Below are 115343 nucleotides of genomic sequence, written 5' to 3'. Positions count from 1 at the left end.
GCCGACCGATCGCGTCGGCGACATCGTCGAGGACGCGCTCGCCGAGGTGCGGGCGATCGAGCGCGAGCTCGACGCCGCGGCGGAGGGGCTCGCCGCCTCGACCGACGCGGCGGCCGCGGCGGAACGGTATGCGCGGGCGCTCGACGCGGCCGAGCGAGCCGACGTCTGGTCGGTCGATGCGCGCCGCGACGAGGTCCTCGACGGGCTCGGACTCGCGTCGATCGGTCTCGGCCGCCTGATCGGCGAGGTGTCGGGCGGCCAGCGGAGCCGGTTCGCGCTTGCGGCGCTGCTCCTCAGGGCTCCCGACGCGCTCCTCCTCGACGAGCCGACGAACCACCTCGACGACGGTGCCGCGGCGTTCCTCGAGGCGCGTCTGCGCGCGTGGCGGGGGCCCGTGGTGTTCGCGAGCCACGACCGCGCGTTCCTGGACCGGGCCGCGACGGGCCTGCTCGACCTCGACCCCGCGCGGGTCGTCGCGACGCGCGACGCGGTGGCCGGTGCCACCGTGTTCGGCGGCACGTTCACGGAGTACCTCGCGGCGAAGGCCGACGAGCGGGCGAGATGGGAGCGGCAGTACGACGACGAGCAGGGCGAGTTGCGGCGGCTGCGGCTCGCCGTCGCCGAGACCGCTCGCGACGTGTCGCATCGGCGCGGCCCGACCGACAACGACAAGTACGTGACGAAGTTCAAGCACTCCCGCACCGATCAGGCGATCTCGCGGCGGGTCCGCAACGCCGAGGGGCGGCTCGAGACCCTCGAGCGCGAGCAGGTGCGGAAGCCCCCGGCGCCCCTCGCGTTCGCGGGCATCCCGCCGGGATCGCACGCGTTGGACGAGTCATCCGGACTGCTCGCGCAACTGACGGATGTCTCGGTCGACGACCGCCTCGCGATCGGGTCGCTGCAGCTGGCGCCGACGGCGCGACTGCTCGTGACGGGCGCCAACGGCGCCGGCAAGTCGACCCTCCTCGGCGTGCTCGCGGGGCGCGTCGCGCCGACGCGCGGCAGCGTGCAACGGCGGAAGGGACTCAGGGTCGGCCTCCTCGAGCAGGATGTGCGATTCGAGCATCCGGATGTCTCGCCGCGCGCCCTCTACGAACGGGCGCTCGGCGAGCGGCGCGCCGAGCAGGTGCCGTTGGCATCGCTCGGGCTCGTGGCGCCGCGCGACGCCGACCGGCCCGTCGGCGTCCTTTCGGTCGGGCAGCAGCGTCGACTCGCGCTCGCGCTCGTGATCGCCCGTCCGCCGCACGTGTTCCTCCTCGACGAGCCCACGAACCACCTCTCGCTCGGGCTCGCGACCGACCTCGAGGACGCGCTCGGCACCTATCCCGGCGCGGTCGTCATCGCGAGCCACGACCGGTGGCTCAGGGCGCGCTGGGCGGGTGGTGAACTGCGGCTCGAGGCGGGGCGCGTCGCCGAGGAAGTTCCGGCGCTCGCAGGCTAAGAGGCCTCCCGACGAGACGAATCGGCGCAGCGAGCGTTGAGTCTCTGGGACGAGTCTCCCGAACGAACTTCTCGAACGAGCATCTGGAAGGGCTGTTCTGCTCGTGCAGTCGGTGCCGAAGTGCCGCCGCCGCGAAGCATCCGCACCCGAATCCCCGTGCAGTCGAAGGATCATCGCCCGCCGGTGCCGAAGTGCCGCTGCGCCGCGAACGGAAACAGTCGCACCGACGCGGGTTCCCACTCACCTACGTGGTGGTGGGGTGCGCGTCTGGGCGGGGTGCGGGTCTGGGCGGGGTGCGGGTGTGGGCGGGGTGCGGGTCTGGGCGGGAGCGAGACGCCTCGCGGCCGCGCGCCGCGCTTGCCCGGGCTTGCAGACGGCATCGAACATATGTTCGAATGTGTGGGTGCGTTGGAGCGGGCAGGAACTCGGGGTCGAGCAGGGCGATACCCTGCCCGGCCTCGCGCGGCTCAACAATCTGGTGCGCTCGGTGCAGACGCCCGACTTCACGGGCGTGACGTTCCACGAGGTGCTTGCGAAGTCCGCCCTCAACCGGGTGCCGGGGGCCTCGTCGATGCCGTTCACGTGGACGATCAACCCCTACCGGGGCTGCACGCACGCGTGCGCATACTGTCTGGATCCCGACACGATGATCACGATGAGCGACGGGCGGCAGAAACCGCTCTGGGCGGTCGAAGTCGGCGATGAGGTGCTCGGCACAGAGCCGCATGGCAGGTACCGGCGATACGCGGCTTCGAAAGTGCTCGCGAAGTGGTCGACGACGAAGCCCGCTCACCGCATCGCCCTCGCCGACGGCACGACGATCGTGGCGAGCGGCGACCACCGCTTCCTCACCGATCGCGGGTGGAAGTACGTCACTCGTTCGACGTCGGGTGTCGGGCAGCGGCCGTACCTCACGACGTCGAACTCTCTCGTCGGTTTCGGGTCGAGAGCAGCCCGGGCGCATCAGGTGCTCGACGAACAGTACATGCGGGGCTATCTCGCGGGCATGATCCGCGGCGACGGGATGCTGCTGACCAGGGAATACACGAGGCGTTCTGGCGAGCAGTACCGGGTCAACCACTTCCGGCTTGCGCTCGCCGACGTCGAAGGCCTGAATCGGACTCGCACGTACCTCGAGTACTTCGGTGTCGATGTGTCGACCTTCAGATTCGCGCCTGCGACCACGACGCGGCGCGAGATGACGGCCATTCGCACAAGCCGCAAGGCGCACTTCGACCGGATCGCGTCGATCATCGAGTGGCCGACCGCTCCGCCGTCGGGTTGGAGAGCCGGATACCTCGCGGGCGTCTTCGATGCAGAGGGGTCCTGCTCGCGCGGGGTACTGAGGATCTCCAATTCCGACGAGCAGATCCTCAGCGAGATCGAACGTTCCCTCGAGGCCTTCGACATCGATTTCGTACGCGAACCGGCGCGTGACAACGGTGTCGCCAACGTCAGGATCCGCGGCGGGCTCGGTATGAGGAACGCGTTCTTCTCGATCACCCAACCGGCGATCACCCGCAAGCTCGCTCTCATCGGCACGACCGTGAAGACGACCGCCGATCTTCGGATCGTCGCTATCGAAGCGATCGACGGCGCACAGGAGCTGATCGACATCACGACGACGACGGGTGACTTCGTGGCAGCCGGCGTGGTGAGCCACAATTGCTTCGCGAGACCCACGCACGAGTACCTCGACCTCGACGCGGGCGACGACTTCGATCGGCAGATCATCGTCAAGGTCAACGTCGCAGACGTGCTCGGCAAAGAGCTCGCGAAGCCGTCGTGGCGGCATGAGCCCGTCGCCCTCGGCACCAACACCGACCCCTACCAACGCGCCGAGGGGCGCTACGCGCTCATGCCCGGCATCATCGAGTCGCTCGCCGCGAGCGGCACGCCGTTCAGCATCCTCACGAAGGGCACGCTCCTGCGACGCGACCTGCCGCTCCTCGCCGAGGCGAACCGTCGCGTGCCCGTCGACCTCGCGATGTCGATCGCGATCTACGACCCCGAACTGCAGCAGTCCGTCGAACCGGGCACCCCGAGCACGAAGGCGAGGCTCGCGACGGTGACCGCCGTGCGCGAAGCGGGGTTCGACTGCAGCGTCTTCCTCATGCCCGTGCTGCCGTACCTCACCGACACGCGTGCCCATCTCGACGAAGCCGTCCGGCAGGCCAAGGCGGCCGGGGCGACGCGCATCGCGTGGACGGCCCTGCACCTGCGCGGGTCGGTCAAGCCGTGGTTCATGCAGTGGCTCGAGCGGGAGCATCCCGAGCTCGTCGATCGCTACCGCTCCATGTACTACGGCCGCAACGCCTACGCGCCGAAGGAGTACCGGGCCTGGCTCGGCGAGCGCATGAGGCCGATCCTGCGGGCGCACGGGCTCGGCCGTGAAGAGGTCGATCCGACGACGGGCGGGGTCCGGTCGAGCGCGATGGGGTTCGATGCACGAAGCCGCAGCGTGCGTGCGGCGGCGCCCGGGCGCGTGCCCGTGCCCGAGTTCGCGGAGCCGCCGAACCCCGACGCGCTGTTCTGAGCTGCGCGTTCCGCGCCGAAACCGAACGCTCTGCGATAATTCGCAGTGGGAACACTGTGGAGGTGTCGATGGCGCTGGGGCTGCCCGAGCATCTCGCGCGCGACGCGCTCAGCCACGCCCTCGGTCGCGCCGGCCAGGCGGCGGCGTTCGTGTGCCTCGCCGTCGCGACGACCACGGGGATCGCGAACTCGATCCAGAACGGCGCGCCCGACGGGGCGATCGTCGCGGCGTGCATGGCCGCGATGGCCGCGCTGCTCGCGCTCGTCGCCTGGCGGCCGTCGATTTCGGCGACGATCGCCTATCTCGTCGTCGGGACCGGCGCAGTCGTGTACGCGACGGCGGTGGTCATGGCGAGCGGAGTCTTCCCGTCCGCGAACAACGCCGTCCTGTCCTTGCCGCTCGCAGCCCTGCTGCTGGTCGGCGGCGCGGGCACCGGGACGGTGCTCGCGATCCTGTGGGCGGTGCTCGGGTACGTGCTCGGGCAACTCGCGACCCTGACCGGATGCCTCATCACGGGCACGCCGTGGGCGCTCAACGCCGTCGCGACGTTCGCCCTCGCGATCCTCCTCGTCGTGCGGACCTTCGACGGGCTCGCCCGCCGCGCCAACGCGCGAGGCGAGACCCGGCTCAATCATGCGAGCCGGACGACGCGCGAACTCGCCCTCCGGCACGAGTCCGAACTCCGTGCGACCGCACGCCTGCACGACACGGCCCTCGTCCACCTCGTCGCGATCGCCGCGGCGGGCTCGGGCGAGGTCGACGAGCGGATCCGTGCCGGCATCCGCCAGGACTTCGCCCTCATCATCGGCCGCAACTGGGCGAGCGACCATGTCATCGAGGAGCCCGCGTCGCGGCGGCGACTCGCGAACGCGCTCCAGACCGGGGCGAACGCGGGCGTCGAGGTCCGTGTCTCGGGCGACCTCGATGCGCTCGCGCTCGTGTCCGACGAAGCCGCCGACGCACTCGACCAGGCCATCGCGCAGTGCCTCGTCAACATCGGCCGGCACGCGGGCACGAACGTCGCCGAACTCGCGATCGGCGCGGGCGGCGGCGAGGTGACGGTCGCCGTGCTCGACGAGGGCATCGGGTTCGACGTCGAAGCGGTCCCCTCCGATCGCATCGGGCTCCGCACGTCGATCCGGTGGCGCATCGAACAGGTGGGCGGCACGGTACGCCTGTGGTCGACGCGCGGCGTCGGCACGACCATCGTCCTGACCGTCCCGGTGGTGACCGAGTGAGCATGCGGCTGCGCCTGACGCAGCAGGCCCTCGACCCGATCGGCGGCATCGCTGCGACCCGGATCACGGCCATCGGCGCCATGCTCGCCGTGCTGCTGACGGGTGTGCAGACGTGGTTGCACTGGGGCGAGGTGCGGTTCCCGCTCGCGGCGGTCCTCGGCATCCTGCTCGTCGTCGCGGCGGGTGTCGCCGCCGTCGCGGGCGCGGCCCCGGCGCGAGCGCCGTACACGCCCGAGCGGCTCGCGCTCGTCGTCACGCTCGCGGTGGGTGCGGCGATCGCCGAGTACCTCTCGACGGTCGGGCGCAACCTGTACTTGTACGACGACTACGGACCGGCCGTCGTCGGCATGCTCATCCTCGCGCTCGCGCCGTTCAATACGTGGCGGTGGATCCTGTCGGCCGGTCTCATCGCATCGGGGGTCATCTCGATCCTCGTGATGGGCGCTTCTGCGACGACCGCGACGGGAGCCCCGCTCGTCTCCCTCATCGTCGTCAACGCGTCGGTCGTGCTCGCCCTCACGGCGGCCGGCGCCGCGTACTCGTACACGATCGTGCAGCGGATCCTCGGCTGGCAGCGCGCCGCGAACCGCGAGATGCTCCGTCGCGACGCGCTCGATCGGTCGGCGCTCGCCGGGGTGGAGCCGTCGCGCATCACGGTCCTCGGCGCCGAGGTGCTGCCGTTCCTCGCCCGCGTGATGACGAGCGAGCGCGTCGGCGTCCATGACGTGGACCGGGCGAGGGAGCTCGCCGAGGCCCTGCGGCGCGCGTTGCGCGAGGGGATCGAGGCGACGTGGCTCGACGATCTCGCGGTGAGCCTGGCGTCGGCGCGAGGCATCCGGGTCGACGTCGTCGACCGCGACGGCGACGCGACGCGCTTCAACGACGACCAGCGCGCCGCGGTCTCGGCGCTCGTGACGTGGCTGTGCGGCGACGGGCGGGCCAAGGCCGTCTCGATCGGGCTCGAGCGGGCGGCGGACGAACCGCGCGGCACGGTCGAGATCGTCGCCGAGGCGGGCGACTGGCAGCCGGTGCGGCGCGAGATCGAGCGTTTCGTGTCGGTCGCGCGCATCGTCGGCCTGCGCGCGCGGCACACGAGGACGGGGAGAATGTCCGGGTGGAGTTGGACTATGGCATTGAGTAGCGCGGCATTGAGTAGCGCGGCATTGAGTGAGCCGGGATCGAGTGACGTGCGCTGATGGCGAAGCTGTATTTCCGGTACGGGGCGATGAACTCGGGCAAATCGACGGCGCTCCTGCAGGCGGCCTTCAACTACGAGGAGCGCGGGCACGAGGTGCTGCTCGCGAAGCCGTCGGTCGACACGAAGGGCGACCGCGAGATCGTGTCGCGCCTCGGCGTCGCGCGCGAGGTCGACTTCACGATCGCCCCCGACGAGGACGTGCTCGAGACGTTCTCGCGCGAACGCGGCGTCGTCGTGTCGCGCACCGGGCGCGATGTGAGCTGCCTGCTCGTCGACGAGGCGCAGTTCCTCACCGAGCGGCAGGTCGACGATCTGCTCCGCATCGCGGTCATCGACGGCATCCCGGTGCTCGCCTACGGCATCCGCACCGACTTCCAGACGGTCGCGTTCCCGGGCAGCAGGCGCCTGCTCGAGGTGTCGCACAGCCTCGAGGAGTTGAAGACGATCTGCCGGTGCGGGCGCAAGGCGATCTTCAACGGCCGCAAGATCGACGGCCGGTACGTGTTCGACGGCGACCAGGTCGCGATCGACGGCGTCGAGGTCGAGTACGAGTCGCTGTGCGGCGTCTGCTATCTGCAGGAGTCGGGCGGGCGGCTGAACGGGCTCTGAACGGCGGGCGTCAGCCCAGCACGAGCGCGACGAGCAGCCCGTTGAACACGACGTGGGCGATGATCGCGCCCCCGAGCCGTCCTGTGAAGACGGTGAGCAGCGAAGCCCCGAGACCGAACACGAACGACGAGGCGCCCGCGACGAACGCGAGGGTCGGCGAGGTCGCGTCGAGGGTGTGCAGCAGGGCGAACAGCAGCGCGCTGACCGCGACGGCAACGGCGGCGGATGTCGTGGGCCGCGCGCCATTCGCAAGCGCCGCGCCGCGCACGGCGGGCAGGAGCGTTCCGCGGAAGAACGTCTCTTCGATGACGGGGCCGACGATGAGCGGCGCGACGATGAACACGAGCCAGACGGTGCTCGGCTCGGGCTCGATGAGGGCGCCGGTTCCCGACATCCGCCCCGTGATCGCGATCTCGATGCCCGCGGCGGCACCGCGCGCGAGGAAGCCGACCCCGGCGCCCCACAGCACGTCGATGGGGCGGAAGAACGGGCGTGCGATGAACGGTGTTCCGCCGCGGCGGGCGGCTCGCGCGGCGAGGGCGATCGCGGCGAGAAGGGGCACCCACACGACGAGGAACGCGCCGAGGGCCTGCACGATCGGCGCGAGCACGACGGTGCGGATGACGGCGTTCCATCCGATGACGGCCAGCACCACAATGACGAGCGCGCCGGCACATGACGTCATGATTTGTTTGAAAAGTACCGTTTTGTACGGTTCGGGCACCCCAATCCGGGGGTAGGCTCTTGCGCAGGCACCTCACGAGCGTAGCGGGGGCCGACGCGGAATTCCGCGTGCACCGGGGAAAACGGGGGTACTCCGGTGCCAACACGAGCACTCCCGGCACGCCACTCGATGCAGGAGCATGGGACCTCAACGTGTGGCACCATCGTTGTCAAAGTCAGCGACGGCGTGACCCCGGGGGCCGCCGTCTCTTCATTCCTGGGACCATGCCCGGCAGAAAAGCGAGGCTCAGTGGAACTGCGTGACTACCTTCGGGTACTGCGTCAGAACTGGGTGCTCATCGTGCTCTTGACGCTCGTGGGCGTCGCCGCGGCATCCGCGTACTCGCTCGTGCAGACGCCGAAGTACAGTTCGTCGGCGAAGGTGTTCGTGTCGACGTCGGGCGGGGCATCCGTCTCCGAGTTGCAACAGGGCAACACGTTCACGCAACAGCGCGTGAAGACGTACGCCGATCTCGCGACGACCGCGATCGTCCTGCTGCCGGTCATCAACAGCCTCGGGCTCGACACGACGAGCGAGGAGCTCGCACCTCACGTGACCGCGACGGCGCCGCTCGACACGAGCCTCATCGAGATCTCGGTCACCGACGAAGACCCCGCGCAGGCCGCGAAGATCGCGACGGCGGTCTCCGAGAGCCTCACGAACGTCGTCGAGTCGATCGAGACGACGAATCGTCCGGCGGGCGACGACGGCGCGGCGAGCACGCCGACGAGCCCCGTGCGACTGACCCTCGTGCAGCACGCCGCCGTTCCGCAGGCTCCCGTGAGCCCGAACGTGCCGCTCAACATCGCGCTCGGCGCGCTCGTGGGCCTCGCGCTCGGCGTGGGTCTCGCGGTCCTTCGGGCCACGCTCGACACGCGCATCCGCAACGAGCGCGACGTCGAGCTCATCAGCGAGGCGCCCATCATCGGCGGCATCGTGTTCGATCCGAAGGCCAAAGAGCGTCCGCTCATCGTGCACGCCGACCCGCATTCGCCGCGGGCCGAGTCGTTCCGCACGCTGCGCACGAACCTGCAGTTCCTCGAGCCGGGTCGCACCGATCGTGCGTTCGTCGTGACGAGCTCGGTCGAGTCCGAGGGCAAGTCGACGACCGCCGCGAACCTCGCGATCGCGCTCGCCGACGCGGGCGCCCGTGTGCTGCTCGTCGACGCCGACCTCAGGCGCCCGAAGGTCGCGAACTACCTCGGCGTCGAGGGCGCCGTGGGGCTCACCGACCTGCTCATCGGTCGCGCCGAGCTGCAAGACGTCGTGCAGGGGTGGGGTCGCAACGAGCTCTATGTGCTGCCCGCGGGGAGCGTCCCGCCGAACCCGAGCGAGTTGCTCGGCTCGACGACGATGGTCGAGACCATCGCCGAGCTCAAGCGCGCGTTCGACGTCGTGCTCTTCGACTCGCCTCCGCTGCTTCCGGTGACGGATGCCGCGGTGCTCGCGCGCAACGTCGGCGGCGCGATCGTCGTCGTCGCCGCGGGTCGCGCGCACCGCCCCCAACTTCGCGGGGCGATCGCGGCGCTCCAGAACGTGGATGCCCCGGTGTCGGGCATCGTGCTGACGATGCTGCCGACGAAGGGGCCCGACGCCTACGGGTACGGCCGCTACGGGTACGGCTACGGGTACGGCTACGTTGCGCGGGAGTCGACATGACGTTCAGGGTTCTCGTGGTGTGCACGGGCAACGTCTGCCGTTCGCCCATGGCCGAGCAGTTGCTGCGAGTGCGGTTCGCAGCAGCCGGTGTCGAGGTCGAGGTGTCGAGCGCTGGTACGGCTGCGCTCGTCGGCGAGCCGATGACGTCCGAGGCGGCTGAGCTCTCGCGACGGTTCGGCGGAGTGCCCGATGCGCATCGTGCGCGCCAGCTCACGGCCGACCTCGTCGCCGAGGCCGATCTCGTGCTGACGGCGTCGCGGACGCACCGAGCCGCCGTCGCCCAACTTCTTCCCCGTGCCGCACGGCGCGCGTTCACGTTGCGCGAGTTCGCGCGCGTGGCCGAGTTCGTCGCGAACGACCCGTCGAGTGAGCTCGACTCCGACGCGGCGCCCGCAGCGTCTCCTGATGCCGTGCTTGACATCCTGTCGATGTCGCGCGGCTACGCCCCACCCCGACCCGATCCCGAGGCCGACGACGTCGTCGATCCCTACCGGCTGAGCTCCGACGTGTACGAGGAGGCGGGCCGGCTCATCGATGAGTCGACGGCCGCCATCGTCGCCGCGTTCGGCGGATCGAAACGGGTGGGACGTGAAATCGCATAGACCTCCGAAGATCAGATCCGGCCGCACGAACCCGTGGATCATCGCGGGCATCGTGGTGTTCGTCGTGTTCGACCTGCTGCTCGTGTGGTGGGCGTTCACGTCGACGCGCGGGGCGCAGGGCGCGGCGGGCGACGTCGACGGCCTCGGCGAGGTGCCGACGGTGACGTGGCCGACCGAGTCGTCTTCGCCTGTGCCGACCCCTCTGACCGATTTCGAGGTCGCCGCGCCGACGGCGGTGCTCGCGGCGGTGAGCGAGTCGGTCGCGTTCCGGGCTCCGGCCGGGTCGTGTCCGGCCGTCCCGGCGAGTCTCGAGGTGACGACCGACGGCGGTGCGACGTGGTCGCCCGCGGTGGTTCCGGGTGCGTCGGCGATCCAGTCGGTCGAGTCCGACGACGGCGAGCTCGTGACGGTGGTCGCGCGTCGTGCCGATTCGTGCGCGCCGCTCGTGTACCGCTGCTTCGTGCAGGGCGTCGCCTGGCAGGAGACCGGCGAGCTCCCCTCGTTCTGGTACCTCGACGGCGGTTCGGTCGTGGCTCCCGGCGGCGGGACATCCGCCCCGTGCGAAGCGCCCGTGCAGCTGGCCGCACGATCCGACGCCCAGACCGCGGTGCTGTGCGCCGACGCCGTCGTGTACGCGACCGGCGACGCGGGGGCGACGTGGGCGGGTTCGTCGCCGATCGACGGTGTCGCGGCGATCGCCGCGACCGGGTCTGCGTATCTGGTCGCGCTCGAGGGGCACGACGGGTGCGCGGGCGTGCAGGTCGCGGCGCTCGGCGACGATCTCGCGCCGGGCGCGGCGGGCGGATGTCTCGAATCGGATGCCCCCGAGGGCGCGACGGTGCTCGCGGCGAGCGCCGACGGGGCTTCCACGTGGGTGTGGAGCGGCGAGGTCGTCGCGCGTTCGGCGGATGGGGGAGCGACGTGGTGACGGCGAGGGCGGCAGGCATGCGCTTCGATCTCGGGCGCACGAACGTGTGGTCGGCGCGGTTGGCGTCGCGCGTGCTGCTGACCGACCTGCTCGTGCTCGTGTGGGTCGTGTTCGGCGCGCAGCTCGCGTGGCTCGGACTCGACGAGTCGGTCATGGGGTTCAGTGGGTCGCGGCGCGACATCGAGCTCAGCTACACGGTCGTGTCGGTCGTCGTGATCGCGCTGTGGATGATCGCGCTGCAGTTGTTCGACACGCGTTCGTTCCGGGTGCTGGGTGCGGGGGCGCAGGAGTACCGCTTGATCGCGGACGCGACGATCCGGGTGTTCGGCGTCGTCGCGATCGTGGCGTTCTTGCTGAAGCTCGACATCGCGCGCGGGTACATTCTGCTCGCGTTCCCCTGGGGCTGCTCGTGCTGCTCGCGTCTCGGTGGATGTGGCGGCAGTGGCTCAACGTCATGCGTCGCGGCGGCGGGTATTCGTCGCGTGTGCTGCTCGTGGGGTCGGTCGATTCGGCGACGTCGGTCGCGCGGCAGCTCGCGCGGGTGCCCGAGGCGGGGTACCGCGTCGTGGGTGCGTGCGTGCACGGAGCGGGTGTGATCGATCGTCTGCCGGGTTCGAACGTGCCCGTGTACGACGGTGTCGAGCACGCCCTGCAGACAATGCGCGACCTCGGCGCCGACACGGTCGTGGTCACGTCGAGCGACGAGCTCGGCCCCGAGCGGGTGAAGTCGCTCAGCTGGGGGCTCATCCCGGGTGCCGAGCACCTCGTCGTCGCACCGAGCCTCATAGACATCGGCGGTCCGCGCATTCACACGCGCCCGGTCGCGGGGTTGCCGCTCATCCACGTCGAGACGCCGCGTTTCGAGGGCCGCAAGCTCGTCGCGAAGCGCATCTTCGACCTCGTCGGGTCGGCTGCGCTTATCGTGGTGCTCTCGCCCGTGCTCGCGGGGCTCGCGGTCATGGTGCGCATGTCGGGCGATGGACCCGTGCTCTTCAGGCAAGAGCGAGTGGGCATCAACGGAGAGCCGTTCGCGATGCTCAAGTTCCGGTCGATGGTCGTCGACGCCGAGGCGCGCCTAGCGGCGCTCGCGGCCGAGCGGCGCGACGCCGGCAACACGGTCATGTTCAAGATGAAGGATGACCCGCGCGTGACGCCGATCGGCCGGCTGATGCGCCGCTTCAGCCTCGACGAGCTGCCGCAGCTCTTCAACGTGCTGCGCGGCGACATGTCGCTCGTGGGCCCGCGCCCACCGCTCGTGCGCGAACTCTCGGCGTACGACACACATGTGCACCGCCGCTTCCTCGTGAAGCCCGGCATCACCGGCCTCTGGCAAGTCAGCGGCCGATCGGACCTGTCGTGGGAGGACACCGTGCGACTCGATTTGTACTACGTGGAGAACTGGTCGATCACGGGGGATCTCGTGATTCTGTGGCGGACGGCGCGGGCCGTGTTCGGAAGCCAGGGAGCGTACTAGATGGCGCGCATACTCTACGTCACTACTTACAGTCCGCAGCGAAGTGATCTTGGGGGTGCGGCCTGGGTCGACCGTCAGATCATTGAGCGCCTGAGGGAACGATTTGAAGTGGACGTCTTCGTTGTCGTTGACGACAACGCGGTGAACCCCGTGCCTCTTGAGGTGCGACGGAGCCGTTGGTCTGCCTTCCGTACACTCTTGCGGATGATCCTTCGTCGCGAGCCATATCAGGCAGCGAAATTCCGTTGGTCGCCAAACTGGAATAGCCGTGCCGCGGAACTCGTGCCGCTCCTCAAGAGTGATTCCGTCGTGGTTACGAGCCAATGGCCCGCGTTGCTGATGCTTAGCGACTTGGGTGTCGCATCGGTTCTCCACATTGCACATAACGTCGACTACGTCATCGCGGACGCTCATGACCCCCGGGTGTTCAGTCTCGTCAAGAATGCACGCCGTATGCGACGAGTGGAATTCGACCTACTTCGGCGGCCCGCACGAGTGCTTGCGTTGTCTGCGGCGGATTCTGACCGCCTGCGCTCGGGTGGCGTTGAAGCTTCACAGCTTCGATTGAGTTCCGGCGCGGAATCGAGAACGGTTGCTAGCCAGCGTCGCATTGGCTTTGTTGGCAAAGCAACTTGGCCCCCGAACGCCGAGGCGATCGAAGCGCTCACTAAAGAGGTCATGCCAGCAGTTCGCGCACGCATCGGAATCAGTTCCCCGTCGCTCGTGTTGGCGGGGAGAGGTTCAGAGCGGTGGGCTTCACGCGATGTTCGCGCGCTCGGCGCTCTCGACAAACTCGACGAGTTCTACGCCGCGATTGATTTGGTCGTCGTTCCACGCATGGGCCCGACGACCGGTATCTCGGTGAAGCTGCTTGAGGCGCTTGAGCACGGAGTTCATGTGATCGCGCCGTCAGCCCTGATTCAGGATGCTGGGATCGAGGCCGGGTGTACTCGGGCCGACACACCCGCGGAGGTTGCAGAGGCGGTGATCCGTTACTACGGCAATCACTTACCCTCATCCTTCTCTCCTTCTCCGCGAAAGCCAGAGGTTGTTCGCAGCGAACCCATCGAGCTACAGGATCTGCCGGAATATGTTGCGGAGGTTGTTCAATGAGGTCAAGACATGAGCTCGCCGAGGGCCTCTTGCCTAAAGTTCTCGCATCGAACGCGCAGCTCGACAGCCTTCCACTTGGCGGCCCACATCGTGTGCAGACCGTCAACCTGCATCACCTTGCGCTCGCGGAGCGGTCGGATGATTTCTGGTCGGCCATGCTGAGCGCGGACTATGTGACCGCAGATGGGTGGCCGGTTGTCCAGTTGTTCAGATCGCGCGGCCTTGATCTCGAACGCGTAACCGGATCCGAGTGGCTCAGCCGGGCGGTCGGCTCGAACGCGCTTGCCGGTCATCGAGTTGGACTATTGGGCGGGTCGCACGATGTTGGTGCTCGGTTCAAACGAATCCTTGGCGAGAGTTTGGTGTTTCGCGAGCACGGGAATCGAGACGAATGGTCCGCGACTCAAATTGCTGAAGATGCAACGCGCATGGACGTGGATGTCTTGCTCGTAGCAGTGACTCCGCCGTACGGCGACCTAATTGCCATGAAGTTGGTCGATGCGGGATATGTAGGTACTGTCATGTCGGTCGGGGGCGGAGTCGACATGCTCGTTGGCGCCCAACGAGCCGCTCCTGAGTGGTTGAAACGCTTCGGCCTTGAGTGGTTCGCGAGGCTCTCCGCCAACCCGCGCAGACTGTGGCGTCGGTACTTCGTAGAGTGCATGCCGACGTTCGTGCGTGTGATCGTGCCCGCGCTTGTGGTGCGAACTCCTAGCGCTCCAGCTTCGTCATACGAGGGTGTGCGATGACCAAAATCTCGGTCGTCGTTGTCAACTTCCGCACGAGCAGCCTGCTGGACAGGCTTATTCGGTCCCTCGACGTTGACCACGAGTTGATTGTTGTTGACAACTTCTCGTCTGAGCGCGAACTCGAACTTGTGCGTGGGGCACTTCCCGCAGGTGCGCTGCTCGTTCAGCAAGACAATGTTGGATTCGCGGCTGGGGTGAACGCAGGCGTTGCGCGAGCCCGCGCTGAGAACGATGTTCTCGTCGTCAACCCGGATGCGTGGTTCGCGAGTGAATCCATCGGCGAACTGCAGAGTCTCGCTCATGCAGAGAACGCGGATGTCGCCTCGCCGTTGATACTTTCGTCAGGCGACGGAACGATTTGGTTCGATGGGGGACGAGTTCTTCTGCGTTCTCTCACGGTTGAGCATCTGGGATTCGGTGCGGTTCCTGCGGACTTCCCGACAATTCGTGAGACATCCTTCATGAGCGGTTGTATCATGTTGATTTCGCCCGCGGCGCGCCGCGCGTTGTTTCCCCTTCGTGAAGACCTCTTTCTCTACTACGAAGACGTGGACCTATCGCTGCGGGCACAGAGTCTCGGAATGTGCCTCCTTGTGGTGAGATCGGCTGTAGCTTTCCATGACGAGGGTGGTGCGTCGAGTTCCGATGTTGGGCGCCGTTCTGCTGGCTACTACTTCTATCAGTCTCGGAATCGCCTGATTCTCGCGCGCGAGCTCCGGAGCGCTCGAGCGCTGATCGCGACACCTCTTGTTTCTGCCCGTTTGATCGCGCGAATCTTCCGTCGAGAGGACAAACGTTCGCTGAAATCGCGAGCCGTCGTGCAGGGTGTCGTCGCGGGTCTTCGTGGAAGAAAGGTGAGGTTCGAGTGACACGCGCCCGCGTACTGTTCCTGAACAATTATCCGCCGAGAGAAGCTTTGCGACGCGTTCGGGCCGAGGAATACCCCGCTCAGCATCTTTGGGGAACCTGGGAACTCCAAGGCGACTTCGAGTGGGAGATGGCTCCTCGGACCACCGCTGAACTAGCTGCGAGGCGACCCTGGATCAGGCGAATCGCAAACTACATGCTTCCTATTTTCGGGGACCCGCTCCAGGAGCTATACGCGATTCGCGCACGTTGCGATGTCATCTACGCTGCGGATCAGCAATCCGTCGTCGGGTTGGCGGCACTCAAACGCCTGGGGCTCTTTCGTCGCCCGATCGTGATGGTTGCTCATAACGGCCCCCGGATCGCCTGGACCCGCTGGTGGATGAAGGCGGTAGATGTCGTTATCGTGCTTTCGGAGCCAGTCAAGGCGCGGCTTGCGAGCCAGTTGGGCGATTCGGTCCAAATCGAGATTTTGACTTTCGGCCCTAGCCTGGACTCGCCGGTCTACGGGTTTCGGCATGCGGAGGCAATGAGGGAACTCGACTTCGTGGCTGCGGGGAAGAGTAATCGAGAGTATTCCCTCCTTCGGAAAGTTGCTCGCGAGCAGCGGCTGGACGGCGTGATCTTTACGGGCCGTGAGACGGAGGAATACTCTCGCGGCAACCTAACTCGAACGCAAGGTGGCGCAACATACACCGAAGTCCTCGGCGCTATGGTGCGGGCGCGTTGGTGTGTGATCCCCCTGAAGGATCCCGACCGACTGTCCGGTCTTACAGAAGTCGCTGATGCCCTTGCTCTAGGGACCCCTGTGATCGTTCAGGGAGCAAGAGGCTTTGCGTATGCTCTCCCAACCGTGTACGTAGATGGCAACTCCGACGAAGCGCTGCTGGCGGAGCATATTCGGTCGGATCCACCGGCAATGGAGCAGGTTCTTCTAGATGCCCGATCGATCGAGATGAGCGGATATGCGAAAGCTCTGAAGTTGCTTCTTGAATCTCAGTTCACAATCGCGGCGCCCCAATGATGTCTAGGGCAGGGCGCGGCGTCCTCAGGGTTTGGGATGAAGCTCGAACCTCCCACTTTGAGCTCCTTGAGTCGATGTCGGGCTCGAGATTCATCTACCGTACTCAGAACTACAGCTTTGATCAGAACCGCGCGGATTCGATCGGTGCTGAACGACGCGGGGTACTTAGGACGGCCTTCTTGATTCTGCGAGGCAGATACTCAGTGCTCGAACTGAACGAGCCGACAATGATACGCATCTGGCCGGCCTTGGGTTTGTACTCGACCGCATTTCGCATAGCGCGTCGCTTCTCACGCGAAAGGAAGCGTGCAGTCCTGTACGCCATCGACAATCTGGATCTCCTCGCATCCATTAGGAAGAAGGTTCCTCGCCCATGGACGGGTTTCGCGGTGGCGACGGCGAGATTGATGATGCGATACCTCATCTCTACGTTCGATCGGATTGCATTTGGGAGCGAGGGTGCGAAAGTTGCCTACCTCCAGGTCGCAGGCGGAATCCTCGCGCAAAAGGAGACACGCTTGGTGCCGCAAGTACCTGCGCGGTGTGCGTGCGCCTATACGGCTGAGATGGCAAAGAACCCCGGGTCAGTGCTCTTTGTGGGCTCCCTCGAACAACGCAAGGGGATACGGCAGCTCCTCGAAGCGTGGCCGATTGTCGTGGGGGATCTTCCCAACGCGACGTTGACGATCGTCGGTACGGGGCCACTCGAACAGGAGGTTCGAGAATGGGCGCGTGACCACGATGTCGAGTTCGTGCATGACCCGGCGCGAGAACGTGTGCACTTCGAGTTCGCCCGTGCAGAATGCGTGGTTCTGCTTTCGCAGCCCGCGGACTACTGGCGCGAGCAAATTGGACTGCCGATTGTCGAGGGGTTGGCACACGGATGCCGGGTCGTCGCGAGTGAGCAAACTGGAATTGCATCTTGGCTCAAAGAGAGTGGTCACACGATCGTCTCGTCGGCCGCGCGCGGAAACGAGGTTGCGCGTGCGATTGAGGCGGCCGTGGCAAGGGATGACCTCGCTGAGGAGATACTGGCGCAATTGCCGAAACGGCACACTCGGCTCGATGCCGACGAATGGTTAACCTCTTGAAACGATTTCTCAAGGGGGGCACTCCAACAATTCTGGCCGCGGCGACCCAGGGATTTGGACTAATCCAACTCTTATTGCTGGTCGGCGGTTCAGGCGCGACGAAGGAGTCAGACGCGTACTTCTATCTGATCAGCTGGGCGCAACTCCCGACGCAAGTTGTGCTTTCTGGGTATGCCTACCCCGTGTGGCTCAGTGCGTCTACGCCGGCCCGCCGCTTTCGCTTCGTCCTCTTAGCGACACCGATTTTCACCTCGATCGGAGTCGTAGTTGGAAGCGTGCTCTTCGGGCGGCTCTCCGGTGGATACTCGGGATTAGTCGGGCACACCGTTCTATTTGTGTTGTTGGGTGTGATGTTGTCGCTAGGCTGGGCCCTTGCGCTCCGTCGCTCGGCCGAGGGTGACACTGTCTGGATATCGAGTGTGACATTGGTATCGAACGTGCTTTCCTGTTTGGTGTTGTTGGGGGCCCTCGGGGCGCCGTCAGTCGTCAAAGTGAGCGCCATGGTTTCGGCTCAACTCATTGGGTTGCTCGCATACTTGATCCTGATACTCGCGAGGAATCGAGGGTTATGGCGACGAGTGATTTCAGCCGGAGACGGGAGCGACCTCTCTGCGTCAAGTCCCGCTGCCCGACACGAATGGTTTCTCCTTCAGGCGGCGGGCGGCTATGGGGCGATGTTGTCGATTCAGACCGTTGCGGCTGCTCTGCCAGCTTCAGCGCTTTCGGTTCTCGGTCTCGTCGGGCGTTTCTCGTCCGGACTCACGAATGTAGTAACCAACGCGATTGTCCCAAGACTCATTCACCGCGAGTCCCAAACCGGAGCTGTCGCGTTCAACTACCTGCGTCTGCTCGCGGTCGTAGTTGGTTGCTCACTCCCGATTCTCACCGTCGTGGCTGCGCTCCCAACATTTGAGGGCATAGCTCAACTTGTCGCGACGTCGATCCTCGTTCTTGCTTGGTTCCTTGCGGCAGCGCTCAATGCCACGACGAAGCGGGTGGCTGTGCGTTTCCTCAGCCCTCGAATCTCGCTGCTCTCGCTGGCACTGAACATTTCTAGCGCAGTTGCGCTCCTCGCCCTCCTGGCGCTCGGCCGACCAACACTCGTTGCCGTTTTGCTCGCTTCCATCTCTCTCGACCTGCTGCCCGGGGTTTGCCTAGCTGTACTTCTTAGGCGACCGTGGGTGGCGGTCGCGATTACTGCGGTCGTGATCGCCAGCTTGATCGCAGCGGCGCCGCATCTCTAGCAAGACCACTAGCCCGTGACTTCTTGAAAGGAAAGCAAGAATGAGTCTGAAGAGTGATGTCAGATCGACATCCGTTCACTTCTTGCGAAAGCTGAAGAATGGCCCTGTGATCCGTCTGCTTGTCGCGGCCACCACCGGAGGATTCTTGCGTGGCAAGCTCGCTCGGCGAGTCTGGGCGATCCAAGGAGTTGAAGTGGCGTTGGGAGCGCACGTCTCGAGAGGGGTGCGCTTTGCCAACACCAACGTGAAGGTCCACGACGGGGCCGTCGTCGGCGCCGGTGTCCAGTTTCATGGCACAGCGAGAATCGAGGTTGAGGGCGGAGTCGTCATACCCTCGCGGTCGAGGATATCCACATACACAATCGGACTTATTGAGTACCCGCTCTTGCTGGCCGATGGGCAGAACCACGGACGTGCGGCACATGATTTCAACGGACGGAGTTTGCTTTGAAGGTCGACCTGATCGGAGGTTGGGGCTACAACAACCTAGGTGATGAGGCGATCCTCGCCGGGTATATCGAGTTACTCTCTGACGTCTCGGAAGTGAGTGTAGCGAGCGTAGACGTGGCTCGGACCGCACACGCTCAGCGCCCTGGTATTCGTGTGCGGCCGGAAGGTAGGCCATCACGAGGTGACGCGGCGATACTTTGCGGTGGCGGATATCTCAACGGCTCTTGGGTACCCGAGATCTTCGGTAAGCTGCGACGGCAGCGGCGCGACATGGGATCGGCTCCGGTTCGCGTGGTCAGCAGCGTTGAGGTGCGCGGAATGGCGTCTGGGCGCCGGGCTCGCTTGCTCAGGAACACACTTTCCGGATCGGCTGTCAGCGTCAGGGACGTTCAGTCTCAGCAGGAACTTCGCCGTCTCGGCATCGAGTCAGAGGTAATGCCAGACGCCATTGCATTGCTCTGGCCCTACCTTGATCGGTATCAAACGCCGGTACCGGAAGCCCGCGGAAAAGTGCTCATCAACCTGCTGGACATCGGGCGTCGACCTGACGCTGGTGAGAGCGAGGTCGATCCGACAGAGTTCATTCGCTTGGCGGACGAGCTTATTGATTCGCTCGGAGACCGCGCTGTTGGACTTGTGATCGGCGACGGTGACCTAGCGTTCATGCGTAGATATCGGCATCTCCAACTCGCAACACCAAGAAGCGTTACTGACTTGGTTTCTTTGATTGGTGAGGCGGACGCGGTCCTTAGCGTAAGGATGCACCCGGGCCTCATCGCGTCAGCGATGGGGACGCCGGTAGTTGCCATCCCGTACTGCGGTAAAGTTCGGCCGACCCTTCAGCGGATAGGTGTGGCAGATTCGATACTCGTTGAGCTTGATAGGAGTCGAGTGGATCGGCAGTTGCGCACCGTCGTTGACCGATCAGCAAGATGGCGGGAAGCGCACAATCTGAAGAAGGATTGGCTCCTTGCCAGACTCGGAATGGCGCCAAGTGCTTCGTAACTCGAAGAGGTGATTCTCTGATGGTCGCTTTGGCGACGAAGCTTTAGCTCGCGTGGATCGGCAAGGGGCGAACGCTCTTCGACCTGAGCGACTGACTCGCGTGCTCACGCGGCCATCTCGTTACCGTTCCGAGCAGGATTCCTATGAGCATGGATGCGCCGGACTCAACACCAAGAGGAAACGGGGCGACATAGCTGGCGACGAGCAGACCGGCCAGCGCAGCCGACGCGCCGACTACCGGGGTAGGGGCATCTGTCATGCGGCGCATCAACGGGACCAGAAACACCAGCAAGATCACAGCAAGGCCGACGATGCCCGCTTTCACTCCGAGCCAGAGATAGAAGTTGTGTCCGTAGTAGATGCCGGATGTGGCGGTGAAACTGTCTGGTGAGCCGACCGGAACTCGGTACGCCTCCCCCATACCGTGGCCTTGAATCGGACTCTGCATCCAAGATGAGAGCAGCAGTTCACTCTCACGGTTCCGGTACTGCGCTGACGTATCAACGGAGATGACTGCAGGACTTATGCCATCGACCACGCGGGCGACGTAGGCGTTGATTTGGACTGCGAGCCACCCAAGCGGCCCCTCGGAGCTACTCGCGATTGCGAACCCGTACATCACCCCCGCGGCTACGCCACCGAAGACGAGCGCCACCAGAGCGGTCATTGCAGAACGGAATAGCCGACTGGCGACGATTGCGTAAATGACCGCAACGCCAACCGCGAGAATACTGTTCCGGGAGAAACTAAAGAACACAACGATGAGCCCTGGGATCAGCCATGGCGCGACAGTACGGAGACGCGCGCGGTGCGTAATCACCAATGCGAGCGAGATACAAACCGTCGCGAGGGACGCGTGTGTGGCAGACGTCAAGAAACGTTCAGCGCCACTCAGTGCTCGCTCGCCAGCGCCAGCGAACGAGAGACCGGCGTCCTCGGATGCGCCATGCAACTCGACACCGAACTGACCGAGCACGACCATTGTCGCGGAGAACCAAAGCGACCACTTCAGAACTCTCACCGTCTTCATCGCCTCTGGGTAGCCGAACACGCGGCCGGAAACAATCGTCGCAATGCCTACGATGATGAGCCCGCGGGCGTCATTGATCGCGGGGTTGGTCGGGTTGCCGGTGGCGACGCCGAAAACGAGAAACACCGTGGTCAGCCCGAGAACAATCGATCCCGCGACGTCAGTCGACCGGCGGGGTGGACGGCGAGCTAGCACGAAGACGAGAGCGAGGAGCAGCGTGATTTCGTAGAGGTAGCCGCTCATAGCGCCAAGTTGGATGCTGCGCGGGATCACCTTGGGAAATGCAGTATATGCGAGCACAACAGTGACCGGGACTGTGAGCCAAGGCGCGCGGAGGAACCCGATCACAGAGATCGCAGCGAGCAGGAGCCCTAGGCTGACTGCTGGTTGCGCGATGGTGAGGAGCGTGAGTGGCACTACGAGAACGAACGTCACCGCTGGAAGCGACCATGTCGTCGTCGTTCGCCTCATAAGCGATGATCCTACGCGGTGCCGTGCGGTACGGTGCGGGCGCGCGCTGATCGAGCCCGTGGGGGCGACATCCTCGAAGGTATTGACAGTGCCCACAGGAGTTCGCGACTTCTGGTCATCGAGGTTCCCCAGCGAGGGTCGCTTGAGCGGCAACGACACCGTGTTCGAGGGTCGACCGCCGGCCGTCGACATCCTCTATCGGCGGGCGGCGAGTGGGCCCAGTCGGCTGTACATCGCGGCCTGTCGAGACGCCGAAGACGCGATCGCAACGGATATCGAGGGCGTTCCCCAGAGCGTGCTCACCTACGCGCTCGCTGCCGCGTGGGAGTCCGGCGAGGAGCATCCGCCCACGTACTACGACTGGTTCGCCTGGACGGCTGCGATCGCGAGCGAGTTCAAAGCACCCGCCCCGGTCTTCCGGCTCATCGCGCCCGACGACGCCATCCGGAGGCGTCGCGCGTTCGCCCCGTCATAGGCCGACATCAGGGCTCGCAAGAACGCAACGGGTCGCCGCAATCGGAATCACCGCCTAAGGTGTTGCAAAGTGTCGCCTCCGGAGGGGCGAGACGACACGTCGCCGGAACCTCGGTGATTCGAGCAACACAGAGGGGCACCCTACACATGTTCCGCAGGATTCTCGCAGCAGCGGCCATCGCGGTCGCCGCGGTCATTGCCGTGCCGGTTGCGGCGAACGCCGTGGGGTACACGGCGCAAGGCCCGACGGTAACCGAAGCGGTCGGCGGCAGCGCCGACCTCACGTTCTCGGGCTTCCCCGCGAACACGCCGTCGACGGCGACCGCGCCCGACGCGGTCACGTTGAGCGTGCTCAAGGCGTCGACCTTCTCGCGCCCGACCGACGCGAACGGTTCGGTGACCTACACGGCGACGGCGAGCCAGCCCGGCACGTACACCATCACGGTCACGGCGGGCGGCGTCGTCGCGACGGGCACGCTCACGGTGCTGCCGGCCGACTCCGAAGCGGGCGGCGACGACGGTCTCTCGGCGACGGGCTACGACGCGCCCGTGCTCGCGATCTGGATCGCGGGCGGCGCGCTGCTGCTCGGTGCCGCGATCGTCGTGGTCGTCACGAGCGTGCGCCGCTCGCGCAACCGCGGCTGAACCCGCCCGTCCAGGGCTGGACGCTCCCGCAGGTACCCTTGACCGCGTGACCGCCCCTGCCTCCGACGTCTCCCGACGAGACGCCCGTCGTCGTGCGCGCCGCGGGCCGGAGCGCCGTCGCTGGGTGCGGTGGGTGCTCGGCGGCGTCGGCGCGCTGCTCCTGATCGTCATCGGCGCGGCGCTCTGGGTCGGCATCCGCGGGCTCCTCGCGAAAGACCACCTCGAGCAGGCGGTTCCGCTCGCGAATGCCACGAAAGACGCCATCGTCGCGGGCGACACGACCAAGGCGATGGATGTCTCGCGCGAACTCTCCGACCACGCCCGCGAAGCGGCCGCGCTCACGAGTGACCCGCTGTGGCGCGCCGCCGAAGGGCTGCCCTGGGCGGGCCCGAACCTCACGAGCATGCGCGTGGTCGCGGCATCCGTCGATCGCATCGCGACGGGCGCAGTGAGCCCGCTCGCCGAAGCCGCCGCGCAGCTCGACCTCGCGGCATTCAAACCCGAGGGCGGCCGCGTCGACCTCGCACCCGTCATCGCGCTGCAGGCGCCCGTGCACGAGGCATCCGTCGCGCTCGCCGACGCCCAGCAGACGCTCGCCACTGTCGCCGACGCCGACGTCATCGAGCCCCTCGCCGACGCGCGCGACGACCTCGCGACCACGCTCGACGAGACCGCCGCCACCGTCGACGCCCTCGACCGTGCCGTGCGGCTCGTGCCCGCCATGCTCGGAGCCGACGGCCCACGAGACATCCTGCTGCTCTTCCAGAACAACGCCGAGCTCCGCACCCTCGGCGGCATCCCCGGCGCCCTCGCGCTCGTGCACACCGATCAGGGTTCGTTCGACCTCGTACAGCAGGCCGACTCGGGCGACTTCCCGCGGTACGACCCGCCCGTCGTCGACCTGCCCGTCGAGACGCGCGCGCTCTGGGGCGACAACACCGCCCGGTTCATCCAAGACGTCACGTTCGCCCCGCAGTTCCCCCTCGGCGCGTCGATCGCAGCCGACATGTGGCTTCGTCAGTTCGGCGTCGCGCCCGCGTCGGTCGTCGCCGTCGACCCCGTCGTCCTGAGCTACCTGCTGCGCGCGACCGGGCCCGTGACGCTGCCGACGGGCGAGCAGCTCACGAGCGACAACGCCGTGCCGGTGCTGCTGCAAGACGTCTACGCGCGCTTCGACGACCCGCGCGACCAAGACGCGTACTTCGCGATGGCCGCCGCGTCGGTGATCGGTGCCGTCCGCGGCGGGGGCGTCGACCCCCGCGCGCTCGTCGAAGCGCTCGTGGAAGCGGGCGCCGAGCGGCGCATTTTGATCTGGAACGCGGATGCCGCGGAGCAGGCGATCCTCGACGGCACGACCCTCGCGGGCGACCTGCCCGTCTCAGGGCCGGGGCGCCAGGCGTTCGGGGTCTACCTCAACGACCTCACGGGCTCGAAGATGGACCCGTACCTCGACGTGCAGTTCGCAGCCGGCAGCATGGTGTGCCGCAACGACGGACTGCCGACGTACGTCGTCGAGGTCACGCTCACGAACACGGCACCCGCGGATGCCGCGACGAGCCTGCCCGAATATGTGACTGGGGGCGGCTCCTTCGGCACGCCGCCCGGCGAGATCTCGACGTCGGTCCACGTCTACTCGGCGCCCGGCACCTTCAATCTCGGAGTCACCCAAAACGGGGGGCAGGTGAATGTGCATGAAACCTCGGATTCGGGCTACGCGCTGTCGAAGGTGACCGCTCGACTCGCCCCAGGACAGGCGGTTTCCTGGCGGTTCTCGTTCCTCGGCGACGTGCCCGAGCAGCGGCCGGTCGTGATCGAATCGACACCGCTTGTTTACGCCCGTGAAGCAAGCGCTCTCACACCAACCTGTGATTCGGCCCTAAACTGATCGACGTGTCACCGTTCTCGGGTCTCCCGGCGGTGCCCTACACACGCCAATGCCGGAAGCAAGCCAACTGAGGGGATGCGTCTATGCTCCGCAAGATTCTCGCAACGTTCGCCGTTGCCGCAGCCGTGCTCGTCGCGGCGCCCATCGCCGCCAACGCCGACGAATACCCCGAGCAGGGCACGCCGGCGACGGTCGCGCCCGGCGAGGTCGCCCAGCTCGGGTTCAGCGGCCTTCCCGCCAACACGCCCGCGACCGCGTCGGCACCAGACGCCGTGACGCTCTCGATCATCAAGGCCTCGACGCTCACGCGCTCGACCGACGCCAACGGCGCGGTCACGTTCGGCGCCTCGGCCACGCAGCCCGGCACCTACACGATCACCGTGACGGCCGGCGGCGAGACGGCGACCGCGACGCTCACGGTCCTGCCCGCCGACTCGTCTGGCGACGCGGGCTCCGACTCGGGCCTGCCGCACACGGGCGTCGACCCCGTGCTGTGGGTCTGGATCGGCGGTGGCGCGCTCCTGCTCGGCGCAGCGCTCGTCATCGTACTCACGACCGTGCGCCGCAACCGCTCCGAGTGAGCCCAGCGCTTCTGCGCACTCTGTCGCGCTCTCTGTAGCGCGCTCGCGAATGACCCGGGTTGGGGGACCCGGGTCATTCGTCGTTCCGGCGGCAGTCGCACACTCGAGGCATCCAATGCTGGCCTCCGCCGCCCGTCCGCGTGAAGATGGGGGTGACCCGACAGGAGGCATCGCATGACGGAGATCGTGGTCGGTGTGAACACCGCCGAGGAAGGCTGCGCGCGCACGGTCACGTGGGCCGCCGAGCGCGCCGCCGCGCGCGGAGCGAGCCTTCGGCTCGTGCACGTCGTCGATTCCCAGATCGAGGCGACGGGCGACGCCGAACTCCTGTTGGCGGCGCATGAGAAGGCGCGCGGATGTCTCGACGCCGCCGTCGAACGCGCCGAACGCGTCGGCGCGGCCGCGGGCGTCGAACTCGACATCGCGACCGATCTCGAGCAGGGGCAGACCGTCGAGGTCTTCGAACGACTCTCCCGCGGAGCCGACCTCCTCGTCGTCGGCAGCGACTGGCACGGAGGCAAACGTCCGAGTCGGCGCGGCGTGCACAGCCTGCGCATCGCGGCCGCGAGTCACGCGCCCGTCGCCGTCATCCCCGACGTCGACGTGAGCGCCCGCCGAGGCGTCGTCGTCGGCGTCGACGGCTCGGTCGAGGGCGAACACGCCCTCGCGTTCGCCGTCGCGGAAGCGACCCGGCTCGACCAGCCGCTCGTCGCCGTGCACGCGTGGGACATCGCCGTCATGGTCGGCGGCGAGTACGGGTACGGCGTCGCGATGGTGGGCACCGACGAACTGAGCCGGGCCGCGGCCGAAGTGCTCGACGAATCCATCGACCCCGTCGCGGCGGCGAATCCCGACCTCGAGATCGTCCGGCGGGTCGTCGCGGGCGACCCCGTCACAGCCCTCGTCGACGAGGCATCCGAAGCATCGCTCCTCGTCGTCGGCAGCCGCGGGCGCAGCGCCCTCGCGCGATTCCTCCTCGGCTCCATCAGCCACGGGGTGCTCGCGCACCTCGAAGGACCGACCGTCGTGGTGCGGTGACCGGCGGCGACGCGCCGGCGACGGTCGACCCGCCGGCGCGCGCCGCCGGCCGCGGCCGCGTCGACGGCGTCGACACCGCCCGAGGTCTCGCCCTCATCGGCATGTTCATCGCCCACGCGGCGCCGGCGGCGACGACCCTCGTGGGGGCGGAACTCCTCGCGATCCCCGACGAGCGATCCCGTCTCCTCTTCGCCCTCACGGCGGGGCTCGCCCTCGGATTCGTGAGCGGCGGCACCGCGCCGATCCCCGCGACCGGGCCGTTCGGCGGCCCCGAGCGCACCCGGCTCCGCCTCCAGATCACGGTGCGGGCCGTCATCCTGATCGCCCTCGGGCTCCTCATCGCAGCCACCCTCGCGCCCCTCGTCTACATCATCCTCGACGAGTACGGCGTCGCGTTCCTCGTGCTGCTGCCCCTCCTGTTCGTGCCGCGCGCCGTGCAGCTCGTCGTCGGCGCGGTCGGGGTGCTCATCGCACCGGGGCTCGCGGTGCTCATCGCGGCGACGCCGTGGGTCGCCGACGTGCAGGCGGCCGGCTACGGACTCCTCACCGAATGGTTCTTCTCGGGGCCTATCCCGTCATCGAGTGGGTGGCGGTCATGCTCGTCGGACTCGGGCTCGCGCGGTACGGCATCGCCCGCCCGCGCGTCGTCGCGTGGACGGCGCTCGCGGGCACGTTCGCAGCCCTCGTCGCGCTCGCGCCCGGCGTCGAGCTCCTGCGCGTCTCGGTCGTGCAGCGCGCGGAGGCGGGCACGGATGCCTCGCTGCAGGCCGCCGCAGTGCAGACCGCTGCTGTGGGGGAGTCGCTCCAGGCCTTCGGCAACGTCGGCGTCTGCGCCGTGATCGTCGCGGTCGCCGTGCTCCTCACCGGACTCGCCCGCCCCGGCGTGCGCCGCGTCGCGGCCGCCGTGCTCTCCCCGATCACGGCGATGGGCGCCATGCCGCTCACGATCTACACGGCCCACCTCGTCGTGCTCGCAGCGGCCAAGCGCGAGGAGAACGGGTTCATCACGGATGACTCGTGGCCGCTCGTCATCGGACTCATCGTCGGGTCGATGGCGTTCGCGTGGTGCTGGCGGAGATTCATCGGGCGGGGTCCGCTCGAAGAACTCATGCGGATCGCGAGCGGCCGGTCACGCACCGCCGTCTGACGGGGCGGTGCCGGGGGCGTCGGCGTCGGCGTCGGGAGTGCGTAGCCGCCGTTGCCGCAGCGCCATCACGAGGAGCACGCCGATCGCCGCGCCCGTCGTATTCGCCACGACGTCGGAGATCGTCGCGACGCGCGACGGCAGGCCGAGCTGCACGAGCTCGATGACCGTCGACACGACGAGCGCGGCGACGATCGGCGGCCACACGCCGAGCTTCGGCCACGCGAGCACGATGAGCGCGCCGAACGGCACGAACAGCGCGATGTTCGCAAGGAACTCGAACACGATCGCCGCGGGCTCGCGGGGAGCCCCGTACGAGGCGACGACGTCGGCCGCCCACCCCACGATGCCCGTCACCCGCCGCGCCGAACGCGCCGGGAGGAAGACGATGAAGCCGAGCACGACGAGGTACGGCGCGAGCAGCACGCGCGCCGCCGTGCGGAGCGCGGCCGGTCGAGACATCCGAGACATCCGTCTCATGCTCCCACGCCGACGCGCACGACCGGCGACCTTCCGTGTATGCCGCGCCGTCACGAGGCGTTCACCGCGCGTTGCGCCGTCCTGCAAGAATGACAGCGACGGACGGACTCCCCATGAGAGGACACCTATGCGCATCTCGGTGATCGGTTGCGGCTATCTCGGCGCCGTGCACGCCTCGGCCATGGCCGAGCTCGGCCATGAGGTCGTCGGCGTCGATGTCGACGAACGCAAGATCGCGGCCCTTTCGGCGGCGCACCCGCCGTTCTTCGAGCCCGGCCTCCCCGAGATCCTCGCGAGTGCGACCGCGAGCGGTCGCCTGCGGTTCACCACCGACATCTCCGAAGCCGACGACGCCGAGGTGCACTTCATCGCCGTCGGCACCCCGCAGCAGGCGGGCGGCGGCGCCGCCGACCTCACCTACGTCGACCTCGCGTTCGAGTCGCTCCTGCCCCACGTCGCCGACGGCGCCCTCGTCGTCGGCAAGAGCACCGTGCCCGTCGGCACCGCCGAGCGGCTCGCCGCGCGGCTCGCTGAAACCGCACCGCACGCCGCGCTCGCCTGGAACCCCGAGTTCCTCCGCGAAGGGTTCGCCGTGAAAGACACCCTCGAACCCGACCGCCTCGTCTACGGCGTCGACCGCCCCGAGTCCGCCGCCGTGCTCGACCGCGTCTACCGGGCCGCGATCGAAGCCGGCACCCCTCGCATCGTCACCGACTTCGCGACCGCAGAGCTCGTCAAGACCGCCGCGAACGCCTTCCTCGCGACCAAGATCAGCTTCATCAACGCGATGGCCGACATCGCCGACGCGACCGGGGCGGATGTCACGGCCCTCGCCGACGCGATCGGACACGATGCCCGCATCGGCCGGCGATTCCTCAACGCGGGCGTCGGCTTCGGCGGCGGGTGTCTCCCCAAAGACATCCGGGCCTTCACCGCGCGCGCCGAGGAGCTCGGCCGCGGCAAGTCGGTCGCGTTCCTCAAGGAGATCGACGCGATCAACCTGCGCCAGCGGCAGAAGGTCGTCGACCTCGCCGTCGAAGCGCTCGGCGGCTCGGTCTTCCAGAAGCGCATCGCCGTGCTCGGCGTGACCTTCAAACCCGAGTCCGACGACGTGCGCGACTCGCCCGCGCTCGACGTCGCGGTCCACCTCAAAGGCCTCGGCGCGGACGTCATCGCCACCGACCCCGAAGGCATCGAGAACGCCCGCGAGCGGCACCCGCAGCTCGAGTACACGACCTCGACCGAAGCGGCCCTCGCCGATGCCGACCTCGTCGTCCTCGTCACCGAATGGCGCGAGTACCGCGGGCTCGACCCCGTCGACACCGCCAGGCGCGTCGCGAACCCCGTCGTCATCGACGGGCGCAACGTGCTCGACCGCGACTCCTGGCGCGCCGCGGGATGGACGGTTCGGGGGATCGGGCGGCCCTGAGACATCCGGATGCCTCGTCCGCGCCCGCGGGTGGTGCAGCGTGGTCGCTGCTCGCTGCTCGCTGCTCGCTGCTCGTTGCTCGCTGCTCGCTGCTCGCTGGTCGCTGATCGCTGCCCACTCACGGGTTTGTCGGACAATCGCGGGTTTGTCGGACGTATCGGCGCGATTTCGTCCGACAAACCGCCGATTGTCCGACAAACCGAGGGCCCCGACCCCAGAGGGGCGGTGCCGGAAACGCGAAACGGCCCCGGAATCCGATGGATTCCGGGGCCGTGCTGGTCGGGGTGACAGGATTTGAACCTGCGACCTCTTCGTCCCGAACGAAGCGCGCTACCAAGCTGCGCCACACCCCGAAGGCGGTGAAGCCTCGGTGGCCCGAGGGCCTCAACAAGAATAGCCCATAATCCGGGGTGCACTTGACCATGGGCGGGCCCCGATGGGTCGCCCGACCGGTCGGGCTGAGTCGGGGTCGAGAGCGCTACTGGGCCGGCGTCAGCGTCAGGAGCGTCGCCTCGGGCGGGCACGCGAACCGCACGGGCGCAGTGAGCGCCGTACCGAGCCCCGCAGACACGTTGAGGAAGGCCGTGCGGAAGCCGTGGCGCCACAGGCTCAGCCCCTTCGCCTGCGAGCGCGGAAGATCGCAGTTCGTGACGAGTGCGCCGTAGCCGGGCACGCACACCTGGCCGCCGTGCGTATGCCCCGCGAGGATGAGCTGCGCGCCGTGGTTCACGAACGAATCGAGCACACGCCGGTAGGGGGCGTGCGCGACGCCGATCGTCACCGTCGGGCGCTTCTCGGGTGTCGACGACTCGTCGGGCCACGATTCGTCGCCGAGAGGGTCGTCGGCCCGGAGGTCGTCGATCGCGCCTGCGACGATGTCGAGACGGTCGTAGCCGATGTGGGGGTCGTCGACGCCGAACAGCTCGAGACGCGTGCCCTTCACCTCGATCGCGGTCGCGGCGTTGTCGAGATCGAACCAGCCGAGGCGCGCGAAGTGCGCGTGCAGGGCGCCGATGTCGAGGTGCTTCGCCTTGCTCTTTCGCTTCGAGGGGCCGCGGAAGTAGCCGAGCCAGTTCTTCGCGACCGGGCCGAAGTAGTCGTTCGAGCCGTTGACGAAGACACCCGGGATGCCGACGAAACCGCCGAACGCGCGATCGATGCCCTCGATCCCGCGCTCGTGGCCGAGATTGTCGCCGGTGTCGACGATGAGGTCGGGACGGAGATCGGCGAGGGCGCGGACCCACTCCTGCTTGCTCCGCTGCCACGGGGCCATGTGCAGGTCGGAGAGGTGCAGCACCCGGATCGGCTCTGCGCCCTTCGGAAGCACGGGCACCTCGACGCTGCGGAGCGTCCATCGCGTGCGCTCGATGAGCGAGCCGTACGCGAAGGCGGCAGCCCCCGCCGCGCCGATCGCCAGGGCGATCCGCGCGACGGAGGACAGGCCGCTTCGACTACTCAATCGTCGTCGCCCGGTCCGTCGTTCCCGCCGCCGCCGCCGTTGCCGGGGCCGCCTGTGCTCGGGATGCCGAACGTGACGGTCACGGTGTCGCCGCGCTTCGCGCCGGAGCCCGCGGCAGGCGTCTGGCTCGACGCCACCTGGCCGTTCGGGTTGCCGCCGCCGCCGTTGCCGCCGGCCGCCTGGAACCGGAGACCCGCGGCCTCGATCGCGGCCTTCGCCTGCTGCTGGGTGAGCCCCGTCACGTCGGGCACGGTCGTGCCCTGGCCGTTGCTCGTGAAGATGCGGATCGTCGTGCCGCGCCCGGCCTGACCCGCCGGGTCGGTGCCGGAGACCTGACCGGCCGGCAACGCCGAGTCCTGCGCTCCGCCGTCTTCGGCGACGAATCCTGCGGCCTCGATCGCCTGCTTCGCCTGGTCGAACGTGAGGCCCGCCACCTGCGGGATGTCGACGAGCACCTGCTTGAACGCTGACTGGTCGGGAGCCGTGAAGTCGCCGCCGCCGTACTTGTTGTCGGCGATCGTCATGATGGCCGGCCAGATCTCGTGACGGGCATTGGACGCGCCGACCTCCGGGAAACTCACCTTGCGGAGGCTCGTGCGGTTCTCGCCGCCCGTCAGGTTGCCGACCCAGACCGCAGTGGCGACGGTCTTGCTCGCGCCGTTCATCCACGTGTCGAACGCGTTGTCGGTCGTGCCCGTCTTGCCGATGTGCTCGATGCCGGTTCCCGTGTTCGAGGGGCTCGCAGTGCCGCCCGCGAAGGTCTGCTTCATGGCGTACTGCATGGCATGCGCGATCTCGGGGGTCACTGCCTGCGAGCAGGTCGACTTCGGCGGGTCGACGGGAGTGCCGTCGAGCTTCGTGATCGAGTCGATCGGGGTCGGCGAGCAGTAGAGCCCGTCGTTCGCGATGCCCGCGAACGCCGTCGCCATCGTGAGCGGAGAGACTTCCTCGGTGCCGAGCACAGCAGACGGCTGGAACGTCGACTTGGGGTCGACAGCCTGCGAACCGTCGGGGTTCAGGATGGGCGTGCCGTCGTCGTTCCAGGCGAAGCGCTTGCCGAGCTCGAGGCCATCGGCGCGCTTCACGCCGAACGCTTCAGCGGTCTCTTTCACGCCGCACAGCTTGAGCTGCTGCGCCATGGCGATGAACGAGGAGTTCACCGAGTACTTCGTGGCATCGACGGCGTTGTTCGCCCTCGTGGCGTCGTCGTTGAGCGGGTTGTAGCTCCCCGTCCAGGTGCTGCCGTCGCAGAGGCCTGGGAACGAGGTGAAGGTTCGTCGGTTGCCGTTGAACGACTCGAGCAGCGAGTGCCCCTCCTTCAGCCACTCACCGAGTGTGAAGACCTTGAACGTCGAGCCCGGCTGGAACCCGCTCGACCCGCCGTAGTCGAAGTCGGTCGAGAAGTTGATCGCCGAGTACGAGCGGTCGGCGTTGAGCACGTCTTGCTCCTGCGAGTAGTGCTTGTTCTGCGCCATCGCCAGGATTCGGCCGGTGCCGGGCTGGACCGAGACGGCCGACGAGCCGACGTCGAAGCGCTCATCGACGTAGGGGACATACGTGTCGATCGCGTTCTGAGCCGCAGCCTGCAGGTCGGGATCGAGGGTTGTGTGGACCTGGAGGCCGCCCTCTTCGAGCATCTTGCGGCCCTCGTCGACGTCGGGCGTCGAGGGGTCGTCGTAGTAGTGGAGGATGACGTTCTTGACGTAGTCGCAGAAGTACGCGCTCGAACCCGCCGTCTGGCAGCCTGTGCTGGGCTCCTGGATGCTGGGGGTGACCGGCGTCGCGACGGCGGCGTCATGGTCTTCTTGCGTGATCTTGCCGTACTCGAGCATCTTGCCGAGGATGTAGTCGCGGCGTTCCTTGTTGGCCGCGTACGGGGTCGGGTTGCCGGCCTTGTCGACCGACGCGGCGCCGTTCTCGGCGTCGTCGGGCAGGTCGATGCGGAACTTCGACGGGTTGTTGACCATCGCGATGAGGCTCGCTGCCTCGGGGAGCGCGAGATCAGCAGCGGACTTGTTGAAGTAGTACTGCGCCGCAGCCTGGATGCCGTACACGCGGCCGCCGAAGCCGGCGATGTTGAGGTAGCCCTTGAGGATGTCGTCTTTCGTGTACTTCTTCTCGAGGGCGATCGCGAGCTTCATCTCTTTGAGCTTGCGCGAGATGCCCTCCTGGCCTTCGGAGGCCGTGGCTGCGTCGTAGGCGGCGTCTCGCTCTTCGTCGGTCTTCGCGTCGCGCACGCCGTTGTTGATGAGCACGTTCTTGACGTACTGCTGCGTGATCGACGAACCGCCCTGCGTGTCGCCGCCGATCACGAACTCGTTGAGGACGGCGCGCGTCGTGCCCTGCACGTCGATGCCGCCGTGCTCGTAGAACCGGGGGTCTTCGCCGGCGACCGCGGCGTCCTTCACGAACTGGCTGATGCGGTCGAACGAGACCTCTTCGCGGTTCTCGGCGAAGAACGACGCGAGCTTGATCTGCGAGCCGTCGGCGGCCGTCGCGTAGATGTCGGTCTTCTCGGCGGTGTCCTTGATGTCGAGATAGCTCGGAAGGTTCTCGAACATCGTGATGCCGTTGGAGGCGGCCATGCCGGTCACGGCGATCGCCGGAGTCACGGCGGCGGTGACGAGCACGCCGACCAGCGCGCTCATCCCGATGAAGCCGAGCGCGCCGGACGCAGCACCGCTCAGCGATCGATTTTGGGCAGACATATAGTGGAGCGTAACCGAAGAAGCCTGAGCGAATCCGGCGAGCACGCCGCCCGGTGGAAACCGGGGGAAACCTCCGGATTCGCCGGTCGATCCGGGTCATCCTGCACCGTAATCGATTCGTGAGGAACGCCATGCCGGCTTGGGAGTACATCACCACCCCGCTGCTCATCCACAACACCGCCGCGATCCTCAACAACTGGGGCTCCGAGGGGTGGGAGCTCGTGCAGATCGTGCAGGGCCCCGAGGGCGGCCTGGTCGCCTACCTCAAGCGCCCCGTCGGCGACGAGTCCTCGTCGGCCGCGGCCGCCGGCGCGGCCGCGGCGGCCCAGGCCGCGAAGCAGTTCGAGGGGCAGGCCTGATGTCCCACGAGGCCCGTCTCGCCGAGCTCGGCATCGAGCTTCCGGCGGTCGCCGCGCCCGTCGCGGCCTACGTGCCAGCCGTCGTCTCGGGCTCGTACGTCTACACGAGCGGCCAACTGCCGTTCGTCGCGGGAGCGCTGCCCGCGACCGGCAAGGTCGGCGAGGGCGACGGGCTCGTCTCCGCGACCGACGCCAAGGGGTATGCCCGCACGGCGGTGCTCAACGCGCTCGCGGCCGTCCGCGGCGAGATCGGTTCGCTCGACCGCATCGTGCGGATCGTGAAGGTCGTGGGCTTCGTGGCATCCGACCCTTCGTTCACCGGTCAGCCGGGCGTCGTCAACGGCGCGTCCGAGCTCCTCGGCGAGGTCTTCGGCGATGCGGGCATCCACTCGCGCTCAGCGGTCGGTGTCGCCGTGCTGCCGCTCGACTCGCCCGTCGAGGTCGAGATCATCGTCGAGTTCGCGTAGTCACTCTCCGCGCTCACCGGAACGCGCTCCCGCCGAGTCGCGTTCCAGGGTTTGTCGGACACCGGCGCGTTTGTCGGACGAGTTCGCGCGGATTCGTCCGACAAACCGCCACATGTCCGACGAACTCCCCATTTGAAGAGGGTCCCCGCACCTGGTGTGAAGTGGGTGGCGCACTTGCCCTCCACAGGGGGAGCGCGCCCCGGGATCTCCCCACTTCACGCGAATCACCGTTCTCGAGGGGATGACGCTGCGACGCTCGCCTGATGGACACCGCATCCGGCCCCGCGATCCGGCGCGCGATGGCGCCGCACGGCATCGCACATCGTGAACAGCTGCGCGCCGCAGGCGCGCGCATGCGAGACATCCGCACGCTCGTCGATCGCGGCGTGCTGCAGCGGATCCGACGCGATTGGTTCGCAACGACCGGATGCCACGGGCTCGTCGTTCGCGCGGCGTACGCCGGGGCGACGCTGTCCTGCACATCAGCCGCGACCGTGCTCGGCCTCTGGGAGGTCGGTGGCCGCGAAGTGCACGTTGCCGCGGGGCGCGGCACGACCCGCATTCACCGTGAGCCTTTGGCGACTCACGCCGAAGGGCTGCTGCCGCTCCGTGTGCACTGGACTCGCGACCCCATGCCGCCCGCCGCGCCGCGTGCGCGAGCGCTCATCGATGACATCTCACGAGTGTTGGTTGCCGTCGCGGCGTGTTGCACGCTCGAAGAGTCGGTCGCGGTGATCGACTCGGCGCTTCGTCGTGGGGCGATCACGATGTTCGAGCTTCGTCAGCTCGCCGAGCGGTCGAGTGCGGTCCGGCGGGTGATCGACTTCGTACATCCGGCGTCCGATTCGGGCTACGAGTCCGACGTTCGGGTCCGGCTCGCCCGCCGCGGTGTGACGATGGTGCCGCAGGTCGTCATCGACGGGCATCCGGTCGACGGGCTCATCGGGTCGCGGCTCGTGCTGCAGATCGACGGCTACGGGCCGCACTCGGATCGGCGGACGAGGAACCGCGACCTCGCGCAAGACGAGCGGCTCCGCCGGATAGGACACATCGTGCTCCGCTTCTCGGCGGACCAGGTCCGGCGCGAGTGGCCGATGGTCGAGTCGGCCGTGCTGAGCGTGATCGCCGCCGGTCGGCACAACTTCTGAGTCTTCGCCCGCCGACCGGCGCGTTCGACACGCCCGCGCACGCATTCGGTATGTCGGACATCGGGCGGTATGTCGGACGACTTGTCGCGAAACCGTCCGACAAATAGCTCGATGTCCGACAAACCCCGGTGGGGGCAGAGAACGACGGATGCCTCGTCGGGATCGCTCCCGACGAGGCATCCGTCGTTTCAACCGGACGCGAAAGCCCGCGCTACTGCACCTGGGCCGTGATCGCGGTCATGACCGACGTGTCGGCGAGCGTCGTCGTGTCGCCGACCTGACGGCCCTCGGCGAGGTCGCGCAGCAGGCGCCGCATGATCTTGCCCGAGCGGGTCTTCGGCAGCTCGTTGACGATGAACACCTGACGCGGACGCGCGATCGCGCCGATCTGGGTCGCGACGTGCTTGCGCAGCTCGTCGGCGGCGGCGGACACATCGGTCACCTGGTCGGCCTGGCTGGCCTTCAGGATGACGAACGCGACGACGGCCTGGCCGGTGGTCTCGTCGGCCGCGCCGACGACGGCGGCCTCGGCCGTCCACGGGTGCGCGACGAGGGAGGACTCGATCTCGGCGGTCGACAGGCGGTGACCAGACACGTTCATGACGTCGTCGACGCGGCCGAGCAGCCAGATGTCGCCGTCTTCGTCGCGGCGCGCGCCGTCGCCCGCGAAGTACTTGTCGCCGAACTTCTCCCAGTAGGTCTCTTTGAAGCGCTCGGGGTCGCCCCAGATGCCGCGCAGCATCGACGGCCACGGCTCGGTGATCGTGAGGAGCCCGCCGCCCTCGCCTTCGACGTGGTTGCCGTCGTCGTCGAGGATGTCGACCGAGATGCCGGGCACCGCGACCTGCGCCGAGCCGGGCTTCAGGTCGGTGACGCCGGGCAGGGCCGAGATCATGATCGCGCCGGTCTCGGTCTGCCACCACGTGTCGACCACGGGGATCGAGCCTCCGCCGATGACGTGGCGGTACCAGATCCACGCCTCGGGGTTGATCGGCTCGCCGACCGAGCCCAGCAGGCGCAGGGTTCGCAGGTTGAACGCGTGCGGGATCTGCCGGCCGAGCTTCATGAACGAGCGGATGGCGGTGGGCGCCGTGTAGAGGATCGTGACGCCGTACTTCTCGACGATCTCCCACCAGCGGCCGGGGTGCGGGGTGTCGGGCGTGCCCTCGTAGAGCACTTGCGTGGCGCCGTTGGCGAGCGGGCCGTAGACGACGTACGAGTGGCCGGTGATCCAGCCGACGTCGGCGGTGCACCAGTACACGTCGCGCTCGGCGTGGAGGTCGAACACGTTCTTGTGGGTGAAGGCCGCCTGCGTGAGGTAGCCGCCCGACGTGTGCAGGATGCCCTTGGGCTTTCCGGTGGTGCCCGACGTGTAGAGGATGAACAGCGGGTTCTCGGCGTCGAACGCCTGGGCGTCGTGCTCGGCCGAGGCCGTCGCAACGGACTCGTGCCACCACAGGTCGCGGTCGGCGTTCCACGCGACCTCGTTCTCGCCGCGCTTCACGACGAGGACGTTGCGCACGGTGCCGCCTTCGGCCTTCTCGAGCGCCTCGTCGACGACGGGCTTGAGCGGGAAGACGCGGCCCTTGCGGTAGCCGCCGTCGGCGGTGATGACGACGGATGCCTCGGCGTCGTCGATGCGGCTCGCGAGGCTGTCGGCGCTGAACCCGCCGAAGACGACCGAGTGGATCGCGCCGATGCGCGCGACGGCGAGCATCGAGACGACGGCCTCGGGGATCATGGGCAGGTAGATCGCGACGCGGTCGCCCTGCTTGACGCCGAGACCCTCGAGGGTGTTGGCGGCGCGCTTGACCTCGTCGGTCAGTTCGGCGTAGGTGATCGAGCGGCTGTCGCCGGGCTCGCCCTCCCAGTGGATCGCGACGCGCTCGCCGAGGCCGGCCGCGACGTGGCGGTCGAGGCAGTTGACGGCGACGTTGAGCTCGCCGTCGGCGAACCACTTGGCGAACGGAGGGTTCGTCCAGTCGAGGGTCTGCGTGAAGGGCTTCTCCCACGTGAGGAGGGAGCGGGCCTGGTCGGCCCAGAAGCCGAGCCGGTCGGCTGCGGCTTCTTCGTAGAGTCGCTCTTCGGCGACCGCCTGGGCGGCGAACTCGGGGCTCGGGCGGAAGCGCCTGATCTCCTCGAGGGCGTGATCGATTTGCACGGTCATGGTTCTCCGGTCGCTCCTTCGCGGGTGGATCTGTTGGGTTCGCCTGCCCCGACCTGCACTCTAGCGCCCGATCGGGGGTGCGCCGATTCCCCTGTGACAAACGACGCCGTACGATGCTCCGAGAGGGGGTTGAACGGCGTCTCGCTGTGCCTTCCCGCAGAGAAATCTGTATGTCCGCACAAATGAGGACAAAAAGTACTTGCGTATGGAATATCACCCCGTACACTGAGTACCGCCCGAACGATCGTTTCGAGGCCTGCAGCACGAACCGATTCCCCCCAATCGTCGTGCTGCCGAGGCGGCGCCTGTTCCCCCCAATGGGCGCCGCCCCCTTCTTTTTCAGCACGACTCTTCTCTGCACGACGACGCGGTCGGGCAGCGATTCGAACAGCGCGAGCGACCATCGGTCCTCGCGCTGTTTCGCGTCCCGGGGGCGTTCGCGCGGGCCACCAGCCCCCAATTGAGGGGGGTGGCAGCGGCCGCGGCCTTGGCTAGCCTGAAACGTGAGGGGGGCTCATCGGTGATTCGTGGTCGTCCGTCGATCCACGTTCGGCGATGACCGCCCTCGCATCCGCGGTGATGACGCTGCACACCTGTCCTCGGTCGAGCACGGCGATGCAGTTCCGACGCCGTGGGAGCGCAGAGGACTGTATCCGAAGCGATCCGAGTTGCGAGGCGAGATGAGCGCACCGACCCAGAGCAAGCGGTTGACCGTCGCCGGGTTCGCGCGCCTCGCCGCCGCGAAGCCGGTGCCCGAGTCGGGAACCGATGAGCTCGAGGCCGATCAGTTCGAGGCCGGTGCGCTCAAGGCCGGTACGGTCGAGGCAGGTGCGGTCGAGGACGGACGCGCAGGCCGCCGCGTCGACGTCGTCACAAACGCGCAACCCGCGACCGGAACGAGTTGGGCGTCGCGCCTCGCGGCACGCGTCGCCGTCACCGACATCCTCTCGCTCGTCGTCGTGGTCTTCGGAACCCAGGCCGTCTGGCTCGGCCTCGACACGACCGTCGTCGGGTTCAGCGGGTCGCGCAGCGACCTCACCGTGAGCTACGCCGTCGTCTCGCTCGTCATCGTCGTCGCCTGGTCGACGGCGCTCCTCCTCTTCGACACGCGCTCCTTCCGGGTCCTCGGCGCCGGCCCGCAGGAGTACCGGGCCATCGCGACCGCGAGCTTCCGGGTCTTCGGCCTCGTCGCGATCCTCGCGTTCCTCCTGAAACTCGACATCGCGCGCGGCTACATCCTCGTCGCGTTCCCGCTCGGCGTCCTCGCCCTCTTCGGCGGGCACGCGCTCTGGCGGCTCCGCATCCGCTCTGCCCGCCGCGAGGGCCGGTACAGCTCGCGCGTCCTCCTCGTCGGCTCGGCGCCGTCGACGCTCGCCATCGCGTGCGAGCTCGCGCGGGCGCCCGAGGCCGGCTATCGGGTGGTCGGCGCGTGCGCACCCCTCTCGGCGGTCCCCGTCGAGATCGACGGGGCGGAGATCGAGGAATACGAAACCGTCGACGACACGCTCGCCTTCATGCGTCGGATCGGCGCCGACACGATCGTCGTCACGAGCGGCGACCTCCCGGCGCCCGAAGAAGTGCGCGCGCTCAGCTGGGGGCTCAACCCCGGCACCGAGCACCTCGTCGTCGCGCCGAGCCTCGTCGGCGTCGGCGGGCCGCGCATCCACACCCGACCGGTCGCCGGCCTGCCGCTCATCCACGTCGAGACGCCGAGGTTCGAGGGGCGCAAGCTCGTCGTGAAGCGCGTGTTCGACCTCGTCGGCTCGAGCCTGCTGATCCTCGCGCTCGCCCCCCTGCTCATCGCCGCGGCGATCCTCGTCAAGATGTCCGGCCCGGGGCCGATCCTCTTCAAGCAGGAGCGCATCGGCATCAACGGCAAGCCCTTCATGATGCTGAAGTTCCGGACCATGGCGGTCGACGCCGAGGCGAGGCTCGCCGAGCTCGCGGTCAAGCGCGACGCCGGCAACGTCGTCATGTTCAAGATGAAGGACGACCCGCGCGTCACGCCCATCGGGCGGTTCCTGCGCCGGTACTCGATCGACGAGCTCCCGCAACTGTTCAACGCGCTCCGCGGCAGCATGTCGCTCGTCGGGCCGCGTCCGCCGCTCCCGCGCGAGGTCGCCCGGTACGAGAGCCACGTCGGCCGCCGCTTCCTCGTGAAGCCCGGCATCACAGGGCCCTGGCAGGTGAGCGGGCGCTCGTCGCTCGACTGGGCCGACACCGTGCGGCTCGACCTCTACTACGTCGAGAACTGGTCGCTGACCGGCGACCTCCTCGTGCTGTGGCGCACGATCAGCGCCGTGTTCCGCACCGACGGCGCGTACTAGCGACGGGTCCCGATACGCGTCTCTCCTCGACCAGCGGGCGCGTCGCGGACGGCGCCGGCACCGGGGCATCCGCCCCGCCCGTCGCGCCGTCCCGGGCAGCCCGCGTGCGCTGCCGGTAGCCGCGCATCGCGAGGCCGCGGCGGAGGAACCGCACGACTCCGTCCTGCAGCCTCCAGACATGCAGGACCCCGGCGACCCGGTAGACGGCGACGGCCGTGCGCTCGACGAGTTCAGGGCGGTCGGATGCCGCGATCCGACGCTGTCCGCGCGCGAGCGCGCCGTGGTACGAGGCGGGGATCGTCACGACGGGCACGAGCTGCGGCGGGCGGGTGCCCCAGCGCCGTTCGAGGTCGGCGACCGCGGCCCCCCGCTGCACCGCCTCGCGGCGGAACCCCGCGAGATCGCGTACCTGGTGGTGCGCGGCGCGCGCGAGCGGGTCGAACCGGGCGGTCGCGCCGAGTCGCTCGAGGCGGATGCCGAGGTCGAGGTCCTCGTTGTAGTCGAGGCGGATCGACGGGGCGAGCGCCTCGGCGCGCAGGTAGAGGTCGCGCGGCAGGCTGAAGTTCCCGCCCCACAGCGACCCGAGCACGAGGGAAGAGGACTCCGGCGACACCGGCGACTCCGGCGACGAGGCATCCGCCGACCGCCACACGGCCGCCTGACGCTCGTAGTCGCGCGCGTAGACGAACGCGGGCGCGTCGTCGCGCCCGCGACGCACGGGCAGCGAGACGGGCATGTAGCCGAGCAGGACCCGGTCGCCGCCGCCCGCGTGGAAGGCCCGGTGGCGCTCGACGAGCCCGTCGCCGGGCTCGACGTCGTCGTCGACCGCGAGGACGACGTCGCCGCTCGCGGCCTCGAGGCCAGCGATGCGGGCGAGCGCGAGCCCCCGGTTCTCGGGCAGTTCGATGACGACGGATGCCTCGGACGCGACGTCTGCGAGCGCTGTGCGCCACCCGGGGTGCGGCCCGTCGAGGACGACGACGACCTCGTCGGCGCCTTGCGCGAGATACGCCGCCACGAGGGGCGGCACGCGTTCGAGCCGGCGGTAGGAGGGGATCACGACCGAGACGGTCGGACGCCCCGCCTCGGCGGCGCTCATCGACCGTCGGTGCCCGGAGGCGGGCTCATGAGCTCGGCGATCCGGTCGATCGTGCGCTCGACGTCGGCCGTCACGGGCATGTTCGCGCCGACGAAGAGCGACCCGTTGTACATGATCGCGGCTGCCGCGAGCTGGTCGGTCGGCAGGCTCGCGGGGAACGGCGTCATCTCGAGGAGCTCGCCGCCGCAGAAGTACCCCGGACGGCTCAGATACGGCAAGAGGGTGCCGTATCCGATGGGGTAGCCGGGCACTTCGTGGCCGTCCCATGCGCGATCGCGATCGGCGACCTGCGCGTGCACCGACGGCATCGTCACCTCGAGCGCGGCGTCGGCATCGCCCGTGATGAGCATGTCGCGCACGTTGTTGCGCGTCTTCGGCTCGCCGACCGCATGGAACGACACCGGGAACCGGAGCCGCACGATCCGCTCGGGGCCCTCCCACGCGCCGATGATCGACGAGATGAGGAGGTCGCTCATCGTCCCGCCGAGCCGGCGGGCGTTGCGGCCGACGGCAGCGGCGTCGAGCCGCCGGTACGCCGAATGGCGCGGGGGCAGCGCAGCGCGCACGGCCTGTGCCCTCCGGTCGCCGCGATCGAAGCGGTAGGGCAGCAGGTTCCTCGCGACCACCCGGCGCGCGCGACGGTGCACGGGCTTCGCCCAGTACGCGCGCCAGCCGTTCCGCAGCTTCGGCTCGGGGAGCGCCGCCCACCACTGGCGGAGCGCGAGACCCGGCAACTCCCAGGCGCCCGGTGCGCGGAGACCCGCGAACGGATCGATCGGCGCCGGCACCGGGGCATCCGGCGACTTCTGGTTCAACGCGCTCATCGTGCGCATCCCCGTCAGGCCGTCGGACGTCGAATGGTGGCCGATCGAGCCGATCGCCACCCGCCCGTCGGTCAGCTCGGTCACGCGGATGCGCCACAGCGGATGCTCGATGGGCATCGCGCCGTCGCCCTCGCCCGCGAGCTTGCGCAGGTCGGCGGTCGCGTAGTCGACGGCCGAGTCGGCGAAGAGCACGTGCCGGGAGAGATCGAAGTCCTCGTCGGGCACCCACGCGGGCGACGTGAGCCCGAGCGCCGAACGCTGCAGCCGAAGCCGATAGGCGGGGTTGTTCCCGTAGACCGCCTCGAGGTACGCGAGGATCTTGATGCGGTCGAGCTTGCCGTCCTCCTGCCGCATGGGGCCGCCCTCGTACACCGAGACGTTCGGCAGGTGCATGTCTTCGTAGTTCGAGCGACGGTTGAGGTACCCCTCCTCCCAGATCTGCATGAACTCGGCGTGCGGGGCGCGCCCGCGCACGGGCGGCTCGAGGTCGCCGTCGATCGCAGCCGTCTCGTCGGTCGTGGACATGCGGGATCTCCTCTTGCGGGTCTCAGTCGGAGGCGGACAGGGTCGGGCGGAAGCAGCGGAGGGGCGCGTCGCCCGCCGCGACGACGACGCACGCTTCGACGGATGCCTCGGGGCGCTCCTCGGTCTCGGGTGCGACGAATCCGCGGAAGTCGCGGGCGAGTCCCTCGCCCGTCGCCTTCACGAAGGCCTCCTTCGCCGTCCAGATGCGCACGAGCGCCGCGCGGCGATCATCGGGCGTCAGGAGGCGGACGCGCCGCTCCTCCTCGCGCGTCAGCATGCGGCGCACGAGCGAGGGCGACTCGAAGGCGTCGTACGGCGCGACTTCGAGATCGGCGCCCACACGCACGCGCACCGCGTCTGCACCCGTCTCGTCGCCGTCGACGCCCGTCGCGACCGCGACCGCGACGAGCACGAACCCCCGCCGGTGCGAGAGGCTCGCGTCGACGGGCGCGTCCGTGTCGAGCCGCGGCTTCACGCCGCGGGCAGTCTCGGCGAATCCGCGCCACTCGAACAGGTCGTGCTCGCGCACGAGGTCTCGGATCCACGCGCGTGCCGCCGCTCCGGGCGAACGCGCGTCGCCGACCCGGCCGAAGCGCCACCGCACCGAGCAGTCGACGCCCTCCCACGCGCCCTCGACGGGGCGCGCCCTGCGGAGCCGAAGCGGCGTCGGCCGCGCGGCCGTCGGTCGCGTGAGCGGCGGCGCGGGGTTCGCGCGCGGTGCGGTGAGGGTCATCCGTTGAGGCGCGCGGCCAATCCGGCGGCGAGCTCGCCGAGCGTGCCGTACTCGGCGAGGACGGGCGGGTCGAGCGGCTCGCCGTAGGTGTCCTCGAAGTCGCCGCACAGGGTCAGCGCGTAGATCGAGTCGAGCCCGAGGTCTTCGAGCGACGCCTCGGCCGTGATCGTGTCGGCGTCGACCTGGTCGTACACGCGGATGCGCTCGATGAGCCACGCCTCCAGGTCTGCGGCGGTGGCTTCCGACGGGTCGACGTGCGTCTGCGAGTCGCTCATGATGTGCTCCTTTCCGGCCGTGGCCGGGTCAGTCGTTCCGGACGGGCGCGGCTTCGGCGAAGCCCCGCGAGAATCGGGCGGCGAGTGCACCGCGTTCGAGCGCCTCCAGGGTCGGGCGGCGCCGGACCTTGCCCGTCGGGGTGCGGGGGATCGAGCCGGCGTCGACGACGGCGACGGCGAGCGAGGGGAGGGACGCGCGCTTCACGACGACGGTCCTGACCGCCGCGGCGACGCTCTCGGGGTCGGCGTCGGACTCGGCGTCGAGTTCGACGACGACGCCCACGGCGGACGGCGCGTCCTTCAGTTCGAACGCCGCGCCGATCGTGACGGCGGGGTGCGCCGCGCGGGCGTACGCCTCGAGGTCGTGCGGGTAGAGCTTCCGGCCGCGGATGATGATGACCTCTTTGATGCGGCCGGTGAGGTACAGCTCGCCGTCCTCGATGACGCCGAGGTCGCCCGACCGGTAGTACTCGAGGTCGTCGCCTGCGAGGCGGGCGCCGAACGCGGCGGCGTTCGCGTCGGGCCGTGCGAAGTAGCCCGGCGACATGTACTCGGACGACACCCAGAGCTCGCCGACCTCGCCGTCGGGCAGCCGCTCGCCGGTCTCGGGATCGGCGATGCGCAAGGTCGTCGTGGCCGACGGCACGCCGAGCGAGATGAAGCGCACCGCCCCTTCGCCCTCGTCGACGTGCGCGAACTCGCCGCGTTCGAGCGCGTCGGCGTCGACGTGGATGGACCGGAACGTGTCGCCCGGGAGCTTCGACGACACGATCATCATCTCGGACATGCCGAGCACGGGCGTGAACGCCGTCTCGGTGATGCCCGTCGAACGGAATCGCTCGAGGAAGGCCGCGGCCGTCGCGGGATCGATCGGCTCGCTGCCGCACGCGAGGATCTCGACCGACGAGAGGTCGAGCTCGGCGATCTGCTCGTCGGTCGCGAGCTTCGTGCACACCGCGAACGCGAAGTTGCCGGCCGCCGTGAACGTGCCGCGGTGCTCGCTCAGCAGTTGGAGCCAGGTGATCGGTCGGCGCTGGAACTGCTCGGGCGAGGTGAGCACCGCCTGGCAGCCGAGGATCGACGGCAGGACGATCTCGATCGCGAGCCCCATGGCGTGGTGCATCGGCACCCACGCGACCGCGACCGACTCGCTCGAAAGGTCGAAGAGCTCGACCGACGAGTCGACCATGCCGAGGAGCACCCCGTGCGTCACGATGACGCCCTTCGGGTCGCCCGTCGAGCCCGACGTGAAAAGAAGCGCCGCGACCGACTCGTGGGTCAGACCGGGGTCCTGCCAGTCGGCGGCGGGCGTCCCCGCGAGGGTCTCGACGAGGAGCACTCCCGGCAGATCGTCGCTCCGGGCGTCGAGGATCGCCGCGGTCGCGTCCTCGCCGACGACGGCGACGGCGCGGCTCGCCGCGGCGATGCCCGCGATCCGGTCGATCGTCGAGTCATCCGTGCCGAAGCCCGTGAGCGCGACGGGCACGACGACGAGCCCCGCGTAGAGGGCGCCGTAGGCGACCTCCACCCACGACAGCCCCGGCAGGACGGCGATGACGACGGCGTCTCCCGGGTGACGGCCCGCGGCCTGGAACCCCGCAGCGATCGAGCGCGCACGGCGGTCGAGTTCGGCGTATCCGACGTAGACCGACTCGGTCGGCGAGGTGTAGTAGCGGATGCCTCGGGCATCGGCCGTGCGCGCGGCGGTCGCCTGCAACCCCGCGACGAGGCTCGGAAGCTCGACCGCCGCGGGCGGCGGTGCGTCGGATGCGGTCGGTTCGAGTGCCGTGTCGATCGTCATGTGTCCTTCGGTCTCCTTCTCTGTGCGACCCGAGGCTTCCGTGCCGCCGGGGGTGGAACTCTCATCCCGCGGTCGCTAGACCCGCGCGAGGCCGAGCGTGTGGGCGGTGGGCAGTTCGCCCGCCTCGAGCTGACGCCGGGTCGGCGTGCGCTTGACCTTGCCGGTCGGGGTGCGGGGGAGCCCGCCCGCCTCGACGAGCGCGACCGCGAGGTACGGCAGCGAGAACTTGTCCATGAGGTGCCGCCGCACCTGGTCGGCGATGCCGTCGAGCGTCTCGCCGCTCGCGTCGAGCGCCTCGCGGTCGATCTCGGTGACGATGCCGACGGCGGCATCCCGGTCGGTGAGCTCGAACGCCGCGCCGATCCCGACCGCGGGCGACACCGTGCGGGCGGCCGCCTCGATGTCCATCGGGTAGAGGTTGCGGCCGCGGATGATGAGCATCTCCTTCAGCCGGCCGGTGACGTAGAGCTGGCCGTCGAGCACCGCGGCGAGGTCGCCCGTGCGGAGGTACCCCTTGTCGTCGCCGGGAAGCTTCACATCGAACGCTTCGGCGGTGGCGTCGGGTCGGCGGAAGTACCCGGGGGAGACCATGTTCGAGCTCACCCAGATCTCGCCGACGACGCCGTCGGACACCTCGGTGAGGGTGTCGGGGTCGACGATCTTCACGGTCGTGTGCGGGTTCGGGCGGCCGCACGAGACCCACTCGATGCTGTCGGGGCCGTCGTCGGGCACGAGGCGGCCCGCTTCGAGCGAGACCGGGTCGAAGCGGCGGATCACGAGTTCGTCGTCGGGGTATTTCGCGGTGATGAGTCCCGCCTCGGTCATGCCCATCGCGGGGGCGATCATCTTCGCCGTGACTCCGGTCGGTGCGAACTTCGCGAGGAACGCGCGCACGGTCTCGGGCCGCACGGGCTCGCTGCCCGAGAACAGGGTGCGGATCGACGAGAGGTCGAGCTCGGCGAGTTGCTCGTCGGTCACGAGCCGCGTGACGAGGTCGAACGCGAAGTTGCCCGCCGCCGACTGGGTCGCCTTGTACTTGCTCATGAGCTGGAGCCACATGAGCGGGCGCTTCTGGAACACGGCCGTCGGCATGATGATCGAGTCGATGCCGCTGATCGCGGGCAGGAGCACATAGGTCGCGAGTCCCATGATGTGGTGCATGGGCGCCCAGCCGACCGTGAGGGCGCCGTCGTCGACCTGGAAGAGGTCGGTGTTCGTGAGCGCGCCCGTGAGGACCGTGCGGTGGGTCGCGATGACGCCCTTGGGGTCGCCCGTCGAACCCGACGTGAAGAGCAGGTAGGCGATCGTGTCGGGCGTGAGCCCCGGATCGACCCACGCGTCGGGGTCGCCCTCGCGGAGATCTTCGATGAAGAGCACAGGGAGGCCGAGGTCGGCGAGACCCTCGAGCCGCTGGACTGTCTCGCGGTCGACGATGAGGAGGTTCGCCTCGCCCGAACGTGCGACGGCGGCGACGCCGTCGATGAGGTTCGCGGGCGAGCCGTATCCGGCGACGGGCGCGGGCAGGAACGTGACGCCTGCGGCGATCGCCCCCCATACGGCGCCCGGCCAGTCGAGGCCGGCCTTGAGCGCGATGACGGCGTTCGTGCCGATGCCGTAGCCTGCGTCGGCGAGCGACGCGGCGACGGCTTTCGCTTCGCGTTCGAGGTCGGCGTAGGTGATCGAGATCGAGTCGTCGAGGCTTTCGAAGTACTTGATCCCGCGAGTATCGCCGTGCTCGGCCGCGGTGTTCCGCAGCGCTTCGAACAGCGTGGTCGGTGCTTCGCTCATGGCCTGGTCCGTTCGTTCGTTCGCATCGGTCAGGATGTACCGCGGGGCCCCATCGGCGCAGTAACGAGATTGTCTCAGTTACGCGACGGGGGTCGATAGTGCCCCGTTCTAGGGAGATGAGCGTGTGTCCGGTTGCGCCGGGGCGCGTCAGGCCATCGCGAATCCGAGCGTGTGGACGGTCGCGAGCGTCCCGTCTCCGAGCTGGCGACGGGTCGGCGTGCGGCGCACCTTCCCCGTCCCGGTGCGGGGGAGGCGGCCGGGCTCGACGAACGCAACCGCGAGGTACGGGAGCGAGAACTTCGCCGCCAGCTCCTTGCGCAGCCGCTCGGCGAGCTCGTCGACCGTCTCGCCGCTCGCGGCGAGCGCCTCGGCGTCGAGCTCGGCCACGATGCCGACCCCCATGTCGTGGTCCGTGAGTTCGAAGACTGCGCCGATGCCGACGGCGGGGGAGACCTCACGGGCGGCGGCCTCGATGTCCATCGGATAGATGTTCCGGCCGCGGATGATGAGCATCTCCTTGAGCCGGCCCGTGACGAAGAGCTGGCCGTCGAGCCGCGCCGCGAGGTCGCCCGTGCGCATGTAGGGGAGGTCGTCGCCCGGCAGCTTCAGGCCGAAGGTCTCGGCCGTGGCATCCGGACGCCGGAAGTACCCCGGCGAGATCACCGGCGAGTTCGCCCAGACCTCGCCCACGACCCCGTCTTCGACGGGGAGGAGCGTGTCGGGGTCGACGAGCTGCACGGTCGTGTAGGCGTCGGGGCGTCCGCAGGAGACCCATTCGACGCTGCCCTCGCCGTCGGACGGCACGAGCCTGCCCGACTCGAGCGCCTCGCGGTCGAACCTGCGGATGACGAGGTCGTCCTCGGGGAACTTGCCCGTGATCATGCCGGTCTCGGTCATGCCGTACGAGGTCGAGACGACCTTGTCGGTGATGCCCGCGGGCGCGAACTTGTCGATGAACGCACGCATCGTCTCGGGGCGGATCGGCTCGCTGCCGCAGAAGAGCCCTTTGAGCGAGCGGAGGTCGAGGTCGGCGATCTGCTCGTCGGTCACGAGGCGCGTGACGAGGTCGAACGCGAAGTTCCCCGCCGCCGAGTACGTGCCCCGGTACGTGCTGATGAGCTGGAGCCATCCGAGCGGCCGCTTCTGGAACTGCTCGGTCGGCATCGTCACCGAATGCGTGCCGTTGACGGCCGGGACGATGACCTGCGAGAGCAACCCCATGATGTGGTGCATGGGCGCCCAGCCCACCATGACCGAGTCGTCGGTGAAGTTGAAGGCCTCCTTGTTGGCGGTCGAGGTGCGCACGATCATGCCGTGGGTCGCGATGACGCCCTTGGGGTCGCCCGTCGAGCCGGAGGTGAAGAGCAGGTAGGCGATGTCGTCGGGTGTGAGGCCGGGGTCGACCCACGCGTCGGGGTCGCCCGCGCGCAGGTCTTCGATGAGGAGGACGGGCACGCCGAGGGCGGACAGCCCGTCGAGGCGTTCGAGGGTGCCGCGGTCGACGATGAGCAGGCCCGCGTCGCCCGAGCGGGCGATCGCCGCGACGCCCTCCGTGAGATACTCGGCCGAGCCGTATCCCGACACGGGGGCCGGCATGAACGTCACGCCCGCCGCCATCGCGCCGAACACGGCGCCCGGCCAGTCGAGCCCGGAACCGACGGCGATGACGGCCGTCGTGCCGATCCCGAAGCCCGCGGCCTGGATCGACGCCCCGATCGTGCGCGCCTCCCGTTCGAGGTCGGCGAAGCCGATGTAGTCGGAATGGTCGGGACTGTCGAACCAGCGGATGCCGCGGTCGTTGCCCCATTTCGCGGCGGTGCGCTGGAGTGCTTCGAACAGGTCGGGGGCTTCGTCGCTCATCGTTCCGTCCAATCGCATGAGGTGGGTACAGCCGGACTCAGTGGGGATTCTTGCCGAAATCCTCAGTTTTCGCGAGGGTCGAGGCGGAGCGCTCCGAGGCGGGGAAGAGCGCCGCCTTCGCCGACGGATAGCCGTCGCGCCATTCGCGGCGCCGACTCCAGACGACCCGCCACGTGCCGGGCCTCCGGCCGCGGACCGTCTCGAGCAGGGCTCGCGTGTACGCACCCGCCTCGAGCAGGAAGACGCCCGCGCGGGCCCGCGCGGGCGGCCACGTCGTCCGCAGGACGGTCGCCTTCCCGGCCATGACCATGCTCATCTTGCGCCCGTTCGACGTGCCTTCGGCCGCCGTCGACCCGCCTACGGCGTGCACGATCACGGCATCCGGCACGATGACGGGGCGAAGCCCAGCGGCTCGCGCTCGCGCCGAGAACTCGGCGTCCTCGCCGTAGAGGAAGAACCGCTCGTCCATGCCGCCGAGCGCGTCCCAGTCTGCCCGCGAGACGAGGAGGAGACATCCCGTGATGATCGGCACCTCGCGCACCGAATCGCGCTCCCACCGCCCGAGCGACTCGGGGTCGAAGACGCGCGAGCGCTTGAACGCCGTCGTGAGCCCGAGCGCGAACGACGTGAGCGACCAGAGCGTCATCTCGCCCCAGCACGAGCTCGGGTCGGTCGATCCGTCGGGTCGGAGCGTGCGGCCGCCGTAGAGCCGGTGCTCGGGATGCGCCCGCGCGAACGCGAGGAGCGCGTCGATCGCCCCGTCGAGGATGACGGTGTCGGGGTTCAGGAGCAGCACGCGCGGGGCGACGGATGCTTCGACGCCGACGTTGACCCCGGCGGCGAAGCCGAGGTTCTCGCCCGCCTCGATCACGCGGATGCCCGGGTGGGTGCGCCGGAGCATCCCGACACTGTCGTCGCGCGAGCCGTTGTCGACGACGACGACGTCGAGCGCGGCCGCCGTCGTCGCGAGAAGCGTCGTCACGCACTCGGTGGTCTCCTCGGCGGTGTTGTAGTTCACGATGACGACGGACAGGTCGGGTCGGGTCGCGGGTCGGGCTTCGCTCATGAGGCGGGCTCACCGCCCTTCGTTCCGCGCTGCCCGATGACCCGCGCGGGCACGCCGCCGACGATGGCGCCCGCCGGGACATCCTTCGTCACGACGGCTCCCGCCGCGACGACCGCGCCGTCGCCGATCGTGACGCCCGCGAGGACGACCGTGTTGGCGCCGAGCCACACGTCGTCGCCGATGACGATGTCTTCCTCGATCTTGGGCTGATCCATGACGGGCGTCCCGGGCTCGGTGCCGTAGTTCGACGCCGTGATCGTCACGTTCGGCGCGAGCAGGCACTTCTCGCCGAAGACGATCCGCCCCGTCGAGTTGCCGGCCCAGATGACGCTGTGTTCGCCGATGTGCGAGCCCGCGCCGATCGTGATGCGCTCGGCGTTCCGGAACGACACGTTCGGGGCGAACGACACGTTCGCGCCGCGGTTCAGCCTGCGCACCTGCTGCACGTGCGAGTACGACGCGAAGTGCAGCAGGCGGAACGCATGCGCGTATGTGCGCGGGTCGAGGAGCGACCGGGCGAGGCCGCCGAGCTTGCCGTCGGTGCCGCTCATCCCGTCTCCGTTCCGTCGATCGCGATGGGCGTCGGCACGGGGTCGGGCGGGTGCTCGTCGCGGAAGACCGGACCGTCGAGCGGCAGCCCGCGCGCTTCGCGGTAGCCCGTGAGGATGCCTCTGAGGTACGCCGCCTGCCCGCGGCGGTACCGCGCATCGGTCACCCGCCGCGCGAGGCGGCGGAGCGCCCGGCGCACGACGCGGCGGCGGAGCGCGCGGCCTGCGGCCGGGTTCTCGCGCAGCCACTTCGCGATCATCGCGCCGATCCCGCGGCCGTAGTTCTCGTTCAGGACGACGTAGTCGGCGTCGTCGCGCGTGTACACGTGCGTGACGATCGACGCGCCGACCTTCGCGACGAGGCCGCCCGACGCGAGGACGCGGCACAGGGCGTCGAGGTCCTCCGCGCCGCCGAAGCGGCGTCCGGCGCCGAGCACGGGGTCGAACCCGCCGAGCGAGGCGAACGCGTCGGTGCGGAACGCCATGAGCGCGCCGTGCCCCGCGTCGAGCCCGTCGAGCACGTCGGTGAGCAGAATCGGCGGCGCGGGCGCCGGGAGCGGGTCGTGCGTGTCGTGGAGCCTGCCCGTGGCCGCGTGGACCGTGTCGTCGTCGAACGCGGCGACGAGGGGCGCGAGATAGCCGGGTTCGGTGCGGCAGTCGTCGTCGGTGAAGACGATGAGGCCGCCGGATGCCTCGCGCAGCGCGATGTTCCTCGCGATCGAGAGGCCGGGCCGTTCGGCGCGGACATACCGCGCGTCGGCCTCCCGTGCGACGGCGCGGGTCTCGTCGGTCGTGGAGGCGGAGTCCACGACGAGGAGTTCGACGGAGCCGGAGTGCTCGCGGATGGCGGCGAGCGCGGAGCGGAGCAGTTCGGGTCGGTTGCGCGTGCAGACGGCGATCGTGACCGTTCCGCCGTCGCGCGGTGCCGGTCGGCTCGTCCTCGGCATGCACACCTCCACGGCTCACACGGTCTCGGTCGGCAGGCGCGCCCGCCTTGCGTCCAGGGTGGCCTGTGAGGAAGTTTCACACAACTGCAACACTCCGGTGGCAGAGTGTGCAGACTCCGGTGGCAGAGTGTGACAGGGGGATGATCGGCGCAACAGCACCCTGAATGGGGGGCCACGTTGCGCGAGGACCGCAGGTATCGTTGATTATTCCTCAGGTAGTTGGTGCGGCACAGCATGTTCAATCGGTGGTGAGAAGGGGCATTCATGGCTTCCACGGAACAACCGACATATGTACGACGACTGCTCAGGCAGAAGATCCTCCTGATCTGCGGAGCGGTCATCGCGCTCGTCGCCGGTCTCTCGGCGGGCTTCGGCATCGTGAACGGCAAGATCGAGCCGCGCGCGGTCAAGACCTATCAGGCCACCACGAACGTCCTGCTGACGTCGCCGGAGCCCTCGTACTACCAGGTCGAGATCCCCGGCGAGCCGCAGGCGATCCCGCAGCCCGACCCGGTGACCGGGCAGGTTCCGGCCGACCAGTTCATCATCCCCGAGCCCGTGCCCGTCGATCTCGACAACAGCGCGCTCGTGCTCTCCTACCTCGCGTCCTCCGACGAGATCGTCGACGCCGTGGCGTCCCGGGTCGGCGGACTCGCCGACGGCGAGACCATCACGGCGACCCGCCGCTCGACCCCGCCGGCCGGCGACGAGCGCTTCGCGGGCCGACTCATCCTGCCGGTCATCGAGATCGCAGCGACGGCGCAGTCCGCAGACCGAGCCGAACGGCTCGCCGACGAGGCCACAGGCGTCTTCATGAACACGGTCGTCGCCAGGCAGGACGAGGCGGCGATCCCGCCGGACATCCGGCTCGTGCTCCAGGAACTCAACAAGGCGAAGGCCGATGAGGGCGTCGGGTCGAACCCCGCGATCCCCGTCGTGGTCGTCGCGTTCGGCGTCTTCCTCCTCTTCGTCGCCCTCGCCCTCCTCGTCGAGTCGATCCGCGAGCGCCGTCAGGCCCGCGACGGCGGCGACGGCGACCGGCCGCGCGGCGGCCGGGGCGGCGGAGGTCGCGGCCGCCGGGCATGGGACGGCGAGAGCACGGAAGACCGGCTCCGACCGTACGACGACTTCGACACCGACGAGGAGATCAGTCGCGGCGACCTCGAAGACCCCTTCGAGGTGTCCGAGCCCGACGCGACCCCCGTCCGCTGAGCCGAGATGTCCGACGCGACGAACCCGCCCTATTCGTCGTACTCGTCCGACGACGAGGACGAGTCGCCGTGGGGCGCGCCGGCGGGCGATGAGCGCGACGAGTCGCCCTGGGCGCACCGGGCGAGCGACGAGGAGCGCGATCCGAACGAGTCTCCGTGGGGACTCGCGACGATCGGCGCGCTCGTTGCGACCGGCATCAGCGTCCTCGGGGTCGTCTTCCTCGATCCGCTCGTGTTCGGCGGTGTCCTCATCGCCGTCGCGGGCCTCTACGTCTTCCACCGCGTGGTGCTCAGCTGGACGGCCATGCTGTTCGTCCTCGTGGGCGTCGTCCTGTTCATCCCGATCCGCCGCTACGCATTGCCGATCCCGGTCGGGTTCGCGCTCGAGCCCTACCGGGTGGTGATCGCGGGGCTCCTGGTCGCGCTCATCCTCGCGTTCTTCCTGCGCGACACGCGAGAGCGCAAGCCCGTCGTCTGGGGATGGCCGATCGCGATCTTCCTGTGGACGATGCTCGCGTCGCTCCTCTTCAACGTCACTCCGCTCGTCGAGAGCGGACTGTTCGGCCCCGGGTTCGGCAACCTCTTCCAGCTCTCGTTCCTCTTGTCGGTCGTGTTCGTCACACGGCAGCTGCTGTCGACCGAGCGCATCACGATGATCGTGCTCAACGTCATCGTGCTGGGCGGCGCGTTCATCGGATTCTTCGCCTTCCTCGAGCGGTTCACGCGCGAGAACATCTTCCTGCTGCTCGGCAACTTCCTGCCGCTGCAGCTCTTGCGCGACGACGCCGAGTCGTTGCGGGCGGGCGGCAACCGGGCGTTCGGCTCGGCGCAGCATCCGATCGCGCTCGCCGTGCTGTTCTGCATGATCATCCCGCTCGCGGTGTACCTCATGAAGTACAGCCCGTGGCCGCGATTCGAGCAGACCCGGCGCATCCTCTACATCGGCGCCATCGGCATCATGCTCGTCGGCATGCTCGCGGCCGTGTCGCGCACGGGCGTCGTCACACTCGGCGCGATGTTCCTCTTCGTCCTCGTCATGAGACCGAAGCTCGGCGGCATCCTCGCGGCGATCGGCGCGCCCATCGCGCTCGTCGTCGGACTCGTGCTGCCCCAGTTGTTCGAGTCGATGGTGCTCTCCCTCCTCGACATCGACAGCCTCGTGGCGTCGCAGTACGCGAGCGTCGGCATGGCGGGGCAGGGGCGTCTGGCCGATCTGCCCGGAGCGTTCGACGAGTTCAGCCAGGCTCCGCTCGCGGGTACCGGACTCGGCAGCCGGATCGTCGTCGGCGAGAACGCGAACGCGCAGATCCTCGACAATCAGTGGCTCGGCACGCTCCTCGAGACGGGCGTGGTCGGCATCATCGGGCTCATCGCACTCCTCGTGTGGCCGATCATCACGATGGTGCGGTTCATGTTCCGCTCCGATGTCGACCCCAAGTGGACCAACCTCGTGTTCGCGATCGCGACGGCGAGCGTCGGGTACACGGCGGCGATGTTCTTCTACGACGCATTCGCGTTCATGCAGACCCTCCTGCTGCTCGCCATCCTCTACGCGATCGCGGCGTGGGCGATGACCGGCGCCGGCGCTCCGCCCGAGATCGTCCCGACGAGGCGCGGCCGACGGCGTCGTCGGCGGCGGGCCGCGGAGCGGCGGGCGGCGTTCCTCGCGTCGCGGAGGGGCCCGAAGGCGGGCGCGGAGGACTCCGCGAAGGCGGGCGTCGCGAGCGCGAGCGGCTCGGGCGACGCCGGCGGTGCGAACGGCCCGGATGCCTCGTCGCCGTCGCCGACCGACGCGGTCTCCCCGAAGGCGATGGGCGCCGAAGGGAGCCCGGCGTGAGCGACGCGTTCACGGTCGTCGTCCCCGCCCACGACGAGGAGGCGCTCATCGACGCAGCGCTCCGGAACCTCCTCGACGGCGACGGCGACGGGGCGCGGGTCGTCGTCGTCGCGAACGGGTGCAGCGATGCGACGGCCGCGAAGGCGCGCGGCCACGGGGAGCGGGTCGAGGTGATCGAGCTGGATGTCCCGTCGAAGATCGCCGCCCTCAACGCGGGCCTCGCGAGGGCGGAGTGCTTCCCGGTCGTGTTCGTCGACGCCGACGTCACGGTGTCGGGTCGCACGCTCGACGAGCTCGTCGCGCGCGTCGAGGCCGATCCAGGCGTGCTCGCCGCAGCGCCGGCACTGTCGGTGCGGCCGTCGCCGTCGTGGTGGGTGCGCCAGTACTACCGGGTGTGGGCGCTCACCGACTACCGCGCCGACGCCCACGTCGGATCGGGCGTGTACCTGCTGACGCGCGGCGGCGCAGACCGCCTCGGCTCCTTCCCCGACCTCATCGCCGACGACCTCTATGTCCGCCAGCTCTTCGCCCCCGCCGAGCGGCTCGCCGCGGCCGACCTGCGGTTCGAGGTCGACGCGCCACGGAGCATCCGCTCGCTCGTCGCGCGCAACGCGCGCATCGCGGCCGGGAACCGGCAGCTGGCCATGCGGTATCCCGACCTCGCGGCGGCACCGGCCGCGCGGGGCGCGCGGTCGCTCGCGGGGCGCGTGTGGAGGCATCCGTCGCTCTGGCCCGGGTTCGCCGTCTACACGGCCGTCTACCTCGCCGCGCATCGGCGAGCCGAGCGGATGCTCGCGAGCGCGAGCGCGAACGCGAGCGCGAGCGCCCACGCCGAGACCGCCGCGATCGCGTGGAACCGCGACGAGACGACGAGACGGGCGGGCGCATGAGCCAGGCGCAGAACCTCGCGCAGCGGGCGACGCGCGGCGTCGTCTACACGATGGGCGGACTGTGGGGTCGGGCGCTCCTGCAGACGATCTCGACCGTCGTGCTCGCCCGGCTCCTCACGCCCGCGGACTTCGGCCTCATCGCGATGGTGGGCGCCGTGATGGGCGTCGCCGAGCTCGTGCGCGACTTCGGCATGACGGGCGCGATCATCCAGGCGCAGAACCTCTCGGATCAGGTGTGGAAGAGCCTCCTGTGGCTCTCGGCGGGCATCGGCGCCGTCCTCGGCGTCATCATCGCCCTGTGCGCGCCGCTCATCTCGCTCCTCTACAACGAGCCGCGACTCGCGGGCGTCACGATCCTGATGGCGCCGGGCGTGTTCCTCTCGAGCCTCGTCATGCCGTTGCAGGCGAAGGCGACGAAAGAGCTGCGCTTCGGCATGCTCGCGACCCTCGACATCTCGACCATGGCGGTCGGCGTCGTCGCGGGCATCGTGACGGCGCTCGCCGGGTGGGGGTTCTGGGCGCTCGTCGCGATGGCGGGTGCGCAGTTCTTCCTGCGGCTCATCGCGCTGTGGGCGATCGTGCGGCCGAAGTGGGGGCCGCCGAAGATCGTGCGCGAGGCGTGGAGCCTGCTCGGCACAGGCGGCAGCATCTTCGGCGCCGAGCTCCTCGGCTATGCCGAGAAGAACCTCGACAACGTCATCATCGGCGCCCAGCTCGGCCCCGCCGCCCTCGGCCAGTACTCGCGCGCGTACGCGCTGTTCCTCCTGCCGCTGCAGCAGATGAACGGGCCGCTCGGCCGCGTCGCCCTGCCCGTGCTGTCGACGCTTCGCGCCGAACCCGACCGGTATCGCCGGTACATCCGGACCGCCGCGCTCGCGATCGGCTACCTGACCCTGCCCACCTACGCGGTCGCCGCGGGTGTCGCGGGCCCGCTCGTGCTGCTGCTGCTCGGTCCGAACTGGTCGACGGCCGCGACGCTCTTCGCCCTGCTCTGCATCGCGGGCTTCGGGCAGGCGATCGGCCGGCTCCGCACGTGGGTGTACATCTCGCTCGGCCACTCGCACCGGCAGTTCGTGTACGACCTGTTCGCGCGCCCCCTCGTCATCGCGGGCTACTTCTTCGGCATCTGGTGGGGCGGGCTCGAGGGACTCGTCATCACGTACGGCACGCTGACGCTCCTCCTGCTCGTGCCGGGGTTCGCTTGGGCGATCAAGGGCACCTTCGTGCGCGGCTCGGACATCGCCGCCCCGCTCGTGCGCCCCGCGATCATGGCGCTCATCGCGTTCGGGGCGTCCTACGGCATGTCGCACCTCCTCGTGCCGACGCTCGCGATCTTCGACATCCTCATCGGCGCGGGCTTCGCGCTGCTCTTCATCGCGCCGCTCTTCCTGATCCCCGGCTACCGGGCCGACCTCCGCGCGCTGTGGTCGTTCGTCGAGCGGCTCCGCGGGAGCAAGCGCGGTGCGCGGGGGAGGGCGGCCAGGCGGCGGATGTCTCGGCCGCGGCCTCGTCGACGGGTGCTTCGACGGATGCCTCGGGGCGGGCGACCGTCGACGGCGTCGGCCTCCCCGCCGGCGACCTCGTCGACGTCGAGAACCCCGAGCCCATCCGCGACCCGTCCCGCGGCGGCCTCCCGCTCACGACCCCGTTCGAGCCCGAGACGTTCTCCGAAGCCGCGGCCGACGAACCCGTCGTCCGCGAAGAGGAAGGCTACCTCGACCGCGAGCAGCGCTGACGCCGCGCCCCCGCGGTAGGCCCCGGTACACTCAACGGTGGGTTCTGCACGGAACGGTGGAGCAGACCTCGCCGCAGCCTGCAGAACCCACCGCAGAGCTCACGACTCCTTCTCCGCGCTCACCACTTCCACAGCGCGGCGAGCGTCGCAGGCTCGTAGTCGGGCACGGCCTGCATGCCCATGATCTGGCCGGCGCCCCACCCGGCGACGCTCCCGTCGACGCTCCACCTGCCCGACGCCGGCTGCTGCGAGCCCTGAGGCGAGTAGCTCAAGCGCGTGTTCTGCACGTCGGTGAACCCCATGCGGCCCACCGCGCCCGCGACGACCGAGTCGTACAGGCGCACATCGAGGCATCCGCCCGCGAACGCGTTGGGGTCGCCCGCGTAGTCGCCCGGCTGGAGCGGGAAGACCTGCCACGGCAGCTGGCCCGCGAGGATGAGGCAGTGCCGGTACTCGGCGTACACGAGCCGCGTGTGGAGGAGCTCGGCGGCGTTCGACGAGCCGTAGTCGACGCAGTCGACGCTCGTGAACGGCCCGAACATGAGCTCGCTCGTGCCCTCGATCTGCACGGTGTCGCAGTGCGACCCGCTCGCCTCGGACTTCACCGACGGGCCGTAGACGCACCCGTACCGCGCGATGCCCGACATCTCGTACGTCTCGGTCGGCCGCACGCCCGCGGTGTCGTCGTCGTTGCGGCGGAAGCCGAGGATGACCTCGTAGAACGCGATGTTGCGGCCGCCGCGCGTGACGTTCGCCGACGCGAACCGGCCCCAGCCGATCTGGAGCTCGAGGCAGCGGGTGATCGCGAGTCCGCCCTCGGAGACGAAGCCGAAGAGCGAGATGCGCGCGCACTGGTCGAGCCGGATCCCGGCGCGGTCGATCACGACCGTGCCGTAGCCCTTCTCGGGGCAGATGAGCACATTGCGGGTCCACGCGGGGTTGCCGACGCTGCCGAGCGCGACGGTCGACGACGACTTGTCGCCGCCGCCCGGCAGGGTGCCGGGGCGCACGCGGATCACGACGCCCGCGGCGACCTCCTCGGGCTCGAGGCTCTGCAGGGCGCGGGCGATGACGATCCAGTCCGCGTCGACGACGTAATCGTGCTCGAACTTCTCGCCGGGCCAGGCAACCTCGACGGGGAAGTGCGTGCCGTTCGGCCCGTACGACGTCGCGAGCACGGGGCGCACGCTCGTGCCGGGGCGCCCCACGGGAGAGCCCGTCGCGGGCGCCGCGACGGTCGGCTCGGCGGTCGGCTCGGCCGGCGGCGCGCTGTGCGTCGGCAGCGGATTGCCGGTCGGACCCGCATACGGCTCGTCGGGGTTGCGCGGCGGCCACGGCGACCAGAGCGGAACCGTCGTCACGACCGCCGTCGCCGCTGCCCCGACCGCGACCGTCGCCGCGATCCCGAGGATCTCCCGACGAGTCAGCTCTGTCAATGCACTCCCGCGGGGTCGTGTAGCTCGAATGGCGGCGGCGTCGTCGTCCCGACCGAACGGCCGGCTGCCGTCTCGAGGTCGATGTATGCAAGTCTATCGACCGCTCTGAGGGTGGCAAGGCCCCGACGCTCGAGCTCGCGGGCGATCTGCACCTGGTGGTCGTCGACGTGCTCGCCGTGCGCGGCCTCGCGAGGGACGAGGATCGGATGCTTGCCCGCGCGCAGCGCGGTGAGCGCCGATCCGACGCCCGCGTGCGAGATCACGACGTCGGCATGCTCGATCGCGTGCGCCAGGTCGTCGTGGGGCAGGCTCGCGACGCCGTCGATGCCGAGCCGCGAGACATCCGCATCGCCCGTCTGCCACAGCACCTCGTCGAAGTCCGCGACGAGCGGCTTCACCGCCAGCAGCATCCGCTCGAACGGATACCCCTCCTGCGTGCCGACCGTGACGACGGCCGTGCGCGGCGTGCGCGCGGCCTGCGGCCGTCCGAACGGCTCGAACTCGTCGAAGATCGACCCGCGGAACCGCCACCGCCCGTCGGCCCACGACGGGTACTGCGTGAACGTCCGGATCGGGCGGATCCGGGCAAGGAGCTTGCCCGTCAGCGATGGCCCGTCCGCCCGGGCGGCGCTCTCGATGTAGTACGACGGGATGCCTCGCACCGCCGCCTGCGGGAGGAAGGCGACAGCCGGGCTCGACCCCGTGCTGATCGCCTCGGCGAATCGCCGCTCGCGGAACACGCCGGGAGAGTGCCAGAGCGCTTCGGAGAAGTGGCGGAGGTCGCGTGGCCCGATGAACGGCATGTGCAGCACGCGGCGGCCCGAGAGGATGGACCGGCTGAGCTGGTTGTCGAACGTCACCCAGAATTGCCGCTCGATCGGGATGCTCATGCGGTCGACGAACCCCGCGAGCTGTCGGAGGTGCCCGCCGCCCGAGCACACGAGCAGGATGTCGTCGGTCGCGGTTCCGCGTGCGGGCATCTGCGGGACTCCTCTGGGATCGGTCGCGGCGCGGGGCCGCGTGCGGGTTCGGGTTCAGGTGCGGAGGAGGGCGAGGATGCGCTCGTGCCGGGCGGACCACGCGTTCTCGTCGACGAAGGCGCGGCGTCGGGGTTCGGACTCGATCCCGAGCGCGAGCGCCGGGTCGACGAGATCGGCGAAGTCGGAGACCGAGTCGGCGACGAGCACGCGGTCGCCGAGGCCCCGCACCGGACGCAGGTCGGTCGCGAGGACGGCCCGGCCTGCGGCGAGGTACTCGTAGAGCTTCAGCGGGCTCATCGCCTCGGTGAGGGGCGTGCGGCGGTGCGCCAGGAGGGTGAGCTCGGCGTTGCGCAGGATCGCGGAGATCGCGCGGCGCTTGACGTCGCGGTGCACGTGGACGTTCGGGTGGGTTCGGAGCTCCGCGAGGTACGAGCGGTCGGGGCGCGGGCCGACGAGCACGATGTGGAGGTCGGGGCGGCTCGTCGCGAGGCGTGAGAGGCCCTCGGTGTCGAGCCGCGAGTCGAGGGTGCCGACGTAGACCGCGCGCGGGCCGGGGATCTTCGCGAACCACGACGGAGGCTCGGGCTGCGGGCCGAGCCACTCGTCGGGGTCGATGCCGTTCGGCACGACGGCGTGCGGGCCGGTCGGTGCGATGCGCTCGATGATCTCCTCGGAGACCGCGGCGACCGCGCGGCCGCTCGCGGCGATGCGCCGGTAGGCCTCTTCGTAGGCGGGCCAGTAGCGCTTGCGCGCGGGCGAACTCAGCCAGTCGTCGCGCCCGTAGTAGAGCGCCGGGCCGGCCCAGTCGAGCGCGCTGAAGCCGCCGACGAGGGGGTTCGCGGTGATGAAACGGGGGCGGACGAGCCCGGCCGTGTCGGCCGCGGCCCGCACCGCCGACTCGTACGCGCGGTAGGTCGCCTCGATCTCGGCGAGGTCGGTCGGGTCGGCCTTCTCGAGACGCTCGGGCGCGACGTGGCGGATCCGGTCGTCGACGGGCGCGTTGTTGCCGATGTCGAGGATGGCCCGCCCCCATCTCGTCCGCGACGACCGGAACGGGTCGGCGATGAGCAGCCGCCGCACGTCGGGGCTCGTCATGAGGCGGCTCACGAGCCGGTCGGGCGGGCGCATCATGCCGCGCTTGCTCGCGTCGGCGTACGACTCGTACGAAAACGTGAAGACGTAGTCCCCGGCGGCGCCCGCACTCGTCGGGGTCGGGTGGGTCGAAGGCGCCTCGGCCCGGCTCATGGCAGCTCCCTGAGGATTCGCGCGGGCGCGCCCGCGGCGACGGTGCGGTCGGGGATGTCGCTGCGCACGACGCTGCCCGCGCCGATGACCGCTCCGCGTCCGATCGTGACGCCCGGCAGCACGACGACGTTCTGCCCGAGCCACGCGCCCCGTTTGATGAGGACGGGCGCGACGCGGCCGAGCGGCTGGTCGCGGATGGGGAGGTCGGGATCGTCGAACCCGTGCGAGTGGTCGGAGATGTAGCAGCCGCGGGCGATCGCGACGGCCTCTTCGAGCTCGACGCGCGCGACGGCCGAGATCGAGGTCTGATTCATGCGCACGCGGTCGTGGAGGACGATGTTCGGCCCGGGCTCGCGCTGCTCGGGCACGATGAGCCACGACTGCGCTCCGATGAGCACCTTGTCGCCGACGCTCATGTGCTCGGTGCCCGAGAGCCGTGTCGGCAAGAGGATGCGCGAGCCCTTTCCGAAGTGCGCGAAGCCGGGTGCCGCGAGGCGCGTGAACAGGGCGTCGCGGGCGCGCTGCGCGCCGTTCAGGAGGTCGACCGGGTTCATGTCGTCGCCTCCGTTCGGGCGGCGGCCCGAGGCATCCGCTCGAATCTCGAAGCCTGCTCGGGCGGCTCTTCGCCAGCGAAGATCGCGCGCGTGAGGGCTGCGTAGCGCTCGACGTAGTCGAGGTGCTCGATGCCGTGCTCGGCGGCTGCGCGTGCCGCCTCGGCGAGGTCGTCGGCGGAGGGTCGCGGGGCGTCGAGGAAGCGGTCGATCGCGGCCACGAACGCGTCGACGTCGCCCTCGGGGACGAGCGCGGCGACGGCGCCTTCGAGGTAGTCGTCGATGCCGCCGACGTCGGTCGCGACGACCGGCACGCCTGCCGAGCGCGCCTCGATCGCGACCGTGCAGCCCGACACGTGCACGTTCGAAAGGAGCGGGATCGCGACGACGTCGGCCTCGGCGTATCGCGTCTCGACGATCTCCCGCTGGTGGAAGGAGCGGACCGTCGCGTTCGCGGGCCAGGAGAGCGCCCGCACCGCGTCTGCGAGCGAGAGGATCTCGAAGTCGAGTTGCGGGCGACGCGCGGCGGCTTCGACGAGGAGCGGCCAGTCGCGGTGGCGGTCGTTGCCGATGACGAGGACGCGAGGGCGGGCGGATGCCTCGGCGCCGGCGCCTGCGGCGGCGCTCGCGCGATCCATCCGCGCCGTCGCGAAGTGGGTGCCGAACGGCAGGAGCGCCGTGCGCCGGCCGGGAACCGCAGTCCGCGACCGCTCGAGGTTCAGTCGGCTGTGCACGACCTCGATCCACGCTTCGGGGAGGAGTCGCGACCACAGCGCGCGGCGCGCGGCCGGAAGGTCGGGCCAGTCGTCCCACAGCCAGATCGACTGCGCGAGGAGCGCCGCGCGGTAGGTGTTCGGACGGAGGCGCTTCAGGAGTGCGACGGCGAGGTGCTCGCGTTCGGTGTGGGTCCAGACGACGTCGGCGCCTGCGATGATCGCGCGGTTCCGCCAGACGTGGACGAGGTCGAAGCCGAGCGCCTTCCGCACGGCGGACCGCCAACGTCGCGCGAGGCCGCTCTCCGCGTGGTCGGTCGACCAGACGAGGTCGAACTCGTCGCCCGCGAGGTGGTACCCGTAGGGCGTCTCGTCGACGACCTCGCCGCGTTCGTGCCGCTCCCGCCAGCGGTCGGGGTTCAGTCCGTGGCGGAGGACCACCGCGACGCGTGGTGCTTGCGGAACGCTCACCCCGTTGTTCCCCTTCCACCGTCCGTCGAGCGGAATACGCCCGATGCCGATGTGGAGGGCCCACCTGCATGCAGTCCGTGCGATCGCTCCGGGTCTCGGCGTCGATGCGGTCTTCAGAGTGCGAGCCTATCGAGGAAGCTGAGGGACTGTCATGACCCCCGAAGGGGGAGTGACCGGTCGTCGGAAAGGTCGCCCTGCCTCACCCGAGTGCCGACATGGCGGCCCCGACGACGATGCCCGCGACCTCCTGCAGGTGCGGCTCGAGCCCATGATCGGCACCGTCGACGACGACCAGATCCGCCCGCGGGCCGGCGGCGTTCCACGCATCGACCGTGCGCTGCGACCACGAGACCGGGATGAGGTCGTCGGCCGAGCCGTGCACGATGACGAGCGGCGCGTGCGCCCGCCCGAAAAACGGCAGCGCAGACCCCGCCTCGAGCCCCTCGAGGTCTTCGGGCGAGAGGGTGGGCGCACCTGTGGCCTCCAGGAGGCCCGACTCCTCGAGCGCGAACGACAGGTCGACGGGCGCCGGGTTCAACGCGATGACGATGCCCGGGAGGTCGGGCTCGACGAGCGCGCCGTCGATCGCGAGGAGCCCGCCGAGCGAGTGCCCGACGAGGGCGATGCGCGACGGATCGGCCCCGGGAGCTGCCCGTCGGCGGCGAGCCGCATCGCGTTGGCGACGTCGAGCGCCATCCCCCAATCGAGCACCACGGGCCATCCGAAGCCCGGGTCGACCGTCAGGCTGTCGGCGACGTTCGCCGGGTCGGACGCGCCGAACCCGCGGAGGTCGACGGCAAGCACGAGGAAGCCGGCCGCCAGGAGCGCACGCTGCTCGCTCGGCCGGTCGTGCCCCGACTCGTACCTCTCGGGGTTGACCGCGCCGTGGATGACGATCGCGACGGGTGCCGGGCCGGAAAGCCCCGGAGGCGTCCGCAGCACGCCCGCGACCGTGATGCCGCCGCTCGGATAGGTCACCTGCTGGGCCTGCTCGCCCGCGAGCGGCTCGGCGGGCCCGGTGACGGTCAGCACCGGATGCTCGCGCTGCGCGCCGATGACCGACTCGAGGGTCGTCATCGCGGGAAGGGCGGTCGCGGTCGGGGTCGGAGCGGGGGTCGAGGTCTCGGTCGGAGCGGGCGGAGCGGCGGCCGCGCACCCCGAGAGGGCCGCGAGCGAGGCGATCGCAGCGGCCGCGGCGACGAGCACCGCGACGGTCGGGCGTCGCCTGGTCCGAGCGAACATGGATCGAGCGTACGGGCGCGCGGGCGCGCGACCTAGCCTTCATGGGGAATCGTCACATGTTGTTCTCGCGGGCGCTCGCGGGGCGCTGGGGACTCCTCCACAGGCGGCCGGGTCTCGGGGTTCGTCCACGGATGTCTCACGCGAGCGGATGCGTCGCGCTCCGCGCGCATACGTTTCGGGCATGTCCGCACCCTTCGTCGCCCGCCCGTCGTGGCTGCCGCCCGAGGTGCCGACGCCCTCGGGGCCGGTGCCGCACGTCGTCACGCTCGCAGGCGTGCAGCCCGAGGCATCCGGCGGCGCCGACGACGCGCTCGCCGTGCTCGGCCCGCTCGCGCCGTACGCCGCGCGCGGCGCCGTCACCGACCTCTTCGTCAACGGCTCGCGCGGACTCTGGATCGATCGCGGCGCGGGCGCCGAGCGCGTCGTCGACTGGGCCGCCGACGAGCCCGAGGTGCGCGCCCTCGCGACCCGGCTCGTCGCCGCGGGCGGTCGTCACCTCGACGAAGCGGCACCCGCCGTCGATGTGCGACTCGGCCGGGGCATCCGCGTGCACGCCGTCCTGCCGCCCATCGCGACGGGCGGCACGACCATCTCGGTGCGCGTGCCGCGCGCCGCCGGTCGCACGCTCGCCGACCTCGTGCCCTCGCCCGGGCACCTCGCGCGCTTGCGCGCCGCCGTCGCACGCCGCGAGAACGTGTTGATGACCGGGGCGGCGGGCAGCGGCAAGACGACCCTCCTCGCGGCACTGCTCGCCGAGGTCCCGGCGACCGAGCGCATCGTCGTCGTCGAAGACGTCGCCGAACTCTCGATCGACCACCCGCATGTCGTCGGACTCGAAGCGCGCCAGCCCAACCTCGAGGGGCGCGGGCACGTCGGCCTCGACGCGCTCGTGCGCGAGGCGCTCCGCATGCGACCCGATCGGATCGTCGTGGGGGAGTGCCGCGGGCCGGAGCTCCGCGAACTCCTCGGCGCCCTCAACACCGGGCACGACGGCGGTGCCGGCACCCTGCACGCGAACTCGCTCGACGACGTGCCCGCCCGACTCGAAGCGCTCGGCGCGGGCATCGGGCTCTCGGCCGAGGCCGTCGCAAGGCTCGCCGCGAGCGCGCTCGACCTCGTCGTGCACCTCGAACGGCGCGACGACGAGCGGGTGATCGCCGGCATCGGAGCCCTCCGACTCGACGGCGGGCGGCTCGTCGTGGAGACGGTCTCGTGACGGGCGGTGCGCACTCGCTCACGCGTCTTCCGGCGTGGGCGCGTCCGCGCCGCCGAGCGTCCGCGGCCGACGCGTGCGAGACGGCTGCGACGGTCGCCGAACGCCTCGCGGTGCTCCTCGGCGTCGGCGTCTCGCCCGCGCTCGCCTGGCGGCTCCTCGCCGACGCGCTCCGCGAAGAGCAGGCGACGGATGCCTCGGGCTCGCCGTCGACGGGAGCGACCGGCCGGGTCGCGGTCCCGGTCCTCGTCGCCGGGGCCGCGGCGCTCGCCGCGGAGGCCGGCGAGCCCGTCGACGAGGCGATCATCGGAACGCTCGCAGGCGAGGCGGAGATGAAGACTCGCACGACGCGCAGCACGCGCCGCTCGGACTCGGCCGAGACGGCGGCGACGTCGCGCGCGTGGCTCGCGCTCGCCGCGGCCTGGCGGGTCGCCGTCGAGGCGGGAGCTCCGCTCGGCCAGACGCTTCGCTCGATCGCCGACGCGCTGCGCGACGAGGCGCACCTCGCGCGCACGGTGTCGACGGCGCTTGCGGGGCCGCGCGCGAGCGCGCGCATGGTCGCGGCACTCCCGCTCGTCGCGGTCGGGTTCGGAGTGCTGCTCGGATTCGACACGCTCGGCGTGCTCACGGGCTCGCCCCTCGGCCTCGCGTGCGCCGGGGTCGGCGCTGCGCTGCTCGTCGCCGGCACCCGGTGGAACGCGTCGCTCGCGGCCACGGCGTCGCGCACGCCGACCTGGCCCGGGCTCGAATCCGAACTCCTCGCCGTCGCGATGACGGGAGGACTGCCGCTGGGCCGCGCCCGCGACCTCGTGCGCGCCGCGCTCGCGGGCAGCGTGCCCGAGGCATCCGGCCACCCCTCGGTCGACGCGACCGTCGCGCTCTCGACGCGTGCAGGCGCCCCCGTCGCGGAACTCCTGCGGGCCGACGCCGCGCGGCTCCGCCGCGACGCGCGCGCGAGCGGACTCCAGCGCGCCGAAACCCTCGCCGTGCGCCTTCTCCTTCCGCTCGGCGTGTGCGTGCTGCCCGCGTTCGTGCTCCTCGGCGTCGCGCCGCTCATGCTCTCCGTCGTCACGGGCACCCTCCTCGAGGCCCCGTGACGCCCCACCGACTCGTGCCGATCACCCAGGCCGCTCTGCGGCCACGACGAAAGGAACCGCCCATGCACGACCGAACCGCACCTGAAACCCGACTCGACGCACCCGAGGCATCCGCTCGGCCCCGCCCCGCTCGTGCGCTCGCGCGCCGCGTGCTCCGCCGTCTCGCGGGCGACCGCGGCGCCGCGACGGCCGAGTACGCCGTCGCGACGATGGCCGCCGTCGGCTTCGCCGGCCTCCTCGTCGTCATCCTGCGCGGCGACGAGGTGCGCCAGATCCTCACCGACCTCGTGCGGAATGCGCTCACCGTCGGGTGACCGCGAGCGCGGCAGCGCGACCGCCGAACTCGCGGTCGCGCTGCCCGCCGTCGCCCTCGTGCTCGCCGCGTGCCTCGGCGCCGTCCACGTCGTCGAGGGTCAAGTGCGATTGACGGATGCCTCGGCCGACGCCGCCCGCGCGCTCGCGCGCGGCGAATCCGCCGCGACGGCGCACGCGATCGCCGACCGAGTGGCCGGGCGGGCGACCTCGCTCGACGTCGCCGAAGACGGCGTGTTCGTGTGCGCGACGCTCAGGGCGTCGGGCGGCGGCCTGTTCGCCGGCCTCGTGCTCTCGGCGGAGTCGTGCGCGGTCGGAGGCGGGGCGTGAGACGGCTGCGACACCGGCTCGCCGACGACCGCGGCGCAGGCTCCGTGCTCGCACTCGCCGTCATCGGCGCGGTCGTCGCACTCGTCGTCGGCATCGTGCCCGTCCTCGCGATCCTCGTCGACACGCAGCGCGCTGCGAATGCTGCCGACGCCGCAGCGCTCGCCGCGGCCGACGCGACGTCGGGAGCGGTCGCGACCTCGGGCTCCGCGTGCGAACTCGCGGGGCGGGTCGCCCGCCGCGGCGGAGCCGAGGTCGTCTCGTGCGAGATCGACGGGCTCGAGGCATCCGTCGCCGTTCGCCTCACCGCCGCGCTCTTCCCCGTCACGGCGCGAGCGCGCGCCGGACCGCCGCCGCCGTGAGGCCGCTGCGGTGAAGTCGCCCGTCGCGCCTCAGTCGAAGACGGTCTCGATGAAGCGGTACTCCACGGCCGTCGGGCGGTCGGAGTCGGCACCGTCGAACTCGAGGCCGCCCGCGCGCGAGTAGACGTAGCGCTTGCCGCCGTCGGCGTTCAGTTCGATCCGCGCCTGAGGATCGCCCGAGTCGAGGAACGCGGTCGCGACGGTGCGACCTTCGAGCGGACCGTCGATGAGTTTTGCGGTGTACGACACCGCGGATGTCGTGTCCATGCCGCCATTCTCCTCCGCCGCCCGGCGACCGCAAGGGGGCCTTCCGCGTGTGACGGAAACCGGCCCGGGAGGGCGCGCCCGACATGTTCGCCCGTATCGAACGTCGGCGGTCTCACCGCCGGACTGTGTATGGTGTGGCTGTCGGTCACGCGTCGGAGCGTGCCGGCGAGCACACCGCTCGGGGGCGCGGCATCCAGTGCGTTCTCGCTTTCAAGTGGATTAAGAGGAGTCTGTGTCAGGCGCGAAGAAATTGGTCATCGTCGAGTCGCCGACCAAGATGAAGTCCATCGCCCAGTACCTGGGCGACGGATACGAGGTGCTGTCCTCGGTCGGTCACATCCGCGACCTCATCGAGCCGAAGAACCTCCCGGCCGAGCTCAAGAAGGGCTCGCTCGGCAAGTTCTCGGTCGACGTCGAGAACGGCTTCGAGCCGTACTACGTCGTGTCCGACTCGAAGAAGAAGACCGTCGCCGAGCTCAAGCGCGCGCTCAAGAACGCCGACGAACTCCTGCTCGCCACCGATGAAGACCGCGAAGGCGAAGCCATCGCATGGCACCTGCTCCAAGAGCTGAAGCCCAAGGTGCCCGTGCGGCGCATGGTCTTCCACGAGATCACGAAGGACGCGATCCTCGCCGCGAAAGACCACACGCGCGAGCTCGACACGTCGCTCGTCGACGCGCAGGAGACGCGGCGCATCCTCGACCGCCTCTACGGCTACGAGGTCTCGCCCGTCCTGTGGCGCAAGGTCGGCCCGGGCCTCTCGGCCGGCCGCGTGCAGTCGGCTGCGACCCGCCTCGTCGTCGACCGCGAGCGCGAGCGCCTCGCGTTCGTCGCCGCGGGCTATTGGGACCTCATCGGGCGGTTCACGACCGACGAGTCGGCCTTCGACGCCCGACTCGTGCGCCTCGCGGGCGAGCGCGTCGCGACCGGCCGCGACTTCGACGACCTCGGTCGGCTGACCGGCAAGGCCGTCGTCCTCGACGAGACGACCGCGACCGCGCTCGCCGCCGCGCTCCGCGACGACACCGTGGCGCGCCGCGTCTCGAAGGTCGAGTCGAAGCCCTACTCGCGCCGGCCGGCGGCTCCGTTCACGACGTCGACGCTCCAGCAGGAGGCCGCCCGCAAGCTCCGCCTCTCGGCGCGCGACACGATGCGCGTCGCCCAGTCGCTCTACGAGAACGGCTACATCACCTATATGCGCACCGACTCGGTGTCGCTCTCGGCGCAGGCCGTCAAGGCGGCGCGCGACCAGGCTGCGAAGCTCTACGGCGCCGACTCGATCCCCGACAAGCCCCGCGCCTACACGGGCAAGTCGAAGAACGCGCAAGAGGCGCACGAGGCGATCCGCCCGTCGGGCGAGGTGTTCCGCACGCCCGCCGAGCTCGAGAAGAGCCTCCGCGGCAGCGAGTTCAAGCTGTACGACCTCATCTGGAAGCGCACGGTCGCCTCGCAGATGGCCGACGCGAAGGGACAGACGGCGACCGTCACGCTCGAGGTCGGTCCGACGGCGCAGGATGCCTCCGCGCCCGAGGGCGCGACCGCGCCGATCGCGGGCACGATCGCCGAGTTCACGGCGAGCGGTACGGTCATCACCTTCCGTGGGTTCCTCGCGGCCTACGAGGAGAGCCGCGACGAGGACCGCGACGGCGACGCCGAGCCCGGCGAAGCGAAGCTCCCCGTGCTGAAGGAAGGCCAGGCCGTCGGCCTCGCCGACCTCGACGCGAAGGGCCACGAGACGAGCCCGCCGCCGCGCTACACCGAGGCGAGCCTCGTGAAGCGCCTCGAAGAGCTCGGCATCGGCCGCCCGTCGACGTTCGCGTCGATCATCTCGACGATCCTCGACCGCGGCTACGTCACGCGGCGGGGGCAGGCGCTCGTGCCGAGCTGGACGGCGTTCTCGGTCGTGCGGCTGCTCGAAGAGCACTTCGGCGACCTCGTCGAGTACGACTTCACGGCCGAGATGGAAGACGACCTCGACCGCATCGCGTCGGGCGAGGCCGACCGGGTCGACTGGCTCAACGAGTTCTACTTCGGCGGCGACAAGCACCGCGGCCTCCGCCAGGTCGTCGACAACCTCGGCGACATCGACGCGCGCGAGATCAACACGGTCGGCATCGCGCCGGGCATCGCGCTCCGCATCGGCAAGTACGGCCCGTACCTCGAGGTCGAAGACCCCGACGCCGGTCCCGACGACCAGCCCAAGCGCGTCAACCTGCCCGAAGACCTCGCTCCCGACGAGCTCACGCCCGCCAAGGCGCGCGAGCTCGCCGAAGCGCCCGTGCAGACCGACCGGGTGCTCGGGCTCAACCCGACCGACGGCAAGCAGGTCGTCGTGAAGGTCGGCCGCTTCGGCCCGTACGTGACCGAGGTCGAACCCGAAGAGGCCGAGCCCGAGGCATCCGGCGACGTCGTCGACCCGGCGACCGGCGAAGTCGTGGAAGCGCCCAAGCCGAAGCGCGCGCCCAAGAAGGCGGCCGCGCCCAAGCCTCGCACTGCGTCGCTCTTCAAGTCGATGCAGCCCGAAGAGGTCGACCTCCAGACCGCGCTGAAGCTCCTCGACCTGCCGCGCATCGTCGGTCTCGACCCCGAGTCGGGCGACGAGATCACGGCGCAGAACGGTCGATACGGCCCGTACCTCAAGAAGGGCACCGACACCCGCACGCTTCCGAGCGAGGACGCGATCTTCGAGATCGACCTCGACGGGGCGATCGAGCTCTACGCGCAGCCGAAGTACGGCAACCGCCGGGCGTCGAGCGCGCTCAAGGAGTTCGAGGCCGACCCCGTGAGCGGCAAGCCCATCAAGGTCAAGGACGGCCGATTCGGCCCGTACGTGACCGACGGCGAGACGAACGCGACGATTCCGCGCGGCGACTCGGTCGAAGAGCTCACCTTCGATCGTGCCGTCGAGCTGTTGCAGATCAAGCGCGACAAGGGCCCGGCGAAGCCGCGCGCGACGCGGGCGACGGCGGCGAAGAAGCCCGCGGCTGCGGCCAAGAAGCCGGCCGCGAAGAAGCCGGCGGCCGCGGCCAAGAAGCCCGCCACGACGCGCAAGGCCGCGCCGAAGAAGGGCGACGCGTGACCCGAGGGCTGTTCGTCACGCTCGAGGGCGGCGACGGCGTCGGCAAGACGACCCAGGCCGAGCTCCTGCGCGAGTGGCTCACGGGGCAGGGTCGCGAGGTCGTTCGCACCCGCGAGCCGGGCGGCAGCGATGTCGGGCTCGAGATCCGCGAGCTCGTGCTGCACCACCGCGGCGACATCTCGCCGCGAGCCGAGGCGCTGCTCTACGCCGCCGATCGCGCGCACCACGTCGCGACGGTCGTGCGGCCCGCACTCGAACGCGGTGCGGTCGTGATCCAAGACCGGTACCTCGACTCGTCGGTCGCGTACCAGGGCGCCGGGCGCGTACTCGACCCCGGCGAGGTGCGGCGGCTGTCGGAGTGGGCGACCGAGGGGCTGCTGCCAGACCTGACGATCCTGCTCGACCTCGACCCGGCGGCGGCCCGCGGGCGGCTCGACGCCGCACGCACGCGGTACGACCGGCTCGAGGCCGAGGCCGCCGAGTTCCACGGGCGCGTCCGCGAGGCGTACCTCGATCTCGCCGAGGCCGAGCCCGAGCGGTTCCTCGTCGTCGATGCGGCGCGGCCGGTCGATGAGCTCGCTCGGGACATCCGCTCCCGCATCGCGGCGCTCCTGTGACGCGACTCGCCCCAGCCGACGCAGCTGCGCGCGTGCGGGCGCTCGCGTGAGCGATCGCGCGGCCGCGTCGATGTCATCCGGCACGGGTACCGTTGACCGGGTGAGCGTGTGGAGCGAAATGACGGGGCAAGACACCGCGATCGCGCTGCTGCGCGACGCGGCGGTCGCGGCGAGCCTCGTCGGCGCTGACGGTTCTTCGCAGCGCATGACCCACTCGTGGCTCATCACGGGCCCTCCCGGCTCGGGGCGTTCGAATCTCGCGTACGCGTTCGCGACGGCGCTCATCTCGGGTCATCCCGACGGCGACGAGCCGACGCGCATCCAGGTCGACGCGCGCAGCCACCCCGACCTCGACGTGCTCGCGACCGAGGGCGTCATCATCAAGATCGCCGACATCCGCGACGTGGTGCGGCGCTCGCACTACTCGCCGAGCGTCGGCAAGTACCGCGTCATCATCGTCGAAGACGCCGACCGCATGGCCGAGCACGCGTCGAACGTGCTGCTCAAGGAGCTCGAAGAGCCGCCCGAGCGCACGGTCTGGGTGCTGTGCGCGCCGAGCGAGGCCGACTTGCTTCCGACGATCCGCTCGCGCGTGCGTTCGGTGCGCCTCCAGGTGCCGTCGATCGCGGATGTCGCAGCCCTCCTCGTGCGCCGCGACGGCGTCGATCCCGTGGTCGCCGAGCGCGCTGCGCGCGAAGCGCAGAGCCACATCGGCATGGCCAGGAGGCTCGCGACGAGCGACGAGGCCCGGTCGCGGCGCGACGAGACGTTGAAGCTCGCCCTCGAGGTGCGCTCGACGCCGTCGGCCGTGCGCACGGCCGCGCGCCTGCTCGAGATCGCGGGCGACGACGCCAAGGCGATCGCCGAACTCCGTGACGCCGAAGAGCGCGAGCACGCCCTTCGCTCGCTCGGGCTCGCACCCGGGCAGGCGATCCCCCGGCGCTCCGCGCCCAGATCAAGGCCCTCGAAGACGATCAGAAGCGCCGGGCGACGAGGAGCCTCCGCGACGGCATCGACCGCATCCTCGTCGACCTCGGCTCGCTCTACCGCGACGTGCTCGTCGTCCAACTCGGCGCCGACGTGCCGCTCGTGAACCGCGAGCTCGCGTCCGAGATCGACCGCGCCGCGACATCCGCCACACCCGCGCGAACGCTCGCGACGCTCGACGCCGTCCAGACCGCGCGCACGCGCATCGACGGCAACGTGCAGCCCGTGCTCGCGCTCGAGGCCATGCTCGTCTCGGCCATCCGCAGACCATCAGAGAGAAGCGAGGTCGCATGATCCGGCGCGCACGGGCGAGGGCGGCGTTCGCCGCGACGGCGGCGGTCGTGGCACTGCTCATGAGCGGCTGCGTGCCGTCGTGGTTCGGCGGCGGCGCCGGGCCGCACACGTCGACGCCGACGGGTGAAGAGGTGTCGGCCGAGCTCGAGCCGTTCTACGGGCAGGTGCTCACGTGGGAGCAGTGCGGCGACCGCATGGGGTGCACGACAGCCAAGGCGCCGCTCGACTGGAACGACCCGTCGGCCGGTGAGATCGAGCTCGCGCTCGTACGGCACGTCGCGTCGGGGGAGCGCCTCGGCTCGCTGCTCGTGAACCCCGGCGGGCCCGGCGGGTCAGGCTACGACTTCGTCAAGGACTCGCTCACGTACGCGGTAGGCCAGCCGCTCATCGACCACTTCGACGTCGTCGGATTCGACCCGCGCGGCGTCGGCCGATCGTCGGCCGTGGCCTGTTTCGACGCCCCCGAGATGGACGAGTACCTCTACGGCATCTCGCCCGAAGAACGCGGCTCCGACGCGTGGATCGCCGAGATGCGCGAGCGCCGCACGGAGTTCGGCGCGGCGTGCGCGGAGAACACGGGCGAACTCCTCGCCAACGTCGACACGAAGAGCGCGGCACGCGACCTCGACCTCCTGCGCGCCGTGCTCGGCGACGAGAAGCTCAACTACCTCGGCTACTCGTACGGCACGTTCCTCGGGGCGACCTACGCCGAACTCTTCCCCGAGAAGGTCGGCCGGCTCGTGCTCGACGGCGCGCTGGACCCCTCGAAGAGCGACACCGAGATCACGAAGGCGCAGGCGATCGGGTTCGAGGGCGCGCTCGAGGCGTACCTCGCCGACTGCATGACGGGCACGGATTGCCCGTTCGACGGGTCGGTCGACGACGCGATGGCCGAGATCTCCGACCTCATCGCCTCGGTCGACCGGAGCCCGCTGCGCGGCACCGACGGGCGCGAGGTGGGCGCCGACACCTTCATCACGGCGATCATCTACCCGCTGTACAGCCCCGAGCTGTGGACGTACCTCAACGACCTGTTCACGTCGGTGCAGTTCGGCGAGGCCGACTTCGCGCTCACCCTCGCCGACGCCTACAACGGCCGAAGCGCCGACGGCACGTATCTCGACAACTCGACCGAGGCGTTCAACGCCATCAACTGTCTCGACTACGAATACCAGGACGACGTGTCGGTCATGCGCGAGCGCGCCGCCGAGATCGCCGCCGCCGCGCCCGTCATCGGCCCGTACTTCGGGTTCGGCGACCTCGCGTGCATCGACTGGCCCGTGCCGAGCGAGGCCGTGCGGGCTCCCATCCACGCCGAAGGCGCCGCTCCCATCATCGTGATCGGCACGACCGGCGATCCCGCGACGCCGTACGAGTGGGCGGTCGCCCTCGCCGACCAGCTCGAGAGCGGCGTGCTCGTGAGCTACGACGGCGAAGGCCACACCGCCTACAACAAGTCGAACTCGTGCGTGAACGACGCAGTCGAGCGATACTTCGTCGACGGCGTGGTTCCCGAGGCCGACCCGAAGTGCTGACGTGGTCAAAGGCGCTTCGAGAATCCGCTAGTATTGGTGATCGTGCCCGTTCGTGAACAGCGAGCGTGTCACGCCGCCTTAGCTCAGACGGCAGAGCGATTCACTCGTAATGAATAGGTCAAGGGTTCGATTCCCTTAGGCGGCTCAGAAGTCGAAACGCCCCGGTCAACGACCGGGGCGTTTCGAGTTTCCGAGTTGATCTCCGGGGCACCGTGCCCGCGGGCTACGCCGCGGGTTCGTCGGTCTCTCCGCCGTCGCGACGTGCTGCCTCAGACGAGGTGTCGGCGGGGATGCCGGATTCGTGGGCGGCCGTCTCTGCCGCGTGTTCCTCGAATCGCGCGCGCTGCTTCTTGGCGCCTGCGAAGAGTGCGACGCCGGCGAACGCGATGAGGAGCCAGACCGCGATCGCGATCGCGATCCACCATGCCGCGTTCACGTCCGTGCCGTGCTCGGGGCGTGCGAGAGTCCGGCGGGTGCGTGCATGGGCGTCTCTTCCTGCGTCGGTCGGTGCTCGGTCGATCGTGGCCGCTGCGGGATCGTCGACGTGCGGGCGGGAACGCGTGCGACGTCGCGACGGTGCTCGTCGGTGACCTCGATCGCTGAGTCGCGGCTCGGGAAGGCCGCGGCTCGCGAGGTACGGTGTCGGATGACTCGGGTCGGTGTCGTGGGGTGAAGGACGCCGTTGTCCCTCGTTGCGCAGACATTACCCGAACGTGATGCAATTCTCCTGAACCCTGAACTGGGAGGGCGCCGGGTATTGACAGTGAGTCAGCCGATCCGCTCGGCTTCTGCGCCGAGCGTGGGCGTCGCCGGCGCCTGCACTGGCGGCGGTCGGGGATCCCGTCGTATTCTGCACGCGTGCACCCGACACGCAGTCGGCGTCGACGCGCCGGACTGACTTGGCTGATCGCGTTCATCGTGATCGGCGGACTTTGGGCGGTCGGGGCGGCCGGTCTGTCGGGCGCGGTGCCGGCGTCTGCAGAGGAGCCGCCCGAGCAGCTGACGATCGAGGTGTGGAGCGGCGGCGATCAGCAGATCACACCGGGTCTGCAGTTCGCCGAGCCGCTCATGACCCGCATGCAGGGCGCCGACGACTGGGCGGGCGCGAGCGTCGAGTTCCTCGTCGACGGCGGGAACGCGGTGTTCGTCACCGAGACCGGTCAGCTCTCGGGTGTGTCCGTGCCGATCGACGTCAACGGGTTCGCGACCTCGCCGCCGTTGCTCGCGGGCGACGTGACCGGTGCGTTCGAGGTGTCGGCGCAAGTCGCGAGCGGCGGCAGCACGTCGAACCTCGTCGTCTTCCAGCTCGAGATCGTGCCGCTCGCGCCGACGACGGCGGCTGCGGTGTCGGGCGAGGGCCAGACGACGTTCGTGGGCGAGGCGTTCCCGTTGCCGCTCGAGACACTCGTCGCGGATCAGCTCGGCGACCCGGTGACCGGGGCCTCGGTGACGTTCACGATCCCGCCGGGTCCCGTGACGTTCGTCGGCGGCGTGCTCGCGGCGGCGGCCACGACCGGCTCGGACGGGACCGCGGTCTCGCCGCAGCTCCTCGCCGGCGACACCGCCGGGAGCGTCCTGGTCACCGCGAGCGTGGAAGGCGGGTCGGATCCGTCGACGACGTTCTCGCTGCGGGTCGTGTCGGTTCTGCTGAGTGCGGACGAGGTCGGGGGCGGAGAGCCCCTGCATGCGTCGAGTCCCGGCTTCGCGCCGCAAGAGCAGGTCGTCGTCCGGCTCGACGGCGCCGAGCTGACCTCGACGTCGGCGGATGCCGACGGGCGGGTCGAGGTCGACCTCGTCGTCCCGGCCGGCACGATCCCCGGGCCGCACCTGCTCGAGCTCGTCGGCGCATCGTCGGGCACGCGTTCGACGACGCTGCTCGTGCGGACGACGGCTCCGGCCGCGACGGCGTCGGGCGACGAGGGCGCGCGCGCCGGGCTGCCCGCGACCGGGCGGGATGCCTCGATCAGCGTGCCGTTCGCACTCGGGGCCCTGCTCGTGGTCGGGCTCGGAGCCGCCGCGCTCACCGCTGCGCGCCCGCAACGGGCGCAGGCGGTGCGGACTCGCACGCGGCGCTGACGAGACATCCGCCCCCAGCAACCGGCGGGTCTCGGGCTCAGCCCGCCGTCAGGTGCTCGATGAGCAGTTGCGTGCCGATGCCGATGAGCACGAGGCCGCCGACGATCTCGGCGGGGCGTTGGAAGCGCCTGCCGACGCGGTGGCCGATGAGGACGGCGAGGAACGAGAGCACGAACGTGACGGCGCCGATCGTCGCGACGGCGACCCAGATGGAGACGTCGAGGAAGGCGAGGGAGACGCCGACGGCGAGGGCGTCGATAGAGGTCGCGATCGCGAGGAGGACGACCGAGCGCTTCGAGAGTCGTCCGCGGTCGGGGTCGTCCTCCTCATCGCCGCCGCGGATGGCCTCCCACAGCATCTTGCCGCCGACCGCGAGGAGCAGTGCGAAGACGATCCAGTGGTCGAAGGGTGCGATGAGCTCGGCGAACGCGCTGCCGAGCGCCCACCCGATGAGCGGCATGGCCGCCTGGGCGATGCCGAAGGCCGCGGCGAGGATGAACGCCCCCGAGAGCACCTTCGTGCGGAGCTGCAGGCCCTTGCCGAGCGCGACGGCGAAGGCGTCGGCGGAGACGCCGAGCGAGAGGGCGAGCAGGGTGAAGGGAGACATGCTGGTGCCGGGCTTTCAGGTCGTGCGGTGCAGCGCCGATGCGGGCGCGCGAGGACGGCGCACGGCCGTCGGGCACCGAGGATCAACCCTTTCGCCCCGGATGCCCCGGCTGCAACTCGAACGCCCCGATTGACAGCATTTCGGCGCTCCTGAATCGGCGCGCTACCCCCGTTCGCGCGCGACCGCCTCGCGCACGGCGGGCGCGATCTCCTCGCCGAGGCGACGGGTGAGCACGGGGTCGTCGCCGCCGATGAGGAACGCGCTCACGCCGTGCTCGACGGCGAGGCCCGCCAGCTGCTCGACCCACGCGTCGACGGGGCCGTCGAGCAGGCCCCGCGAGACGGGCGAGAGCCCCACGCGCATGACGTTCACGAGTCGGCGGATGTCTCGGGGCGAGCGGCCTGCCGCAAGCGCCGCGTCGTCGATGCGGGCGTTCGAGTCGGGGAAGGTCGCGACGCCCCGCTCGAGGTACTCGAGGGTCGGCAGCCAGCCGTCGCCGAGCTCACCGGTGAGCGCGAGCATCTTGGGCTGGTACGCCCCGATCCAGATGGGGATGTCGTGCGCGGGCGCTGGGCCGCGCTTCGCGCCGACCACGTCGTAGTACTCGCCCTCGTGCGACATGCGGCCCGAGGCATCCGTGTTCCAGACGTCTCGAATGATGGGGATCGCCTCGCGGAGGGCGGCGACGCCCTGCCCGGCCGTGAGCCTGCGGCCGCCCATCGCGGCGATGCCGTCCCAGAAGGCGCCCGCGCCGAGGCCGAGTTCGAATCGGCCGCCGCTCAACACATCGAGCGAGGCTGCGGCGCGCGCGAGCACGGCAGGCGGTCGGAGCGGCAGGCTCGTGACGTTGCCCGCGACGTGGATGCGCTCGGTCTTCGCCGCGACGTACGCGAGGAGCGTCTGCGTGTCGAGGAACGCCGACTGGTACGGGTGGTCCTGGAAGGTGACGAGATCCAGCCCCGCGCGATCGGCGGTCTGGGCGAGTTCGACGACCCGCTGCGCGCTCTGCGCGGTCGGGGTGACGAACGTGCCGAAGAGGAGGTCGTGTCCGTAGTCGGTCATCTATGCGGCTTTCCGGTCGTCGGGGGTGGTCGGCGCGTCGAGGGCGCCGGATGCCCCGGGGTCGATGTTGAAATTGTCGCGGAGCAGGTTCGTGGGATCGAGTTCTCGCTTCAGGGCGCGCAGGCGCTCGAGCACCGGCCCGGGGAACGCGTCGCGGAGGCGCGCGGGGTCGCGGCTCGTCTCGAAGCTCAGGTAGAGCCCGTCGAAGTGGCGCCGCAGGCGATCCCACGCGGCATCCATCCGTGCGTCGTCCGCGCCCATCGCGACGACCGAGAAAGCGGGCGAGCGGTGCGAGTACGCCATGGCGTCGGGCGAGACATCCGAGATCGCCCCGCCCATCGTGCGCAACTCGAAGAAGTACACGAGGCCGCTCTTCAGCAGCGCGGCGGCGTCGCGGGCGAACTCGGGCGTGAGCGCGGGCAGGAACGCCGAGCGCGAGACGGGCTCGCCCCCGCCGTGCTGGCCGTCGGGGCCGACGTCGTGCGCCTCGGCCATGACGTTCGCGTACGGGGTCACGACGACCTCCTGCTGGGCGAGGAGCCCGACGCGCGTGAACGGCGTGAGCCGTTCGACGACGGTGTCGGGGTCGGGCGAGTCGACGATGCCGAAGAGCTGCACGACCGACCCCTGCTCGCGCGGCGCGCCCGTCACGTAGAAGACGGTCGTGTCGCGCGGCGCCTCGGAGGCGACTCGGCCGAATTCGGCGAGGCTCTCCTCGATGTCGGGCGCGAGGAAGGTGAGCTTCGCCCAGCCGACGTCGTCGATCGGGTACACCTCGAACTCGAACGCCGTCGCGACGCCGAAGTTCGCGCCGGCGCCGCGCACGGCCCAGAAGAGCTCGGCGTTCTCGTCGTCGCTCGCACGCACGAGGGTGCCGTCTGCGAGGACGAGCTCGACGGCGCGCAGCCGGTCGATCGTGAGGCCGTGCGCGCGCGAGAGCAGCCCGATGCCGCCCGCCGTCGCGAGGCCCCCGACGCCGACGCCGCCGTAGTCGCCCGAGCCGAGCGCCCACCCGTAGGGGTGGAGCACGGCGGCGACCTCCTTCCAGGTCGCGCCGGGACCGATGCGTACGAGTCGGCGCTCGCGGTCGAGCACCTCGATGCCGTTCATCGCGCCGACGTCGACGACGATGCCGCCGCGATTCGTCGAGCGGCCCGAGATGCCGTGTCCGGCGCTGCGGATGCCGAACGGCACGTCGCGGTGGCGGTCGGCGAACGCGAGCGCGTCGGCGACCTCTTCGGGCGTCGTCGGGCGCAGCACGAGTCCTGGGGCGCCGCCGCGGAGGTAGGTGTTCGAGACGGCCCGGTACCCCGCGTCGCCCGGTTCGACCGCGGTCGCGGCGAGCGAGGCGGGCACGCCGTCGTAGTCGATGCCGGGTGCGCGGCGCGAGCGCGCGGCGAGGTTGCGGGCGGCGGATGCTTCGGGCTCGGCCTCGTTCGCGGCTGTGCGCATCTCGGTGCACAGCCCGACGAGCCGCTCGACGTCGCCCGCCGTGCGCACGGGCACGACGACGGGCAGGCCCTGCGCTGCGATCGCGCGGAGCGCGGCGGGGTCGGCGCCTTCGGGCGCGATGGCCCACGTGCGGCCGGGTTCGCCGACGAGGAGGCGGCCGGGGGCGAGGAGGTCGAGCGAGTCGGCGGCCTTCGCGACGACGCTCGGCACGGGGGCCTCGGCGTCGCGGGCGATGGATGTCTCGTGCGCAGTGCGTGCGGACGAGGCATCCGAATCGCCCCTGACATGCGCCTGCTCGACGCCGATCGCGATGCGCGACGTGCGCCCGGCGATCCAGGCGGCGCTCGTCCAGGGGTCGAAGGGGGAGGAGTCGCCCGCGAGGACGACGAGGTCGAGCCCGCGCTGCTCGGCGAGTTCGGCGAGGGCGACGGCCGCGGGGCCGCCGGGGTGGAATCCGCCCTGGGAAGGGTCGATCCGGATTCCGATGTCGAGTGGCATCCGTTGGTTCTCCATTTCGTTTGCTCTCTAGATAATCATATTCACAGATGATTTGTTCCCGAGAACGAGTTGTAGACTGTGCGCATGACCGACACGACGACCGCCCCCGGGCTCCCGACGGGCATCGACCTCGGCGACGACCTCGGCTGGGCGCTCGCCGTGCTCCTCCGCACCTACCGCGACCGCGTGGGCGATGCGCTCGGCGCGTTCCCGCACGGCCCGCGCGGCTACGAGACGATGGCCGAGGTGCTCCGCGGCACGCAGCCGAGCCAGCTCGCCCTCGCGAACCACCTCGGCATCGACCGCACCGTCATGACCTACCTCGTCGACGACCTCGAACGGGAAGGCCTCGTCGAGCGCCGACCCGACCCCGACGACCGCAGACGCCGCATGGTCGTCGCGACCGAGCGCGGTCGCGACCTCGTCGAGGTCGCGTGCAAGGCCGTGGTCGCAGCCCAAGACGAGCTCCTCGGCCCGCTCGCGTCGGGTGAGCGCTCGACGCTCCGCCACCTCCTCAAGAAGGCGGCGCTCGCGACGGGCGAAGAGGTCGCCGACCCGTGCGAGGTGTCGCCCGAGTAGGGCGCGCCCCGAGCGTCGCTCGGGTTTGGGAGCGCTCCCACGCCGATAGGCTCTTCGGCATGACCGATCGACTGCGCTGGGGCATCCTCGCCACCGGGTTCATCGCCCGCACGTTCACGAACGACCTGAAGCTCAACGGATTCGACGTCCGGGCCGTGGGCTCCCGCAGTCAAGAGTCGGCCGACGCGTTCGCAGCGGAGTTCGACATCCCGAACGCCCACGCGAGCTACGAGGCGCTCGTCGCCGACCCCGAGGTCGACGCGATCTACGTCTCGACGCCGCACCCCTTCCACGCCGAGCACGCGTCGCTCGCGATCGAGGCCGGCAAGCACGTCCTCGTCGAGAAGCCCTTCACGCTCAACGCTCCCGAGGCCGAGCGGCTCCAGGCCCTCGCCGCCGAGCACGGCGTGCTCGTGCTCGAGGCGATGTGGACCCGCTACCTGCCGCACATGATCCGCATCCGCGAGATCCTCGCCGCCGGCCTCCTCGGCGACGTCCGCACGCTCATCGTCGACCACACGCAAGACCTGCCCGACGACCCCGCACACCGCATCAACGCCCTCGAACTCGGCGGCGGCGCGCTCCTCGACCTCGGCGTCTACCCCGTCTCGTTCGCGTGGGACGTCTTCGGCGAGCCGCGCACGATCCAGTCGGCCGCGACCTTCAAAGAGACGGGCGCCGACGCGCAGATCGCGACGATCTTCACCTACGACGGCGGCAAGATCGCGAGCGCGGTCTCGGCGAGCGACACCCGCGGCCCCAACACGGCGAGCCTGCTCGGCACCGACGGCCGCATCGACGTCGACGCCGTCTGGTACAACCCGACGACGTTCCGCCGCTACGATGCCGACGGAAACGTCGTCGAGGAGTACGCCGCCGACGTCGTCGGGCGCGGCATGCACTTCCAGGCCGAAGAGGTCGAGCGCCTCGTCGCCGCGGGCGACCTCGCGGGCGGCGTGCTGCCCGTCGCCGAGAGCGTCGCGATCATGCGCACGCTCGACGAGATCCGCTCGCAGATCGGGCTCCGCTACCCCGGGGAGTGAGGTTCCCTCGCGAGCGTTCAGGTTGCGTTCGTAGACTGCCGGGATGGCCGACGAGACGGATGACGGGGCGCAGACGGGCGCCTCAGCGGCTCCGGATGCCCCCGAGCCGACGCCTGCCGTCGAGCAGACGCCGCGCGGCGGCATCCTGACCTCGGTCCGATCCTTCGCGAAGCGTCACCGGCTCGGGCTCGGCATCGCCGCGGGCGTCGTCGCGTTCGCCCTGCTGGGCACGGGCGCCGTCCTCGCTGGCACGTCGATCGCGACGCCCGTCGCACCGGTCGCCGCGCCCACGCCGACCGCGACCCCTACGCCCACGCCCACGGTCGACCCGGCGCGTCCGCGGCCCGCGGTGCTCGCCGCGCCCGCGCACGTCCGCTCGTGCTCGGTCGCCGAGCTCGCCGCCGACGGACGGCTCGGCAGCATGCAGGCGCAAGTGCGCAATGCGGCGACGGGCGAGGTGCTCTACGACCGCGGCGGCGGCACCCCGTCGCGCACCGCGAGCGTCATGAAGGTGCTGACGACGGCGGCCGCGCTCGACGTGCTCGGTCCCGACTTCCGGGCGGCGACGACGGTCGTGAAGGGCGCCGAGCCCGGCTCGGTCGTGCTCGTCGGCGGCGGCGACCTCACCCTCTCGCGCACCCCGTCGGGCACACGCACCGTCTACCCGGGCGCCGCCCACCTCGACGACCTCGCCGCGCAAGTGCGCGCCGCGTGGAACGCCGACCCCCAGAACCCGCCGCTCACGAAGCTCATCCTCGATTCGAGCCTGTTCGGCGGCCCTGAGTGGCACGACAGCTGGGACACCGTCGAGCGCGACGAGGGCTACATGTCGCAGATCACGGCGCTGCAGGTCGACGGCGACCGCAACAATCCCGGCGCCGAGACCTCGACCCGCAGCTCCGACCCGATCGGCCGCGCGGGCGACGCGTTCGCGTCGGAGCTCGGCGGCATCCAGACGATCGAACGCGGCACCGCCCCCGGCGGCACGCAGCAGCTCGGGCAGGTCGTCTCGCCGACGGTCGCCGAACTCGTCGACAAGGCCCTCATCGTCTCCGACAACTCCGTCGCCGAGATGCTCGCGCGGCTCGTCGCGATCCACACGGGCGCGGGGAACTCGTTCGACGCGATCAACGCCGGCGTCCTCCAAGGACTCGCCGCCTACGGCGTCGACACGGCGGGCATCCATATCGTCGACGGGTCGGGCCTCAGCGACTTCAACGCCGTGCCGCCGTCGTACCTCACGCAGCTCTTCGTCAAGATCGAGGCCCGCGAGGGCAACCTCGGACCGCTCCGCGACGGGCTGCCCATCGCGGGCGGCCCCCGCGGCTCCCTCTCGTACAGCGACCGCTTCACGGGCGACGCCTCGGTCGCCGACGGCAACGTCTTCGCGAAGACCGGCTGGATCGAGACCGGCTACACCCTCTCGGGCATCATCCACGCACAGGACGGCGCCGTGCTCACGTTCGCGATCTACGCCCTCGACGACGTCGACGACAGCGCCAAGCAGGCGATCGACGCGCTCACCGCGGGCTTCTTCCGCTGCGGCGACAATCTGTCGAACCTGTAGACGGCTTTCGCACGGGGATGCTCGCGAAGTCCCTCCGACGGGGGCGACGGATGCCCCGGGGCGGGCCACAATGGGAGCATGACACGCGCCCTGATCATCGTCGACGTGCAGAACGACTTCACCGAAGGCGGCGCCCTCGGGGTCGACGGCGGCGCCGCGGTCGCCGCGGGCGTCAGCACGCTCCTCGCCAAGCACCGCGACGCCTACGACCTCGTCATCGCGTCGCGCGACTGGCACGACGCCGACAACGACAACGGCGGACACTTCGCCCAGGGCGATGCTCCCGACTTCGTCGAGACCTGGCCCGAGCACTGCGTCGCGGGCTCGACGGGCGCCGACTACCACCCCGACCTCGACACGACGGGCGTCGACGCCCACATCAAGAAGGGGCAGGGCAAGCCCGCCTACTCGGCGTTCGAGGGCGTCGACGACGAGGGCCGCACGGTGTCGCAGCTCCTCGACGCGCACGGCGCGACCGAAGTCGACGTCGTCGGCATCGCGACCGACTACTGCGTGCGCGCGTCGGCGCTCGACGCCATCGAGCACGGCCGCCACGTGCGCGTGTTCACCGATCTCGTCGCGGGCGTCGCCCCCGATTCGAGCGAGCGGGCGCTCGCCGAACTCGCGCACGCGGGCGCCGCGCTCGCCGAGTCGTCGGTGCTCGACGTGGTCGCCGCACAGAGCGGCCCCGAGGCATCCGCATGAGCATGCCGGGGCTGCCCGTCGCGCCGACCCTGCACGCCGAGGCCTCCGACGACGTCCTCATCGCGTATCGCGTCTACGGGCTCGATCGGGCGGATGCCTCGCACCCGCCGGTGCTGCTCGTGCACGGGTTCGCGTCGAACGCCGCCTACACGTGGCTCGCGACGGGGTGGGTGCGGGCGCTCGAACAGGCGGGGCGCGCGGTCGTCACGGTCGACCTGCGCGGGCACGGCGACAGCGACCGTCCGACGGAGGCCGGTTCGTACCGCCCGTCCCTCCTCGGCGAGGACCTCGTCGCGGTGCTCGACTCGGCGGGCGTCGACGTCGTCGACGTCGTCGGCTACTCGCTCGGGGCGAGGGTCGTATCGGTGCTGCTCGACGTCGCGCCCGAGCGGGTGCGGCGAGTCGTCATCGGCGGGGCGGGCCCGACCGAGCTGCTCGCCAACGGCGGGCTCCTCGCCGAGATCGGCTCGCTCATGCGGCGCGAGGAGCTCGGCGAACACGCCGTCGTCGGACGGGTGCTCGGCCAGGCGCTCCTCGGCGGCACGACGCCTGAGCTGCTGCTCGCGATGGCGAAGGAGATCGCGGGGGCGAACCTCGTCCTGCCTCCGGAGCTGCCCGTGCTGTTCGTCGCGGGCGAGCTCGACCCCGTGCCGCTCGGCGTCGACGAGCTCGCGCGCGAGCGCGGGAGCGAACTCGTCGTCATCCCCGGGCGCGACCACGTGTCGTCGCTCACGAGCCGGATCTTCAAGGACGCGGCGATCGGGTTCTTCGAGTAACGCGCGTTCTCCACAGGGGGAGTGCTCCCCATCGCCCGGTCGTCGAGCGAACCGTAGAGTTGGTCCCGTTCTCGCGGGGTCGAGAACATCCACCATGACCTCACCGCCGGCCGCTTCGGCGCTTCGGCGCGCGTGCGTTGCGCGCGGGGCGAGGTCGAGAACACAGGAGAACCATGCTGAAGAAGGCCACCCGGATCGCGAGTCTCGCGGCCATCGTCATCGCTGCTTCCGCCCTCACCGGCTGCAGCCTCGTTCCCGCGATCAACCAGGCACCGGTCGACGACGAGCCGGTCGCCGAGGCGCCCGTCGAGGACACGGCCGAGTCCGCCGACGACGCGTCGGCGGCGGTGCCGGGTGAACTCCTCCAGCCCGGCCAGACCGTCGCGGCAGGCGAATGGGCGACCTATGAGTTCGTGAACTACGACGACGCGAAGGCCGTGCTCCAGACCCGCCTCGTCGGCGTCGAGACGGCCACGCAGGCGCAGGTCGACCTGCTCGTGAGCGAGATCCCCGAGCTCAAGGGCTACCACGTCGAGCTCATCCGCTTCGAGACGAAGAAGGTCTCGGGCGACGACATCGCGTACAACTCGAACTACACCGACTTCCGGCCCGCCGACGTCAACGGCCTGCGTGCGCAGGAAGTCTCGGTCATCTCGTGGGACGACTGCAACAGCGAGTCCTTCACCGAGGAGTTCGACGCGGGCGTCGAGACGATCCCGGGCTGCCTCGTGGGCGCCTGGGTCGAGGGCGGCGACCCCGTCGGCGGCATGATCTGGACGGGCAACAGCTCGGTCGACGACAACCCGTTCGGCGAGTACGACGGCACCCCGGTCTTCTTCCAGAAGTAGGCGCTTCCGAACGCCGAAGGGCGCCCCAGCTGATCGCTGCGGCGCCCTTCCTGCGTCGTGCGGGTGATGGCTCAGAGGGTGTGGCCGAGCTTGAAACCGTGCTCCTCGTCGCCCTTGCGCGTGTACGAGAATCCGTCGGCGCCGATCGTGACCTCCATCTCGGAGTCGTCGGTGCGCGTCACGAGCGGCTTGGGGTTGCCGTCGAGGTCGAGCACGAGCGACGCGTCGGTGTACCAGGAGGGCACGACGGGGTTGCCCCACCAGTCGCGGCGCTGGTTGTCGTGCACGTCCCACGTGACGACGGGGTTGTCGGGGTCGCCCGTCCAGTAGTCCTGCGTGTAGATCTCGACGCGGTGCCCGTCGGGGTCGCGGAGGTACAGGTAGAACGCGTTCGAGACGCCGTGCCGGCCGGGGCCGCGCTCGATCGCGTCGGAGCGGCGGAGGGCGCCGAGCTTGTCGCAGATCGCGATGATGTTGTGCTTTTCGTGGGTCGCGAACGCGACGTGGTGCATGCGGGGGCCGTCGCCGCCCGTCATGGCGGTGTCGTGCACGGTGGGCTTCCGGCGCATCCACGCGGCATAGGTCGTGCCGGAGTCATCCTGGATGTCTTCGGTCACCCGGAACCCGAGGTCCTCCATGTAGGCCACCGCGCGCGGAACGTCGGGGGTGACCTGGTTGAAGTGGTCGAGTCGCACGAGGCATCCGGGGGTCTGCAGGTCGTAACGCCAGGCGAGGCGCTCGACGTGCTCGACCTCGTAGAAGAACTCGTACGGGAAGCCGAGCGGGTCTTCGACGCGCACCGAGTCGCCGATGCCCTTGGTCCATCCCGAAGCGCGACGCTCGACGCGGCAGCCGAGCTCTTCGTAGAAGGCGACTGCCTTGTCGAGGTCTTCGGGCGTGCGCACTCGGTACGAGAACACGGCGACGGCCGCGATCGGCCCGCGCCGGAGCACGAGGTTGTGGTGGATGAACTCTTCGAAACTGCGGAGGTAGACGGCGTCGTCGGTCTCCTCGGTCACGACGAGGCCGAGCACGTCGACGTAGAACTGCCGCGACGCGGCGAGGTCGGTGACGACGAGCTCCATGTACGCGCAGCGCACGATGTCGGGCGCCGGGGAGGTCGGGGTCGGGATGGGTGCGGTCATGTTCGATGCGTCCTTGCGTCGGTCGGTGGCGGGTTCAACAAGCGAGCGGATGCCTCAGCCGCGCCCGAAGCGCGGCGAGTGCGCCTCGTCGAGGGTGATGTGCACGGCCTGCTGGTCGGTGTAGAAGTCGATCGAGCGGTACCCGCCCTCGTGGCCGAGGCCCGACGCCTTGACGCCGCCGAACGGCGTGCGGAGGTCGCGCACGTTGTTCGAGTTGAGCCACACCATGCCGGCCTCGACGTTTTGTGCGAAGGTGTGCGCGCGCTTGAGGTCGTTCGTCCAGATGTAGGCGGCGAGGCCGTACTTCGTGTGGTTGGCGAGGCGCAGCGCCTCGGCATCGTCGTCGAACGGCGTGATCGCGACGACGGGCCCGAAGATCTCCTCCTGGAAGATCCGGGCGTCGGGCGAGACATCCGCGAACACCGTCGGGGCGACCCAGTTGCCCGACTCGCCGAAGCCGTCGGGCCGCCCGCCGCCTGCGACGAGCCGCGCCTCGGCCTTGCCGATCTCCACGTACGACATGACCTTGGCGTAGTGCTCGGGGTGCACGAGCGCGCCGACCTCGGTCGCGGGGTCGGCGGGGTCGCCGACGACGATCTTCTCGGCGCGGGCCGCGTAGCGGGCGACGAACTCGTCGTAGATCGACCGCTCGACGAGAATGCGCGAGCCGGCCGTGCAGCGCTCGCCGTTGAGCGAGAACACGCCGAAGAGCGTCGCGTCGAGGGCGGCCTCGAGGTCGGCGTCGGCGAACACGACGGCGGGGCTCTTGCCGCCGAGCTCCATCGAGAGCCCCTTCAAGAACGGCGCCGCGTTCGCGAAGATGAGCGAGCCCGTCGAGCTCTCACCCGTGAACGAGATGAGCGGCACGTCGGGGTGCTTGACGAGCGCGTCGCCCGCCTCCTCGCCGAGCCCGTTGACGAGGTTGAAAACGCCGTCGGGGAGCCCTGCCTCGCGGAAGATGTCGGCCCACAGCGACGCCGACAGCGGCGTGAACTCGGCAGGCTTCAGCACGACCGTGTTGCCCGTCGCGAGCGCAGGCGCGAGCTTCCACGACTCGAGCATGAAGGGCGTGTTCCACGGCGTGATGAGGCCCGCGACGCCCTTGGGCTTGCGGTTCACATAGTTCATCTGGCGGCCCGGCACCTTGAATGCGTCGTCGTGCTGGGCGACGATCAGGTCGGCGAAGAACCGGAAGTTCTCGGCGGCGCGCTGCGCCTGCCCGAGCGACTGCGTGATCGGCAGGCCCGTGTCGAACGTCTCGAGTTCGGCGAGACGACGGTCGGATGCCTCGACGAGATCCGCGATCCGATGCAGCACGCGCGAGCGCTGCCTAGGGAGGAGCCGCGGCCACGGGCCTTCGTCGAACGCGCGTTTCGCGGCCGCGACGGCGCGGTCGACGTCGGCCTGCTGCCCTGCGGACGCCTGCACGTAGACCTCGTTCGTCACGGGGTCGAGGACGTCGAACGTCTCGCCGCCGAGCGAGTCGGCCCATGCGCCGTCGATGTAGTGGCGGATGCGGTCGGGGATGCCGTGCGGAATATGGCGGGTCATGCGGTTCGCTCCTGCGTTCGGTGGTGGGTCTGGTGTGCGAGGACGGCGTCGAGCGTCGCCGTGCGGTGGGCGCGCGCCGCGAGCTCGATCTCGAGCGGCGGCGCGCCCCGCTTGACGAGGTCGAGGATGCGGTCGTGCTCCTCGACCGACTCGCGCGCCCTGCCCGGCACGAAGCTGAACGACGAGTCGCGGAGTACCCGCAGGCGGCTCCACCCGCGGTGGACGAGGTCGAGGACGTGCGGGTTCGGGCACGCCTCGAACAGCACCGAGTGGAACTCGAGATTGAGCTCGGTGAACCGGTGCGGGTCGAAATCCACGAGGGTGCGGCGCATCCGCTCGTTGACCTCGCGCGCCCGCGCGACGTGCCCAGGGGTGAGGAGGGGAGCGGCGAGCCCCGTCGCGAACCCCTCGACGAGCGCGAGCGTCTCCATCGTGATGCGGTACTCCGACGGGTCGACGAGGGCGACCTGCGCGCCGACGTTCCGCTCGAACGTCACGAGCCCCTCGGCCTCGAGGCGGCGGATCGCCTCGCGCACGGGCACGACCGAGACGTCGAGCTCGCCCGCGAGCTGCGCGAGCACGAGCCGGTATCCCGGAACGAAGCGGCCGTCGTCGATGCGTTCGCGGATGAACCGGTACGCGCGCTGCGACTTCGACTCGGCGGTCACTTCGCGCCCCCGTCGGATGTCTCGCCGCGCTCCCGCTCGTAGCGCGCGCGCCACGAGGCATCCATCGGGAACAGTCCGTCGACCGCCTCGCCTTCGGCCACGCGCGCCGCGACCCACGCGTCGGCGGCGTCCTGCGCCTCGGCCTCGGCGAGCACCTCCTCGACGAGCTGCGGCGGGACGACGATCGCCCCGTCGCCGTCGCCCACGATGACATCACCCGGCACGACCGCGGCTCCGCCGCACGCGATCGCGACGTCGACCTCCCATGGCACGTGCTTGCGGCCGAGGACGCTCGGGTGCGGGCCCTGCGAGAACACCGGGATGCCGATCTCGCGCACCGCGTCGAAGTCGCGCACGCCGCCGTCGGTCACGATGCCCGCCGCGCCCCGGACCTTCGCGCGGAGCGCGAGCACGTCGCCCACGGTGCCCGTGCCGCGCTCGCCGCGCGCGTCGACGACGAGCACCTCGCCCGCGCCGACCGTGTCGAACGCGCGCTTCTGAGCGTTGTAGCCGCCGCCGTGCGACTCGAAGAGGTCGGGGCGCGCGGGGATGAACCGCAGGGTGCGCGCGCGTCCGACGATGCGGGCGCCGGGGAGATTCGTGTGCACGCCCTCGATGAAGACGTCGTGGTATCCGCGCTTGCGGAGGGCGACCGAGAGGGTCGCGACGGCGACGTGCGAGAGACGCTCGCGGAGCTCGTCGGTGAGTTCGAAGGCGGATGCCTCGGGCTGCGGCTCGGGGGCTGCGAGCCCCGCCGCCTCGGCCGACCCCCACGCCTCGGCGCGCTGCACGTCGTCGACCGCGGGCTTCGACCCGAAGTCGCCGAACCCGGCGTCGGCGGGCCCTTCGACGACGGTCGTCACGAGCCGGCCCGTGGTGGGCGCGCCGGGCGACCCCGGGGCATCCACCTCGACCTCGACGACGTCGCCCGGCACGACGACCGACGACCCCGCTGGCGTGCCCGTCAAGATCACGTCGCCCGTCTCGAGCGTGAAGTGCTGCGACAGGTCGGCCACGAGCCGCCCGAACGGGAAGAGCAGCGTATCGGAGGAGTCATCCTGCACGAGCACGCCGTTGACCCACGTGCGCACGCGGAAGTCCCCTTCTGCGAACCCGGCTGCGTCGATGAGCGAGGGCCCGAGCGGGGTGAACCCGTCGCCGCCCTTCGACCGCACGTTCGAGCCCTTGTCGGCCGCGCGCAGGTCGTAGAGGCCGAAGTCGTTCGCGGCCGTCACCGCCGCGATGTGCGACCAGCCGTCTTCAGGCGCGACCCGGCGCGCCGGCGTGCCGACGACGATCGCGATCTCGCCCTCGAAGGCGAGCAGCTCGGTGCCGTCCGGCCGCTCGATCACGCCGCCCGTCTCGCCGAGCGAGGACTGCGGCTTCAAGAAGTAGCTCGGCTGCGCGGGCCTGCGGCCCCGCTGAGCGGCGCGCGACGGATAGTTCAGGTGCACGGCGATGATCTTGCCGGGGCGTGCGATGGCGGTCATGCGACTCCTCCCTGGGCCGAGTTCGCGCTCGGGTTCGCGCCGAACCGCTCGGCGAGCGCCTCCGACGCGCGCGCGACGATCGACACGTCGGCGCCGACCGACACGAACGACGCGCCCGCCGCGAGGTAGCGGTCGGCCGCTTCGGGCACGAACGCGTTGACACCCGCGGGCTTGCCTGCCCGCTGTGCGGCGGCGAGCGCTGCCAGCACGGCGTCGACGACGTCGGGATGCGCCTGCTCGCCGAGCACGCCCATCGACGCCGCGAGGTCGGCGGGGCCGACGAAGATCCCGTCGACGCCGTCGACCGCGAGGATGTCGTCGACCGCGGCGACGGCCGCCGCCGACTCGATCTGCACGAAGAGGCTGATCGCCTGCGAGGCATCCTGCAGGTAGCCCTCGACCCGGTTCCAGCGCGTCGACCGCGCGAGCGAGCCGCCGACGCCGCGGATGCCTCGCGCGACGCCGCCTGCGCCGCCTGCGCGACCCGGGTAGCGCACCGCGCGCACGAGTTCGCGTGCCTGCTCGGCCGAATCGACCATCGGCACGAGGAGGTTCTGCGCCCCGAGGTCGAGGACCTGCTTGATGAAGACCGGGTCGCCGATCGGCACGCGCACGACCGGCGCGACGGAGTAGGCCGATACGGCGTAGAGCTGCGCGAGGATCGACTCGAGCCCGTTGGGGGAGTGCTCGGCGTCGATGAGCACCCAGTCGAGGCCGCTGCCGGCCGCGATCTCGGCCATGATCGGGCTGCCCGAACACACCCACATGCCGATCTTCGGGCGAGCGCGCTCGCTCGGCGCAGCGTCGGCCGCCGCCTCGGCGAGCCGGGCTGCGAACGTCGGCGGCAGGGTCAGACGAATCGGCACGAGATGCTCCCGAGGTCGCGGTAGTCGGCTTGGATGAGGTCGCCCCGTTCGACCTGCATGGGGCGCGTGAACGATCCCGCGAGGATGATCTCGCCGGCACCGAGCGACTGCCCGTGCTGCGAGAGCTTGTCGGCGAGCCAGGCGACGCCCCGCGCCGGATGGCCGAGCACGGCGGCGGCGACGCCCGACTCCTCGATGACGCCGTTGCGGGCGAGGATCGCCGACACCCAGCGGAGGTCGAGCGCGTCGGGTTTCACAGGCTCGCCGCCGATGACCATGGCGCCCATCGCGGCGTTGTCGCTGATCGTGTCGACGATCGTGCGGCCCTCGAGGGCGATGTGCGAGTTCAGGATCTCGAGCGCGGGCACGACATGGTCGGTCGCGCGGAGCACGTCGTCGGACGTGAGGCCGGGGCCTTCGAGCGGCTTCGACAGTACGAATGCGAGTTCGACCTCGATGCGCACGTTCGAGAACCGGTCGAACTCGACGTCGGCGCCCGAGAGGTAGACCATGTCGTCGAGGATGACGCCGTAGTCGGGCTCGTCGATGCCCGTCGCGACTTGCATGACCTTCGACGTGAGGCCGATCTTGCGGCCCACGAGCTGGGCGCCGGCCGCTTCGCGGCGCTCGCGCCAGACGCGCTGCACGGCGTAGGCGTCGTCCACGGTGAGTCCGGGATGGCGTGCGGTGAGGAGCGGGACGATCGTGCGGTGCTCGTCGGCGGCGAGGAGTTCGTCGGCGATCGCCTCGATGAGCGAGGGGTCTGCCATGTCGTCTCCACTTCGTCGTGGTGCGGCCATGCGGTCTCAGGGCCGGTGATATCTCAGATCGTATACGATCATGCGGCAAGTGGGAAGGGACGGATGTCGCGCATCCGTGATCCGTCGCGCATCGCCCTTCAGTAGCCCGAGGAAGGGCGATACGCGACGGATCGCGAGGGCGACGGGGGAGGCGTCAGCTGTTGACCCGAATGATCTCGTGCTGGTACGGCGCGACGACCGACCGCGAAATGCGGCAATCGAGCAGCAGGAACGGGCGCTCGCAAGCAGGAGTGGCGACCCACGCCGCGAGGCGGTCGAGGTCGGCGAGCCGCTCGACGACGACGCCCTCGGCCCCGACGGCGCGAGCGAGCGCCGCGAAGTCGACCTGGGGAATGAGCATGGGCTCGCGCGCAAGGCCCTTCAGCCCGTAGAGGTGCACCTCGGCGCCGTAGGCGGCGTCGTTCCACACGACGGCGAGGCCACGACCGCCCGCGGTGCGGACGGCCGTCTCGAGGTCGGCGAGGGCCATGAGCCCGCCGCCGTCACCCGTCGTCAGCACGACGGTCGACGAGGGCTTCGCCGCCGCGGCACCCGCGACCGACGGGAATCCGAGCCCGATCGACTGGAACGCCGTGCCGACCATCATCATGCGGTCGGGTGAGGCGACCGGCCAGTACATGTTCGCCCAGCCGATGAAGTGCCCGCCGTCGGAGACGACGACCCGGTCGGCGGGCAGCAGGTCGCCGATGCGCGCAGCGACCGCGCGCGGGTCGAGCAGGCCGTCGGGGGCGAGGCCGTCGGGCGCTTCGGATGTCTCGGGCACGGGGTACGCGCGCAGCGATGCCACCTCGACCGACTCGCGCCATCCCGACGGCTCGGCGCCGCGCGCCGCGAGCTCGTCGACGAGGAGGTCGGCGACGACGGCCGCGTCGCCGCGGACGAATCCGGCGACGTGCGGGTGCGTGGCCGACGGCGAGACATCCACCTGGAACACGCGCGTGCCGGGCGCGAACAGCTCACCGAACCGCATCGTGAACTGGTTGAGCGACGCGCCGAACACGACCGCGACGTCGGCTTCGCGGACGAGCGCCATCGCGTCCTCGGCGCCGAACCCGCCGGTGACGCCGAGGTCGTACCGGGCATCGGGGAAGATTCCGCGGCCGAGCGCCGTCGAGGCCGTGATCGCGCCCGTCGCCTCGGCGAGTTCGCCGAGCGCCGGGCCGGCGCCCGCGAGCCACGCGCCGCGCCCCGCGAGGAGGAACGGCCGGCTCGCGTGCGCGAGGGCGTGCGCGGCGTCGGCGACGAGGCCCGCCGCGAACTCGCCGGTCGGGATCAACGGGTGCGGATGCCGCAGGGCGGGCGCTTCGGGCACGTCGCCCGCGTCGAGCGCGGCGACGTCGTATGGGAGTGCGAGCACGACGGGCTGGCGGCGGGCGAGCGCGTGCTCGATCGCGAGCACGACCGTCGCCGAGGCATCCGTGCGCCCCACCGTGTAGGTGCGCGCGCCGACCGCCGAGGCGAGGGCGAGCTGGTCGACGTCCCACGCGCGACAGCCCGCGGTCGGCTGGTCGCCCACGACGAGGACGAGCGGCACCTCGGCCTGCACGGCCTCGGCGAGCCCCGTGAGGGTGTTCGTGAAGCCCGCGCCGTACGTCGCCGTCGCGGCCGCGATGCGGCCCGACGCGCGGAAGTAGGCATCGGCGGCGACGACGCCCGCGACCTCGTGCCGCACGGCCGTGAAGGGCACGGATGTCTCGCGCGCGAGCGCGTCGAGGAACCACGCGTTGCCGTTGCCCATGACCCCGAAGACGTGGTCGATGTGGGCGGCGAGGGTGCGGGCGACGTGGGCGGAGACCGTGGCCATGGGAAGCCTTTCGAGACGGGACGGATGCGAGTTCCGTATGTGTCTCGCGCATCCTGCGCGGCGGCGATGCCACGGTCGGATGTCGCTTCGCGCCCCTTTTCCGAGCGCCGGCGCGGTACGGCCGCACGGTGCGGCGGGCACGGAGCGCCTGGACGTGGCGAGTATAGCCCGTGGCTACACGGCGCCGAGCGCCTCGACGACGGCCGCCCAGAACGCCCGGCGGGCGATGCCGTCGGCGCCCGCTTCGGCATCGGCGACGGCGGGCCCGTCGGTCGGGTACGTGAACGTGTGACTCGCCCCCTCGCCCGTGACGGAGGACACCTCGATGCCGGCCTTCTCGGCACGCTTCACGGTGCGCGCCTGCAGCGCACACGAGTCCCAGACCCGATCGGCCGTGCCGCACGCGAGCACGAGCGGTCCGTCGATCGCCGCGAGGTCGATGAGCGAGCCGAACTCGGGCCGCTCGGCGTTGTTCGTGCACGGCAGCGGGGTGCCGCCGTACGTCCAGGCGGGCCGGTCGCCGAGCGGGACGCTGCAGTGGATCTCGCTCGCGCCGACCGCGTCGATCGCGCCGTCCACGAGCTCGGGGAACGTCGCGGCGAGCCACACGGCGACTTCGCCGCCGCGCGACGCCCCGAAGGCGGTGACCCGTTCGGGGTCGATCCCGGGTTGGGTGCGCAGCCATTCGATCCCCGCGACGGCCGGTTCGAGCGGCACCTCGGCGAGCAGTTCGGGTTGCCCGGCGCCCTTGAACAGTCCGACGGCGAGTGCCGGGTAGCCGAGACGGGCGAACCCGATCGCCACGGCCGTCGCGCCGACGACGCCCCCTTCGCTGCCGCCGAGCACGAGGAGGGCCGGGCGCGGCGTCGCAGGGTCGAAGTCGGTCGGCACGGCGAATGCCGTCGGGAAGTCGAGTGCCTCGACGGCGCTCACCTCGACCTCGTCGCCGAGCACCGCGCGCGAGACCGAGGTCGAGGCGAGCCGGTCGCCCGACGCGGTCTCGACGGCGAGTTCGACGTCGTGCGGTTCGTACGCAGCGGCGACGCCGAAGTGGTCGGATCGCCCGCCGAGCGTGAAGAACGGCGCCATCGGGTCGGGCGCCGTCCATGCGCCGTCGGTCGGGAGGTCGCGGGCGAGGTCGATGGTGCCGTCGTCGCCGACGGTGAACGCCGCGGCCGAACGGTACGGCAGGTTGTCGAGCGTGGTCGTGGCGCGCAGTACGACCTCGCTGCCGGGTGCGAGCCCCGTGACGCGGATGTCGAGTTCGTCGAACGGGCCGCCGTTCGGTTCGGCCGTGATCGCAACGGGGCCGCTCGGCGCGGCGGGTGCGCCGGTCGAGCAGCCCGTCGCGGTGAGGGCGACGAGCAGGGCGGATGTCACGACCGCGACACTGCGGAGGCGACGCGCGGAGCGCGCGGCGCGGCGCGCACGGGTTCGGGTGCCGGTAGGGGGCATGGCCGTCATTCTCCCGATCGCCGCGAACCCGGGCAACCCTCCGCACCACGGGGAATCGAAGGTTCTGCGCGGGGCGTTCGTCGCCCTGGCAGAATGGCGCCGTGAAGACGATTCAGCTGCGCCGCTACGTGCTCGTCGACGGAACCTACGACGAGTTCATCGCGTGGTGGAACGAATGGATGCCTCGCGCCCGCCCCGAGGCCGGGTTCGCCATCGAGTTCGCCTACGGCGTCCGCGAGACGAACGAGTTCGTGTGGGCCGTGAGCGCGCCTGGCGACCGTGCCGCGTTCGAGGCGCTCGACGCGGCCTGGGCCGCCTCCGAGGCCCGCGCCGCGGCCTTCGCCGGGCAGCCGCAGCGCATCGCATCGGTCGACAACACGATCATCGAGGACACGACGCCGGGGGCGTAGTCACGCTCGGGTCGTGTCCGAGGCATCCGCGTGCGCCGAGGCATCCGGCACGTCGCGCACGAGCCCTCGCACGCGCATGCCCGCCGCGACCTGCGCGAGCCCGCGATGCCCGTCGGTCGTGAACACCGCGACGACGCTCGCGAGCGCGAGCACCGATGCGGCGAGCGACCACGGCGACGGCAACGCGCCGAGCGCGGTCCAGCCGCCGATGCCGACGGCGAACCGCACGAGTCGCCACATCCACCGGGGCGTGCGCGTCTCGACGGGTTCGACGAGCACGGCGTGCTCGCCGATCGTCGCGCCGGTCGAGAGCACCGCGACCAGTTGCAGCGCGACCGCGGCGCTCGTCGTCCACACGACGACCTCGTCGCTGAGCGACATCATCGCGTCGTGGCCCGAGAGCACGAGCACCGCGAGACGCACGCCGATCGCGAGCGCCGCCGCCGTGAGCCAGACCGCGAGCGCGTCGACGACCATGCCCGTGAGGCGCCGAGCGGCCGAGACCGGCCCGGACGAGGCATCCGGATTCGCGTGCCGTTGTGCTCGCAGCGCGAGCCGGCGCGCGACCGGCCACGCCGCGAGCGACCCGACGACCGCGCCGAGCGTGTTGACGAGGAGGTCGGCCGTGTCGAACACGCGGTACGCGCACTCGTAGACGCCCCAGAGCCCCGTGAGCTGCGTGAGCTCGATCGAGAGCGACACGACGAACCCTGCGATCGTCGAGACGACGACGCCCCGGCCGAAGAGGAGCCGCACGAAGACGCCGAGCGGCACGAACAGCAGCACGTTGAGCGCGACCTGCTGGAACGCCGGATTGCCGATGAGCGAGCCGCCGTCGGCCTGATCGCGCAGGATGTCCCGGAACGCCGCCGTGGGATCGAGCTCGGCGCCGACGCACGCGAACGACCCCGGTTCGGGCAGCGGCAGGAGCGTGTACGCCCAGAGCCCCAAGACGTAGAACAGCAGCATGATCCACGCGGTCAGGCGCACCCCCGAGAACCCGCCGCGACGGCGGTACTCGAGGGCGACGATCGGGGTGAACACGGCGACGAGCACGGGGATGCCGAGGAGCACGGCGGTGAGGCCCGGCAGCAGTCGATCCACGGACCGAGTCTAGGCTGAGGCCATGGTCACCGAAGCCGTCATCGTCGACGTCGTCCGCACTCCCGTCGGCCGGGGCAAGCCCGGCGGGCAACTGTCGGGGGTGCACCCAGTGGATCTCCTCGCGGGCGTGCTCGACGCGCTCGTGAACCGCAACGACCTCGACCCGGGGCTCGTCGAAGACGTCATCGGCGGGTGCGTGAGCCAGGTCGGCGAGCAGTCGTACAACCTCACGCGCAACGCCGTGCTCGCGGCGGGCTTCCCAGAGTTCGTGCCCGGCACGACGATCGACCGGCAGTGCGGGTCGAGCCAACAGGCTGCGACGTTCGCCGCGCAAGCGGTGCTCGCGGGGCAGGCCGACATCGTCATCGCGTGCGGCGTCGAGTCGATGAGCCGCGTGCCGCTCGGCTCCTCCGCGCAGGGCGCCGACCCCTACGGCCCGCGCATCCGGGCCCGCTACCCCGAGGGGCTCGTGAACCAGGGCGTCTCGGCCGAGCTCATCGCCGCTCGCTGGAACCTGTCGCGCGACGAGCTCGACGCGTACGCCGCCCGCTCGCACGCCCTCGCGACGGCGGCGGGCGAGGAGGGCCTCTTCGCGCGCGAGGTCGTTCCGGTGCCGGGCGTCGACGCGCTCGCCGATGAGACCGTGCGGCCCGGGACATCCGCCGCATCGCTCGCCGGCCTCCAGCCGGCGTTCCGCACCGACGCGCTCGCCGCACGCTTCCCCGACGTCGACTGGCGCATCACCGCCGGCAACTCGTCGCCCCTCACCGACGGCGCCTCGGCCGCCCTCATCATGAGCGCCGACGCCGCGGAGAAGCTCGATCTGACGCCCCGCGCGCGCTTCCGCGCGTTCTCGGTCACGGGCAGCGACCCCCTCTACATGCTCACGGGCGTCATCCCCGCGACAGCCCGCGTCCTCGAGCGCGCGGGCCTCACGCACGACGACATCGACGCGTACGAGGTCAACGAGGCGTTCGCGTCGGTGCCGCTCGCATGGCTCGCGGAGACGGGGGCGGATGCCTCGAAGCTCAACCCGCGCGGCGGCGCCATCGCGCTCGGGCATGCACTCGGGTCATCCGGCACTCGTCTCTTGACGACCCTCGTGAACCAGCTCGAGGAGACCGGCGGACGCTACGGGCTCGAGACCATGTGCGAGGGCGGCGGCATGGCCAACGCGACCGTCATCGAGCGGATCTAGGAGACACGGATGGAACTCATCGGAGCGAGCGCGATCGTCACGGGCGGCGCATCCGGTCTCGGGCGAGGCACCGCGCAGGTGCTCGCGGCGGCGGGCGCGGAGGTCGTCATCGTCGACCTGCCCGGCTCGCCGGGGGAGCAGACGGCCGTCGAATTGTGGGATGTCACGGGCGGCCGTGTGCGGTTCGCCGCCGCCGACGTCACCGACGAGGCATCCGTTCAGGCGGCGATCGACCTCGCGCAGGAGCGCGCGCCCCTCCGCGTCGCCGTGAGCTGCGCCGGCATCGCGACCGCCGGCCGCACGGTCGGTCGCGACGGGCCGCTCGCGCTCGCGGCGTTCGAGCGGACCATCCGAGTGAACCTCATCGGCACCTTCAACGTCGCGCGCCTCGCAGCGGCGGCCATGGCCGCGAACGAGCCCGTGTCGCTGCAGAGCCTGCCGGGCGTCCCGCCGACCGAGGAGCGCGGCGTCATCGTCAACACCGCGTCGGTCGCGGCCTTCGACGGGCAGATCGGCCAGGCCGCCTACTCGGCCTCGAAGGGCGGCGTCGCGGCCATGACGCTGCCGCTCGCGCGCGACCTGTCGAAGCTCCTCGTCCGCGTCGTCACGATCGCCCCCGGCATCATGCAGACGCCCATGATGGCGGGCATGCCGCCCGAGGTGCAGGCTTCGCTCGAGGAGCAGATCCCGCACCCGTCGCGCATGGGCACGGCCGCCGAGTACGCCGCGCTCGTCCGGCACATCGTCGAGAACCCGCTGCTGAACGGCGAGACGATCCGTCTCGACGGGGCGATCCGGATGCAGCCGAAATGAGACGGCGGATGCCTCGGGGCCGGCCCCGAGGCATCCGCTCGCTGCTCGTCCTCGTCCGCGGACTAGATGTGCCCGAGGGCGAGGACCGAGCCGCCGCGCCCCCGGACGGTCTTGATGACGCCGTCGATGACGTCCCACACGGCGACGCCGGCGATCGTGACGACCACGACCGCGGTGACGACCCACTCGGAGTCGGCGTCCCACGGCCATCCCATCGCGGCGATCGCCTCGGGGCTCACGAGCTGCCCCGTCGTGAAGAGCCAGATCGCCGGCACGGCGAACGCGAGGTTCAGGAGCAGGTTGGTTCCCGCGAGCCACGGGTTCCACCCCCAGCGGTAGATCGCGATCGCGAAGAGGATCTCGAGCGCGATGAGGCCCAGGAAGTACGGCAGCCAGAAGCTCCACAGGTCGGGGTTCAGGAACGGCACGCCCTCGAGTCCGGGGACGTACGGAACGCCGAACTGCTGCCACACGATGAGCGCAGCGAAGATGCCCAGGAACACGAGCGACGCGATGAGGTCGGCGCGCCGCGAGAGCCGGGCGGGCGGCGGTACGAGCGGCAGCATGTCGATCGCCCAGGGGAGCTCGGCGTCGGCGCGCGGGTTCCGGTCGAGGACGGCGAAGACGAGCGTCGTCCAGAACCCGAGGTGCACGGCGATCGCGATCGCCGCCGTGATCGTCGTGCCGATGATCTGACCGACGGGCTCCTGCCCGAGCACCTGCCCGAAGGCGACGGCCGCGACCGCGATCGGCAGCACGACGCTGTAGAGCAGCTTGATGAGCCGCCACCACGTCAGGTAGTAGCGCGGGCCGATGAGCTGGAGCGGACGGTCGACGTAGCTCGCGGCGAGGGCGCCGGGGTCGCCGAGCTCGGTGAGCGCCATGCGCTCGGCGTCGGCGGGGGCGCGGCCCGTCTCGACGAGCGCGTCGATCGAGTCGCCGATGCGCTCGCGGAGCTCGCGGTCGAGATCGGCGCGCTGGGCGTCTGGCACGTTGCGGGTCACCGCCCACACGTAGCGGTCGGTGAGGGTGCCCGGTGCGGTGGTCATCGCGGGTCTCCTTCGGTCGTTGGGTCTTCGGTGTCGGATGTCTCGGGCGCGGCGGTTTGGGCGACGGGTGTCGTGGCGCCGGGTGTCGTGGCGCCGGATGTCGCGTCGCCGGATGTCTCGGCGAAGCGCGCGAGCGCGCGGTCGAGGCTCTGCCAGTCGGCGGTGAGGATGCGGGCGAGCGCGTCGCCCGCGGTGCTCGTGCGGTAGAACTTGCGGGGCCGGGCCTCGTCGGTGTTCCACTCGCTCGTGAGGAGCCCCTGCTTCTCGAGGCGCCGGAGGAGCGGGTACAGCGTGTTCGCGTCGACCGCGATACCGTTCGCGCCGAGCGACTCGAGCAGCGCGTACCCGTAGTCGGGCTCGCGCAGCCGCAGGAGGCACGCGAGGACGACGGTACCGCGCCGGAGCTCTTGCAGGTGCCCCGCGGTGAGGTCGTCGGTTTCGTTCATGCCTTACACGATACTGTGTGACTCACACTATTGCAAGAGACACGATGACGTGCACCCGCCCCGCCCGCCCCGCCCGCCCCGACACCTTCACTGAGGGGTCGTGTCGGCACGGTCTCGGGTGCCGTCAACCGTGCCGACACGTCCCCTCGCACACAGACGGAGAGAGACGGAGGGCGTCCGGGGCGCGCGGGAGTGAAAGCCCGGCTACTCGCCGGCGTGCGCCTCCAAGAACGCGTACACCTCGGCGTCGTCGACGCCCGGGAACGTGCCCGACGGCAGCGGCGACAGCACGTGCGCGTGCAGGCGCGCGCTCGGCCACGCCTGCCCCGCCCACCGCGACGAGAGGTCGACGGGCGCACGGCGGCAGCACGAGTCATCCGGACACCTCGACTCGGCGCGCACCGTCGTCTCGCGACCGCGGAACCACTTCGCCTGATTGAACGGCACCCCGACCGTGATCGAGAACTCGGCGGCATCGGTGTGGCCCGTCTGCGTCGCGCACCAGTACGTGCCCATGGGCGTGTCGGTGTACTGATAGTTCTCGGTCGTGCGGTTCGTGTGCTCGAACGCCGTGCGCGCGCTCCAGTGCTTGCACACCCACTGGCCCTCGATCGAGCCGGTCACATCGGTCGGCAGCGGCAGCCCGTCGTTCTCGTAGCCCTTCTGCAGGGCGCCGTCGCCGTTCACCCGCAGGAAGTGCACGGTCATGTCGAGGTGCGACGTCGCAAGGTTCGTGAACCGCAACGCCGCGGCCTCGTGGGTGACGCCGAACGCGTCGCGGAAGTCCTCGATCGCGAGCCGCTTCTCGCGCTTGGCGGTCTGGAGGAACTCGACGGATGCCTCTTGCGGCATCAGGCACGCGGCAGCGAAGTAGTTGATCTCGAGCCGCTGCCACAGGAACTGGTCGTAGCTCGGCGGCGGCTGGTGCCCGAGCAGCCGGTGCGCCATCGCCTGCAACGCCATCGAGCGCAAGCCGTGGCCGCCTGGGATCGACGCGGGCGGCAGGTAGATGCGCCCGTTCGCGAGGTCGGTGATCGACCGGGTCGACGCCGGCAGGTCGTTGACGTAGATGAGCTGGAACCCGAGCCGCTCGGCCATGACGCTCACCTCGCGGTGCGTGAGGGCGCCCGTGCGGTGCCCTGCGGCACGCACCTGCTCCTCGGCGAGCTCTTCGATGTCGGGGAGGGAGTTGTTCCGGGCGCGCATGCGTTCGCGCAGGTCGGTGTTGGCGCGCCGTGCCTCTTCGGGCGTCGCGATCGCTTGCGTCGCGCGACGCTGCAGTTCGCGGTGCAGGCCGACGATCGCTTCGAGCGTCTCGTCTGGGATGCCCCGGCCGGGCTTGACCGCGGGCAGACCGAGGCTCGCATACAGCGGCGACGCCTGGGCGCGGCCGAGTTCGAGTTCGAGGGCCGCGCGCGGGCTCGGTGCCTCGCGGGCGAGGAGGTCGCCGAGTTCGACGCCGAGAGCGCCCGCGAGCGCGTCGAGCGCCGAGAGTTTGGGCTCGCGCTTGCCGTTCTCGATGAGCGAGAGCTGACTGCCCGCGAGCCCGACGGCCTCGCCGAGCTGATCGAGGGTGAGCCCGCGCTCGCCGCGGAAGTGGCGGATGCGGTGACCGAGGGTCGCGAGATCGGAGGTTCCTGCCTTCACGATTTCACCATATCGAAAGAACGGTGATTCTTAACTCCAAAATCGCCGCTTCGGATGTCTCGAAGTCGCGCATTCTGGAAAACACCAGCCCCGAGACATCCGGGCAAGTGCACTTCCAACAGCTGACCCCGGCCGTGCCGGACCCCGACCGAAGGGACGACGATGACCATCTCCGACATCACGATCGGCACCGAGGCATCCGCCGCCTACGCGGAGCCCCGCGGCACGACCGATCCCGCGCTCCGCGCGTGGGTCGCCGACCTCGCCGCCCTCACGAAGCCCGACGAGATCGTCTGGTGCGACGGGTCGCGGCACGAGGCCGACCTGCTCACCAAGCAGGCCGTCGCCGAGGGCAAGCTCGTGAAGCTCAACCCCGAATGGCGTCCCAACAGCTACCTCGCGCGCACCGACCCGGGCGACGTCGCCCGCGTCGAAGACCGCACGTTCATCTGCTCGACCTACGAAGAGGACGCCGGCCCTACGAACAACTGGCGCGACCCGCGCGACATGCGCCGCGAGCTCCTCGACGTGTTCGACGGCTCGATGAAGGGCCGCACGATGTACGTCGTGCCGTTCTCGATGGGCCCCCTCGGCGGCCCCATCTCGCAGCTCGGCGTCGAGATCACCGACTCGCCCTACGTCGTGCTCTCGATGGGCATCATGACGCGCATGGGCGAGCAGGTCTACCGGCTGATCGAGGCCGGCGAGCCGTGGGTGAAGACCGTGCATTCGGTCGGCTACCCGCTCGTCGACGGGGTCGGCCGCCGCCGCGCCGAGGTCGAGTGGCCGTGCAACGACGAGAAGTACATCGTGCAGTTCCCCGACTCGCGCGAGATCTGGTCGTTCGGGTCGGGCTACGGCGGCAACGCCCTCCTCGCGAAGAAGTGCTTCGCACTGCGCATCGCGTCGGTCATGGCACGCGATGAAGGATGGCTCGCCGAGCACATGCTCCTCATCAAGATCACCTCGCCTGCGGGCAAGGCGTACCACGTGGCGGCGGCGTTCCCGTCGGCGTGCGGCAAGACGAACCTCGCGATGCTCCAGCCCACGATCCCCGGCTGGACGGTCGAGACGATCGGCGACGACATCGCCTGGATGCGCCCCGGCGACGACGGCCGCCTCTACGCGATCAACCCCGAGGCGGGCTTCTTCGGCGTCGCGCCGGGCACGGGCGAGTCGACCAACCCGACCGCCGTCGCGACCCTCTGGGGCAACACGATCTTCACGAACGTCGCGCTCCGCTCCGACGGCGACGTCTGGTGGGAGGGGCTCACCGACGAGGCGCCCGCCGAGCTCATCGACTGGGAGGGCCGCGAGTGGACGCCCGACTCCGGCCGCCCCGCGGCGCACCCGAACTCGCGCTTCACGGTCGCCGCCGCGCAGTGCCCGCAGATCTCGGGCGACTGGGACGCCCACGAGGGCGTGCCGATCGACGCGATCCTCTTCGGCGGACGACGGGCGACGAACGTGCCGCTCGTCGCGCAGGCGCGCAGCTGGAAGCACGGCGTCTTCATGGGTGCGACGATCTCGTCGGAGAAGACGGCCGCGGCCGAGGGCACGGTCGGCGAGCTCCGCCGCGACCCGTTCGCGATGCTCCCGTTCTGCGGCTACAACATGGCCGACTACTGGGGGCACTGGGTCAAGATGGGGCGGATCCTCGGCGAGCATGCGCCGCAGATCTTCCAGGTGAACTGGTTCCGCAAGGGCGCCGACGGCTCGTTCCTCTGGCCCGGGTTCGGCGACAACTCGCGCGTGCTCGAGTGGATCGTCGGCCGCATCGAGGGCACCGCAGCCGCCGTCGAGGAGCCCATCGGACTCCTGCCCGCGCCCGGCGCGCTCGACATCGACGGCCTCGACCTCTCCGACGAGACGGTCGCACAGCTCTTCGACGTCGACCGCGACTCGTGGCTCGCCGAGTGCGACCTCACCGACGCCTACTTCGCACAGTTCGGCGACCGGGTTCCCGCGGCGCTCCGCGCCGAACTCGCGAGCCTCCGGTACCACCTCGAGCGGGGCTGACCGCGCGCGAGGGATGACGGATGCCTCGGGCGGCGCGTGCTGGGGAGTAGCGCGCCGCACCGGGGCATCCGTGTGTCTGCTCCCGTGTCTGCGCTAGCGTGACGCGCGAGGGGGCGACATGGACTTCGGCAGCATCATCGAACGCATCGGCGAGGTCATCGACGTCATCGGCGTCGCCGCGATCGTCATCGGCGTCGTCTACGCGATCGTGGATGCCGCGATCCGCCGCCTGCGGCACGGCGAGGCGGTGTACGAGCGCTTCCGGCGCGTGCTGGGGCGCGCGATCCTCCTCGGACTCGAGCTGCTCGTCGCCGCCGACATCATCAAGACCGTCGCCGTGACGCCGACCCTCGAGTCGGTCGCCGTGCTCGCGGCGATCGTGCTCATCCGCACGTTCCTGTCGTGGTCGCTCGAGCTCGAGATCTCGGGCCGCTGGCCGTGGCAGAAGCCCCACGCTCCGACGTCCGACACCCCCACCCCCACCCCGCCCACCCCGGCTCCGCCCACCCCGGCTCCGCCGATTCGCTGAGGGGACGCGATGGCATGGTTTCGCCGTGCTGGCACAATGCCGGAGCGTCCCCTCACGGCACATCTTCGCGGGGCGAGGCCGCACGGCTCCACCCGGCATCGCTTGCGCCTTCGGTGAGGGGACGCCGGTGGACGGTGAGAGGCGGGCCCAACCCTGCCCAAGCGTCTTTTTGCGAGGTGACTCTCGGAGGAACACGACGGGCACGACTCCTCCACAGGTGGAGGGCGGCATGCGCGGCTCCCGGTCCGGCCGATCTGAACGGATGCGATGGTCGGCGACCGCGATGTTCGGTGGATGACGAGACGAAACCCGCTTCCGCCGGCACTCCGCACGTACGGCTTCACGGTGCAGGAGGCGGTCGCCCTGACGGGGCGCGGGCGGCTGCGAGCCTCCGACCTTCGCACGCTCCATCGCGGCGTCCGGATGCCGTCTCGAGCCGGCGACTCGTTCGCCGTGCATACCGCCTCACTTGCGCTCGTGATGCCTCCGGCGGCGTTCTTCTGCGGCACATCGGCGGCCGAGATCCACGGGATCCCACTTCCGCCGTCCGCGGTCTTCCCAAGCCGCGGGCTCGAGGTCGGAGTTCCATCCGAACACCGTGCACTCCGCCGTCGGGGCATCATCGGTCGCAAGCTCCGCGTGCGCGAGGCGGATCTCACCGCGGTGCATGGGCGACTCGTGACCACACCGGCGCGGACGTGGTGCGATCTCGCGACCTCGCTCGACGTGCCGCACCTGGTCGCCGCGGGTGATTGGCTGATCCGCGCCGGCGCTGCGACCCGCGCCGAGCTCGGGGATGCGGTCGAAGACCATCCGGGTCGCCGATTCCGGGGACGACTGCGTCTCGCACTCAGGCTGCTCGACGAGCGCGCCGAGTCGCCGAAGGAATCCGAGCTCCGGGCGATCGTCGTGCTCGCCGGCCTTCCGGTGCCCACCCCGCAAGTCGTGGTCTCCGACGAGTTCGGACGGTTCGTCGCCCGCGGGGATCTGGTCTTCGAAGACTATGGCGAAGTGCGCGAGTACCAGGGGGACCACCACCGCACCGACCGCGCGCAATGGCGGCGGGACCGCACCCGCGAGGCCGAGATCGAAGCGACCGGACGGCATGTCACCGAGGTCACCGACGATGACCTCGCACACCCCGAGGCATTGCTTCGGAGGCTCGAGGCGAACCTCCGCCGCCGCGGTTGGGACGGCCCTCGCACGCCCATGGCGCCCCGCCCGTAACCGGCCCATCGTGCGAGGGGACGCTTCAGCACGCTGGCGCGGGGTTCGGGGCATGCCGAGGCGTCCCTTCACCGGGTGGCAACAAGCGGGAAAGGTCGGGCGGGGAGGGGGAGGACGCTCAGTCGCCGAACCGCGCCAGCAGGTCGGCCGGGGTGAACCGCACTTCGAACGCGCCCGTCGGGCCGGCGCCCGCGGGGCCGACCCACGTCGACGAGCCCTCGTGGATGCGCGCCCAGCCCTCGCGGAACACGACGTCGGTGCCGAGCACGAACGCGAATGCCGGAGCATCGCCCGCCTGGAGGTCGATCGAGCCCTCGAAGGTCTGCGACGCGTCGGCGTCGGCGTCCTCGCGGAACGGCACCGCGACGAGCGGCCGCGCGATGGGCGTGTGGAATCCGGGCGCGTCGAGCGGGCTCGCGCTCGCCGCGTCGGCGACGACGCCGAGGTGCACGCTCGTCGAGACGAGGCCCGTCTCGGACTGCCCGTCGAGCACGAGCCGGCTGCCGACGCCGAAGCGGAAGTGCAGGCGTCCTGCCTCGGTCGCCTTCGGCAGCACGACGGCGCTCAGCCAGTTGCGCGACCACACGCGCGCCTCACCCTGACGGGTGGGCGGGTCGTAGAAGCTCGCCGTGACGCGCGCGGCGCCGTCGGCGCGACCGGGCACGGTCTGCATCGAGCTGCGGCGCTCGTCGTCGGGGTGGATGTCCCGGACGGGCTCGAATGCGGGGAGCGCGACGGCGTCCCACCGGCGGAGCCAGTCGCGGATGCGGTCCTGCACGGGGGAGAACGCGGCGCCGAGGTGCTCGGCGGGAAAGAGGTCGACCGCGGCGGCGTCGTCGAGCGAGGCGACGTCGTCGTACGCGATGACGACGGGAGCGGAGGATGCGTCGATGAGGGTCATGACGTCAAGATTCGGGCGGCGCGCGCCCCGGGGCATCCGTGTCGTCCCTGAGGCGCGCTCGGGACAGCCCTGAACACGAGGAGCGGGAGCGAGCGGATGCCTCGCCCGCACGTCACACGAGCAGCTGGTGCTCCGCGAGCTCGCGGTAGAGCGGCACGGCGCGCACGAGTTCGTCGTGCGTGCCCTCGCCGACGACCTTGCCCTGGTCGAGCACGATGATGCGGTCGCTGTCGACGACCGTGGAGAGCCGGTGTGCGATGACGAGGAGCGTGCGTCCCGCCGCGACGGCGTCGATCGCCTCGCGCATCATCCGCTCGTTGACGCCGTCGAGCGACGACGTCGACTCGTCGAGGAGCAGGATCGGGGGAGCGGCGAGGAGCGCGCGGGCGATCGCGAGTCGCTGGCGCTCGCCGCCTGAGAGCATGATGCCGTCTTCGCCCACGGCCGCGCCGAGGCCCGCCGGGTCGCGGTCGAGCACGCCGCCGAGGTTGACGGCGCGGAGCACGTGCTCGCACTCGGCGTCGGACGCGTCGGGGCTGCCGAGGAGGAGGTTCTCGCGGATGGTGCCGGCGAGCACGGGCGCATCCTGCTCGACGTAGCCGATCTGGGCGCGGAGCTCGCTGCGGTCGATCGAGCGCAGGTCGAGGCCGCCGAGGCGCACGGCGCCGACGCTCGGGTCGTAGAACCGCTCGATGAGGGCGAGGATCGTCGACTTGCCCGCGCCCGACGGGCCGACGAGGGCGACGCGGTGGCCGCGCGGCACATCGAACGAGACGCCGCGGAGCACCGGCTCGCGGTCGGTCACGTTCGGTTCGGGGGCGTGCGCGTCGGCGGTGTCGTTGCCGGGGTCGGCGGGGTGGTTGGGCGTCGTGACGGCGTAGGCGAAGTGCACGTCGTCGAACGAGATCGCGGGCGCGTCGGGCAGGAGCCCTTCGTTGGCGGGGCCGACGACGACGGCGAGCGGCGCGAGCTGCCGGTCGTTCTGGTCTTCATTCGGGAGGTCGAGGATCTCCTGGATGCGCCCAAGTGCGCCGAGCGCCTGGTTGACCGACGTGATGGCGCCGAAGGCGAGGCCGAGGGGCATGATCATCATGAACAGGAACAGGATGAACGCGACGAGGTTCGCGACCGTGATAGCGCCGGATGCCACGCGGAAGCCGCCGACGCCGAGGACGACGAGGAACGACACCTGCATCGCGATGCCCGCGACGGGCACGATGAGCGCCGAGATCTTGGCGACGTCGACGCCCTTGCGCCACGCGCCCTCGGCTTCGGCGTCGACGACGTCGATCTCGCGGCGGGTCGCGCCTGCGGCGCGGATGGTCCGGACGGCGCTGATCGCGCGTTCGACGCTGGCCGCGACATCCCCCACCTTGTCTTGTGCGGCGCGCGAGGCGTCGCGGACGCGCGACGACAGGAGGACGACCGTCGTGACGGCGACAGCGACGACGAGCACCGTGAGCCCGAGGAGCACGGGGTCGATGATCGCCATGGCGATGAGGGCGCCGACGAACGTGACGGCGCCGCCGATCGCCTCGACGAGACCCTGGGTGAGGACGGCGCGGAGGAGGGTCGTGTCGCTGCCGACGCGCGAGACGAGGTCGCCCGTGCGACGGGTGTCGAACTCGGCGATGGGCAGGTTCAGGATCTTCGCGATGAGCCGCTTGCGGCTCGACAGCACGATGCCCTCGCCAGTTCGCTGGAGCAGGTAGTGCTGGTAGCCCGAGATGACGCCGTTGACGACGACGAGCGCGATGAGCGCCCAGACGATCCAGCCGAGGGGGTCGCCCTTCTCGACGATCGCGATGACCTGGCTGACGAGGAGCGGCTGGCCGAGGCTCGCGAGCGCCGCGATGATCGAGAGCACGCCGACCCACACGAGCACGGGGCGGTGCTCGAAGATGAAGGGCAGCAGCTGCTTGAACGTGGCGCGCGGGCCGCCGCGTTCTGCGCGTCGGGCGAAGGGCGAACGGCGTGCGGGGGCTGCGTTCTGGCTCATGTCCTCTTCCTGATCGACCCGGGCGGATGCCGCACAGGCCGTCTTGCAGCATACGCCGCGTGGCTGCAATCGTTTGTCGGGAAGGCGGGTGGCGCGTCAACCCGGGTTGACGATCGGGATCTCGGATGTCCCGGGCCCGCCCAGCACGACGGCCGCCCTCGCATGTCCCGCGAGACAGGCGTCCGAAACGCTCGCGCCGTCGATCGACGCCGCGATGAACCCTGCCGCGAACGCGTCGCCTGCACCGATCAGGTCGCGCACGACCGCGACGGGTTCGACCTCGACGCGGGCGACGAGCACCCCGTCGTCGAACACCTCGGTCGGATTCGGCCCGTGCTTCACGACGACGCGCGTGGCGAGCCGCGCGGCGGGGGCTCCGCCGTGGGAGATGCCGAGGAGTGCCGCCTCGTCTTCGTTCGCGAGGAACACGTCGACGCCGAGCGTCTGCACGAGTTCGACGTACTCGTCGACGCCGAGGCTCGCGAGGAGCCCCGTCGACGACGCGTCGATCGAGACCACGACCCCGCGCTCGCGCGCGTCGATCACGAGCCTGACGAGCGAGCCGCACATCGGTTGCCGCTCGAAGCCGTAGCTCGGCGCGTGCAGCCAGCCGACGCCGTCGAGCCAGTCGACGTCGACCGGTCCCAGCAGCGCGGCGGCGCCGCGGTCGGGGAACATCGTGCGCTCGCCCGTCGCGTCGACGAGGAGCACGACCGCACCCGACCGCCCGCGCCGCTGCACGCGCACGTCGACCCCGGACTGCGCGAGCGCCGATTGGAGTACGTCGCCCGCGGCGTCGTCGCCGACGCACCCGATGAACCTGGTCGACACGAGCGGGGCGGCGAGCGCGGCGACGTTCGCGCCGCTCCCGCCGCGCGTGCGGAACACCTCGGCCGCCGTGTCGGTGGCGTGCCGCAGCTTCTCGGACGCCCACACGACGATGTCCTCCACGAGGTCGCCGACGACGGCGAGAATGGGCGCGCCCCGGGTCATCCGGCTGCTCCCGCCGACGCGCCCGACCCGCCGGCCGCGACCGCGCTCGCGATCTCGGCGCCGAGCGCGACGTTGCCCGCGTACACGTCGAGGTTCACCTCGAGGCTCCGCCCGCCCGTCGCGCGCTGCACCCGGTCGAGGAGGAACGGCGTCGAGTCGTGGCCCGTGACGCCCGCGGCGTCGGCGGCGGCGAGCGCCTCGGCGAGGATCCGGTCGTGCAGGGCGGGGTCGAGCTGCCGCTCCGCGGCGATCGGGTTCGCGACGAGCACGGCCGCGCGCTGCCCGAGCTCGTCGCGCGCGAGCGCGAGGGCGGCGGCCTCCTCGGCAGAGTCGACGCGGTAGTCGAGCGCGAAGCCCGAGTCGGCGACGTAGAAGCCCGGGCAACGGTTCGTGCGGTAGCCGACGACGGGAATGTTCAGGGTCTCGAGGCGTTCGAGGGTCGCGCCGATGTCGAGGATCGACTTGACGCCCGCGCTGACAAGCGTGATGGGGTGTCGGCGAGCACGGGCAGGTCGGCCGACTCGTCGAAGCTCTCGGATGCCCCGCGGTGCACGCCGCCGAGCCCGCCCGTCGACATGACGCGGATGCCCGCGCGGTGCGCGAGCCACGCCGTCGCCGCAACCGTCGTGCCCGCGTCGAGGCGCTTCGCGCGCGCGATCGGCAGGTCGCGCACGCTCGCCTTGACGACGCCTTCTGCCGTGCACAGGTGCTCGATCTCGGCGGGGGAGAGGCCGACGACGGCCTGGCCGCCCACGACGCCGATCGTGGCGGGCAGGACGCCCGCGTCGCGCACTCGCTGCTCGCTCGCGAGCCCGACCTCGAGGTTTCGCGGGCTCGGCAGCCCGTGGCTCAGGATCGTCGACTCGAGCGCGAGGACCGGTCGCCCGTCGGCGACGGCGGCGCGTACCTCGGCGGAGACGCGGAGAGCGGACGACTCGGAGGGCTCGGGCGCGTCGGCGGGCATGTCGGCCAGCCTACGCAGGGCCTCCGACGGTCGGGAAGAGGAGCGGACGAGCACGCAGCGGATGTCCCGCTCACGACGTGTTTCGGCGTGTGACGCCGCCCAGAGACATCCGAAGATCCCGGGCGTACCGTGGCACGCACACAACGCAAGGAGCCCTCATGTCGAACCGCGAGCCGCACGCCGCCACCCAGTCGCACGCCGACCGGGTCATGGGCATGCGCGGCTGCGAGGCGCACGCCGAGTGCTCGAGCGAGCGGCCGGGCCACGGAGTGAGCCGCATCCAGGCGCGGCTCGCCGAGGCGACGCCGAGCAAGTGGGTCGACGCGATCGTCCTCGACGCGGGCGAAGACGGGTTCGTGACGATCGCGTCGCTCGACGGAGACATCCGTCGTCTGTGGCACCACGCGCCCGCGGGCGACGCGCTCGAAGCCGGCGCGCCCGTCGCATGGCACTCGGTCTACGGCGTGCTCGCGCACGGCGCCGAGCGCCTCAGCGTCGCCGACGCGTAAGCGGGCTACCTGCCGGGAGCCCGGCTCACATCGTGGGCATCATCTCCCGCATCGAGCCGAGCATCTTCTCGAGCGCCATCGCGGCCTGGTCGCACGCCATCGCGCACAGCCGGCAGTGCTCGCTCATCTCGGCGTGCATCATGCACTCGGCCGAGCAGGCGCGGCACATCGCCATGGTCGATTCCATCATCGACATCATGACGGCCATGTCCATGCCATTGGGCCGCAGCATCATGCGCATCATCGTGTTGCACATGTCGGCGCAGTTCGAACACATCCCGGCGCAGCGCGCCATGCCCTCGCCCGCGTCGGCGTCGGCGCACATGACGCACGCCTGCTCGCACGCGGAGAGCGCCTCGATGACGTCGGACATCATCATCATGTCCATGCCCTGCATGGGGCTGTCCTTCATGGACATCGCGCCCTTCATCATGTCCATCGCCGTGTTCATCATGCGCGCTCGGTTCCTTCGCCGGGAGCCGGGCGCCGACGACGTCGGCCGATGACCAAGCTGCCCATGCCCCGAATGTTACGCAGTATGACGGATGTCGAGAAGGGGCCTTGCGTTTCCGGCGTGTGAATCCTGCCTGCCTGCCGCACTGCCTGCCTGCTTGCACCGTTTCAGGAGATCGCACGCGTTTCAGGAGATCGCACGCGTTTCAGGATCAGATGGCGCATCGTCTCCTGAATTGCGTGCGATCTCCTGAAACCGAGGTGGGTCGCGGATGCCTCGGAAACGGCGGATGCCCCGGGCATGAGCCCGGGGCATCCGATCGTGTGTTCTGGGGCGCGACTACAGCACCGACGTCGACGCGACGCCCGCGTCTTCGTAGTCGACGTCCTTCGTCTCCTTGCCGAGGAGGAGCGCGATGAGCGTGAGCACGGCCATCGCGGCGAGGTAGACGCCCACGAGCCACGGCGACTTGACCGCGTCCCACAGCGCGAGCGCGATGAACGGGGCGACCGCGGCGCCGAGGATCGACGACACGTTGTACGCGACCGCCGAGCCCGTGTAGCGCACGTTCGTCGGGAACAGCTCGGGCAGGAGCGCACCCATGGGGCCGAACGTCGAACCCATGAGGAGGAACCCGAAGATGAGGAACGCCTGCACGAGCGCGCCCGCGAATTTCGGGTCGGCCTGCGGCAGCAGGAACAGGTTGAACGACAGGCCGAAGACGATGATCGCGACCGTCACCCAGATGAGGAGCTTGCGGCGGCCGATCGCATCGGCGACGGGGCCCGACAGGAGCGTGAAGAGGCCGAAGAACACGACGCCGATGATCTGCATGAGCACGAAATCGTGGTACGCGAACCCGCCGCCCGGGTAGAAGGCCGACGCGTTGAACGCGATGCCCTTCGCCTCGGCGGCGGCAGCGGCGACCTCGGCGGTCGCGGGCTTCGTGCCCCACGTGAGCGTGAACGTCGTCATGAGGTAGAAGAGCACGTACGTCGCGAGCATGAAGAACGTGCCGAGGATGAGCTGCTTCCAGTGGTCGCGGAAGACGACGCCGAGCGGCACCTTGCGGATCGTGCCCTTCTTGCTGGCCTTCTCGAACGCGCTCGACTCGACGAGGCGCAGACGCACCCACAGGCCGATGATGACCATGACTGCCGAGAAGAGGAACGGCACGCGCCAGCCCCACTCGAGGAACGCGCCTTCGGCGCCGCCCGTGACCTCGTTGATCGTGAGGAAGAGGCCGTTGGCGATGATGAAGCCGATGGGCGCGCCGAGCTGCGGGAAGGTACCGTACCAGGCGCGCTTGCCCTTCGGTGCGTTCTCGGTCGCGACGAGCGCGGCGCCCGACCACTCGCCGCCGAGCGCGAAGCCCTGCGCGATGCGGAGGACGACGAGGAGGAGCGCCGCCCACCAGCCGATCTGCGTGTGCGTCGGCAGGACGCCGATGAGGAACGTCGCGACGCCCATCGTGAGGAGCGACGCCACGAGCGTCGCCTTGCGGCCGTAGCGGTCGCCGAAGTGGCCGAAGACGACGGCGCCGATCGGGCGGGCGACCATCGCGGCGCCGAACACGGCGAACGACGAGAGGAGCGCGGTCGTCTCGTTGCCCGTCGGGAAGAAGAGCGCCGGGAAGACGAGGACGGCGGCGGTCGCGTACGCGTAGAAGTCGTAGAACTCGATCGTCGTGCCGATGAGGCTCGCGAGGATGACCCGACCGCGCGAGTTGCGGGGGCCGACGGGCCGGCGGCCGGGGCGGCAGGCGCGCCCGCGGTGCGGTCGGTGAGGGTTGCAGAAGACATGAAGACGGATGCTCCGGGGTGTGGCTGGTGAGGCCGCCACGGGGGCGTCGGTCTGGCGTCAGGACCGCGTCGGCTTGATGGATCGCGTTGCTTCTGGCAACTCCACCAGCCTAGGCGCGGTTTCGGCCGCCTCCGCCCGCGGGGAGGGCCGAGCGTCCGCGAACGGACCGCCGGGTGCGATGAACGGTGGCTGCCGTGCGACGAACGGCGGGGATCATGCGACGAACGGTCAGCGCCAGATGACCGCGATGCCCGCGTTCGCGAGCGTGAGCACGCCGATCGACCAGAAGATCGCGGGCGGCACCGAGCCGCCTCGGCGCTGTCGGGCCGAGCCGATGCCGATGAGCGCGCCGATGACGATGAGCACGACGAGCTTGACGCCGATCTTCACGTAGTTCGGCTCGTACGAGATCCCCCACGGCGCGGCGAGCACGAGGCCCGCGACGCCCGCGATCGCGAGGCCCCAGTTCATGAGCCTCGTCACGCCGAAGCGTCGACTCGTGGCCTCCACCACCCATGCGCCGAAGAGCACGGCGAAGCCGATGAGGTGGACGAACACGACGATATGGCGCAGGGTCTCCATGACCCCGAGTGTATTGCGCGGCGACTACGCCCGGATGTCCCGCAGCACGAGCGCCGTGGCGACCGCGGCTTCGGCGGCCTCGCGCCCCTTGTCCTCCTTCGAACCGAGCAGCCCGGCCCGGTCGAGGCCCTGCTGCTCGTCGTCGAGGGTCAGCACGCCGAACCCGACTGGCTTGCCCGTGTCGAGCGCGACGCGCGTGAGCCCGTCGGTCGCAGCCGACGACACGTACTCGAAGTGCGGCGTGCCGCCGCGGATGATGACGCCGAGCGCGACCGCCGCGTCGGCGCCCGCCTCGAGCGCGGCCTTCGCGACGACGGGCAGCTCGAAGCTCCCGGGCACCCGCACGAGCCGATGGGAGGCCCCGGCCTCGTCGAGCGCGGCAGTCGCACCCGCGATCAATCCGTCGGTGATGACGTCGTGCCACGTGCCCGCGACGACGACGACCGACAGGCCTGCGGCGGCGCCGGGCGCGACCGTCGTGGTGGGGGATCCTGCTCCGCTCATGAGGCGTGTCCTTCCAGAAGGGATTCGGCCGCGGCATCCGCCAGCTGGCCGTCGTCGATGGCGTGGCCCATGCGCCGCGCCTTGGTCTCGAGGTAGCCCTGGTTCGTCGCCCCGACGCCGACGACGAGCGGAAGCCGCTCGACGATCGAGATGCCGTGGTCTTCGAGCTGGCGGACCTTCTCGGGGTTGTTCGTCAGCAGGCGCACGCGCTCGATGCCGAGGTCGTCGAGGATCGCGCTCGCAGCGGTGTAGTCGCGGGCGTCGATGGGGAGGCCGAGCGCGACGTTCGCGTCGAGCGTGTCGAGCCCGCCCTCCTGCAGGCGGTACGCCCGCAGCTTGTTGATGAGTCCGATGCCCCGGCCCTCGTGGCCGCGGAGGTAGATCACGACACCGCCGTCGGCGCGGATCGCCTCGAGCGCCGCATCGAGCTGCGGCCCGCACTCGCACTTGAGCGAGCCGAACGCCTCGCCCGTCAGGCACTCCGAGTGCACGCGCACGATGGCGCCGTCGGGGTCGGCGGCGGGATCGCCCGCGATGAGGGCGACGTGGTCGGCGCCCGTCGACCGGTCGCGGTACGCGCGCACGCGGAACGTGCCGTGCACGGTCGGCAGGTGCGTCTCGACCTCGAAGCGCACGCGGGAGGACTCGGCGACCTCGGCGGCCGGAGCCTCTGCGAGGTCGCGCGTGCCGTGCTCGCGGCGGAGCCAGTCGGCGAGGGCCGCGACCGTCGTGACCGGCAGCCCTTCGCGCTCGCCGAGCTCGATGAGCCCAGGCAGGCGCATCATCTCGCCGTCGTCGGCGATGAGCTCGCCGATCACGCCGACGGGCTGGAGGCCCGCGAGGCGCATGAGGTCGACCGCGGCCTCGGTGTGGCCCGGGCGTTCGCGCACGCCGCCGTCGACGGCGCGGAGCGGGATGATGTGCCCCGGCCGGATGAGGCGGTCGGGCGTCGCATCGGGGTCGGCGAGCGTGCGCAGCGTGTGCGCGCGGTCGGCCGCCGAGATGCCCGTCGAGATGCGGTCTGCCGCGTCGACCGAGATCGTGTAGGCCGTGCCGCGGCGGTCTTCGCTGCGTTCGACCATGAGCGGGAGCTCGAGCTTGTCGGCGAGTGCGTTCGGCATGGGCGCGCACAGGTAGCCGCTCGTGTTGCGGACCATCCACGCGATCCATTCCTGGGTCGCGAACTCGGCGGCCATGATCGCGTCGCCCTCGTTCTCGCGGGCCTCGTCGTCGGCGACGATGACGGGCTTGCCTGCGCGGAGCGCGGCGAGCACCTCGGGGATGGATGCGAGGCTCATGCGAGGCCTCCTTCTGTCGCGGAATAGGGAGAGGTGGATGCCCCGGGGCCGGCGAGCGACGACGGCAGATCGCGCTCGGCGCCCGACGTGACGCCGAGGCGGAGCATCCGCTCGACGTGGCGGGCGAGGATGTCGGTCTCGATGTTCACGAGGTGGCCGACCTCGCGCGCACCGAGCGTCGTCGCGGCGAGGGTCTCGGGGACGAGCGACACCTCGAACCAGGAGCCGTCGGGCCCGTCGCCGACCGCGC

General features: G+C 70.4%; 104 protein-coding genes, 2 tRNA genes and 2 pseudogenes (2 of these 108 only partly in view). 56 read left to right on the top strand and 52 right to left on the bottom strand.

All coding sequences use genetic code 11. The features are described from left to right. The 5 genes from ET445_RS16670 to ET445_RS16645 all read left to right on the top strand — a co-directional run. A protein-coding gene (locus tag ET445_RS16670; protein WP_129192270.1) for an ABC-F family ATP-binding cassette domain-containing protein crosses the window boundary here: on the top strand, positions 1-1441 show its 3' portion. Its footprint begins 251 nt before the window's first position; the window shows 1441 of its 1692 coding nt (coding positions 252-1692); the start codon falls outside the window, past its left edge; its stop codon occupies positions 1439-1441. A gap of 403 nt (positions 1442-1844) precedes the next feature. Further along, complete coding sequence (locus ET445_RS17660) at positions 1845-3977, top strand: intein-containing Rv2578c family radical SAM protein (RefSeq protein WP_208008473.1); 2133 nt, start codon at positions 1845-1847, stop codon at positions 3975-3977. A gap of 68 nt (positions 3978-4045) precedes the next feature. After that, a complete protein-coding gene (locus ET445_RS16655) occupies positions 4046-5215 on the top strand; it encodes a sensor histidine kinase (RefSeq protein ID WP_341769757.1) in 1170 nt (389 codons plus the stop codon). Between the two features lie 2 nt (positions 5216-5217). Then, positions 5218-6411, top strand: coding sequence for a hypothetical protein (locus ET445_RS16650; protein ID WP_129192268.1), 1194 nt, complete (start codon positions 5218-5220; stop codon positions 6409-6411). Next, positions 6411-7022: a thymidine kinase gene (locus ET445_RS16645; RefSeq protein WP_129192267.1), complete on the top strand. Its 612-nt coding sequence runs from the start codon at positions 6411-6413 to the stop codon at positions 7020-7022. The genes ET445_RS16650 and ET445_RS16645 overlap by 1 nt, the downstream gene beginning before the upstream one ends. Positions 7023-7032: 10 nt before the next feature. On the opposite strand, the gene ET445_RS16640 is transcribed toward ET445_RS16645, so the two are convergent. Then, a complete protein-coding gene (locus tag ET445_RS16640) occupies positions 7033-7707 on the bottom strand; it encodes a CPBP family intramembrane glutamic endopeptidase (RefSeq protein WP_129192266.1) in 675 nt (224 codons plus the stop codon). Positions 7708-7995: 288 nt separating this feature from the next. Here ET445_RS16640 and ET445_RS16635 point away from each other — a divergent pair, with 288 nt between their 5' ends. Genes ET445_RS16635 through ET445_RS16615 form a run of 5 tightly spaced genes read left to right on the top strand, consistent with a single transcriptional unit; the run spans position 7996 to position 13522 of the window. Beyond that, the gene (locus tag ET445_RS16635) at positions 7996-9405 is read left to right on the top strand and encodes a tyrosine-protein kinase domain-containing protein (RefSeq protein WP_129192265.1); all 1410 of its coding nucleotides are present in this window, start codon (positions 7996-7998) and stop codon (positions 9403-9405) included. Further along, entirely contained in the window at positions 9402-10007 is a 606-nt protein-coding gene (locus ET445_RS16630; protein ID WP_129192264.1) for an arsenate reductase/protein-tyrosine-phosphatase family protein, read from the top strand. Before ET445_RS16635 ends, ET445_RS16630 begins: the two co-directional genes overlap by 4 nt. Next, positions 9994-10935: a hypothetical protein gene (locus ET445_RS16625; protein WP_129192263.1), complete on the top strand. Its 942-nt coding sequence runs from the start codon at positions 9994-9996 to the stop codon at positions 10933-10935. Before ET445_RS16630 ends, ET445_RS16625 begins: the two co-directional genes overlap by 14 nt. Further along, positions 10826-12409: a sugar transferase gene (locus ET445_RS16620; RefSeq protein ID WP_341769718.1), complete on the top strand. Its 1584-nt coding sequence runs from the start codon at positions 10826-10828 to the stop codon at positions 12407-12409. The genes ET445_RS16625 and ET445_RS16620 overlap by 110 nt, the downstream gene beginning before the upstream one ends. Continuing rightward, positions 12410-13522, top strand: coding sequence for a glycosyltransferase (locus ET445_RS16615; RefSeq protein WP_129192262.1), 1113 nt, complete (start codon positions 12410-12412; stop codon positions 13520-13522). Between the two features lie 2 nt (positions 13523-13524). On the opposite strand, the gene ET445_RS18185 is transcribed toward ET445_RS16615, so the two are convergent. Further along, the gene (locus ET445_RS18185) at positions 13525-13815 is read right to left on the bottom strand and encodes a hypothetical protein (protein ID WP_243695249.1); all 291 of its coding nucleotides are present in this window, start codon (positions 13813-13815) and stop codon (positions 13525-13527) included. Here ET445_RS18185 and ET445_RS18705 point away from each other — a divergent pair. The 6 genes from ET445_RS18705 to ET445_RS16585 all read left to right on the top strand — a co-directional run bounded on the left by ET445_RS18705 (position 13696) and on the right by ET445_RS16585 (position 19952). Continuing rightward, positions 13696-14271: a WecB/TagA/CpsF family glycosyltransferase gene (locus ET445_RS18705; RefSeq protein WP_424922890.1), complete on the top strand. Its 576-nt coding sequence runs from the start codon at positions 13696-13698 to the stop codon at positions 14269-14271. The two genes, ET445_RS18185 and ET445_RS18705, sit on opposite strands and share 120 nt — an antisense overlap. Beyond that, the gene (locus ET445_RS16605) at positions 14268-15140 is read left to right on the top strand and encodes a glycosyltransferase family 2 protein (RefSeq protein WP_129192260.1); all 873 of its coding nucleotides are present in this window, start codon (positions 14268-14270) and stop codon (positions 15138-15140) included. The genes ET445_RS18705 and ET445_RS16605 overlap by 4 nt, the downstream gene beginning before the upstream one ends. Further along, a complete protein-coding gene (locus ET445_RS16600) occupies positions 15137-16162 on the top strand; it encodes a glycosyltransferase (protein ID WP_129192259.1) in 1026 nt (341 codons plus the stop codon). The genes ET445_RS16605 and ET445_RS16600 overlap by 4 nt, the downstream gene beginning before the upstream one ends. 203 nt (positions 16163-16365) lie before the next feature. Next, the gene (locus tag ET445_RS16595) at positions 16366-17253 is read left to right on the top strand and encodes a glycosyltransferase family 4 protein (protein WP_165314441.1); all 888 of its coding nucleotides are present in this window, start codon (positions 16366-16368) and stop codon (positions 17251-17253) included. Continuing rightward, a complete protein-coding gene (locus ET445_RS16590) occupies positions 17250-18497 on the top strand; it encodes a hypothetical protein (protein ID WP_129192257.1) in 1248 nt (415 codons plus the stop codon). Before ET445_RS16595 ends, ET445_RS16590 begins: the two co-directional genes overlap by 4 nt. A 447-nt stretch (positions 18498-18944) precedes the next feature. Then, positions 18945-19952 (top strand): polysaccharide pyruvyl transferase family protein, encoded by a 1008-nt coding sequence (locus ET445_RS16585; RefSeq protein ID WP_129192256.1) that lies wholly within the window; start codon positions 18945-18947, stop codon positions 19950-19952. A 43-nt stretch (positions 19953-19995) separates the two neighbouring features. Here ET445_RS16585 and ET445_RS16580 read toward each other — a convergent pair whose 3' ends face one another. Further along, positions 19996-21225, bottom strand: coding sequence for an O-antigen ligase family protein (locus tag ET445_RS16580; RefSeq protein WP_165314440.1), 1230 nt, complete (start codon positions 21223-21225; stop codon positions 19996-19998). 370 nt (positions 21226-21595) lie between these two features. Here ET445_RS16580 and ET445_RS17385 point away from each other — a divergent pair, with 370 nt between their 5' ends. From ET445_RS17385 to ET445_RS17380, 7 genes are all read left to right on the top strand, one after another. Further along, entirely contained in the window at positions 21596-21928 is a 333-nt protein-coding gene (locus tag ET445_RS17385) for a hypothetical protein (protein WP_165314439.1), read from the top strand. Between the two features lie 146 nt (positions 21929-22074). Next, positions 22075-22572, top strand: coding sequence for a hypothetical protein (locus ET445_RS16570; protein ID WP_129192253.1), 498 nt, complete (start codon positions 22075-22077; stop codon positions 22570-22572). 46 nt (positions 22573-22618) lie between these two features. Beyond that, positions 22619-24457, top strand: a complete 1839-nt coding sequence (locus ET445_RS16565) for a DUF4012 domain-containing protein (protein WP_129192252.1) — start codon at positions 22619-22621, stop codon at positions 24455-24457. 83 nt (positions 24458-24540) lie between these two features. Then, entirely contained in the window at positions 24541-25038 is a 498-nt protein-coding gene (locus ET445_RS16560; RefSeq protein ID WP_129192251.1) for a sortase, read from the top strand. A 174-nt stretch (positions 25039-25212) separates the two neighbouring features. Then, positions 25213-26076 carry a universal stress protein gene (locus tag ET445_RS16555; protein WP_129192250.1) on the top strand — a complete coding sequence of 288 codons (864 nt, stop codon included), beginning with the start codon at positions 25213-25215 and terminating at the stop codon, positions 26074-26076. Beyond that, positions 26073-26915, top strand: a complete 843-nt coding sequence (locus tag ET445_RS16550; RefSeq protein WP_129192249.1) for a hypothetical protein — start codon at positions 26073-26075, stop codon at positions 26913-26915. Before ET445_RS16555 ends, ET445_RS16550 begins: the two co-directional genes overlap by 4 nt. Continuing rightward, complete coding sequence (locus ET445_RS17380; RefSeq protein ID WP_165314438.1) at positions 26867-27223, top strand: DUF418 domain-containing protein; 357 nt, start codon at positions 26867-26869, stop codon at positions 27221-27223. The genes ET445_RS16550 and ET445_RS17380 overlap by 49 nt, the downstream gene beginning before the upstream one ends. Here the strand turns inward: ET445_RS17380 and ET445_RS16545 are convergent. Next, complete coding sequence (locus ET445_RS16545) at positions 27206-27682, bottom strand: VanZ family protein (protein ID WP_165314437.1); 477 nt, start codon at positions 27680-27682, stop codon at positions 27206-27208. The two genes, ET445_RS17380 and ET445_RS16545, sit on opposite strands and share 18 nt — an antisense overlap. 145 nt (positions 27683-27827) lie before the next feature. On the opposite strand from ET445_RS16545, the gene ET445_RS16540 reads away from it, so the two are divergent. Continuing rightward, positions 27828-29129 (top strand): UDP-glucose dehydrogenase family protein, encoded by a 1302-nt coding sequence (locus ET445_RS16540; protein WP_129192247.1) that lies wholly within the window; start codon positions 27828-27830, stop codon positions 29127-29129. 276 nt (positions 29130-29405) lie between these two features. On the opposite strand, the gene ET445_RS16535 is transcribed toward ET445_RS16540, so the two are convergent. The 3 genes from ET445_RS16535 to ET445_RS16525 form a co-directional block, all read right to left on the bottom strand. Beyond that, a tRNA-Pro gene (locus ET445_RS16535) sits at positions 29406-29482 on the bottom strand. Between the two features lie 125 nt (positions 29483-29607). After that, a complete protein-coding gene (locus ET445_RS16530) occupies positions 29608-30588 on the bottom strand; it encodes a metallophosphoesterase (RefSeq protein WP_243695248.1) in 981 nt (326 codons plus the stop codon). Then, on the bottom strand, positions 30585-33236 hold the full coding sequence (locus ET445_RS16525; protein ID WP_243695247.1) for a transglycosylase domain-containing protein: 2652 nt from the start codon (positions 33234-33236) through the stop codon (positions 30585-30587). The genes ET445_RS16530 and ET445_RS16525 overlap by 4 nt, the downstream gene beginning before the upstream one ends. A 191-nt stretch (positions 33237-33427) precedes the next feature. Here ET445_RS16525 and sp36 point away from each other — a divergent pair, with 191 nt between their 5' ends. The 3 genes from sp36 (at position 33428) to ET445_RS16510 (ending at position 35270) form a co-directional block, all read left to right on the top strand. Next, a complete protein-coding gene (gene sp36, locus ET445_RS16520; protein WP_129192245.1) occupies positions 33428-33655 on the top strand; it encodes a Sp36 family protein in 228 nt (75 codons plus the stop codon). Then, positions 33655-34122: a RidA family protein gene (locus ET445_RS16515; RefSeq protein WP_129192244.1), complete on the top strand. Its 468-nt coding sequence runs from the start codon at positions 33655-33657 to the stop codon at positions 34120-34122. The genes sp36 and ET445_RS16515 overlap by 1 nt, the downstream gene beginning before the upstream one ends. A 263-nt stretch (positions 34123-34385) precedes the next feature. Then, positions 34386-35270: a DUF559 domain-containing protein gene (locus ET445_RS16510; protein WP_129192243.1), complete on the top strand. Its 885-nt coding sequence runs from the start codon at positions 34386-34388 to the stop codon at positions 35268-35270. Between the two features lie 211 nt (positions 35271-35481). Here ET445_RS16510 and acs read toward each other — a convergent pair whose 3' ends face one another. Beyond that, positions 35482-37437, bottom strand: coding sequence for an acetate--CoA ligase (acs, locus tag ET445_RS16505; RefSeq protein WP_129192242.1), 1956 nt, complete (start codon positions 37435-37437; stop codon positions 35482-35484). Positions 37438-38117: 680 nt separating this feature from the next. Here acs and ET445_RS16500 point away from each other — a divergent pair. Then, positions 38118-39764, top strand: a complete 1647-nt coding sequence (locus ET445_RS16500; protein ID WP_129192241.1) for a sugar transferase — start codon at positions 38118-38120, stop codon at positions 39762-39764. Here the strand turns inward: ET445_RS16500 and ET445_RS16495 are convergent. The 10 genes from ET445_RS16495 to ET445_RS16450 all read right to left on the bottom strand — a co-directional run bounded on the left by ET445_RS16495 (position 39730) and on the right by ET445_RS16450 (position 51230). Then, positions 39730-40863: a glycosyltransferase gene (locus ET445_RS16495; RefSeq protein WP_165314436.1), complete on the bottom strand. Its 1134-nt coding sequence runs from the start codon at positions 40861-40863 to the stop codon at positions 39730-39732. The genes ET445_RS16500 and ET445_RS16495 overlap by 35 nt on opposite strands. Beyond that, positions 40860-42212: a wax ester/triacylglycerol synthase domain-containing protein gene (locus tag ET445_RS16490; RefSeq protein WP_129192239.1), complete on the bottom strand. Its 1353-nt coding sequence runs from the start codon at positions 42210-42212 to the stop codon at positions 40860-40862. Before ET445_RS16490 ends, ET445_RS16495 begins: the two co-directional genes overlap by 4 nt. A 22-nt stretch (positions 42213-42234) precedes the next feature. Next, the gene (locus ET445_RS16485) at positions 42235-42945 is read right to left on the bottom strand and encodes a 4'-phosphopantetheinyl transferase family protein (protein ID WP_129192238.1); all 711 of its coding nucleotides are present in this window, start codon (positions 42943-42945) and stop codon (positions 42235-42237) included. Further along, positions 42942-43220, bottom strand: a complete 279-nt coding sequence (locus tag ET445_RS16480; protein WP_129192237.1) for an acyl carrier protein — start codon at positions 43218-43220, stop codon at positions 42942-42944. The genes ET445_RS16485 and ET445_RS16480 overlap by 4 nt, the downstream gene beginning before the upstream one ends. A gap of 28 nt (positions 43221-43248) precedes the next feature. Then, entirely contained in the window at positions 43249-45021 is a 1773-nt protein-coding gene (locus ET445_RS16475; protein WP_129192236.1) for an AMP-binding protein, read from the bottom strand. 75 nt (positions 45022-45096) lie between these two features. After that, on the bottom strand, positions 45097-46809 hold the full coding sequence (locus tag ET445_RS16470) for an AMP-binding protein (RefSeq protein ID WP_129192235.1): 1713 nt from the start codon (positions 46807-46809) through the stop codon (positions 45097-45099). 147 nt (positions 46810-46956) lie between these two features. After that, complete coding sequence (locus tag ET445_RS16465) at positions 46957-48669, bottom strand: AMP-binding protein (RefSeq protein WP_165314435.1); 1713 nt, start codon at positions 48667-48669, stop codon at positions 46957-46959. A gap of 37 nt (positions 48670-48706) precedes the next feature. Then, on the bottom strand, positions 48707-49735 hold the full coding sequence (locus tag ET445_RS16460) for a glycosyltransferase family 2 protein (RefSeq protein WP_129192233.1): 1029 nt from the start codon (positions 49733-49735) through the stop codon (positions 48707-48709). Continuing rightward, positions 49732-50286: an acyltransferase gene (locus ET445_RS18345; RefSeq protein ID WP_129192232.1), complete on the bottom strand. Its 555-nt coding sequence runs from the start codon at positions 50284-50286 to the stop codon at positions 49732-49734. Before ET445_RS18345 ends, ET445_RS16460 begins: the two co-directional genes overlap by 4 nt. Beyond that, positions 50283-51230 (bottom strand): glycosyltransferase family 2 protein, encoded by a 948-nt coding sequence (locus tag ET445_RS16450; protein WP_129192231.1) that lies wholly within the window; start codon positions 51228-51230, stop codon positions 50283-50285. Before ET445_RS16450 ends, ET445_RS18345 begins: the two co-directional genes overlap by 4 nt. A gap of 264 nt (positions 51231-51494) precedes the next feature. Here ET445_RS16450 and ET445_RS16445 point away from each other — a divergent pair, with 264 nt between their 5' ends. From ET445_RS16445 to ET445_RS16430, 4 genes are read left to right on the top strand one after another with little or no spacing between them, the layout of a single operon-like run. After that, on the top strand, positions 51495-52442 hold the full coding sequence (locus ET445_RS16445; RefSeq protein ID WP_129192230.1) for a YveK family protein: 948 nt from the start codon (positions 51495-51497) through the stop codon (positions 52440-52442). A gap of 6 nt (positions 52443-52448) precedes the next feature. Continuing rightward, positions 52449-54278, top strand: a complete 1830-nt coding sequence (locus ET445_RS16440) for an O-antigen ligase family protein (RefSeq protein WP_129192229.1) — start codon at positions 52449-52451, stop codon at positions 54276-54278. Continuing rightward, positions 54275-55168 (top strand): glycosyltransferase, encoded by an 894-nt coding sequence (locus ET445_RS17375; protein ID WP_165314434.1) that lies wholly within the window; start codon positions 54275-54277, stop codon positions 55166-55168. The genes ET445_RS16440 and ET445_RS17375 overlap by 4 nt, the downstream gene beginning before the upstream one ends. Continuing rightward, positions 55165-56922 (top strand): lipopolysaccharide biosynthesis protein, encoded by a 1758-nt coding sequence (locus tag ET445_RS16430; RefSeq protein ID WP_129192227.1) that lies wholly within the window; start codon positions 55165-55167, stop codon positions 56920-56922. Before ET445_RS17375 ends, ET445_RS16430 begins: the two co-directional genes overlap by 4 nt. Positions 56923-57022: 100 nt before the next feature. Here the strand turns inward: ET445_RS16430 and ET445_RS16425 are convergent, their stop codons facing one another. The 7 genes from ET445_RS16425 to ET445_RS18175 form a co-directional block, all read right to left on the bottom strand. Then, positions 57023-58339: a hypothetical protein gene (locus tag ET445_RS16425; RefSeq protein WP_129192226.1), complete on the bottom strand. Its 1317-nt coding sequence runs from the start codon at positions 58337-58339 to the stop codon at positions 57023-57025. Continuing rightward, positions 58336-59319 (bottom strand): glycosyltransferase, encoded by a 984-nt coding sequence (locus tag ET445_RS16420; RefSeq protein ID WP_129192225.1) that lies wholly within the window; start codon positions 59317-59319, stop codon positions 58336-58338. Before ET445_RS16420 ends, ET445_RS16425 begins: the two co-directional genes overlap by 4 nt. 54 nt (positions 59320-59373) lie before the next feature. Then, positions 59374-60564, bottom strand: a complete 1191-nt coding sequence (locus ET445_RS16415) for a glycosyltransferase (RefSeq protein ID WP_129192224.1) — start codon at positions 60562-60564, stop codon at positions 59374-59376. Further along, entirely contained in the window at positions 60561-61118 is a 558-nt protein-coding gene (locus tag ET445_RS16410; protein WP_129192223.1) for an acyltransferase, read from the bottom strand. The genes ET445_RS16415 and ET445_RS16410 overlap by 4 nt, the downstream gene beginning before the upstream one ends. Then, positions 61115-62299 (bottom strand): glycosyltransferase, encoded by a 1185-nt coding sequence (locus tag ET445_RS16405; protein WP_129192222.1) that lies wholly within the window; start codon positions 62297-62299, stop codon positions 61115-61117. The genes ET445_RS16410 and ET445_RS16405 overlap by 4 nt, the downstream gene beginning before the upstream one ends. Positions 62300-62498: 199 nt before the next feature. After that, positions 62499-62885 carry an alpha/beta hydrolase family protein gene (locus tag ET445_RS17370; RefSeq protein ID WP_243695431.1) on the bottom strand — a complete coding sequence of 129 codons (387 nt, stop codon included), beginning with the start codon at positions 62883-62885 and terminating at the stop codon, positions 62499-62501. Further along, the gene (locus tag ET445_RS18175) at positions 62834-63541 is read right to left on the bottom strand and encodes an alpha/beta hydrolase family protein (protein WP_243695246.1); all 708 of its coding nucleotides are present in this window, start codon (positions 63539-63541) and stop codon (positions 62834-62836) included. Before ET445_RS18175 ends, ET445_RS17370 begins: the two co-directional genes overlap by 52 nt. Before the next feature lie 181 nt (positions 63542-63722). Here ET445_RS18175 and ET445_RS16395 point away from each other — a divergent pair, with 181 nt between their 5' ends. From ET445_RS16395 to ET445_RS16375, 5 genes are all read left to right on the top strand, one after another. Beyond that, positions 63723-64757 (top strand): TadA family conjugal transfer-associated ATPase, encoded by a 1035-nt coding sequence (locus ET445_RS16395; protein WP_243695245.1) that lies wholly within the window; start codon positions 63723-63725, stop codon positions 64755-64757. After that, complete coding sequence (locus ET445_RS16390; RefSeq protein ID WP_129192219.1) at positions 64754-65851, top strand: type II secretion system F family protein; 1098 nt, start codon at positions 64754-64756, stop codon at positions 65849-65851. Before ET445_RS16395 ends, ET445_RS16390 begins: the two co-directional genes overlap by 4 nt. Before the next feature lie 62 nt (positions 65852-65913). Further along, the gene (locus ET445_RS16385; RefSeq protein WP_129192218.1) at positions 65914-66165 is read left to right on the top strand and encodes a DUF4244 domain-containing protein; all 252 of its coding nucleotides are present in this window, start codon (positions 65914-65916) and stop codon (positions 66163-66165) included. Continuing rightward, a complete protein-coding gene (locus tag ET445_RS16380) occupies positions 66146-66493 on the top strand; it encodes a TadE family type IV pilus minor pilin (RefSeq protein WP_129192217.1) in 348 nt (115 codons plus the stop codon). The genes ET445_RS16385 and ET445_RS16380 overlap by 20 nt, the downstream gene beginning before the upstream one ends. Further along, positions 66490-66852: an Rv3654c family TadE-like protein gene (locus ET445_RS16375; protein ID WP_243695244.1), complete on the top strand. Its 363-nt coding sequence runs from the start codon at positions 66490-66492 to the stop codon at positions 66850-66852. The genes ET445_RS16380 and ET445_RS16375 overlap by 4 nt, the downstream gene beginning before the upstream one ends. Positions 66853-66882: 30 nt before the next feature. Here ET445_RS16375 and ET445_RS16370 read toward each other — a convergent pair whose 3' ends face one another. Further along, a complete protein-coding gene (locus tag ET445_RS16370; RefSeq protein ID WP_129192216.1) occupies positions 66883-67119 on the bottom strand; it encodes a hypothetical protein in 237 nt (78 codons plus the stop codon). A 232-nt stretch (positions 67120-67351) separates the two neighbouring features. On the opposite strand from ET445_RS16370, the gene topA reads away from it, so the two are divergent. The 5 genes and pseudogenes from topA to ET445_RS16350 all read left to right on the top strand — a co-directional run bounded on the left by topA (position 67352) and on the right by ET445_RS16350 (position 73776). After that, positions 67352-70198 (top strand): type I DNA topoisomerase, encoded by a 2847-nt coding sequence (gene topA / locus ET445_RS16365; protein ID WP_129192215.1) that lies wholly within the window; start codon positions 67352-67354, stop codon positions 70196-70198. Beyond that, positions 70195-70815 carry a dTMP kinase gene (tmk, locus tag ET445_RS18170; protein WP_243695243.1) on the top strand — a complete coding sequence of 207 codons (621 nt, stop codon included), beginning with the start codon at positions 70195-70197 and terminating at the stop codon, positions 70813-70815. The genes topA and tmk overlap by 4 nt, the downstream gene beginning before the upstream one ends. Positions 70816-70915: 100 nt before the next feature. Further along, positions 70916-72096, top strand: a pseudogene (locus ET445_RS16360) (DNA polymerase III subunit delta'). Then, positions 72093-73631: an alpha/beta hydrolase gene (locus ET445_RS16355; protein ID WP_129192214.1), complete on the top strand. Its 1539-nt coding sequence runs from the start codon at positions 72093-72095 to the stop codon at positions 73629-73631. The pseudogene ET445_RS16360 and the gene ET445_RS16355 overlap by 4 nt, the downstream one beginning before the upstream one ends. A 72-nt stretch (positions 73632-73703) precedes the next feature. After that, positions 73704-73776: transfer RNA gene (locus tag ET445_RS16350), tRNA-Thr, on the top strand. A gap of 78 nt (positions 73777-73854) precedes the next feature. On the opposite strand, the gene ET445_RS16345 is transcribed toward ET445_RS16350, so the two are convergent. After that, the gene (locus ET445_RS16345; RefSeq protein WP_129192213.1) at positions 73855-74067 is read right to left on the bottom strand and encodes a hypothetical protein; all 213 of its coding nucleotides are present in this window, start codon (positions 74065-74067) and stop codon (positions 73855-73857) included. 422 nt (positions 74068-74489) lie between these two features. Here ET445_RS16345 and ET445_RS16340 point away from each other — a divergent pair, with 422 nt between their 5' ends. Continuing rightward, on the top strand, positions 74490-75707 hold the full coding sequence (locus ET445_RS16340; RefSeq protein WP_129192212.1) for an Ig-like domain-containing protein: 1218 nt from the start codon (positions 74490-74492) through the stop codon (positions 75705-75707). Between the two features lie 37 nt (positions 75708-75744). Here ET445_RS16340 and ET445_RS16335 read toward each other — a convergent pair whose 3' ends face one another. The 3 genes from ET445_RS16335 to ET445_RS16325 all read right to left on the bottom strand — a co-directional run bounded on the left by ET445_RS16335 (position 75745) and on the right by ET445_RS16325 (position 79326). Then, entirely contained in the window at positions 75745-76314 is a 570-nt protein-coding gene (locus ET445_RS16335; RefSeq protein ID WP_129192211.1) for a manganese efflux pump MntP, read from the bottom strand. A 162-nt stretch (positions 76315-76476) separates the two neighbouring features. Then, positions 76477-77376 (bottom strand): LLM class flavin-dependent oxidoreductase, encoded by a 900-nt coding sequence (locus ET445_RS16330; RefSeq protein WP_129192210.1) that lies wholly within the window; start codon positions 77374-77376, stop codon positions 76477-76479. Further along, on the bottom strand, positions 77377-79326 hold the full coding sequence (locus ET445_RS16325) for an LLM class flavin-dependent oxidoreductase (RefSeq protein ID WP_129192209.1): 1950 nt from the start codon (positions 79324-79326) through the stop codon (positions 77377-77379). An 84-nt stretch (positions 79327-79410) separates the two neighbouring features. Between ET445_RS16325 and ET445_RS16320 the strand changes: the two genes are divergently transcribed. The 6 genes from ET445_RS16320 to ET445_RS16295 all read left to right on the top strand — a co-directional run bounded on the left by ET445_RS16320 (position 79411) and on the right by ET445_RS16295 (position 84844). Continuing rightward, the gene (locus ET445_RS16320) at positions 79411-79905 is read left to right on the top strand and encodes a MarR family winged helix-turn-helix transcriptional regulator (protein ID WP_129192208.1); all 495 of its coding nucleotides are present in this window, start codon (positions 79411-79413) and stop codon (positions 79903-79905) included. Between the two features lie 59 nt (positions 79906-79964). Further along, positions 79965-80948 (top strand): Gfo/Idh/MocA family protein, encoded by a 984-nt coding sequence (locus ET445_RS16315; RefSeq protein ID WP_129192207.1) that lies wholly within the window; start codon positions 79965-79967, stop codon positions 80946-80948. A gap of 43 nt (positions 80949-80991) precedes the next feature. Next, positions 80992-82515 (top strand): D-alanyl-D-alanine carboxypeptidase/D-alanyl-D-alanine-endopeptidase, encoded by a 1524-nt coding sequence (locus tag ET445_RS16310; RefSeq protein ID WP_129192206.1) that lies wholly within the window; start codon positions 80992-80994, stop codon positions 82513-82515. A 78-nt stretch (positions 82516-82593) separates the two neighbouring features. Then, entirely contained in the window at positions 82594-83220 is a 627-nt protein-coding gene (locus tag ET445_RS16305) for an isochorismatase family protein (RefSeq protein WP_129192205.1), read from the top strand. After that, positions 83217-83996, top strand: coding sequence for an alpha/beta fold hydrolase (locus tag ET445_RS16300; protein WP_129192204.1), 780 nt, complete (start codon positions 83217-83219; stop codon positions 83994-83996). The genes ET445_RS16305 and ET445_RS16300 overlap by 4 nt, the downstream gene beginning before the upstream one ends. Before the next feature lie 173 nt (positions 83997-84169). Next, positions 84170-84844: a hypothetical protein gene (locus tag ET445_RS16295; protein WP_129192203.1), complete on the top strand. Its 675-nt coding sequence runs from the start codon at positions 84170-84172 to the stop codon at positions 84842-84844. Between the two features lie 71 nt (positions 84845-84915). Here ET445_RS16295 and hpaD read toward each other — a convergent pair whose 3' ends face one another. The 8 genes from hpaD to ET445_RS16255 form a co-directional block, all read right to left on the bottom strand. Beyond that, positions 84916-85989 (bottom strand): 3,4-dihydroxyphenylacetate 2,3-dioxygenase, encoded by a 1074-nt coding sequence (hpaD, locus tag ET445_RS16290; RefSeq protein WP_129192202.1) that lies wholly within the window; start codon positions 85987-85989, stop codon positions 84916-84918. A gap of 54 nt (positions 85990-86043) precedes the next feature. After that, on the bottom strand, positions 86044-87540 hold the full coding sequence (hpaE, locus tag ET445_RS16285; protein WP_129192201.1) for a 5-carboxymethyl-2-hydroxymuconate semialdehyde dehydrogenase: 1497 nt from the start codon (positions 87538-87540) through the stop codon (positions 86044-86046). Beyond that, a complete protein-coding gene (locus tag ET445_RS16280; RefSeq protein ID WP_129192200.1) occupies positions 87537-88208 on the bottom strand; it encodes a GntR family transcriptional regulator in 672 nt (223 codons plus the stop codon). Before ET445_RS16280 ends, hpaE begins: the two co-directional genes overlap by 4 nt. Then, positions 88205-89698, bottom strand: a complete 1494-nt coding sequence (locus ET445_RS16275) for a fumarylacetoacetate hydrolase family protein (protein WP_129192199.1) — start codon at positions 89696-89698, stop codon at positions 88205-88207. The genes ET445_RS16280 and ET445_RS16275 overlap by 4 nt, the downstream gene beginning before the upstream one ends. Continuing rightward, positions 89695-90564, bottom strand: coding sequence for an HpcH/HpaI aldolase family protein (locus ET445_RS16270; protein WP_208008471.1), 870 nt, complete (start codon positions 90562-90564; stop codon positions 89695-89697). Before ET445_RS16270 ends, ET445_RS16275 begins: the two co-directional genes overlap by 4 nt. Further along, positions 90549-91334 carry a fumarylacetoacetate hydrolase family protein gene (locus tag ET445_RS16265; protein WP_129192198.1) on the bottom strand — a complete coding sequence of 262 codons (786 nt, stop codon included), beginning with the start codon at positions 91332-91334 and terminating at the stop codon, positions 90549-90551. Before ET445_RS16265 ends, ET445_RS16270 begins: the two co-directional genes overlap by 16 nt. 184 nt (positions 91335-91518) lie before the next feature. Beyond that, positions 91519-93189: a thiamine pyrophosphate-binding protein gene (locus tag ET445_RS16260; protein WP_129192197.1), complete on the bottom strand. Its 1671-nt coding sequence runs from the start codon at positions 93187-93189 to the stop codon at positions 91519-91521. Positions 93190-93363: 174 nt separating this feature from the next. Further along, positions 93364-94644, bottom strand: a complete 1281-nt coding sequence (locus ET445_RS16255) for an acyl-CoA thioesterase/BAAT N-terminal domain-containing protein (protein WP_165314432.1) — start codon at positions 94642-94644, stop codon at positions 93364-93366. 101 nt (positions 94645-94745) lie between these two features. Here ET445_RS16255 and ET445_RS16250 point away from each other — a divergent pair, with 101 nt between their 5' ends. Then, the gene (locus ET445_RS16250) at positions 94746-95054 is read left to right on the top strand and encodes a hypothetical protein (RefSeq protein WP_129192195.1); all 309 of its coding nucleotides are present in this window, start codon (positions 94746-94748) and stop codon (positions 95052-95054) included. Here ET445_RS16250 and ET445_RS16245 read toward each other — a convergent pair whose 3' ends face one another. Further along, entirely contained in the window at positions 95055-96158 is a 1104-nt protein-coding gene (locus tag ET445_RS16245; RefSeq protein WP_129192194.1) for a VanZ family protein, read from the bottom strand. A gap of 22 nt (positions 96159-96180) precedes the next feature. Here ET445_RS16245 and ET445_RS16240 point away from each other — a divergent pair, with 22 nt between their 5' ends. After that, a complete protein-coding gene (locus ET445_RS16240) occupies positions 96181-97356 on the top strand; it encodes a thiolase family protein (RefSeq protein ID WP_129192193.1) in 1176 nt (391 codons plus the stop codon). A gap of 9 nt (positions 97357-97365) precedes the next feature. Next, on the top strand, positions 97366-98169 hold the full coding sequence (locus ET445_RS16235) for an SDR family NAD(P)-dependent oxidoreductase (protein WP_129192192.1): 804 nt from the start codon (positions 97366-97368) through the stop codon (positions 98167-98169). 62 nt (positions 98170-98231) lie between these two features. Here ET445_RS16235 and ET445_RS16230 read toward each other — a convergent pair whose 3' ends face one another. The 3 genes from ET445_RS16230 to ET445_RS16220 all read right to left on the bottom strand — a co-directional run bounded on the left by ET445_RS16230 (position 98232) and on the right by ET445_RS16220 (position 101311). After that, positions 98232-99218 (bottom strand): permease prefix domain 1-containing protein, encoded by a 987-nt coding sequence (locus ET445_RS16230; RefSeq protein ID WP_129192191.1) that lies wholly within the window; start codon positions 99216-99218, stop codon positions 98232-98234. Beyond that, positions 99215-99664: a PadR family transcriptional regulator gene (locus ET445_RS16225; protein WP_129192190.1), complete on the bottom strand. Its 450-nt coding sequence runs from the start codon at positions 99662-99664 to the stop codon at positions 99215-99217. Before ET445_RS16225 ends, ET445_RS16230 begins: the two co-directional genes overlap by 4 nt. Positions 99665-99868: 204 nt before the next feature. Beyond that, positions 99869-101311 carry a helix-turn-helix domain-containing protein gene (locus ET445_RS16220; protein WP_129192189.1) on the bottom strand — a complete coding sequence of 481 codons (1443 nt, stop codon included), beginning with the start codon at positions 101309-101311 and terminating at the stop codon, positions 99869-99871. Positions 101312-101473: 162 nt separating this feature from the next. Between ET445_RS16220 and ET445_RS16215 the strand changes: the two genes are divergently transcribed. The 3 genes from ET445_RS16215 (at position 101474) to ET445_RS16205 (ending at position 105086) form a co-directional block, all read left to right on the top strand. Continuing rightward, complete coding sequence (locus tag ET445_RS16215) at positions 101474-103330, top strand: phosphoenolpyruvate carboxykinase (GTP) (RefSeq protein ID WP_129192188.1); 1857 nt, start codon at positions 101474-101476, stop codon at positions 103328-103330. Between the two features lie 118 nt (positions 103331-103448). After that, a complete protein-coding gene (locus ET445_RS16210) occupies positions 103449-103859 on the top strand; it encodes a DUF1622 domain-containing protein (RefSeq protein WP_129192187.1) in 411 nt (136 codons plus the stop codon). 294 nt (positions 103860-104153) lie between these two features. Continuing rightward, complete coding sequence (locus ET445_RS16205; protein WP_129192186.1) at positions 104154-105086, top strand: hypothetical protein; 933 nt, start codon at positions 104154-104156, stop codon at positions 105084-105086. Positions 105087-105204: 118 nt separating this feature from the next. On the opposite strand, the gene ET445_RS16200 is transcribed toward ET445_RS16205, so the two are convergent. The 4 genes and pseudogenes from ET445_RS16200 to ET445_RS16185 form a co-directional block, all read right to left on the bottom strand. After that, positions 105205-105987, bottom strand: a complete 783-nt coding sequence (locus tag ET445_RS16200) for a hypothetical protein (protein WP_129192185.1) — start codon at positions 105985-105987, stop codon at positions 105205-105207. Between the two features lie 112 nt (positions 105988-106099). Further along, positions 106100-107986 carry an ABC transporter ATP-binding protein gene (locus tag ET445_RS16195; RefSeq protein ID WP_129192184.1) on the bottom strand — a complete coding sequence of 629 codons (1887 nt, stop codon included), beginning with the start codon at positions 107984-107986 and terminating at the stop codon, positions 106100-106102. 96 nt (positions 107987-108082) lie between these two features. After that, complete coding sequence (locus ET445_RS16190; RefSeq protein WP_243695242.1) at positions 108083-108979, bottom strand: carbohydrate kinase family protein; 897 nt, start codon at positions 108977-108979, stop codon at positions 108083-108085. Further along, positions 108976-109943, bottom strand: a pseudogene (locus ET445_RS16185) (pseudouridine-5'-phosphate glycosidase). The gene ET445_RS16190 and the pseudogene ET445_RS16185 overlap by 4 nt, the downstream one beginning before the upstream one ends. A gap of 158 nt (positions 109944-110101) precedes the next feature. On the opposite strand from ET445_RS16185, the gene ET445_RS16180 reads away from it, so the two are divergent. Then, positions 110102-110452: a hypothetical protein gene (locus tag ET445_RS16180; protein ID WP_243695241.1), complete on the top strand. Its 351-nt coding sequence runs from the start codon at positions 110102-110104 to the stop codon at positions 110450-110452. A gap of 25 nt (positions 110453-110477) precedes the next feature. Here ET445_RS16180 and ET445_RS16175 read toward each other — a convergent pair whose 3' ends face one another. From ET445_RS16175 to ET445_RS16150, 6 genes are all read right to left on the bottom strand, one after another. Further along, the gene (locus ET445_RS16175; RefSeq protein ID WP_243695240.1) at positions 110478-110906 is read right to left on the bottom strand and encodes a four-helix bundle copper-binding protein; all 429 of its coding nucleotides are present in this window, start codon (positions 110904-110906) and stop codon (positions 110478-110480) included. A 339-nt stretch (positions 110907-111245) separates the two neighbouring features. Further along, positions 111246-112616, bottom strand: coding sequence for an MFS transporter (locus ET445_RS16170; protein ID WP_243695430.1), 1371 nt, complete (start codon positions 112614-112616; stop codon positions 111246-111248). Positions 112617-112937: 321 nt separating this feature from the next. After that, positions 112938-113291: a Fe-S protein gene (locus tag ET445_RS16165; RefSeq protein WP_129192183.1), complete on the bottom strand. Its 354-nt coding sequence runs from the start codon at positions 113289-113291 to the stop codon at positions 112938-112940. A 24-nt stretch (positions 113292-113315) separates the two neighbouring features. Continuing rightward, positions 113316-113795, bottom strand: a complete 480-nt coding sequence (gene ribH, locus ET445_RS16160) for a 6,7-dimethyl-8-ribityllumazine synthase (RefSeq protein ID WP_129192182.1) — start codon at positions 113793-113795, stop codon at positions 113316-113318. Further along, a complete protein-coding gene (ribA, locus tag ET445_RS16155; RefSeq protein ID WP_129192181.1) occupies positions 113792-115093 on the bottom strand; it encodes a GTP cyclohydrolase II in 1302 nt (433 codons plus the stop codon). The genes ribH and ribA overlap by 4 nt, the downstream gene beginning before the upstream one ends. Continuing rightward, a protein-coding gene (locus tag ET445_RS16150; protein ID WP_129192180.1) for a riboflavin synthase crosses the window boundary here: on the bottom strand, positions 115090-115343 show its final stretch. 442 nt of this gene lie beyond the right edge of the window; 254 of the gene's 696 nt are visible here — the last part of the coding sequence; its start codon lies beyond the right edge, outside the window — the gene reads right to left on this strand; the stop codon is at positions 115090-115092. Before ET445_RS16150 ends, ribA begins: the two co-directional genes overlap by 4 nt.

The organism is Agromyces protaetiae (genome assembly GCF_004135405.1).
Lineage (GTDB): Bacteria > Actinomycetota > Actinomycetes > Actinomycetales > Microbacteriaceae > Agromyces > Agromyces protaetiae.
This window is presented reverse-complemented; position numbering and strand designations above follow the sequence as displayed.

Coding starts and splice junctions, on each gene's coding strand:
- ET445_RS16655 (WP_341769757.1), top strand. CDS start 4,046: ATGGCGCTGGGGCTGCCCGAGCATCTCGCGCGCGACGCGCTCAGCCAC.
- ET445_RS16650 (WP_129192268.1), top strand. CDS start 5,218: ATGCGGCTGCGCCTGACGCAGCAGGCCCTCGACCCGATCGGCGGCATC.
- ET445_RS16645 (WP_129192267.1), top strand. CDS start 6,411: ATGGCGAAGCTGTATTTCCGGTACGGGGCGATGAACTCGGGCAAATCG.
- ET445_RS16640 (WP_129192266.1), bottom strand. CDS start 7,707: ATGACGTCATGTGCCGGCGCGCTCGTCATTGTGGTGCTGGCCGTCATC.
- ET445_RS16630 (WP_129192264.1), top strand. CDS start 9,402: ATGACGTTCAGGGTTCTCGTGGTGTGCACGGGCAACGTCTGCCGTTCG.
- ET445_RS16620 (WP_341769718.1), top strand. CDS start 10,826: ATGCCCCCGAGGGCGCGACGGTGCTCGCGGCGAGCGCCGACGGGGCTT.
- ET445_RS16615 (WP_129192262.1), top strand. CDS start 12,410: ATGGCGCGCATACTCTACGTCACTACTTACAGTCCGCAGCGAAGTGAT.
- ET445_RS18185 (WP_243695249.1), bottom strand. CDS start 13,815: ATGACCGGCAAGCGCGTTCGAGCCGACCGCCCGGCTGAGCCACTCGGA.
- ET445_RS16605 (WP_129192260.1), top strand. CDS start 14,268: ATGACCAAAATCTCGGTCGTCGTTGTCAACTTCCGCACGAGCAGCCTG.
- ET445_RS16580 (WP_165314440.1), bottom strand. CDS start 21,225: ATGAGCGGCTACCTCTACGAAATCACGCTGCTCCTCGCTCTCGTCTTC.
- ET445_RS16570 (WP_129192253.1), top strand. CDS start 22,075: ATGTTCCGCAGGATTCTCGCAGCAGCGGCCATCGCGGTCGCCGCGGTC.
- ET445_RS16560 (WP_129192251.1), top strand. CDS start 24,541: ATGCTCCGCAAGATTCTCGCAACGTTCGCCGTTGCCGCAGCCGTGCTC.
- ET445_RS16555 (WP_129192250.1), top strand. CDS start 25,213: ATGACGGAGATCGTGGTCGGTGTGAACACCGCCGAGGAAGGCTGCGCG.
- ET445_RS16545 (WP_165314437.1), bottom strand. CDS start 27,682: ATGTCTCGACCGGCCGCGCTCCGCACGGCGGCGCGCGTGCTGCTCGCG.
- ET445_RS16540 (WP_129192247.1), top strand. CDS start 27,828: ATGCGCATCTCGGTGATCGGTTGCGGCTATCTCGGCGCCGTGCACGCC.
- ET445_RS16525 (WP_243695247.1), bottom strand. CDS start 33,236: ATGAGCGCGCTGGTCGGCGTGCTCGTCACCGCCGCCGTGACTCCGGCG.
- sp36 (WP_129192245.1), top strand. CDS start 33,428: ATGCCGGCTTGGGAGTACATCACCACCCCGCTGCTCATCCACAACACC.
- ET445_RS16515 (WP_129192244.1), top strand. CDS start 33,655: ATGTCCCACGAGGCCCGTCTCGCCGAGCTCGGCATCGAGCTTCCGGCG.
- ET445_RS16510 (WP_129192243.1), top strand. CDS start 34,386: ATGGACACCGCATCCGGCCCCGCGATCCGGCGCGCGATGGCGCCGCAC.
- acs (WP_129192242.1), bottom strand. CDS start 37,437: ATGACCGTGCAAATCGATCACGCCCTCGAGGAGATCAGGCGCTTCCGC.
- ET445_RS16500 (WP_129192241.1), top strand. CDS start 38,118: ATGAGCGCACCGACCCAGAGCAAGCGGTTGACCGTCGCCGGGTTCGCG.
- ET445_RS16495 (WP_165314436.1), bottom strand. CDS start 40,863: ATGAGCGCCGCCGAGGCGGGGCGTCCGACCGTCTCGGTCGTGATCCCC.
- ET445_RS16490 (WP_129192239.1), bottom strand. CDS start 42,212: ATGTCCACGACCGACGAGACGGCTGCGATCGACGGCGACCTCGAGCCG.
- ET445_RS16485 (WP_129192238.1), bottom strand. CDS start 42,945: ATGACCCTCACCGCACCGCGCGCGAACCCCGCGCCGCCGCTCACGCGA.
- ET445_RS16480 (WP_129192237.1), bottom strand. CDS start 43,220: ATGAGCGACTCGCAGACGCACGTCGACCCGTCGGAAGCCACCGCCGCA.
- ET445_RS16475 (WP_129192236.1), bottom strand. CDS start 45,021: ATGACGATCGACACGGCACTCGAACCGACCGCATCCGACGCACCGCCG.
- ET445_RS16470 (WP_129192235.1), bottom strand. CDS start 46,809: ATGAGCGAAGCACCGACCACGCTGTTCGAAGCGCTGCGGAACACCGCG.
- ET445_RS16465 (WP_165314435.1), bottom strand. CDS start 48,669: ATGAGCGACGAAGCCCCCGACCTGTTCGAAGCACTCCAGCGCACCGCC.
- ET445_RS16460 (WP_129192233.1), bottom strand. CDS start 49,735: ATGAGCGAAGCCCGACCCGCGACCCGACCCGACCTGTCCGTCGTCATC.
- ET445_RS18345 (WP_129192232.1), bottom strand. CDS start 50,286: ATGAGCGGCACCGACGGCAAGCTCGGCGGCCTCGCCCGGTCGCTCCTC.
- ET445_RS16450 (WP_129192231.1), bottom strand. CDS start 51,230: ATGCCGAGGACGAGCCGACCGGCACCGCGCGACGGCGGAACGGTCACG.
- ET445_RS16445 (WP_129192230.1), top strand. CDS start 51,495: ATGGCTTCCACGGAACAACCGACATATGTACGACGACTGCTCAGGCAG.
- ET445_RS16440 (WP_129192229.1), top strand. CDS start 52,449: ATGTCCGACGCGACGAACCCGCCCTATTCGTCGTACTCGTCCGACGAC.
- ET445_RS16430 (WP_129192227.1), top strand. CDS start 55,165: ATGAGCCAGGCGCAGAACCTCGCGCAGCGGGCGACGCGCGGCGTCGTC.
- ET445_RS16420 (WP_129192225.1), bottom strand. CDS start 59,319: ATGCCCGCACGCGGAACCGCGACCGACGACATCCTGCTCGTGTGCTCG.
- ET445_RS16415 (WP_129192224.1), bottom strand. CDS start 60,564: ATGAGCCGGGCCGAGGCGCCTTCGACCCACCCGACCCCGACGAGTGCG.
- ET445_RS16410 (WP_129192223.1), bottom strand. CDS start 61,118: ATGAACCCGGTCGACCTCCTGAACGGCGCGCAGCGCGCCCGCGACGCC.
- ET445_RS18175 (WP_243695246.1), bottom strand. CDS start 63,541: ATGTTCGCTCGGACCAGGCGACGCCCGACCGTCGCGGTGCTCGTCGCC.
- ET445_RS16395 (WP_243695245.1), top strand. CDS start 63,723: ATGTCCGCACCCTTCGTCGCCCGCCCGTCGTGGCTGCCGCCCGAGGTG.
- ET445_RS16385 (WP_129192218.1), top strand. CDS start 65,914: ATGCACGACCGAACCGCACCTGAAACCCGACTCGACGCACCCGAGGCA.
- ET445_RS16380 (WP_129192217.1), top strand. CDS start 66,146: ATGCGCTCACCGTCGGGTGACCGCGAGCGCGGCAGCGCGACCGCCGAA.
- ET445_RS16370 (WP_129192216.1), bottom strand. CDS start 67,119: ATGGACACGACATCCGCGGTGTCGTACACCGCAAAACTCATCGACGGT.
- ET445_RS16355 (WP_129192214.1), top strand. CDS start 72,093: ATGATCCGGCGCGCACGGGCGAGGGCGGCGTTCGCCGCGACGGCGGCG.
- ET445_RS16335 (WP_129192211.1), bottom strand. CDS start 76,314: ATGTCTCCCTTCACCCTGCTCGCCCTCTCGCTCGGCGTCTCCGCCGAC.
- ET445_RS16330 (WP_129192210.1), bottom strand. CDS start 77,376: ATGACCGACTACGGACACGACCTCCTCTTCGGCACGTTCGTCACCCCG.
- ET445_RS16325 (WP_129192209.1), bottom strand. CDS start 79,326: ATGCCACTCGACATCGGAATCCGGATCGACCCTTCCCAGGGCGGATTC.
- ET445_RS16320 (WP_129192208.1), top strand. CDS start 79,411: ATGACCGACACGACGACCGCCCCCGGGCTCCCGACGGGCATCGACCTC.
- ET445_RS16315 (WP_129192207.1), top strand. CDS start 79,965: ATGACCGATCGACTGCGCTGGGGCATCCTCGCCACCGGGTTCATCGCC.
- ET445_RS16310 (WP_129192206.1), top strand. CDS start 80,992: ATGGCCGACGAGACGGATGACGGGGCGCAGACGGGCGCCTCAGCGGCT.
- ET445_RS16305 (WP_129192205.1), top strand. CDS start 82,594: ATGACACGCGCCCTGATCATCGTCGACGTGCAGAACGACTTCACCGAA.
- ET445_RS16300 (WP_129192204.1), top strand. CDS start 83,217: ATGAGCATGCCGGGGCTGCCCGTCGCGCCGACCCTGCACGCCGAGGCC.
- ET445_RS16295 (WP_129192203.1), top strand. CDS start 84,170: ATGCTGAAGAAGGCCACCCGGATCGCGAGTCTCGCGGCCATCGTCATC.
- hpaD (WP_129192202.1), bottom strand. CDS start 85,989: ATGACCGCACCCATCCCGACCCCGACCTCCCCGGCGCCCGACATCGTG.
- hpaE (WP_129192201.1), bottom strand. CDS start 87,540: ATGACCCGCCATATTCCGCACGGCATCCCCGACCGCATCCGCCACTAC.
- ET445_RS16275 (WP_129192199.1), bottom strand. CDS start 89,698: ATGACCGCCATCGCACGCCCCGGCAAGATCATCGCCGTGCACCTGAAC.
- ET445_RS16265 (WP_129192198.1), bottom strand. CDS start 91,334: ATGGCAGACCCCTCGCTCATCGAGGCGATCGCCGACGAACTCCTCGCC.
- ET445_RS16260 (WP_129192197.1), bottom strand. CDS start 93,189: ATGGCCACGGTCTCCGCCCACGTCGCCCGCACCCTCGCCGCCCACATC.
- ET445_RS16255 (WP_165314432.1), bottom strand. CDS start 94,644: ATGCCCCCTACCGGCACCCGAACCCGTGCGCGCCGCGCCGCGCGCTCC.
- ET445_RS16240 (WP_129192193.1), top strand. CDS start 96,181: ATGGTCACCGAAGCCGTCATCGTCGACGTCGTCCGCACTCCCGTCGGC.
- ET445_RS16235 (WP_129192192.1), top strand. CDS start 97,366: ATGGAACTCATCGGAGCGAGCGCGATCGTCACGGGCGGCGCATCCGGT.
- ET445_RS16230 (WP_129192191.1), bottom strand. CDS start 99,218: ATGACCACCGCACCGGGCACCCTCACCGACCGCTACGTGTGGGCGGTG.
- ET445_RS16225 (WP_129192190.1), bottom strand. CDS start 99,664: ATGAACGAAACCGACGACCTCACCGCGGGGCACCTGCAAGAGCTCCGG.
- ET445_RS16215 (WP_129192188.1), top strand. CDS start 101,474: ATGACCATCTCCGACATCACGATCGGCACCGAGGCATCCGCCGCCTAC.
- ET445_RS16210 (WP_129192187.1), top strand. CDS start 103,449: ATGGACTTCGGCAGCATCATCGAACGCATCGGCGAGGTCATCGACGTC.
- ET445_RS16205 (WP_129192186.1), top strand. CDS start 104,154: ATGACGAGACGAAACCCGCTTCCGCCGGCACTCCGCACGTACGGCTTC.
- ET445_RS16200 (WP_129192185.1), bottom strand. CDS start 105,987: ATGACCCTCATCGACGCATCCTCCGCTCCCGTCGTCATCGCGTACGAC.
- ET445_RS16195 (WP_129192184.1), bottom strand. CDS start 107,986: ATGAGCCAGAACGCAGCCCCCGCACGCCGTTCGCCCTTCGCCCGACGC.
- ET445_RS16190 (WP_243695242.1), bottom strand. CDS start 108,979: ATGACCCGGGGCGCGCCCATTCTCGCCGTCGTCGGCGACCTCGTGGAG.
- ET445_RS16180 (WP_243695241.1), top strand. CDS start 110,102: ATGTCGAACCGCGAGCCGCACGCCGCCACCCAGTCGCACGCCGACCGG.
- ET445_RS16175 (WP_243695240.1), bottom strand. CDS start 110,906: ATGATGAACACGGCGATGGACATGATGAAGGGCGCGATGTCCATGAAG.
- ET445_RS16165 (WP_129192183.1), bottom strand. CDS start 113,291: ATGGAGACCCTGCGCCATATCGTCGTGTTCGTCCACCTCATCGGCTTC.
- ribH (WP_129192182.1), bottom strand. CDS start 113,795: ATGAGCGGAGCAGGATCCCCCACCACGACGGTCGCGCCCGGCGCCGCC.
- ribA (WP_129192181.1), bottom strand. CDS start 115,093: ATGAGCCTCGCATCCATCCCCGAGGTGCTCGCCGCGCTCCGCGCAGGC.